This window comes from Flammeovirga sp. AWQ4_249, from assembly GCF_056161045.1.
The window spans coordinates 115343-200589 of the sequence record NZ_JBSWYJ010000007.1; the positions used below are offsets into that span (position 1 = coordinate 115343).

Below are 85247 nucleotides of genomic sequence, written 5' to 3' on the forward strand. Positions count from 1 at the left end.
GAAATTAGATATATCTATCGAAGCAATTATTTTCGTAGCTAACGAGCCTGTTTCAACTGATGAAATTCAACAGACATTAAATGAGTCTTTTGAAGATTTTGAAATTGAAAGAGAGTTAGTAGATGAAGGTATTCAACGCTTAATAAAAAAATATAAACGTAAAGACTATTCATTTGAAATTATTAAAAGTGGAGAAGGGTATAGTTTTTTTACAAAAAAAGAGCAAAGTGAAGTAGTCAATACTCTTTTAAAGAACAGGTCTAAAAAAAGGCTCTCACGTTCAGCTTTAGAGACACTTTCCATAATTGCATATAAACAACCTATTACAAAAGGTGAAATTGAAAAGATTAGAGGTGTAGGGAGTGATTATGCAATGAAAAAGCTATTGAATAGAGGTTTGATACAAATGAAAGGTAAATCTGATGCGATAGGTAGACCTATGCTATATGGTACAACTGATCAGTTCTTAGAGTATTTTGGAATTACTACTTTAAGAGACTTGCCTTCACCAAAAGAGTTTTCTGAGGAAGATTTAGGGGAGGATATAGATAATGATACAACTACAGTAGTTGTAGAAGAAAAAAAAGTAGATGAGTCTGTTTAACTCATCTACTTTTTTGTTTATTGACGTTTTGTAATTTCATCCCTTAATTCTGCTGCTTTCATATAATCTTCATCATCGAGAGCTTTTTGCAGCATGGTATTTAATTTATCTAAAGAAACTGTACTCAGGTCACTTTCTGAAGGAACCACGCTTGTTTCTTCTTCGTCTTCTTCAATTCCTTCGAAGTCTTCAATTTCAAGTTCATCATCTTCTTCCATTTCGTCATCAACATGATCAACTTCATCTTGTTCTAATTCTTCGACTTGAATACCAGCTTCACCCATTATGTTTTCATAAACATAGATAGGAGCATTAAAACGAATACCAATTGCTACGGCGTCAGATGGTCTTGAATCTAAAACAATTTCTTCTCCTTCTGCAGTAATGATATGAATATCAGCATAAAAAACACCTTCTTTCAAATTTGAAATCTGAATGTGATTTATTGAAGCACCTAATTTTAATGCAAAGTTTTTAAATAAGTCATGGGTCATAGGTCGGTTTGAAGATATTTTCTCAATTTCTAGAGCAATAGCTTGAGCTTCAAACATACCAATGATGATTGGTAATCTTCTATTTCCGTGTTTCTCTCCCAGCACTAAGGCAAAAGAACCATGGGAGGTGTGGCTAGCTGATAGCCCTAAAATTTCTAATCTTACTTTATTCAAGACTTCTTTCAATTAATTTTAATACAAATCTAAACAATCTCAGTTAAAAATTAAATCGAATTTTCTTGACTGAGCTGTTTTATTGCAATATCTAATTCATCCATAGTGTCAACTTCACTTAAAGTTTGATCAGATAAAGGTTTTATTAGCTTGATATTAGCATCTTCTAGCACTTCTCTTAAACTATTTTTTCCAAAGGCTAAAGAATTTAATAATAGAAGATACGCTCTAGGTTCCCAAATTCCAAGTAATGGCTGAGGATCTCCTGTATTTGATGATTTATATAAAGTGGCAACCTTAGTTGGATCACGTTGTTCAATCAAATGCATTATTGTTCTGTCATCTACAAAAGGTAAATCAACAGCTACAGTAATCCATGCAGCGTTTGGATTATGTCTAAAGGCAGTGAGCAAAGCTCCAAATGGACCTAAATCTAAAAATGTGTCAGGTAATAGATTTAATTGATCAGAAAAAGAATTTAATTGATCAGGCCTACATGACATATATGACGCATTTGTGTACTTCTGTAAAATTTCTTTCATATGGAAACGTTGCTCCCTTCCATGATAATTGATTTTAGCTTTGTCCTTTCCACCCATTCTTTTACTGCGACCTCCTGCAAGTAATAATCCATTTACTTTACCCACATCAGCTCGTAATTTATTTTCAATAAACTGACAAATATGATGTAATTTATCACTTGTGAAAGATGGTTTCTGAAGAATATTATGGATACGTTCATGCAGAATTTCTGGAATATCAGCTTCTGTAGTACCTTCTTCATAAATAATACAAAGTACATTGCTTAATCGATTGATTTTACGACTAAGTTTAGCAGTATTTTCTTTATCAATTATCAGAATTTGTTTAGATGCTTTGAAATGATTTCCATTGATAAAAGCTACGTCTACATCGTTGAGAGCAATATGTCTATCGTTTACACTCAAAGCTTTCTTATAATCTATTCTTGAAAAAGTGATTTTATCTATAATTTCAACTCTAGATTTATGCGATAAAGAAGTCTGAGAATCAGTGCCTAATTCTTTTTCCAATTCAGAAATCTGATGATCACAATCAATGTAGCCAATGTTCCAATTTTTAGATAAACTTTCAGTAAGCCTAAAAATTAGTTCTTTTATTTTACTTGAAGAAGTGCCCAAAAAAGCAATTTCTGATCGACAAAATCTTCCTGCCTTTGGGCGTGCTAAATCATTACCTTGCATATATCGTTTAATTTATTTTCTAACTAAAGTTACAAACATTGTTTATAGGTGCAAAATCATTTTCACATTGAAAAACCTTTGAGACAAAGTATTCGGAACTGCATATTGTGTTCCGTCAAATGTTTGTACCCATGTATATGAAATAACATTGTTGTTACCTAGTACATTAAGTATCTCTAATCCAATAGATAAATTTTTAAGAAACTCTTCGTTTGGATTAGAAGCATGTTTATTCAGAGGTATTATTTTTAATAAACCTACATCTAAACGCATATAATCATTTCCTCCGCTGAATGCGTTACGTAATTCTGGATTGTTTGGAGGTCCAAAAGGCAAACCTGAACCGTATAAAAATCTTAAATTCATTCTCATTGTTGGATTATTGGGTAAATGATCTTGGAAAAACATCGCAAATGTCACCCTCTGATCTGTAGGTCTTCTAATCCAACCTCTTGGGTCTCCTTCTACTTTTTCTTTTGTGCTCATTACACTAAGAGAAACCCATGATTGAGTACCTGGAATGAATTCACCTGATAGTCTTGCGTCAATACCTGTTGCATAAGCTTCTGCTTGATTTTCACCAGAATATCTTATTCTAACATTGTCAACATCGTATGGGACAATGTTCCACATCTTTTTATAATATACTTCTGAAATTAACTTAAATGGACGACCCCAACTTTCAAAATTATAATCTATTCCACCAATGAAATGAAGTGATCCTTGTGCCTTAAGATCGAAATTAAGTGTTCCATCAGGACGTCTCATTTCACGATAGAAGGGAGGTTGATAATAAACTCCTGAAGCAAAAGAAAATATCACGTCTCTTTCCCATTCAGGTTTAAAAGCATATTGAAGTCTAGGACTGATATTAACTTCATTATTAATTGTCCAATACGTTCCTCTTACACCAAGTGAAATTCTATGCTGATCATTTGCAGACATGTATGTACTTTGAGCATATGCTGAATATCTTTGAGAAGTAATGTGATTAATAGCTTTTAATTGATCATCAACAGCAATAACATAATCAGCTGAATCTCTTAGTTGGTATTCATTCAAATTATCCTCTATATCTTCGTACTTAAATTGAATGCCAAATTCTGTAAGAAATAGATCGTTATGTTTATATTCATTTCTATTCTCTGCAATAAAGACATTTCCCTTTAAAGTATTTCTAGAATATTGATATTCACCTCCTAAACCTTTATAATTTACACCACTATTGATACCACTATTAGCATCTTCAATATCACTGATTCTATATCCACTTTCAAGATTAGAACGCTCTCTTTCTTGAGTTAACATAGCCGAAGTAATAAGGTTTGAAGTGAATTTTTCGTTGAAATTATGAATTAATTTTAAACCACCTTGAAATGTATCATAATCTAATTGCTCTTTACCTTCAAAAGCAATTGTTAAATTATTTATCCCTTCACCTGTTTGGAAATTAGTACTACGGGTCGTTGGATAAACACTATATCGATTGGCACCATAGGAGAGTATAGCTTCTAAAAATGTTTTTCCATATTTTTCTTTACCAGAAATATCAAAACTAAGATAAGTTTGAACATCAGCAAATTTAGGTTTGTATTCACCTTCCGTTTGTAACGTATTTAAAAGGTATTCCGTAGATTTATATCTAGCTCCAACAATAGCAGAATGTTTTTTATTTTTCGAAGCTCCTTCTAGAGTAAGTGAACCTCCTAATAAGGAAGCTTCCAAAGTTCCACCATAATCAAGTGGCCTTTTATATTGTATATTAAGAGAAGAGGATAATTTGTCTCCATATTTTGCTTCCCAACCTCCAGAAGAGAACTCTATATTATCGACCATATTTGTATTAACAAAACTTAAACCTTCTTGTTGGCCAGCTCTTGCAATAAAAGGTCGATATATTTCAATGTTATTTACGTAAACAAGATTCTCATCAAAACTTCCACCTCTGACAGAATAATCCGATGATAATTCATTGTTAGATGCTATACCCAAAGCACCACTTGCGACTAATTGTTGTGTAAATTCTCCATACCCAACAGGGATTTCTCTTAAATCTTCTCCTTCAACAAAAACAGTACTTGGTTTATCTCTAAGTTCATTTTCTTTAGAATCTGAAATTTCAACTTCTTCTAACTGATAAATTTGTTTGAAAAGTCGAGCATCTAAAGTTCTAATTTCATTTTCATTTAGTTTTAATTCAAATGCTCTTGGAGAAAAATTAGGGTGTGAAAAAAATATTGTAACTAATGAATCTGCAGGGAGTGTAAGAATATATCCACCTTTTTGATTTGTCACATAAAAATTTTGCTTATTCTTTCCTTCTTGAACAAATGCTGAAGGAATCGGTTTTCCAACAGAATCTATCAAAACGCCCCTTAAAGTTGCAGTTTGAGCATTAGATATTGAAAAACTCAAAAAGAACAGTAAGAATAAAAAACAATAAAAAGAGTAACTAAGTTTTTGACGCATAATTGCAAAAAAAGGTATAAAAAAAATTGTATACTTTTAAGAAAGTACATTTAAAAATTAATCTAATTTAGTGAAATTAAAAACTACTTTGCATTTTAGTGTAGATTTATCTTAAATAGTTAAGTAATTTTTGCTTTTTATATTTATATTATCAGATGAAACTGACTTTTTATGCTACAAGAAGAAATGACAAATAGCAATATAGTAGATAATGTTAGAAATTATTTTGGTGCATCGTTCCCTGATGAAGTATCTCTAGATCAAGCCTATTTACATATGGGTATCTTTATGGGGTGGGTCATTAAAAATGATTTTTACAGTGATGACTATGAAGACGAATATGGCTCTCAAATTATTCATTTTGTGAACAACGAAATCTCTCCAATTATTTTAGCGGAATCTCTAGATGGAATAATTGATTATTCATTGTTCAAAGAAATATTAAAACCTTTCGTAAGACAATATTATGTGAGTGGACAGTACTTGGAAGATTATAAATCCACACTATCTCATAATTTAGATTCAATGTTTCATGTAAAAGATAATCAAGAAAATTTTGACTTGATGAAAATTGTGATCTCTGAAAGGTATAGAAACTGGCTTACAACATAAATTTTTATTGAAATTATATTCTTTTTTATAATTGTAGCTGATTTTACTAACTATAAATTGTGTGACATGGTAAATATTAGGTAATTTTATATTTCAATTTAACTAAGCATATCACATTTTCCTCTTTATTCGATAATGAAAGTACCTTTCAAGCGAATATTTTTTGGTATTCTATTTTTATTCATCTTACTTTTTTCATTTGTATATGGGATATTAAGAGTTCCTTATATACAAAATTTAGTAATATCAGAAGTTACAACTTATCTCAGTCAGAAGACAAATAGCGAAGTAAGTATTGGCTATATTTCACTGAAATTCCCTAAATCTTTAAGTATTGAAAATGTTGATATTAAAACACCTTTAGGTGATCATTTATTGACAACTGAAGAAATTTTAGTAGATGTTGATATAGAAACACTATCCCTTAAAAATATTATTTTAGATCAAGTTTACATTAATGGTCTAGACGCGAGACTACAACTTAATAAAGAGGGCCGATACAATTTTGAATACTTTGTTGATGCATTTGCTGCTGATTCTACAAAAAAAATTGAAAAAGATACAACTAATAAAGAAAAACCATTATTAGTATTTAATGATGTTCATATCTCTAAATCAAAAGTTTTTTTAGGTGATAGTGTACATAATCATAATATATATATCACTGCTGATTATATCCGTACAGATGTCCCGTCAATTGATTTAAATAAAAATATTTATACTGTTAATTCAATTGAGGTCGAAAATTCAAATGTGAGGTATGAACAATATGGTACTCATATTTTGAAGGTGGATACTTTAAAGAAAGTAGTGGATGAAGAGAAGGCCAAATTTCAACTTTACCTAACAAAAGGTATCATTAAAAATTCTTATTTTGAGTATAATGATAGATCTATCAAACAAAAATTGTATGCTGGGTTAGGCCTGTTTGAAATAAGAAAAAATCATATAGATCTCGGTGAATCATTGATTAGTAATGATTTTATTTCTTTTGATAAAAGTAAATTCGAATATTCCTTTACTTCTGATACTGCTAATATTAAACCTTATAAAAAACCAACACTTGAAACACTAACTACTTTAGATATTGGATGGGATGTAACAACTAAACACTTAGATTTCAAAAACTTTGAGATAGAATATAATGATAACTTATTTCCAAGAATGGAAAAAGGAATAGATCAAAATCATGTACTCTTTTCTAACATAAATACAATATTTGAAGACATTGTTGTCAATGATAATGAGATGTTGGTTTCTATTGATAAATTTAACTTTAAAGAAAAAAATGGTATTGATTTACATCATTTGAAGACTGATATTACAGTTAAACCAAATGAAATGTCTATCAATAATTTATTGCTTGAAGTAAATAATAGTTTTATTAAAAATGATCTTTACCTAAAGTATCCCAATCTGTATCAAATGGGTGATTATCCTTCAAAAATTACAATTGATGATAAATTAGGAAAGGCTCATCTAGCATTGAAAGATATTCTATTGTTTGCTCCAGAGCTTGAAAGCGATACACTGATTGGACCTTTTTTAGATTATAATGTTGAAATGTCAACTTCTCTTATTGGAGACTTGACAGAAATGCATCTAAGCAATAGTACATTATCTTCAGATATTGGATTTAAATCAGAGTTCGATTTATCTGTTAGTAATATAATGGAAATAGATTCTATTGTCTATGATGTCAATTTAGATTCGATTGATTTTTCAACTAATAAATTAGCCTATTTACTTTTAGATTCTTCTATTACTAATACATACGATATTCCCCAAACAATCAAAGGACATGTGAAAGCACATGGTGATTTAAATAATACCTATGCTTCCACTGCATTAAACTTTTCTAAAGAAGGAAGCTTAGCTCTAACTTTTGAAATGCATAATCAGAATAATTATGCATTGGCTCTTCAAACAAAAGATCTAGAAGTTGGACAAATTCTAAAAGATTCTACAATTGGAAGAGTAAGTACAAATCTTACATTTCAAGGAAGTGGCTTAGATATAGAAAAAGATTTACAAGCAGTTCTAGAATTTGAATTGACTAAAGGTGAATATCAAAAGTACGATTATACAGGAATTAAAATGTATGCAGAATTAGATCGTAAATCTGTAATTTGGAAAGCATCTGCTGATAAAAAAGGGTTAAAGTTTAATTTAGCTGGTTCAGTTAATATGAATAAGAAAATACCAACAGCTACATTAAATGGAAATGTCAAAAACATAGATTTGTACAAACTTAATATCTATGAAGATACTCTTTCTTTTGGACTTGATATTACTTCTAATACTACAGGTTTTGATTTAATTGATTTAAATTCTACACTTGATTTAGAAAATATATACTTTCTAAAAGATAGAGAAAGACATGATATCAAGTTTTTTAAATCACATGTTGAATTAGATAGTAGTCACTTCTTTGTAAATCTTGATACAGAAGCATTAGAGGGTCGTGTCAAATCTGATGTTACGCTTGATAGTATCTCAAATTTGCTTGAAAGTTATTTTTCTCAATTTTTCTCTTCACGAGAAATGATTGGACAAAGACCACCATCATCAGGTGTATTGGATGGTTATTTAAAAATCAAAAAAACAGATAAGCTATTAGATGGAACGATACCTGGGTTAGATAGTTTAAAATTTGAAGAATGTGATTTCAAATTTGATGCGTCAACAAATACCTTTGATTTTGATCTTTTAATACCTAAAATCACTTACCAAAATTATGACTTTGATACAATTTTTGTTGACCTTCATGCAAATAGTGAGAAATTAAAATATGATATAGGTTTTAATCAATTTCATGTTATTGGTTATGAAGACTATTCACTACATTATTGGTCATTATTAGGAGATGCTTCTGATAATCATTTAAACTTTAAAACAGAAGGTTTTGATGTAGCTAAAAAAGATATATGGTTGTATGTAGGTGGAAGAGTAGATCTAGATTCAATTACATACAATTTGAAATTTGATGATTATATTATTGTAAATAAAGAAAAGTGGTCTGTAGACAAAGAAAATTATGTTCTTTTAAATGGTGGACTTCCAGAAATACATAACCTTTTTGTTGAAAAAGACGAACAAGCTTTTAAAATAGAAACTCTAATTAATCAACAAGAAGCTGATACTTTAATTACCCTTCAGATTAATAAATTCTCACTGGATTCGACAACTTATAATGTCAAGACGGATACTAGTATTGTCAATGGTGAAATAAATGCTTTAGTTAAAGTAGGTGATATTCGTGAAGGAGGTAAATTGTCAGCAGATCTTTCAGTAGACAATTTTGGCTTCTTCAATACTATTTTAGCAGATATTACAAGTAAATCTTCAAATACAGAAGATATTCATACTTATAAAAACGAAACTAAAATTGAAGGGAAAATCGGCAAAATAATATCGAATAGTACTTATGATGTTAGTGATAGTATAGCTCCTTTGGACTTAAAACTATCTATAAATAATTTACTACTGGAGCCTTTTGAAGTTTTTTCAAAAGATTATGCTACTGAATTATCTGGTTCATTTGGTGGACATATAGATTTTCAAGGTCTAGGTTCCGCTCCAATAAAAGTAGATGGAGAAGTATTACTTGAATCTCCAGCTTTTAAAGTAAATATGCTTAATGTTCATTTAACTGGAACGAAAGGTAAAATACGTTTTGATAATCATGGTATTCATTTTTTAAATATAGGATTTAAAGATAAAGAAAACAGACTTGCTGCATTAAGTGGAGATATAGAGACAAAAGATTATTTAAATTATAATTTCAATCTAAAATTTTCTGCAGATGATATTACAATAGTCAATTCAACAGAGAAAGATAATGAAGAATATTATGGTAAATTAATCATCGGTAATGTTACAAAAGTTACTGGGCCTTTAAGTCACTTGATGATCAAGTCAGATATTAGGATTAGTCGTGGCACTGATATGACTTATGTCTATGTAGATGGAGGTGTTGGTGATGTAGATACAGGAAATGACATCGTTCATTTTGTAGATGAAAAAGATACTGTCAAAGTAATCTCTACCACAAACAATTATGAGCTAAATGCAACAATTAATATTGATGAGCAATCTAAATTTAAAGTAATTATCGACCCAAGAGCTGGAGATGCATTAACCTTAGTGGGAGGTGGAAGTTTAAATTTAAGAATGGACTCTGGAGATGATATAGTAATGTCTGGTCAATATGTGATTACTGAAGGAGATTATTCCATGACTTTTTATCAGTTGATGAATAAAAAGTTAAAGTTGGAAAAAGGTAGTTCTGTTTTATGGACGGGTGACCCTTATAATCCACAAGCTGATATGACGGCTATTTATGAAGCTTCTGCATCGCCTTATCCTTTAGTTGCAAATCAAATTGAACCTGCTCAGGCAAATAAATACAAGTCTAAAAGGAAGTTTATTGTTTATATGAACATGAATGGAGATGTGATCAAACCAGAGCTTTCTTTTAAATTAGAATATCCTGGTAGTTCACAAGGTGGAGATCAAATAGAAACAGCGGTTGATTATTTAAATCAAGATGAATCTCAATTAAACAAGCAAGTATTTTCATTTTTAGTACTAGGTACTTTTCTTAATGATTCTGGTAGTGAAGGTTATAGTACTTCCGATATGGTTGCTGGATCTGTGAGTTCTATAATTAGTCAACAATTAAATAATGTAACAGATGGGTTAACGAATGGATTTGTAGATGTAAATTTTGATTTGGATACCTATTCTCAAAATCAAGGAGCAAGTACAACGAACCGAACTGATGTAGGTGTTACACTGAAAAAGACATTATTCAATGAGAGATTAAGTGTTTCAGTAGGTGGTAAAATGGCAGTTAGTGGTAATCAAGCAGATGAAAATAATAGTAGTAGTTTTAATACTGATTTTTTATTAGAATATAATTTATTAACTGATGGTACATTAAAAAATAGATTATTTCGTTCAATTGATGACCAATATTTTACGCCTGATGTATTTAAGACAGGTGTTTCCATTATGTTTACTAAAGAATATAATCAAGGTAAGGAGCTGTTCATCAGAAATTTAGATAAGAAAAAAGATATTCGAAAAAGGATGGGGATGATGAAAAGAGCAGGGTCCAGTGGTGGCATGATGCAGTCTTCAGATTCATCAAATGCGTCGACAGGTATGATGGCTCCAAGTGAAGATAAAGAAACTGACTCAATAAAAATCAAAAGTGATTCATTAATAATAAATACTGATTCAACTCAAATTAAATCTGATGTAGAAGGAACAAAAAAATCATCTACTTTACCAAGTGAAGACCAATCTTCAAATTCAGATTACTTTTTTAACTTATTTCTTCGTTCTGAGGATGAATTCTCAATCAAGACTTTGGCTAAAAATGAAAAATAAAATTATACATCTATTCATTTTAGTATTACCACTGCTCTTATTTGGATGCAGTGTCACAAAATATTTAGAAGAAGAACAGTCTTTTTATGGAGGTTCTCATCTTAAATATGTAAATGATTCAATTAAAATTGATGGGAATTTAAAGTATGAAGTAGAAGGTATCTCAGAAACTATTTCACCCAATTCTGTTTCGGGTTCTTGGTTTTATTACAAAGCAAAGAATGCAAAAAGTAAAAAGGGATTTAAAAATTGGATGTATAAAGCTTTTGGTAAAGATCCGGTCTATTATGAAAAACCTATAGCTCAAAAGGTTGCTGATTTAATGCAAAATAAATTGTATAATAATGGTTATTTTGATGCAAAAGTAAATTTCAAACAGAAGCATAATAAAGAAGCTAGAACAACAGAAGTGACATACTATGTAAATGTCAAAGATACTCCTTATTTGTTAGATAGTGTGATCTGGGATATGAAAGAAGAAACACCATTGAACAAGCATGTTTTATCTATTCAAGAAAATTCATTATTAAAAAAAGGTGAGAGATACAGTCTAGATAATTTTAGAGCTGAAAGAAAAAGATTGAATAATACTCTTAAAGATTCTGGGTTTTATTTTTTCACTTCTAATTACTTGATGTTTGATCTTGACAGTGCAAATGGTGATAAAACGATAAATGTTAAGGCGTATTTTAAGAATATGCCTGATAAGGTGAAAAAGTTATATGTAGTTGATACTGTTACATTACAACCCGATTTTGATTTAGATGGCCTAAATGCTTCAAAAAATAAGCATGAAACAATTCAGCTTGATTCTGTTGTGATCTATAAAGGAGATCCTAACAATTTAAAACCTAAAATATTAGAATCTACATTACAAATTAAGACAGGGGATATTTATTCTAGGTATAAACATCAAGCTAGTTTAAGACAATTTTCTGGTTTAGGAGTTTTCAAGTTTGTAAATATGGAATTTGAACCAAAAGATACAGATGATCCATATCTTGGGAAATTAGATGTGAACGCAAAAATGTCTCAGGTTACATTACATGCACTATCTACTGAACTTTCGATGTCGACATGGTCTTCTGGTTATACAGGTCCTGAACTTGATGTAACATGGAAGAATAGAAATACTTTTGGAGGAGCTGAAAAATTATCAATTACCGGATATACTGGTGTGCAGAAACAATTTGGTGGAAAAAATAATGGTGTAGATGTTATATTTTGGTATGGTATCGATGCAAAATTATCAATACCAAGAGTTATTGCTCCAATTAAAGTTCATCCCGGTGGAGATTTTTATATTCCTTATACAAATTTTGGAGTTGGGTTTAAAAGATATCATTTCTTCCCTTCATATACTTTAAATTATTTCAATACGTCTTATGGTTTTGATTGGAGAACAAATGAAAACTTAAAACATACGTTAAATCCTGTTTCTATAAGTTATCAAGCTTCGGGATCAACTGGAGATTTATCCATAGATGAAGCATTTCCAACACTATCAGAGTCATTTAGAAACCAATTTATATTAGGTAGCGATTATACTTTTGAGTATGCTCCAACTTGGGATAAACGTATTCATTGGGGAAGCTTTTATTATAAAGGTGATGTAGCTATATCGGGTAATGTTTGGTATGGTGCAATGGAGTTATTTGGAGCTTCTAAAAATCCAGAAACAGGACAATATGAAATTTTTGGTAATCCATTTTCACAATACGTTCGTTTTACAAATGATTTTAGATTCTATTTCAGAACATCAAAAAAAGGCTCGTTAGCGAATAGATTGGTCATTGGTTATAGTAAGCCATGGGGTAATTCAACGGCATTGCCTTTTATTCAACAATATTTCGTAGGTGGGCCAAATAGTATTAGAGCTTTTAGGTCAAGAACAGTAGGACCGGGTAGCTATAACCCAGATGCTGAAAGTAACCCAGTTCCAAATGAAGATCCAGATCAAACTTCAGATTCTGATAAAAATATAAGTACTTTCGGTCAGCAAGGAGGAGATATTAAAATAGAAGGAAGTATTGAATATAGATATGATCTTCATAAATATCTAAAATTAGCGGCTTTTATGGATTTTGGTAACGTTTGGTTGGCAAATGAAGACCCCGATAGACCTGGAGGTGATTTTAAAATTGATAGTATGCTAAATCAAATGGCATTGGGTGCTGGGGTTGGTGTTCGATTAGATGTCCAATTCTTTGTTTTAAGATTTGATTTTGCAGTGCCGGTAAGAGTTCCTTATATTCCTGATAGGGGAGATCAATGGGTTATTAAAGATACTCGTTTTAATGATATTGTATTTAATTTAGCTATTGGTTACCCATTCTAACCTTTTATTATAAAATAATTTATTCACTTATAAATCAATATTTTTTACAATTGTATTTACCTTAATAGCATTTAATTGTGCTTTTTATATCAAAATTAACTAATTTGATGCTTAAAGAAAGAATGATCTATAACAAAATTAATTTAGGTTGATGAAAGTTCGATTTATATTATTTTGATCAATAAACTAACTCAAGAATTGGGTAAAAAGGATCATTTAGAAGAAATCAAAAAAGATTTGTATACATTTTTTAGTTAATGTTTTTTTCAACCAAAGTAAAAAATTTTCAACGACTTCAAGAGATTATAAAAATTTTATTGAAGTATGGTTTCGAAGATGTTGTTTCCAATACGTCATTGAACAAATATGTTCCAATTGATGATTGGAAAAGGAACAATCGACCAGTTCTTCAATTTAGTCGTTCTGAACGTATACGAATGGTAATAGAAGAATTAGGACCTACTTTTGTGAAGTTTGCCCAAACTTTAAGTAATAGGCCTGATATTTTACCACAAGATCTTATAGAAGAGCTCCAAAAATTACAAGATAGTGTTGCACCATTTGATGAGGAAGAGGCAATGGCTATCATTGAAAAAGAAACGGGTATGAACCTTAACGATTTTGTTTCTTTTTTTGATAATAAACCACTTGGAGCAGCAAGTATTGGTCAAGTACATAGAGCACGTTTGAAAACGGGTCAGGATGTTGTTTTAAAAATTCAACGACCAGGAGCTAGAGAACAAATTCGAACAGATTTACGCTTATTGCGAGAATTTGTAAAGCATACAAAGCATTTTTTTGGTAGATATGGTATACTAAACCCAGATGAAATCATTGAGACATTTGAGGAATCTATTCTTAATGAATTGGATTATACTATTGAAGCAAAAAATATAGTTCAATTTAGAAATGCCAATAAGGAAAATAAAAAGCTTCATATTCCTTATGCCTATTTAGAATATACCACCAAAAAATTATTGGTCATGGAATATGTTAGTGGTTGTAAAATCACTGACAAAAGAACAATAGAATCTTGGGGACTTGATGTTAAACAAGTTGCTTTAGACGGATTGCATTTATACCTAGACCAAATTTTTAATCAAGGCTATTTTCACGCAGATCCTCATCCTGGTAATGTATTGATTAGACCAGATGGTAAAATTATTCTAATTGACTTTGGTATGATTGGCCGTTTGACAAAATACCAAAGATACGGTTTAGCTAACTTTTTAACCTCTATGGGACAAGGTGATGCTAGAGGAATGGCAATGCATTTAAGACGTATTGCAAAAGAGTCAGATACTGAAGATCTACGTTTATTAGAACAAGATTTAAATGAGTTAGTAGAGCGATTTGTTGTTCATGGTTCTAGTGATACTTCAATGGCTGAAATAACGGGTATGTTACAAGAAATTATCTATAAACATCGATTAGCTGTTTCAGGTTCTATTTTTATGATCTTAAGAGCGTTAGCTATTCTTGAAGGTATATGTAATGTGTTGTGGCCAAGTTTAGAAGTTTTACCTGAGATAGAACCTTATGGAGTAAAGTTAGCAAAGGAACAGTTCTCTTTGAAGAACTTAAGTTCCGATTTCTATTATTCATTTCATCAAATATCATCTTTGATCTATAACTTACCGATGGAGGTTAGATATATTTTAAAGAAAACAAGAACAGGTAAATTGGTGGTCAATGTAGATCATCAAGGATTAGAGCCAATTACAAATCAATTGGCTGAATCAAGTTCAAATCTTAATATAGTTTTACTCATTGTTGGGTTATTAATCTCTTCATCTATAGTAATGTTATCTCCCTTAACGTACCTCCAAAGAAATACTTTAGGTATGCCATTGATTAGTACAATAGGGTATATTTTATCATTACTTTTGATGTTATATTTATTGATTAAACCAAAAAATAAAAAATAAAATGTCAAGTATTTTTTCTAAAATAGTTAAAGGAGAAATTCCTTCTCATAAAATTTACGAAGACGATAATTATTATGCGTTTTTAGATATTTCACCAATTCAAAAAGGACATACACTTGTTATTCCAAAACATGAAGTAGATGATATGTTTGAACTTGAGGATGAAATATTAGCAGGATTGTATGTTACAGCTAAGAAAATTTCAAAAGCTATTAAGAAAGAGTTTCCTTGTAATAGAGTAGGTCATGCAGTTATTGGGTTAGAAGTTCCCCATGCACATATGCATCTTATTCCAATAAGTACTATGCATGATATGAACTTTTCAAATAAATTAAATCTTACTCAAGAAGAATTAGCTGCGATAGCTGAAAGAATCAGACAGCATCTTAAATAAATAGAAAAACGATGTCATTAGAGAGTGCAAAGAAAGAAGTAGAGAATCTATCAGAAAGATTACATTACTTAAATACAAAATATTATATAGATGGTGTACAAGAAGTTTCAGATCTAGAATTTGATCAAATGCTTTCAAAATTATCATCATTAGAGAAAGAATATCCATCATTATTATTACCCAATTCCCCAACTCAAAGAGTAGGTGGAGCTCCTACAAAGAATTTCCCTACTATAAGGCATGAAGTACCAATGCTTTCTTTGTCTAATACTTATAATCAAGAAGATTTATTAGATTTTGAAAAGAGAGTTGAAAAAGAATTAGGAGAAAAACCAGAGCTCGTATGTGAATTGAAGTACGATGGCGTAGCTTTAAGCTTAATTTATGAAAATGGTCTTTTAGTAAAAGCCGTCACAAGAGGAAATGGAGAAGAGGGTGATGAAGTAACAAATAATGCGAAAACAATAAAGACGGTCCCTTTAAAGTTAAGAGGTGAATATCCTGCGAAACTTGAAGTAAGAGGAGAAGTATTTATGAGTAAAGAATCATTTGAAAAAAATAATGAAGTAATTGCTCAAGAAAATGAACAGAGAGAGAAGGATGGAAAGAAACTTCAGCCTTTGTTGGCGAATCCAAGAAACGCTTGTGCTGGTGCTCTAAAGCAACAAGATCCTAAAAAGGTTGCTGAACGAAACTTAGATATGTATGTCTATGGTATAGTAGGAGATTATGAATCTATTGAGAATCATTATGATGCCTTAAAAACATTGCAATCATGGGGTTTTAATATTCCAAATACTTTTGAAAAAGCAACTTCAATTGATGAAGTCTGGAAATTTATCACAAAGTGGGATAAAGATAGATTTGATTTACCTCTAGAAACAGATGGAGTTGTTATTAAGGTAGATCAAGAGATTTTACGAAAAAAGTTAGGTAATACTGCAAAAAGTCCACGTTGGGCTATTGCTTACAAATATAAAGCTGAAGCTGCAAAAACAAAGCTTGAAAGTATAACTTATCAAGTTGGTAGGACGGGAGCAATTACACCAGTAGCAAATTTACAAGCTGTTCAGTTAGCAGGAACAACTGTAAAAAGAGCCTCATTACATAATGCCAATGAAATTGCAAGGTTGGAATTACATGAAGGTGACTTTGTTTATGTTGAAAAAGGAGGTGAGATCATTCCAAAAATTACAGGAGTAGATAAAACGATGCGAGAAGATGATTCTCCTGAAGTTCATTTTATTGAAAATTGCCCAGCTTGTAATACTCCCTTAATTCGTATTGAAGGTGAGGCTCAACATTATTGTCCAAATTCAAAAAGCTGTCTACCTCAAGTAAAAGGTAAAATTCAACATTTTGTTTCTAGAAAAGCAATGAATATTGATTCTTTGGGAGGGGAAACAATTGAACAATTAATCAGTAAGGGATTAATAAATAACTATGCTGATTTATATACTTTAGATGAAGAAAAATTATCAACGATGGAACGCTTTAAGAAGAAATCAATTGATAATTTATTAAATGGAATAAAAGCTTCAAAAGAAATACCTTATGAAAAAGTATTATTCGCATTAGGAATTCGTCATGTTGGTAGTACAATTGCTGAAAAATTAAGTGAAGTATTTAAAAATATAGATGCATTATTTTCTGCAACTGAAGAACAAATAGCAGATGTATATGAGGTAGGTGGTAGAATTGCTGAGAGTATAGTTGAGTTTAGGAATGACTCTGGAAATTTAGAAATTGTAAACCAATTAAAAGAAAATGGATTACAATTTGAAGTTATTGAAAAAGACAATAAAGGAGCATTAGATGATAAATTATTTGTCTGTACAGGTACTTTCCATAGTTTAACAAGAAATCAAATCCATGATATGATCAAAGCGAATGGAGGGAAAGTTCGTACTTCTATTTCAGCAAAAATTGATTATCTTGTTGCAGGCGAAAAGGCTGGATCCAAATTAAAAAAAGCAGAAAGTTTAGGAATCACTGTCTTAACTGAAGGACAATTTAGTCAATTACTTGAAGAATAATATGATTAATTCATTAAAAAACAAGCTTTTAAAATATAAACTCGGTAAGGATAAATCACACATTGAAGTTATTCATAATAATGATTTGCCTTTACGAGATGCTACATCAGTAGGCTTTTTGTTCTATGTGAAAGATCAAGTTAAACTTCAGAACACATTGAATGAGATTAAAATTCTTGAAAAGATTCTTCCAAAATCAGTTAAAAATTTAGAAATAATTTTCATTTCAGAATTCTCAAAAACACATTTTGAAATTCCATTTAATTGTAAATTAATTCCTATTTCAAAAATTGATTGGAATGATAAAATTGTACAAGGAGATCTACAAGTTTTTATCAATAAATCTTTTGATTATTTGTTCTCATTTTCTTATTCAATTTCAAAAATTTTAGATCAATTTACAGAGAAATCTCATGCTACTTGTAGAGTAAGCTTAGGAGAGCATCAAGATGAAGATGCTTGTGAAATGAAACTGTTATATGATCAAGTTTCATTTACCGAAAGGGTACGAGCAGCAGTGGAAGTATTACATAGAATGTAAAAAAAGGGTAGAATTAAATTATTAATTCTACCCTTTTTTTATTTCAGCGTTAGACTATGACTAACCGTTGTTTTTGATCTCTTGAATCTCTAAACGGATGTCTTGAGCAAGTTTTTTAATTTCTTGCATGTTCTTTCTTACACGAGTACCAGCAGCAGCAACTTTGCTGTTGTAGAATTTTTGTGCATCTTCTTCAGTTTGCTGGATAAGCTCTTTTAGTTCTGTGAATTTGTCCATTGTATTAAAATTAATTTCTATCGATAATTAAATTAAGTGTATAGCAATTTATACAATTCCTTTGAAAAAGTATAATATTTTTAGATAAAAAAAAGGATAAAATTTCAATTTTTTTGAAATCTTATCCTTTCATATTTTTACTTAAAATCTGATATAAATTATTTCATAATTTGTGGTTCTGCATTAGCATACTCACCAGATTCTAATTTATGTTTTACAGCTTTAAATGCTGAGATTGTCTCTTCTACATCTGCTAATGAGTGCATAGAAGTAGGGATTAGACGTAACATGATAACTCCTTTTGGAACTACAGGGTAAACAACAACAGAACAGAAAATGTTGAAGTTTTCTCTTAAGTCCATTACCATATTAACAGCTTCATTTTGACCACCTTGCAAGAAAACTGGAGTTACAGGAGTATCAGTTAAACCGATATCAAAACCATTTTCTTTCAATTGTTTTTGTAAAGCTGAAGATACTTCCCAAAGTTTATCTTTTAACTCTGGCATTGTACGTAACATCTCTAATCTTTTTAAGTTACCTTTTACTAATGGCATTGGTAATGTCTTAGCAAAGATTTGAGATCTAGTGTTGTATCTTAAGTATTCAATTACTTGCTCATCTGATGAAATGAATGCACCAACTGAAGCCATTGACTTAGCGAAAGTAGAGAAGTAAATGTCAATTTTATCTTGACATCCTTGCTCTTCACCAGCACCAGCACCTGTTTTACCTAAAGTACCAAAACCGTGAGCATCATCTACTAACATACGGAACTGATATTTATCTTTAAGGTCTGCAATTTCTTTAAGCTTACCTTGGTCACCTAACATACCGAATACACCTTCAGTAATTAATAGGATAGCACCACCAGTTTCTTCAACTAATTTAGAAGCTCTTTGTAATTGCTTTTCACAGTTTTCGATATCATTGTGAGGGAAAACGAAACGTTTACCAACATGCATTCTCAATCCATCGATGATACATGCATGACACTCAGAATCATATACTACAACATCTTTTCTATCTAATAACGCGTCGATAACAGACATAATACCTTGGTATCCAAAGTTTAATACCATTGTATCTTCTTTACCTACGAATGAGCTTAGCTCTGATTCAAACTCTTCAATTAAGTTTGAGTTACCAGACATCATACGTGCACCCATTGGGTAAGCTAAACCATACTCAGCTGCTGCCTCAGCATCAACTTTTCTAATTTCTGGATGATTAGCTAAACCAAGGTAATTGTTTAAACTCCATGTTAGTACTTCCTTTCCTCTGAAAGTCATACGAGGAGCAATTTCTCCTTCAAGTTTTGGGAATGCGTAATATCCATGTGCCATTTTGGAATGGTTTCCTAATGGTCCTCTGTCTTGAAGAAGTTTTTCAAATAAATCCACGATATAGTCTTATTTTAATGCTTGAAACATTATTCTAATTACAATCTAATAGTCATCGATGAAACCATTTTTATCTTCTGTATAAATACAAAATAGAATAGCCCATCTTTAAGACAAACACAAAAATCGGTTTTAATGTCTTAAAACTTACTATCTAATATAAGCATTTAAGCATTTTTAACATAATTTGAGAAGTTTATTTTAAAGTAAGGCCCATTCCAACATTAATTTGATGATATTTTGAAAAAGTATAATCACCATTTATGAAAACAAGGCCAAATTTAAGCATTAAACCACCCCCAAACTTCCAAGTTTTTAGCTCGGTTTCATCAACAATCCCATCTTCAGGGATATTAAGACTTTCTTCATTGTTTTGTAAAAGTCGGTAATCTCCAACTAATGTTGAAATATTTTTACTATAAACAAACCCTGTATTAGCATATATTGTCAATAGCGGGAGAGTTTTAGAAAGTATTAATTCAAAATCACCACCTTTAGTTGTAAATTCTAAATTTCCAGGGGTCACAACTGGAGCTACCTGACTCTGATCAAGAGGGTAGGTGCCATCCACCTGAGTATAACCTCCAAAAATACTTAAGTCAATTGGAGATTTTTCATCGAAAAACCATTGAATTAAATTATGTTTAATACCAGCACCCCACATTTGTAAGATAATTCCATTGTATTCTACCTTAGGAAATACTCTACCCATTACTTCTGTATTCTTTAATAAACCCATCCCAAACTTTATGTAGGGCATAGGTGCTACGGGAATATCTACACCTCTTGTTGCAGGTATAATTGCTTCAGTGCCATCATCATTTTTAACACCAATTACTGTTTCAGTTACTTCAGTACCAAAAAATGTAGGGAGATTTTCATCACCACTTACTATTCTGACTCCTGAAATATCTTCTACAGTAAATGATAATTTGTTTTGAGGAATAAAAACAATAGCAGAACCGAAAGTAAAATCAAAACCTATTGGTCTATGAGGTCTAGCTGAATGATTCCATCCTAAGCTAATTGCCCATGTATAACTTGTTACTAAAGGATCATTATAACGATCAAAAAGTTCTTGACTTCTAATCTGAGCATCTTCACCTTTAGTAGCATATAAAGACAGAATATCTTGAGCGGGGGTCACTGAACTCAAAAAAAATAGTCCAATGATTAAAAATATTTTTCTCAACAGTATATTATATAATGATATATATCAAATATAAGTCTATACTTTGGTTTTAACATCGATTTAGAAGATTAATACCTATATTATACACTTAAATATGTTGTTAATAATAAATATTAGTTGCAACTTGCAACTATGAATTTAAATAAATTAGAACAAATAGAGCTTGAATTTGAAATATTAATTCAGAAGGATAGAAGAAACTGGCTTCGTGTTGCAAAACTTTTAGATCAAATTGAGTCCCAACAATTATATAAACTTAGATCAAGATCATTTACGGAGTATGTAAAAGGTTTAGCATCAAAAAATAGAATTAATATATCAACATTATGGCGTGCTAGGTCAGGAGCAAAACTATACTTAGAAATATTAGAATTACATCATTTAGATCAATTGGATGAGTCCATTGTAAAAACTACACCTGAACAATTAGAAACTTTTAGTAAGGTAAGAACAATTGCTCCATCAAAAATAGTTGAAGATGTAAAAGAGAAAATGATTAGAGGAGAAAATATGCGTCATGAACTTAGAGAATTATGGCAAATATATAGACCATTAAAAGGAGGGAAGACTGAACGTGGTAGAAAAAAAGAAGAGCCTGATTATGTTTCTACAAAGAAAGATAAAACACAATTTGTCCTTCCTTACCAATTAAAGGATACAGTAAATAATGAGAATGTTCAACAAAATACTGTAGATAGTTATTGGAAAGATTTGAAGATAATGGAAAAATATCAATTATCTTCTGAAAATCTAGCAAGAGCAAATATTCTTAATGCATTACGTTCTGAACAATGGATTGCAAGAACTTTAAATGTGGACTTCTGTAAGAATCATGAACATTTAGTTTCTTTTGAAATACAAAGACCAAATAAAGAAATCGATATACTAACATTAGCAAAACCAGAAAATAAATATAAAAAGAGACCTTTATTTATAGGTTCTGAAATTATTACTGAGCTAGATGATTTTAAAAAGAATAGAATTAAAATAATGAATAAAAGTACTTATTGTGATTTTTTCTATTTAGCTATTCCAATGAATGAAGAATACATTTTTAAAGCAGAAATTTTTTGTAAGGAAACAAATATTGGGATTATTTGCATTGGTGACCATTTATCCAATGACACTAAACATATCTGTAAAATTCTTACACTTAGTTCTCAAAAAGAAACAAATGAGAATTATGAATATATAATGATGCAAAAAGTAATGGAAAGATTATTAGGTTGGGTCAATTAATTTCTGTTCTACATTTATGGTGTCCAATATTTTAATTGTCAGTTATGTTAAGAAATAAGTATTAAAATATATTATAGTCATGGATAACTTTTCAGTCTAAAGTCTATATAAGTTTTAGACTTTTTAGTTAATAACAATCTTACAAAGAAAAGAATTATATCATCTATTATAGTTTTAATAATCCGATATAATTAATGTTATGTTAAATAAAAAATTTTATTTATTATTTATAACTAATTGTATATCAATAAAATAAATTAATATTTATTGGTTTTTTTCTTGCTCTTTTGGTGAAGTTTATATTATATTTGTAATACAATAAAGATAAACAAAACAACTACTTTAATTATTATGAAAAATCTTTTGATCTTATTCTTTACAGCTACTCTCCTTTTCTCAGTAAACACATTCGCAGCAGAAAAGCCGGTAGCATCAAAAAATTACACAGTTGTATCTATCATTCTTACAGTAGAATATGGAGATGGGTATTTTCAACTAACTAGAAAATTGTTTAAAGCACTTCAGAAACCTGAAGAAGCGGTAACTTGGAAAGATGTTCTTTATGTAAAAGAATTATACCAACAGAAATATGAAACGTATGATTTGAAAGTCGGAAATGAAATCACTATTTTGAAGTCTGAATTTGTAAACTAATGAAATAATGAGGAAGAATAATCTTCCTCTTTTCTTTTTATATATATGGCAGAATTAACTCTTGAATTAAAAAAAGCTTTGAAGGCTCATTGTAAATCAATCGTTGTTGATAAAATTAAAGCCCTGGAAGATGCGATGAACAGTGCTCAAGAATCCGCTAATGCAGAAACCCGAAGTACTGCTGGCGATAAACATGATACAGCAAGAGCAATGATGCACCTTGAAAAAGAGAAAATGGGTAATCAACAAGCTCAAAATCTACAACTTTTGAAAGTAATTGAAGAGTTAAATGATTCAACTACTGAAACTATAACACCTGGTTCATTAATAGCAACAAACCTTGGATTATATTACTTATCAATCAGCTTAGGTCAAGTTAAATTCGAAAATAAACCCTATTTTATTATTAGTGCTCAATCTCCTATTGGAAAGCACTTTCTTGGCAAGAAAAAAGACGATTCTATAGTATTTAATGGAAATAAGATCTCAATTAAAAACTTCATTTAATAGAAAATAAAAGGTAAAAACTCATTAAAATTCAATCATTATTGACATTTATTTTTTTTAGTATTTTAAAAATATTCTGATTCCCTGCACTTATAAGTATTTTAAAATAGATTTATTTATATCTTTGCTTGATTTTTTGAATTCTAAAAAGTCATAAAAAAGCAATTAATTTTTAGAATACATATATAAGTATGTCTGAATATAACCATAATTCATTTGAGCCTAAATGGCAAAAGTTCTGGCAGGACAATAATATCTATAAAGTGGATATTGATAAGGATAAGCCAAAGTATTATACATTAGATATGTTCCCTTACCCGTCTGGAGCAGGACTTCACGTAGGTCACCCAATGGGATACATTGCCTCAGATATCGTTTCAAGATATAAGAGATTAAAGGGATATAATGTACTACACCCAATGGGATTTGATTCATTTGGTCTTCCTGCTGAGCAATATGCCATTGAAACAGGACAACATCCTGCAATTACGACTGAACAAAATATCAGTACGTTCAAATCTCAAATGAACAAGATTGGTTTTAGTTTCGATTGGAGTCGTGAAGTACAAACTTCTTCTCCTGAATATTATCGTTGGACACAATGGATTTTCCAACAATTATTCAATGCTTACTACGATAAAGACGAAAATAAAGCAAAAGATATTGCTGAATTAATCAAGCATTTTGAAGCAAATGGTTCTGAAGGAATCAATGTGGAATGTGATGATAATGCAACATCTTTCACTGCAGCTGAGTGGAATGCTTTTTCTGAAAATGAGAAGGCAACTATCCTATTACAATACAGATTGACTTTCTTATCTGAAGCTATGGTAAACTGGTGTCCTGCATTAGGTACTGTTTTGGCTAATGATGAAGTGAAAGATGGTGTATCTGAAAGAGGTGGACATCCAGTTGAAAGAAAGAAAATGAAACAATGGATGATGCGTATCACTACATATGCAGATCGTTTATTGGGTAATTTAGATACATTAGATTGGTCGGATGCTTTAAAAGAAATGCAACGTAACTGGATTGGTAAATCAATTGGTTGTGAGCTTGATTTTAAAGTATCTGATAGTGACATTTCTCTTACTGCATTCACTACTCGTGTGGATACTGTTTTTGGTGTTACATATGTTGTTTTAGCACCAGAGCATGAATTAATTCCTTCTTTGACTACTTCCGAACAAAAAGAAGCAGTTGAAGCTTATGTCGAAGCAGCTAAAAATAGATCTGAGAGAGATCGTCAATCTGACGTGAAAACGGTTTCAGGAGTATTTACTGGTTCATATGTAATTAATCCATTATCAGGTGAAAAAGTACCTTTATGGATTGCTGATTATGTATTAGCAGGATATGGTACTGGTGTTGTAATGGCAGTTCCTTCTTCTGATGATAGAGACTTCCGTTTTGCAAATCACTTCGATTTACCAATTATTCGAGTAATTGAAGGAACAGAAGATCTTGAGGACCCAACTGAGGTAAAGAAAGGTAAAATGATTAATTCTGGATTCTTAAATGGTTTAGAATCTGATGAAGCAATCAAAGTAGCTATTGATAAATTAGTTTCAGTAGGTCAAGGTAAGGCTAAAGTGAATTTCAGAATTAGAGATGCAGTATTCTCTCGTCAACGTTATTGGGGTGAACCAGTGCCAGTATATTTTGATGAAAACGATACTCCTCAATTAGTTCCTGATAATCAACTTCCATTAAACTTACCTGAAGTTGAAAACTACCTGCCTACTCCAGAAGGTGATCCTCCTCTAGGAAATGCAAAAGACTGGAAATACGATGGTCAATTTGGTTATGAATTAACTACTATGCCTGGTTGGGCTGGTTCATCTTGGTATTTCTTACGCTATATGGATCCTCAAAACAAAGAGGCATTTGTAAGTAAAGAAGCTGTTGAGTATTGGAATCAAGTAGATTTGTATGTAGGTGGTACTGAGCATGCTACAGGTCACTTATTATATTCTCGTTTTTGGAATATGTTCTTGTATGACATGGGATTCATTGGTCATGAAGAGCCATTCCAAAGAATTGTAAACCAAGGAATGATCCAAGGTAGGTCAAACTTTGTTTACAGAGTAAAAGGAACAAACCAGTTCGTTTCTCACGGTTTAAAGAAAGACTATGACGTTCAACCGTTATATGTTGATGTAAACATCGTGAATAATGACGAATTAGATACTGAGAAATTCAAGCAATGGCGTAAAGATTATGCTGATGCTGAATTTATTCTAGAAGATGGTAGATACATGTGTGGGCATGTTGTAGAAAAGATGTCAAAATCTAAATACAACGTTGTTAACCCTGATGTAGTGATTGAGAAATATGGTGCAGATACACTTCGTTTATATGAAATGTTCTTAGGACCTATAGAACAATCTAAGCCATGGTCTATGCAAGGTATTGATGGTGTATGGAAGTTCTTAAGAAAAATGTGGAGATTATTCTACAATGATCAAGGACAATCAATCGTTACAGATGAAAAAGCTACACCTGAAGAATTAAAAATCCTTCATAAGACAATCAAAAAAGCAGGTGAAGATATGGAATCATTAAGCTTGAACACTACTGTTCCTGCCTTTATGGTATGTGTCAATGAACTTGCTTCTGCAAAATGTCATAAAAAAGAAGTTTTAGAGCAATTCTTAATTATCTTATCTCCTTTTGCACCACATATTGCAGAAGAATTATGGCATGAAGCATTAGGTCATGAAGATTCAATTATTTTAGCTTCATTCCCTGAATTTGATCCTTCATTATTAGTAGAAGCATCTCATACTTATCCAGTTTCTATTAACGGTAAAATGAGAGTGAAACTTGATCTTCCAATTGATATTTCTCAAGAAGAAGCAAAAGAAGCTGTATTTGCAAATGAAGTAGTTCAAAAATGGGTAGATGGTAAACCAATAAAGAAGTTTATCTTTGTTCCTAAGCGTATTGTAAACGTTGTTGTATAGCAACTAATAATATATAAGAAAAAACGGAAGCATATTGAGTTATGTTTCCGTTTTTCATTCTATCAGTTTTATGTTAAAAAGATTCATGGGTTTAGGTGCCTTATTCGGCTTTGGAATAGGTGAACTTATTTACCAAAATATTCATCGAATACCTCGAGGTGATATAAACCATAAAACAACACTTTTTATTAGTATTGTCATCTTTGTTTTTGCTGGTACTCAACTGTATCAATTCAGCAAAAATAAAGAAGAAAAATGGTTACAAACTAACATGATGATGTTATACATCATGGGAGGAGTAATACTTGTTATTAGTTTAGTCCTAACTAGTTTTATTAAATAAATGAATAACCGTTCTTTTATAGTTTATAATTCAAATTCTACTAACTTTGTATAATAAACATAAAGGTTCAGTCACACATCCATATATAAAATGTCAGAACAATTTAAATTAGATACTATCGAGGACGCTATTGAGGCAATAAAAAATGGCGAAATAGTAATCGTAGTAGATGATGAAGATAGAGAAAACGAAGGAGACTTTATCTGTGCTGCTGAAAAAGTAACACCTGAGATTATTAACTTCATGTCAAAAGAAGGTAGAGGTTTGATCTGTTGCGCATTAGTTGAAGACCGTTGTGAAGAATTAGGTCTTGAATTAATGGTAGGTAAAAATACTGCAGCATTTGAAACACCTTTTACTGTTTCAGTAGATTTAATTGGCCATGGATGTACAACAGGTATTTCAGCAAGTGACCGTTCAAAAACAGTTCAAGCTTTAGCAGATCCTAACGTGGACCCCGCAATCTTAGGAAAACCTGGACATATTTTCCCTCTAAAGGCAAAAAGAAATGGTGTTCTAAGAAGAACAGGACACACAGAAGCAACAATTGATTTAGCTAGACTTGCAGGTTTGGAACCATGTGGAGTGCTTGTTGAAATTATGAATGATGATGGGTCAATGGCTCGCCTTCCAGACCTTGTAAAAGTTGCTGCAAAACATAATTTGAAATTAATCAGTATTGAAGATTTAATTCAGTATAGATTAAAATTAGAAGAATCTCTTGTTGAAGAGGAAATTGGAGTGGATATGCCAACAGAATTTGGTCATTTCAATTTAAAAGCATTCCGTCATACACAATCAGGTGAATTACATTTAGCCCTAATTAAAGGTGACATCACTGGTGATGAGCCTGTAATGGCTAGGGTTCACTCCTCTTGTGTAACAGGTGATATTTTTGGTTCTTGTCGTTGTGATTGTGGCCCACAATTACATGCTGCAATGGAAATGATCGAAAAAGAAGGACGAGGAGTAATTCTTTATATGAATCAAGAAGGACGCGGTATTGGTTTAGTAAATAAACTTAAGGCCTATAAATTACAAGAAGAAGGCATGGATACTGTAGAAGCAAACAAAGCTTTAGGTTTCAAATCTGATCAACGTGATTATGGTGTAGGTGCTCAAATTTTAAGAAAATTAGGTGTTAGTAAAATGAAATTAATCTCTAATAATCCTAAGAAAAGAGCAGGTTTAATTGGATATGGTCTAGAAATCGTTGATAATATTGCCATAGAAATCACACCAAACCAATACAATAAAAAGTATTTGGAGACAAAAAGAGATAAGATGGGACATAACATCTTGAAATAATAAAAAAGAAATACCTTTTTAAAGGACGTATATGTTAAACTATACGTCCTTTTTTCATATCTATGGAAAACACTTTTGAATTAAGAGATTACAACAGTATTGTTTACCGTTTACAATTATCAGGTTGTCTAATAGTCATATTACCTACAGTAGATCAAAAATTAGATGAGCAACATTTAAAATTACTGAAAGAAAATTTCTCAGAGATTTCTAAATATTGTAATCATTGTTACGTGTTAGTACATCAAAAGGAAGGGGATATAAAAAAAGCTTTAAAGAAAAAGAGCTTCCCTTTCCCTATTCTATCAGATTCAAAAGCGAGAGTTATTAAACAACTTAACGCTTTTCTTTATCCGATAGGAATAGTTCAAAGAAGCACTTTTCTATATGATCAAAATAGTGATTTACTCTTTGAAAAAGTTTTCATGTCGAATTTATATGAACACTTTAGCTTTATTGAATAATAATATTTTTCTCAGTTACTTTTAATAATAATTGATCTAATTCATCTAAACTATCATATAATTCTTCATATGAATTTATGACCCAATATTGTTCTTGGAATTTGTCTTTGATATAAGGTGTTTGTAATATCTCTAATACACTAAATTTGTGTCGCTTAGGAATATCAGAGAAAAGACTGTACTCACTTTCTCCTTTTGAAGATAAAATTCCTGCTCCGTAAATTCTTAATCCTTCTTGAGTTTCAATTAAACCGAACTCTACTGTATACCAATATAATCGAGATATTAATTCAACAATATGCTCATTATCAATATATTTTAAAGCAATAACGCTCATTTTTTCTAAATATTGACAAAAGAACTTATTTGTTAAAAGAGGGACGTGTCCAAAAATATCATGAAACATATCTGGTTCTTCTAAGTAATCTAATTCAGATAATTTTCGGAACCATGTTGAAGAAGGAAATTTCTTAGCTTTTAGAAGTTCAAAAAATTCTTTATTAGGAATCAATCCTACAACTGGAGCAATACTCCATCCTGTAATAGATAGTAATTTTTCATCTAATAATTCGAAAGAAGGAATTTTTTCTTCATTGAAACCAATAGACTCAATACCAATTAAGAAATCCTTCTCTGCAAGCGTAGGTAGAATTTTCATTTGCCTTAAAAATAAGGTCCTCCATACCTGATGGTCTTCTTCAGTGTACTTGTCGTACTCTTGTTTTTCAATAAAATACATGTGCTAGTATTTGGTTAATATGTAAATTTATGTGTTTATACTAGAAACGAAAAAGTAGTTAGTTTTGTTGAAAAGCCGTATCTAACTGAATAAATACGGCTTTTCAATATAATTACATTCCAGCAATTTTAATATTTTTTTCCTTTAAAATTTCAATTGATCTCTTTCTGAGGTATTCATTTTGAGATGGATCAATCTGAAAATCTGAAATAATATTATCAATAAATATATCAATACTTACTAAATCTTTTGAGATACTTCCACTTTTAAGAAGATCTTTAATGGATTTAGCTTCGCGTAAAATAAATTCATCAATTTTCTTTTCTGATCTAATCATGTTTAGTTAATACTACTCTAGGACCTAAAATTTTATTTACGTCCTGTTCATCTAAAATTTCTTTTTCAAGTAGAATTTTGGCTAACTTTTCAAGATCGTCTTTCCTTTCAATTAGAAATTCTTTCGTTTCTTCATAACATCTTGCAATAATTTGAAGAGTTTCTTTATCGATTTCTTTCTCTAAGTCTTCAGATCTTCTATGTGAATTTCCTCCGTTTCCTAAGAAATTATTTTGACCTTCTACTTGAAGTGATAAGTTAGGTAATTTTTCACTCATACCATAAACGGTCAACATTGATCTTACAATTGATGCTACTTTTTCAAGATCGTTAGAAGCTCCGGTACTAACATCACCAAAAGTAATTTCCTCAGCTGCTCTTCCACCCAATAAGCCTTTTATTTTACCTAAAAGTTCTTCTTTACTCATTAAAAAACGATCCTCTGTTGGAGCTTGTAACACGTAACCTAAAGCACCTGAACCTCTTGGTACAATTGAAACTTTTCTTACAGGATCAGCACCTTTTGTAAAATGTCCTAAAATAGCATGCCCTGCTTCATGATATGCTACAATTCTTTTTTCTGCATCACTAATCACCGCATTTTTCTTTTCTAAACCTGCTACAACTCTTTCAAATGCATCTAAGAAATTTTTATGTTCAACAGATGTATTACCTTCTCGAGCAGCTAATAATGCGGCTTCATTACATAAATTAGCTAAGTCAGCACCTACAAAACCAGCAGTCTGAGCGGCAAGCTCTTCAAGGTCTACAGATTCAGCTAATTTTATCTTACTTGAATGAACTTTGAGAATCATCAATCGCCCATTAAGATCAGGGCGATCTACTTGAACCTGTCTATCAAAACGGCCAGGTCTTAAAAGTGCTTTATCTAATATTTCAGGTCTATTAGTTGCTCCAAGAACAATTACTGTTTGATCAGCAGCAAAACCGTCCATTTCAACCAAAAGTTGATTCAGTGTATTTTCTCTTTCATCATTTCCAGACATGCCATTGGAAGATCTACTTTTCCCAATAGCATCCAACTCGTCGATGAAAATAATACAAGGTGCTTTTTGTTTTGCTTGGTTAAATAGATCTCTAACTCTAGCTGCACCAACACCGACAAACATTTCCACGAAATCTGAACCAGATAAACTATAAAAATGGACACCTGCTTCACCTGCTACGGCTTTTGCTAAAAGTGTTTTACCAGTACCAGGAGGTCCTACAAGTAAAATTCCTTTAGGAATTTTAGCTCCAAGCTCAGTGTACTTCTCAGAATTCTTTAAAAAGTCAACAACTTCAGCCAGTTCTTGTTTCGCTTCGTCACAACCTGCGACATCATCAAAATTGACCAAATGTTCAGCGTCTGCTGCATATATTTTAGCTTTGCTTTTACCAACATTGAGATAATTATTACCTCCACCTCCACCGAGGCCTCCTCCTTTACCCATTCGACGCATTAAGAATGCCCAAATGACAAATAAAAGTCCAAAGGGTAATAACCAATTAGAAAAGAAATTTCCTAACCAATCATTTTCAATTATTCCTTTATAATCAATATTTGCTTCTTGTAAATCATTTATAAGATCAGGATCATCCAATTTAATGACATAAAATTGTCTACTTAGATCTTCTTTTCTTCTTTCATAATCTACGCGCCAAGGTGCGGCTTTACCAGAAGCATCTATTTTCCATAATCCATTTCTTTTATTTGCTTCAGTAGAATCAACAGCTGTAGTATCACTGAGGAAGTTATCCGTTAATGGTTTTTTAATTTTTCCATAAACTTTATCATCAGCAATAACAACATGTTCTACTTTACCTAATGAGACACTATCCCTGAATGCATTATAAGATAATTCTTTAACATTGGGTCCAGAGAAAAATAAGGCTTCTAAAAATAGCATTCCTCCAAGAATACTGAGGAAATACCAGATTGAAAATTTAGTTCTATTCTTCATGAGAAACTAGTTAGATATTTTACCAATCAACACATTTAGAAGTTAATCATAAAAATTTGAATAAAAAAAAGCCTGGCGCTATTAGCGACAGGTTTTCTACTAGTGTCAAATTAATTATCTTTAAAACGTAATTAATACGTTGTTATTATCTTTAATAAATAGGAATTTTTCCTTTTGTAAAAATATCAAAAGTTTACATTAAACCAATGAAATTATCCTTTTACATTTGATAAATTTACAATAAAAACGCGTTTTATGATGGAAATCCCTTCTTTTGCCTTTTCTTTTAGGACTTTTAATGAAAAAAAAGCAAGTCATTTTCTATTACCAAAATTAGGAAATATCAGTGAAAATGGAATTTCTTTAGCTGGTGAAATTATTTCTTTTTATGATATTTTACGGATGACTTACTTTAGTGGTTACTTAATTATCACTTTTGAAAGATATCCTTTGTTAGGTAAACTGACCTCTAAATGGAGAATTGAAAAAAATAATGCTTTAATTATTAAATCGGGTATGATTAAAGATATTAAGAGGGCTTACAATATTTTTAAGTCACAAAATGCAAATACCGTGAGAAGATGTGGTAAGTGTGATAATCATATAGATTGGGATGGACATCTTGAAACGCAGTATCATTATTGTGATGAGTGTCATTCTATTTCAGATAAACATGGATTACTATTTTCTAATGGCGAAGATTTTGATATTTGTCCTGAAACAGGTTACTATGATCGATTAGCTTACAGGAGAAAATATGAGTATTTTTTTCATAATAAAAAGATGCATTGGAAAACTACAAAATATTATGGAGGTGATAATTTAGGTATAGAATTTTTTCACAAGAATATTTTTAAAAATATGATGTTTTTAGTGGGAATTCCTGGTACATTGATTGAATTTTACAGAGCTAATCAAGGGCATCACCCAGACTTTACTGATTTAGCAGAAGCAAATTTTGCTAGTAGATGTGGGGAATTAAAAGAAGCTGCTGATTTATATACAAAAATGCAAATGAGGCTACCCTATTTTCCAGCATTACATTATAATTTAGCAATAGCCTATTTACAATCTAACAACCATGATCTAGCAGAAAGATATTTCCAAAAATCTTTAGAGGGTTGTTCTAATTATGAACCTACCCTGAAAGTATTAAAATATCTATCTGAAAAAAAATAAAAAAAGTCTTTGTAATTATCGTTACAAAGACTTTTCATTTCTATTCTTCAATAAATTTTTTGGACTTAATTTTTTGGTCCAAAACTTTACTTACTTCATCTCCTGAATCTTTTGCTTTTTGCCAATATTCTAAAGCCTTTTCGGTATTTCCAACCTTAGCAAGAACATCTCCATAGTGCTCTAAGACAGTTCCACTTTTGGTCAAACCAGCAGCTTTTTCTAAGACTTTTTCAGCTTCTGTATACTTTTTACTTACAAATAAAACCCACCCATAAGTATCTAGATAAGTATCATTTTCAGGTTCAGCTAATATTAATTCATGAGACATTTTTTCTGCTTTCTCAAGATTTTCTTTTCTAAGAGACAAGTAATAGCTGTAATTGTTTAAGACATATAGATTGATAGGATCAACTTTTAATACTTCTTCATATTTAGCAAAAGCTTTTTGATAATCATCCAATTTATAATAAGTGTCTCCTAATTGAGCGTTAAATTGTATCTTTAGAGATGGATCCACAACTATCTGTAATCCTTGATTAAACATTACTTCTGCCTCTTCATATTCTTCTAGAAACAACTTTGCTGAACCACTATAGAAGTATAAAATTGCCTGATTTGGGAAATATTCTAATGCTAAATCAGCATGTTTATTCACAGAGTCAGTTTCTTGTAATTCCCAATCTATCGATAATACTTGTTGCCATAGCTTAAAGTTGTCAGGGTTAATATCTAATGATCTTCTATAGAATGTTCTAGCATCAGCGTATTTCTTAGTTGAAACCATGAAATCACCAAAGATTGCTAAAAGTTTGTCACTAGTAGGATGAGCTTCTAGAGCAATTTTCAATAACTCTTCTCCTTCTTCTCTCTTCTTTTCATTATAAGTAAATTGAAGGTAACCAGTAAGAATATTATAACTCTCATCTGATAAGGCATCATCACTACCAAATGCAATCTTTAATTCTTCGAAGTATTTTTCTGATTCACCTTGATTCCTATATATGTTAGCTAATAAAAAATGTCCTTCACCTTCGTTAGGGTAATTTTTTAAAATGGGTTCTAACATTTCTCTAGCATCATCTGTCTTATTATTACCTAGAAGCAAACGAACTTGAGAATATTTAAAATCTAATTCTTCTGGATATGCTTTGATTAATTTTTCACCTTCCGCTAAAGCAGCATCCAAATCACCTAATCTAATGTAGATCCTTTGTTTTTGTCTTACAATAACATCATTGATTCCATACTTTTCTTCACCTATATCAAAATATTCAATTGCATTACGAGGTGCTCCCATTTGAAGATAAAGCATTGCTATTTGGAAATAAGCTTCTTCGTCATCACCTGTTTTTGCAATTTGAGTTTCCAAGACTTGAAGAGCATCCTTGTATAGCCCTAATATTTCATAGTTTTGAGCGACAAGTTTATAATAATATTTGTTCTCAGGAGCTAATTCTAAAGCTCTTTTTGCAAACTGTTGTGATCTTTGATAATTTTCTAATTTCTGATAACATAATGCAGTTTGGTATTTTACTCCATCATCTTTACCATTTAATTCATTACATTTTAAGAGAAGTTCTAAGGCTTGATCATACTCTTCTAATAAATATTCATTAACAGCATAAATAAATAATTCTTCTGCTTTTCTTAGGTCTTTTTTTGAAGGTTCTTCTATGCTAACAACTGGCGTATTTTTTTCCTTCTTTGATTTTTTCTTTTTCTTCTTTTTTTGAGCGTATCCAACATTATCAAAAGCCATGAAGCTGATGATAAGTAAGAGTAAAAGAGTACGAATGTTTAATAAGTTTTTATTCATTGTGTATGATAACCCCTCTAATTCAATTTTCTTCTATATATCTATAAATCTACAAAAATACTAAATGAAAAAAACAGCGAAATATAATTATTTCGCTGTTTTCAGAAGATATTTTATATTTTTTGAATATTTATTCTTTTACTGATGTAAAATCACCAATACTTAAATCTTTTGATCTACCTCTATAAACTACATGGTTACCTACCACAGAGTTTTCAATATTCACTTTACGTATATCTGTATCTTCTTGTACAATTGAATTTTGAACAACAGAATTCTCAATAATTGTATTGTCTCCAATTGATACATATGGTCCCACTACAGCATTTGAAATTCTTACATTCTCACCAACGTAAACTGGGCTAACTAATACAACATTGTCTAAAACGGCACTGTCATGTACTAATTCTTGCTCCTGAATATAAGTAAGATATCTTTGGTTAGTGTTCACAATAGCATCTTTGTTACCACAGTCTAACCATTCCACTACAGTACCTGGTTTTAACCTGGCACCTTTAGCCTTCATGTTTTCTAAAGCTCCAGTTAATTGATATTCACCATCATTCATGATGTTATTATCAATTAAATATTGTAATTCAGTACGTAATTTTTCTCCTTCTTTGAAATAGTAAATACCGATGATTGCTTGATCTGAAACAAATTCAGTTGGTTTCTCAACAAAATCAGTAATTACTCCTTCTCCATCTAATTTTACAACACCAAATGCAGATGGATCTTCGACTCTTTGTGTGTATATAATACCATCTTCAAACTTATCAATCGTAAAATCAGCTTTAAATAATGTGTCAGCGAAAGCAACAATAATGTTACCATCCATTGAATCGGCAGCACAATTAATTGCATGTGCAGTTCCTAATGGCTCATCTTGATAATAGATCGTTCCTTTAGCTCCTAATGCCTCAGCAATTTCAATCAATTCTTTTTCAACAACATCTCCAAAATCACCAATTACATAAGCAATTTCTTCAAGCGTTTCATCAGACATAGCAGCTAAATCTTCTACTAGTCTATGTACAATTGGTTTACCGGCAATTTTTACTAATGGTTTTGGGGTAGTAAGAGTATGTGGTCTTAAGCGTGAACCACGACCAGCCATTGGTACAATAATTTTCATCTTTTTTATTTATTTTTTTCCTGTACTTCCGTATCCACCTGCTCCTCTTTCAGTTTCAGAAAGTTCTTCAACAGGCTCCCATACAATTGTTTCATGTTTAGCTACAATTAATTGCGCTATACGTTCTTCATTTTCAATAGTAAACGGCTCATTAGATAAATTTACTAAAAGAACTTTAATTTCCCCTCTATAATCGGCATCAATTGTTCCTGGAGAATTTAAAACAGTAAGTCCATGTTTAAATGCTAAACCAGATCTTGGTCTAACTTGTGCCTCATAACCTTGAGGTAATTCAATATATAAACCTGTTGGTAATAGGTGTCTTTCTAGCGGCTTAAGTGTAATAGGTTCATCCAAAACTGCTCTTAAATCTAACCCTGCAGAAAGAGGTGTTTGATACTGAGGTAATGGATTATTACTCTTATTAATTACTTTGATTTTCATTCGAATTAAATTCTGTTTGAAAGTTTTTTAAAAAGAGATATAATTAAATTTCTTTCAAGAAAAGAAACAATCATTAAAAAGATTAAAAACAATACATTTTGGATAAAAATATTCGTCCAAAAACCATCGATTTTAATAAATGTGTTCAAAAGTATAAAAATTCCTCCAATAATAAAGTATACAAATACCATTTTTATCTTGTAAGGAATAGGATAATATTTTTGCCCTAGATAATAGGAATAGCTCATCATAGTGAAGTAGCAAAAAAACGTTGCGATTGCACTTCCATAAAACCCAATGATTGGGATTAATATAAAGTTTAAAGTCAAAGTAACTATTGCTCCTATTCCACTAATTCTTGCTCCATAACTTGTTTTATCAGTGACTTTAAACCAAACCGATAAATTATAATACATACCTAAAAACACATTCGCCATAAGTAAAATTGGTACAACTGGAAGACCAACTAGATAAGCTTCTTGACGTATGAAAATTGGAGCGATCCAAGATAAATTACTTACTACTCCTACTACCATGACCATCAATGTAATGACAAAGTAATGCATTACATCAGAGAAAACTTTAGGTGAATTTTTAGATTCTGCAGTAGAAAAAAAGAAAGGCTCTGCTGCATATTTGTATGCTGTAACAGCTAAGGTGATAAATATGGATAATCTATAATTGGCTGAATATACTCCCATTGCAGCTTCTGCATTTCCAAAATCATAAAAATTATCAGGCAGTAATAAAGCTAACAATGTTCTATCTGAAGCTTCATTGATGAAAAAGGCTATTCCTGAGAAAATTAGAGGAAAACCATATTTGTAATAAGGTTTCATTGTTGGCCAAGACCATGAGAATTTGATAGCAAAGAATTTATCTATCAGCATCATTAATATTATTCCTTTTGAAATTAGGTTAGCTAAGAAAACATATCCTCTACCAAAAGTAGGGTCATAATACTGAGATATCAATGATGAAAATATACTATTTGATTCACCAATTAGAACATCATTACAATAGACTAAGAAAAAATAATTTAGGCCAAAAGTCATAACAACTTCAGACAACTTTAAAATAGCAAACCTTTTTGCTTTTCCATCTATTCTTAAACTAGCAAATGGAATTACAATTAATGTGTCAACAGCAAAAAGTAATGAAAACATTTTTACATATACTTCACTGTCTTCATACCCAAATAAATTATCTATATATGGTGCAAGTAACCATATTATTGAAGATAAAATAAAAGAAGTAATGATTAGAGAGGATTGGATATTTGAAAAAACAGTCTTTTTATTTCCCTTAGTAGCAAATCTAAAAAATGCAGTTTCCATACCATAGGTATAGATGACATTAAAAAGTATGGCATAAGAATAAAATAAGGAAACTATACCAAAACTTGCTGGACCAAATACAGAAGTATGTAAAGGAGTTAAAGCATAATTAATAAGCTTCATCAATACTGTTGTCAGCCCATAGACGACGGTATCTGAAAGTAATTTTTTTAACATGATTCTAATTACACAAAAACCTCTTATTACATCAAAATTTGTAACAAGAGGTCTTAATATCTTTTATATCTATTATCTATTTCCCTTGGAATGAGGGTTTTCTCTTTTCTAAGAAAGCACTTGTACCTTCTATAAAGTCTTCTGTCTTAATGGCACTAGAAAAAGCATTTGCTTCAGTTTGAAAGCCCGTATTATTGGGGTGAGAAGCATTTATACAATCAATTGCGTGTGAAATTGCTAATGGTGCCTTTTTAAGTATTTTATTTACAATTTCTTCAGATTTATTGAGCACTTCATCTTGAGGAACCACATGGTTCACTAAACCAATCTCATGCCCTCGTTTTGAATCAATCATGTCTCCTGTTAAGATTAATTCATTGGCAATGCCTTTACCAACTAAACGAGGTAATCTTTGTGTTCCCCCATAGCCAGGAATAATGCCTAAAGAAACTTCAGGTAAGCCAAATTTAGCATTTTCACTAGCTACTCTTATATGACATGACATTGCTAATTCACAACCTCCACCTAAAGCGAAACCATTCACCGCTGCAATTACAGGTTTTGGGCAAGATTCAATACTTTGAAAAATTTCTTGACCTTCTTCTGAAAATTTTCTTGCATTTAATTCATTAAGTTCTTTAATCTCAGAGATATCGGCACCTGCTACAAAAGCTTTATTTCCTTTACCAGTGATAATGATAGCTCTTATAGTATCATCATCATATGCATCTTGGAATACAGCTTTAAGTTCCTCTAAAGTCTTAGCGTTTAATGCATTTAGTTTACTTTCTCGATTGATAGTAATTGTAAGTAAACTCTCATTTTTTTCTAAAAGTAGATTTTGATAATCCATTTTATTATTTCTTTTCAGTTCTGTTTGCAACCTCATTTAATAAATCTCTGAATATCAGTTTGATTTATCAAAAAGAAAATTTATAAACTACAAATTATAAAACCTTATTTACATTTCGATAAAAAAATGAATCAATTTTCACCTTTTCTTCAAAAAATATGGATTTTATTTTTTTATGAGAAGAATTGTAATAGAATTAAAAGACATACTATTTCTGATCACTACAAGTTTTTTCAACTAAATTATCAAATTGATTTTCCTTACCATAATACTGAGCCATTTTAGCATTTTGACAGGCAGTCTCCATTTCATTTAACGCAAAAGCAGTCTCGGCGACATTTTTTCGGTAAAGAGTATTGTGAGGTTTAAGTTTAACAGCGTCTTTGAAAAACTTTAAAGCATCTTCTTTTTTATCTGTTTTCAACGATATCATTCCTAAATTATTGGCAGCTTCATCTCGTTTTTCATTTAGTTCTAAAGCAATTACAGAATAATGAAACGCTGAATCATACTGACCGAGTTCATAAAAACAGTACCCTATATTTGTAAAAAGAATATCATCTTTAGGTACAATTTTTTGGTAAGCTCTTAAATCTTGCATTGCCAAATCAAATTTACCTTCCATTTGTAGAAGTGTTGCTCGATTTAATAAAAGAGTCAAATTTTCTTGATTACAATTTAATCCCACATTCAATGCACCAATTGCTTCCTCATTTTTATTAAAATGAAACAATAAATTTGCTTTATTCTGATAAGCATCTTGAAGACATGAATCTAATTGGATAGCTTTTTCATAAGCATTGCTTGCCTTTTTGTATTCTTCAAGCTCAAAGTAAGTAATACCCAAATTATTCCAAGCTTCCGCAAAAGTACTATCAAATGATACAGCCATCTCTAATTGTGTTAAAGCTGTTTGATACTCTTTTTGTTTTAAAGCATCTCTACCTTTAATAAATGCTTGATTTCTATCAGCATTTTCATCACATCCCCAAAAAAGTGTGATTGGAATTAAAAAAAATAAATATTTTCGCATAAAAAAACCGATTCAATTTGATGAATCGGTTGCAAATGTAATTAGTTCAAAGCTTTTATCGAAACTCTTCTGTTTTTCAATCGGCCTTGTTCAGTATCGTTAGGAGCAATTGGTTTCTCAGATCCCCACCCTACGGTTTCTAATCGATCTTTATTTACCCCATTTTTAATTAATTCATTTTTTACAGCTACTGCTCTTTGGAGTGATAATTTCTTGTTTGCAGAAACACTACCAACATTATCGGTATGTCCTTCAATACTCAATCTCAATTTTGGAGCGTATCTATTTAATAGGATTGATAATTCTTTAATTGTTTGGTAAGAAGCCTGAGATAGATTAGCACTACCCGTTGAGAATTGGAAATATAAATCTACTTCACCTTTAGATTTTAATAGCTCTAACATCTCTTGAGCAGTTTCCGCTTCTTGGATTTTTTGTTGCTCAATAATAGTAATTGTATAAGTATCTCCATCTTCATGTGTTTCTAAGACACACCAAAACTTTTTTGTATTTGATTTAACCTGAAAAGAACCATAATTACTTCCTTTAAATAATGGTTTCCCTCTTAAGCTTTTTACTTTATCGAAATAGGTTTGTATAACCTGATTTGCATTAGGATGTTTATAGGAATTATTCTTTCCATACCTAAATGTCGCAAAAGTTTTATCTCCCGAAAGAGGAATAATATCTACCTCACTCATTGGAAATTCTATTTCATCATATTTTACTTCGCTATAAACCAGTTCATAGCCACTCAATTTTAAAACTAAAGGGTTGTCAAGAACATTCTGTGCTTGAGATATATGAGAAAAGAATACTAAAAAGTAAAAAAGTAAAGTATACTTAAACCTTTGCATGCTGTAAGTGTTTATCTAAATTTTGAATTTTAATCTATACTACAAATTACGTGCAAATATTAATATTACAATATTTGAAAACTAGAAAGTAAACAAAAAGGGTTTCAATCCTACTTTTTGTAGAACTGAAACCCTAAGAAAATATCTCTTAAAATGTTCTTAGTTTAGAGAAAATGAAGGTATAGATGGACTAGTGACCTCAGCAATGCTTAATTCAGAAATTTCAATTTGAACAAAATCATAAAGTTTGAAAGCACATAAAATGTTATCAACTTCTGTTTTTGATTCTGCATCTAAAGTTAACCATGCTTTTTGCGCATCATCTGATAACATGAATGAAGAGATAATTCCATCATTCATCATGTTTCCGATCTCAGTATATTGAGAAGGAAGAATATCAATTAGATGTTGATCTAAAACTTCTGGTAACTTTATTTCTACAATAAATTTCATATGTTTTATATTTGTTCTAGATGACAAGAATATCTAAAAAAAGTTACTAATCCTATTTTATAAGGTAGCATTAACTTAATGTTGTTTAAAATTCTTTCTTAATATATTTTCGCATCAATTAATATTGCAAAAAAAAGTTTCTTATAATAGTTATATCCAATTTTTTTGAACATAGTAAAAATATTTTTTCTAGTCTACATTAGTACTCTAAACGCTATTGCACAGACTTCTAATGTAACTTTAGAGCAAAGTTTATCCACTCTATCTGTATATGAAAATATCTTGATTTCAACGAACCATAATCAAGAAATTCCAAATGTAGATAAAGGGATCAAGGAGTATAATAATACACTCTTATTCAAAAGTCTATGTGAATTTAAAGACGCATCTTATTGGAGTGGATATTGGGATTTAAAAAAAGTCTACAATTTATCTCACAAGGCTTACAAAGAAAATCAAAATGATACTTTTAATGGACTTATTGTTAGCATTATCTCTACGACTGTAAGTATTATACCTCAAGAATATCAATGGATTATGCGGTTGGTTGGTTTTCCAATTATCGATGAATATGATATTCAGCAATTAATAGAAAATGCAAAAAACGCAGATGATGATCTTATAAGATTTGAAGCTTATTCTGCTGACTTATTGTTAGACGCATTTATATTAAAAAATAATCCCCAGGAAAAATTAGAAATATTTTCCCTAAAATATTCTTCTTTATTTGAAGGTAAAATTATTATAAGCTGGGTCAATGATAAATTGAAAAATTATAGTAATAATATTGAATTATTAAAAACATTTACTCTTGATGAAATTCAAAGGTATGGTTATTATTACTATTTATTGGGAACAGCTGAGTTCTATGATGGTCATTATAATCAATCAAAAAAATCATTTCATAAATATCTCCTAGTAACTCAAGGAGATTATATAAAAACTAGTAATTATCGACTCTATTTGATTGCATGGCTTATTGAAAATAAAAGCAGGAATGAGTTACTTACTTTAAGAAATACAATTATTACTGATGGCGAAGAAAGATTGTATTTAGATAAGCATGCTCAATCATTTGCACTGGATTACACTTATTCAAATAAAGAATTAATGCATGCAAGAATTTTATTTGACAGTAAGAATTATTCAGCTTCAGATTCAATATTAAGTATAATGAATACAGAAGAATTCTCTAAAAAAGATAAATTAGAATATAATTATCGACACGCAAGAGTAAAACAAGCTTTAAATGATACAACTTTAGCAATAAAGTATTATCTTAATGTGATTGAATATGGCGGAGCCAAGCCAAAAGAGTATTTCACAGCAAATTCGGCATTGAATTTAGGCAAACTTTATGAAGGATTAAATGATAAACAAAAAGCATCATTCTACTACAAAAAAGCCTATTCATACCCCAAACATGCTTATAAAAATAGTATAGATTCTGAAGCAAAAAGAAGATTAAACTCTTTGTAGGCAATTAACTACAACTTCAACTCAAAAAAAGGGTTGTAATTAATTGTAAAAAGAGCTAGCTTCGCAGATATTTTGTATAAAGATATGGAAGAAAAAAAAGACAATTATTCAGCCGGTAATATTCAAATCCTAGAGGGATTAGAAGCCGTTCGTAAGAGACCAGCAATGTACATTGGTGACATTGGCATCAAAGGTTTACATCATCTAATTTGGGAGGTTGTAGACAACTCTATTGATGAAGCAATGGCTGGTTTTTGTACAGACATATATGTAACAATTAATGAAGACAACTCTATCACTGTAAGAGATAATGGTAGAGGTATTCCTACTGACATGCACCCTAAGGAAAAAAAATCTGCTTTAGAGGTTGTAATGACAGTACTTCATGCCGGTGGTAAATTTGATAAAGATACATATAAGGTATCAGGTGGTCTTCATGGTGTTGGTGTTTCATGTGTAAACGCCTTATCAAAAGACTTGAAAGTGACTGTTCATAGAGCAGGAAAAGTTTTCCAACAAGAGTATAAAACAGGTATTCCTCAATACGATGTTAAAGTTGTTGGTGAAACGGATATCACTGGAACGACTGTTCAATTCTGGCCTGACCTTACAATTTTTACTTCAGGTGTTTATAATTATGATACTGTAGCATCAAGATTAAGAGAATTATCTTACTTAAATGCTGGTATTACAATTCACTTAGAGGATAAAAGAGAAAAAGACGAAGATGGTAACTTTATTCAAGAAACTTTCTACTCTGAAGGAGGTTTAGCTGAATATGTTGCATACTTAGATAGCACAAGACAAGCTTTATTAGCCACTCCTATTTTTATGGAAGGCGAAAAGTCAAATATTCAAGTTCAAGTGGCAATGACTTACAATACGTCATTCTCTGAACATGTATTTTCTTATGTGAACAATATCAACACTTACGAAGGTGGTACGCACGTTGCAGGTTTTAGACGTTCACTTACAAGAACTTTGAAATCTTATGCAGATTCTACGGGCTTATTAGACAAAGTAAAAGTTGATATCTCTGGTGATGACTTTAGAGAAGGTTTAACGGCTATTATTTCGGTAAAAGTTCCTGAACCACAATTTGAGGGTCAGACTAAAACAAAATTAGGTAACTCTGAAGTATCTGGTGCAGTGGATTCTGCTGTAACAGAGACTTTAAAAACTTTCTTAGAAGAACATCCTAAAGAAGCTAAAAATATTGTACAGAAAGTAATCACTGCTGCTCAAGCTCGTCATGCTGCTAGAAAAGCTCGTGAAATGGTACAAAGAAAGAACGTACTTACAGGTACTGGTCTTCCTGGTAAACTTTCTGACTGTTCTGAAAAGGATCCTGCATTATGTGAATTATACCTAGTGGAGGGTGACTCAGCAGGTGGTTCTGCTAAGCAAGGTAGAGATAGAAATTTCCAAGCGATCTTACCTTTAAAAGGTAAAATCCTTAACGTAGAAAAAGCACAAGAGCATAAAATCTACGATAATGAGGAAATTAAAAATATCATTACTGCTTTAGGTGTTCGTTTTGGTACTGAAAATGACGAGAAAGAACTTAATTTAGAAAAGCTTCGTTATCATAAAATCATTATCATGACCGATGCCGATATTGATGGTTCTCACATTCGTACATTGATTCTAACTTTATTCTTTAGATATATGAAACCGCTTATCGAGCAAGGTTATCTATATATCGCTCAACCTCCTCTTTACTTGGTAAAGAAAGGTAAGCAAGAAAAATACTGCTGGAGTGAAGACGATCGTGTAAAAGCTATACAAGAATTTGGTGGTGATGAAGGAAAAGTTGGTATTCAACGTTATAAAGGTCTTGGTGAAATGAACCCAGAACAATTATGGCACACAACAATGGATCCTGAATTTAGATCTATGAGTAAAGTAAATATTGAATCAGCAGCTGAAGCTGATCACTTATTCTCTATGCTTATGGGTGATGAAGTAGCACCTCGTCGTGACTTTATCGAAAGAAATGCACGTTATGCAAATGTTGACGTATAACATTAAGCTATAAATAAAATATATAGGCAACGTTCATTATTGATCGTTGCCTTTTTACATATATAAACAAAAAGATATAAATGAGTCAGCATAAAGGTTGGAAGAAGGTAAAGTATGAGCTTTTATATCAAGTCATAAAAGGTTTAATAAAAGTTGCTAACTGGGTACCTCGAAAAATGCTTATGTGGTTTTTTAGTAAACTAGGTAGTCTAGTTTATTATGTAATGCCCAAAACGAAGGAACTTACATTAAAACATCTTAAGTATGCCTATGAAAATGAATTGTCTGATAAAGAAATAGAGACCATTGCAAAAAATGTATTTAAAAACTTAGGTCGAAATTTTACAGATGTTGTTCGATTCCCTTCTTTAAAGACAAGGGAAGAATTAGTATCAATTATTGATGTTGAAGGTGAACAGAATTTGATTGATGCTTATGAAAAAGGAAAAGGTGTAATTCTTTTAACATGCCATAGAGGAGCTTTTGATATGGTTGGTTTTTATCTAAGTATGTCAGATTATCCATGTATTGCAATAGGTGCTAAACTTCATGATGAAAAATTAAATGAACTTGTTGTAAATACTAGAAGACATAATAAAAATGACCAAGCAGATTTTGTTGAGCGTTCAGATCCAAGAGGTAGTATAAAAATGTACAAAAAGTTAAAAGACGGTGGATTAGCATTTCTTTTAATTGATCAAGATACCAATAAAGTACAAAACACTTTTGTTGATTTTTATGGTAAACCAGCAGCCACTCCTATTGGTGCTGCCATGTTAGCGTTAAAAGCTGACGCGGCAATTATTCCTGCTTCAATAAAGTTACAAGACAATGGAAAACATCTTTTAGAATTTAGACCAGAAGTACCATTGGTAAAAACAGGTGATAAAGAAAAAGATATTACAACAAATACTCAGAATATGTCATTAGCTTTAGAGAAATTTATCCGTGAAGCACCTGATCAATGGGTATGGTTCCATGAAAGATGGAAAACAAAACCTGAAAAGGATGTAAGTAATAATTAGTTTGGTTATTATTTTAATAAAAAATGAAGGAAATCAGTAAAAAATGGTTTCCTTTTTTTTGTTGCTTAGATGTAAGTAAAATTGAATTCTAATTCTCAAAGTTGCTTTTTAAACATCAATTATTACAATTTCTATTATTTTTGCTCTTATTTTAAGTGTAATAATTTAAAATAAATAAATAAGAAAATCATTTTTACATTTATTCAAGTTGTATAATGCAGTCAACCTTACACTGTAAGTTGAAAATGGTGTATTAAGAAACGTTCAATAATTGAAATGCGTTCTTAGAATAGTACATCACCCAATAACTGCTATGAAACCTATTATTAATCACTACTATCTAATTTTTGTCTTATACCTTTTTTTAATACCCTCCAAAAATGTAGTTGCCCAAGACACTCAGTTTTCTCAATATTATGCAACTCCACTCTATCTAAATCCGGCTTTGACTGGATCGAGTGATAAAACTAGAGCTATTATTAATTACAGAAGACAATGGGTAGGTTTACCCTCAAGTATTGTTTCGTTTATGGCATCTTTTGATCATAAGTTTAAATATAAAAACTTTGCTTTAGGAGGATATGTTAAACAAGATCAGTTTGGTGTAAATGAAGGAACACCGCTCACTCACCTAGAAGCTGTTGCTTCAGGATCGTATACGATTGGAATCAATAAATACATGGGTTTGAACTTAGGATTACAAGTTGGTTATGGTCAGAATAAGTTAGATCGTTCGGCTTTAATATTCAATGATCAATTAGATAATTTTGGTTATAACGGTGGAGCTACCAATGAACCATTTATTAATGATCAAGTAAATTATGCTGATGTAAACACAGGCGCAATGCTTTATGGAGAGAAATATTGGGTAGGTATTGGTGTTAGTCATCTAACTACACCAAATATATCTTTTTTAGGTGAACAATCTTATTTACCTGTAAAAGTTTCAGTTGAAGCAGGATATATGATACCATTAGAATTCAAAGGGCATTACTCACATATTCCAGATTATAAGAAAAAATCCATAACAATTGCAGGGCATTATCAATCACAAGGAAAGAATGATCAATTGAGTTTAGGATTTTATTTTCACTATGCTCCTCTCCTAATTGGCGCATGGTACAGAGGACTACCTCTTATTAAAAGTGCTGAAAAGGATAATGCTATTAATCATGATGCTGTAGTTATTTTGACTGGTATTAAAATGGGTAATATCAATTTTGGTTACAGTTATGATATTACTACTTCAGACTTACCACAACAAAGTGCAAATTCACATGAAATAAGTCTTCAATATACTTTCAACTTATATAAGAACTACAAGAAAAAACCAAAGAGGAAACCACTTGAATTACCGTGTCCGTCCCCTATATTATAGAAATAGTACAAATAAATTCGTGACATTTTAGATTATACTTACATAAGTTGAATTATCCCCTTAGAATTTCTTAAATTCTAGGAGGATAATTTTACATATAACATTCTGCAATATCTATACTAAAAGATTGAATCAGAAGTTATAACTATAAACCACCATTGGTGTTTAAATAAATTTATCCTACTTGAATACTTATTTATTCTACCAGTTACATTACTAACTTTTTTTAAAAGGGCTGACCCTCCTTTTAAGTGTGCTGAACACAATGATTATGAACAAGTCGCTATTAAGAACATTGCTTTTTTTGATTATTTGTACTTTAAGTCTTTTAATCAATCAACTTCATGCTCAAACGATTATAAGAGATTACAATGGATTAACTGAAACAGATCCAAATGTTGTAATCAGTGGATGTGGTGGTATAGCTGTAGAATTTTCAGTATCACCTACTCCTGGACATACCTATTCAAATTACCAATGGAGAGATATTGAAAATGGAGTATTACAACCAATATTTTCAACATTAGCAGAGCCTTTTGAGCAGTTCAATACGACTGGATTTTACAGTATGCAGGTAACATTTGATGATTATGATGGGTCATCAACCACCACAAGAACAATATCTTTAGGAACAAATGTTATTGAAGTTTATAATCAGCCAGATGGGTCATTCTATGCTGATCAGTTAGGAATATGTCCAGGCGGAACAATACAATTAACACAAACAACTCCTGGTACATTCACAAGTTTATCTTTTCTTGTAGATAATAGATTGTATGCAATAGACCCTTTGAATCCTTCTGACCCTGTTAGTGTTACGTTAAATAATCCTGGTGATTATGATGTAGTCTTAAGTGGTGTAACAACAGATGGGTGTCAATTTATTAGAAGAGAAACAGACTACATACATGTAGAAAAAACTTTTACCACTACATTTTTCGCTTCACAAAACCTAAGTTGTGCACCTACTCAAAATGTTACATTCTTTGCTACCTCAACAGATAATGATGGAGGAATAGTATCACCAGTATACTATTGGGATTTTGGTGATGGAACGTTAGATACAACTTCTGTAGGTTTTACAACACATTTATTTGATAGAGCATTAGGAACAGATTTCACAGTTACTGTTAATTCAATTAGTAATAACTGTCCAGGAACAACTACAAATACAATAGATATTAGTTTCAGAGATATTACAACTTTGTACACTCCTTCAGTATCAGGTGATTGTAATGATTATATGGTTACATATACTCCAGGAGCAATAGACCCATTATTAACAGGAATGAATGTATTATGGGATTTTGGTGATGGTTCAGCAACTGAAATACATTCAATTGGAGATGTAGTTACACATTCATTTTTAAATCCTAATCCTACGGCAATGGCTGTAAATGTTACAGCTGAAATTATTGGTGTACCTGATAATAGTTGTCAATATACAGATAGTAGATCTGTTCCTGTCTTACCTCAAGCTGGGATAACTATTTCATCCAATGATCTAGAATATTGTAATGAGAATTTTAATGTAATTGTTGAAGCAACTTCACTTCAGAATGTTAGTAATTTCTATTGGGTATTGGATGGCAACACCTCAAATCCAATTGGAAATAATGCAATGATAGATACAATTGCAATCTCTGGTTTTGGTGATCATACCATTGAACTCTATTTTGATTCTGGAAACCCTGTAAATGACTGTTCATTAAATAGTATTGATGTTTATTCTAATCCAATAAATGTATCCGTTGCAGGTCCTGCATTAGCTTGTGAGCCAGCAAGTGATACTTTCTTTTCTTCTACTACTTGGACACCTCAAGGTGGAGGTGGTCAAGTTCCAATACCTTTTTCTGTTGATTCAGAAGAATGGATGGTAATTAATACAGGATTAAATGATACTACATATTATTCCACAAACCCTTTATCTTTTACGAATTTAGGACATGGAGATTATACACTTACATATACAGTAATATTAGATTCTATTGGAGATAACCCTCAATGTAGTTATTCTTCTATTCCTTATTTATATGAAGTAGGTGAAGTATTTGATAATCCAACAATCAATTTTTCTCCAGCTACAATTTGTATTGGTACAACAGTAAATTTTTCTACCACTACAACTGCAGATACTACAGGACTAGGTTTATCTGGTGCTTACCCTATTCTATATCAATATAGATATGCAAGTAATTTGGATTGGGTAGATGTAGGTCCAAGCGGTAATGGATCATTTTATTATGGTGATATTGTGGATAGTGCTCGAACAGCTTTACCTGGTTTTTTTCAAGTTGAATTAAGAGCAATTATTAATAATTGTGCAGGTGCTCCATCAGCTGTAAATATTAGAATTGAACCTGCTGAAGCTGAGCATGATATTAGTGTTGATGAATGTAATCCTACAATATTAGGTTTTGTAAATAATTCATTAGGAACACCTGATACTGATTACCAATGGACATTAACCATTACACCACCAGCATTACCTGCAGTGACATGGTCTTCTGATATTACAGATGACGAAAATTGGAATTTTTTAGCTGAACCTGATTTCCCTTTATTTTCAGGTTATTCACAAGGAGAAATACCTGAAAATTCGGTTGTTGATATTCGTATTCAAACTTTTGATAATGGTTGTAATGATACTGAAGACACTACAATCACAATGCCTGGGCCTTTACCAGTTTTAGCTGTTAATCCTTTTACATCTACTGGTACTTGTATTAATAGTAACCTTACTTTTGACGCAGGTGATGGAAACTTAGGGACTAATTATGCATGGACTTTTACCCATCAGACTGAAGCAGGTGTTGTTGAAACTTTTGCTTCTAATAATAGTACTGTAAATACTGTTTTTTCAGTACCTGGTAATTATAATGGAGAAGTAGTCGTTACCACAGCAGGAGGTTGTAGTTTTACACAAACCTTTGGTCCTATTCATATGACTGGTGGTGCAGTATCTATTAATGGTCCTACTAATGGATGCGTTGGAGATACCTTTACTTTTGAAGGAATCAATATTGTATATAGCCCTTCAGATCCTATGTATATATGGAAAGTTGATGGAGCAACAGTCGCAGCAGGTATTGCTACTGGAGGCAATATTCCAGATTTAACGGGTGTGACTTTTTCTAGCCCGAATACTCCTACTCAAGCAACACCACATGAAATTACGCTAGAATTAACAGTCAATGGTTGTACTGCAGATTATACACACGATATTATAGTGACTCAACCTGATTTTGATTTCCCGGGTCCTTCTTCGAATTATATTTCTTTTGATTATGTATGTGATGAAATTGTTACGGTTGTAGATTTACAACTTGATACAACTGAGGTATATAATTTAAGTACTGCCAATATCACATTTGATCTTGGAGGTCCTGCACTTACACCATTAACTCAATTTGAAGATTCTGCTAGATTATCAATTCCTGCAGGAACGTATACAATGAATGTTACGGTTGAAGATGAATTTGGATGTACCGGTACCGATAATATTACTTTTACAGTTCCTGTTTTTAGGGACTTAGCTGCAGGTTTTACTCCAAACACTGTCAATTTAGTGTGTCCAGGGTTTGTCTCTTTTGATGACTCTGCTTTTGAAACACCAGGAAATACTACAAGAAGACAAGATCTAGATAATACAAATACATTATATGATGTTGATATAGCCACTTGGCAATGGGATTTTGATAATGATGGTACTATTGACGCGACAACGACTGTAGGAAATGTAGCCCATTATTACGATAGACCTGGTAGTTACAAAGCAGTAGTTACGGTGACTGATGATCATGGTTGTCAAGATACTTCTAGCCCTATTACGATTACTGTAGGTGGTACTTCTGGTAGCTATGAAATTCTGAAGAAAATTGGTTTTGAGCCAGCAACAACAACGATGGTTGCATTCCCTGTGAATGATCCAAATACTGATATTACTAATACAATATATCAATGGTCTTCTGGTAATGGACAGTTAGGTTTAGATAGTGCTCAAATGTTTGTCTATGACAGTACAATCGCAGGTGCAAATATGAGTACGATTACGCCAAACTTGACTTTCTTAGATGAGAATGGATGTAGTTACCCTGCAGATTGGTCAGGAGATATGACTATATTAAATTGTCCTAACATTTCAAATCCAGATATCGTTCTTTGTACAGACGAAGGTGCATATAACCTAAGTGTGGCAGATATGTCATGGGGAGGTGATTTTAATCAAGCTGACACTATTGAAACAGCTGATTATATCTATCGTTGGGAATTACAATATAGATGGTCAGTAGATGGTGTGCCTATTTCACAAATCAATGGAGGACATGATCCAGATGTTACATTTAATTTTGGTTCTGCCCCTACTAATCCATGGATAATAGACCCAGATGTTGCAACAGGTAGATTGTATAATATTCAAGCAACAATTATTGCAACATATATTGATAAGCATAATGCAGCAAATAATAATACATCAACTGAATGTACAATGAATGACAACATCAGAGTCATTTATAACCCTACTCCAGTAGCTGTATTTACAAATGACGAAGTATGTGGTGGAACTCCTACTACTTTAGATGCGACAGCTACTAATTTTGGTGCATTCGTAAGAGGTTCTATTTCTAATTATGAATGGGATATAGATAATGATGGCACTTATGATTATAATGTAGCTACTCCAACTGTTAGTCATACTTTCCCAGGTCAAGGTGCTTACCCTGTAACATTAAGAGTAACATCGGCAGATGGTTGTGATCATTTGGTGTCAAAAGATTCTGTAATTGTAAATTCTGTTCCAGTTGGAGATTATGCTTATAATAATGTCTGTCAAAGTTATGGAATTCAGTTTACTAATTTATCTACTATTGTTCCTGTCACGGATGATGAAATAGTTAGATGGGATTGGGACTTTAATAATAATGGGACCTTTGATTTTGGTGGTACAGACTCATTGGTACATAGAGATCCTTTAATAGGTGTAGATACGTTAAGAGATAACTATGGAACAGGTGCGTTAATTGGCTCCAACCTTGTTTTACGTCCTCGTTTAACAGTCACAACTAACAAAGGTTGTACGTTTGATTTTATACCTATAGCAGATTCTTTATTAGTTTTCTCTTTTAACGAACCTACTGCTAACTTATCTGCGAAGAGAGATCCAGATAGTTTAGCAAACCAAGTCTGTTTAGGACAAGTATTTGAGTTTAAAGATTTATCATTAGTCGATAATACGAATATTGCTTCATATATTTCAAGCACAGTCTTGCCTGTAGGTGTAAATGATATTACTGCTTGGCAATGGGATTTTGATGATGGAAATACATCAACTTCTCAAAATCCAATTCATACTTATACTTCTGAAGGAACATATGTTGTAAAGTTAAGAGTGACAACTGCACGTGGTTGTACTGATATTGATAGTATTACAGTAAATGTTAGAGAAAATCCAGATCCCGAAATTGGTGTGGATAGTCTGATCGTTTGTGATGATCAAACTGTTAACTTACGTCCTATTGCTAATGATAGTATCAATTTTGCTTACACATGGTCTAAATTAAGTGGACCTACTAATGGTACTGTTATAGAAACAAATTTAAATTCTCATAATGCTACTGTAGATGTAAATGAAAGTAATTTTAATGCAGGTCAATCTGTTATAGATATTAAATATCAATTAGAAATTGTTGATAACAATCATTTGACAGCTTGTACAAGGTTAGATACTGTGGATGTTCAATTTCACCGTTTCCCTAATATAGATTTAGATACTACCCTTGTCTCTTGTGGTACATCTGCTTCTTATGTTGCATTACCTTTTGGAGCAGAGATTATTAATGGTTTCACTTATTCTTGGACCCAAGTTTATTTAACTGGTGGTACGGTAAATACAACTAATAATAGTTTACAAAACTTTACAGTAACTCCCGATACATATAATTCGGGTTCTACTCGAATTAGAGCTAAGTATTATATTGATGTAACCAATGCTATTGGTTGTACAGATAGAGATAGTATTGAATTTGAGTTTTTTAGACAACCTGAATATTCAAGTTATTCATCAAACTATTCACTATGTAATAACCCCAATAGAAGTTTATATGAATTAGATGTTTATCCTTTTGGAACGACTGAATCATTACCGCACAACACTGCATATGATTATACTTGGAGTATGTCAACAAATTCAGCTGATCATAATATGGATCCATTATTTATTTCAGCTTTAAATACACAAGTTACTACCAATACAAACATGCAAAATATCGATTTAGATATTTTAGAAGATTATTTCAAGGATGATTCTGTTCGTTTGTGGTTTCAGTTAGATTTAAGAGTTGAAAACTCTTATGATAATACTTGTTTTAAGGATACTTCTTTTATAATTGAAATTGAAAGAAGGCCTAAAGACTTCACTGTCACTGACCCAAGAGTAGATCCATGTAATTTATCTGTTACATTAAATCATCACACTGAAAATCTGGCTTTTAATTATAGATGGAGACCTGATGCCATTACATCTGGTTATGATGGTGTTATTGGTGATTTACCAATCACAAATGATCAGTCTCGAACTTTAACATTTACAGACTCTGACTTTTCAAACGGAGCATCTGAATTTACTTTAGAAATTAATCATAGAATTAGAAAAAAACTAGATCCTTACGATCTGATGAGTAATACTGATGATTCACCACATTGTGGGTTAAATAAAGATTACTTCTTAACATTTTACAGAACACCAAATATTGTATTTACAGACACATGGCCTAGTGGAAATACCTGTGCTACTTCAATGATTTTATCATCTGGAAGTGAAGTGATTTCTGGATTTAATTATTCATGGGTACAAACATCTGTATCAAATGGTACAGTTGTTCATGATGCTACTACAAATAAAGATATTAATTTATCTGTTGGTTCATGGAACCCAGGTCAATCTGTAATTTCAGTTACCTATGAGTTAACTGTTACAAATGCTGCATCACCAACTTGTCAGGATGTTCAAAGTTATACTTTTGAATTCCATAGAACACCTGAGTTATCTTATAATCCAACACCTCTTAATTGTGCATTAATTGATACAGTTTCTGTAAATAGTGATGCTCTTAGTGGTGCCACTTTTGTATGGACTCAAAATGCTCTATCTGGAGGTACATTAAATACTACAGATAATGGAGATGAATTCATCATCGAAGTAGATAATTTTGGTTCTACAGATCATAGAATTGATGCTAATTTCACAGTCAACATTAGTAATTCTACACTAAGTACATGTGACAATGATACAACATTTGACATATCGTTTTTTAGAACTCCTGACATAGTATTTAGTGATACTCGAACAGATTCATGTGCATTAGTAAATGAAGTAAAACCTTTTGGAACAAATGTAATTACAGGATATAATTATCAATGGAGAGAATTATATGTAAATGGAGGTACTATCTCTACAAATGCGCTAACTGACCAAAACCTTACATTTACGGCAACAAGTTTTGATCAAGATACAGCATATATTGATGTTGCTTATGAGCTTTTTGTTGAAAATAGTGATGCAACCGGTTGTGTAGATATGGATACGATTTATATGAAATTCTACAGAACACCGAATCTAAATGTATTTAGAAAAATAAAACCATTAAATGAATGTGGTTTATCTGTAGAATTATATCCATTAGATACCGTTGAAGTAATCAATCATACTGAAGGTTTTAATTACACTTGGACTTTAGACGCAGCAACTGTAACTGGTACTCCATCTAACGTTTTACCTACAAGTGTATTAACCGATCTTACTGCAAAAGTAAATGATCAGAATTTTAATCTTACAATGCCTATTACAGCTTTTGATGCGGGGTCAAATGAAATTCAATTTGAATTAGATCTTCATATAGAACATTCTGCAACAGGAGTTACATGTTCAAAAGATTCAACTATACTTCTATCGTTTAAAAGACCACCGGTTATTGATATATTGGAAGTAAAAGCTGATAGCTGTGCTCTTTCAACAGAATTAAGACCTTTTGGAACAGAGACTATTCCAGGATTTAATTATGATTGGGAAGTTGTTTCAATTACTAATTATGCAAATACTGTTTATGCTGCAGGTCAAACATTTTCAAGTCAAAACCTAAATGTTAATTTAGTGGATAGTGACTTCACTCCTACAGAATCAAAGATAACAATGATCGTATCTCTTGAGGTTCAAAATCAATTAGCTTCTTCTGATTCATCATGTATTGATATGGAAATGGATACTTTGATTTTCTATAGAACTCCTCAAATTACTAGCCCTTTCCTTTCAATGAAGGTAAATGCATGTGATCATACAGCAACATCTGAACCTTTTGCGACTAATGTGAATGGATTTGGATATGTATGGACTAAAGTTAGTGAAACAGATGGTTCCGTCGTAAATACATCTTTAACTGATCGACAAATCACAGTTAGTCTAGATACATTTGCTACAAACAGTTTACAAGTTGATGCTCAATATAGATTACGAGTCTTTAATATTGATTATCCTTCATGTTATGATGAAGAAACGGTAGATTTCGAATTTTATAGAACACCTGAGTTGAGATTTGATCAACCAATGTCATATTGTGCGTCTATAGATTCTGTAATGACATTTAGAACAGATAATGAGGCTTTTACCTTTAATGGTTCTCAGTTCTTCTGGAATCTAAATTCAATTACTGGAGGTACAATTGATAGTACAGCAAGTGGTCCAGATGTATTCACAATTGATGTTGCTTCATTTGATACTGATGCGGCCCAAATTGATGCAGAATATACTGTGTCAATTACGAACCCATCTACTCATTTATGTGATGATGATACAACATTCCAAGTAACTTTCTTCAGAACTCCAGAAATCACTTTTGCTTCAACAAAAACAGATTCTTGTGCTTTAAATGATGTTATCCAACCTTTTAATGGTGAAAATATACCATTATTTACAAGAAATTGGAGACAACTATCAGTTGTTGGAGGAACGATTACTCAAAATAGTACTGCTACAGATTTAGATCTTAATGTTACAGCAAATACATTTGATCTTCATTCTACTACAATTACTGTTCAATATGAATTGACTGCTACAAATTCTGTATCTACATTATGTACTGATATAGATACAGTTGAATTCTATTTCTACAGAACTCCAGATTATACAAATTACGATGATGGATTTACAGCAGGTAATTGTGGAGGAACATTTGAAGTTTTTCCATTGGGAACAACTGAAGTAATCAATCATAATAATGGATTTGATTACCAATGGACGCTTGATGGTACTTCTGTAACAGGTGCCGGTGCGGATGGAAATACTTTAGTGGATGATATTTCAAATTATATTACTGCTAATCAAAATAGTCAAAATTTAAGTCTATCTGTTGCTGATAGTGCCTACGAAGATGGAGCACACATATTAAGTTTTGATATGGATTTAGATATCACACATTCAAATACAAATATTACTTGTGCTGCAGCTAATAGGACTGTTACTTTTGAATATTTCAGATATCCTGATATTAACTTTACAGAAATAAAAGCAGATTCATGTGATTTGAATACAACAATTCAACCATTTGGAGCTGAAGTAATTCCTGGCTTTACATATAATTGGGAAATTCAAAGTATTGATGGATATGATGGTTCTACTTATTCTGTAGGCGATACATTTACTACTCAAAATACATCATTTACAGTAACAGATGCTGATTTTGATGATGCAGAATCAGTTATAAAATTTGTAATTGAATTAACTGCTGTAAATAGTAGCGCATCAGCTGATGTTTCATGTCAAAATACGCAGAATTATACATTCTATTTCTATAGAACACCACAAATAAAAACGAATTTCTTATCTACAAAAACATTTGCTTGTAATAATGAAGGTGTTGCGTCTCCATTCAATACACATATCAATGGTTTTGTATATCAATGGTCATTAGATTCAATGTCTACAAAAGGTGGTGAAGTAACTGGTGTTGTAACTGATGATAGTCACTTAGCTGGAAGAGAGTTAACGGTTCAAATTGATAGTTTTACAGATCAACATTCGATTATGAAAGCTTATTATAAGCTCAGAGTAATTAATGCAAGCCAACCAACTTGTTATGATGAAGATACAGTGAGTTTTGAATTCTTTAGAACACCTGAGGTTAGTTTATCAAGTTTAACGGGTACATGTCAGAACGCCGTACTAATAACTTCTACAAATGAAATGTTATATGACATTGACTTTGATTGGATGCAAATTAGTGAAAGTGGTGGTACTGTTATTACAAACCCTACAAATCATGATGGTAATAGAGAAATAACATTTACCGCTACAGATTATGATCCTGGTTCGAGTGAAATTAATTCAACTTACATGATTACTTTATTGAATTCAGGTGAATCAATGTGTGATGATGATACAACCTTTGATTTCACATTATATCGCCACCCTGAAATTAATTTAGTGTACACTAGAGCCACAGCTGATAGTTGTTCTAATGCATTAACTATTACTCCATTTGCCAATGAAGGAATCGCTGGATTCACAAATAATTGGACTGAAGTTTCAAGAACAGGTGGTACAATTACGACAAGCATGTCAGCGTTTGATGAAGATTTAACAATTACTTTAGATACATTTGAAATCAATTCAACAAGAATTGACACTAGGTATTTATTGACCTCATTTAATACAAATTCTGTTGCTTGTGAAGATACAATGAGTCTTTCTACTACTTTGTATCGTCAGGCAGATTTTACCGAGTTTACTGAAACTAGAGCAGATGGAATTTGTGGAATGCAAATGACCCTATCTCCTCTCGGGTTAGTTGAAAATATCCCTCATAATACTGGATTTGACTATACTTGGTCTTATGATAGTTTAAATGTAACAGGAGCAGACAATGATATATTACCATTGTCAGTAATTAATAGCTTCTATAGTCAAGTAAATGATCAAAATTTAAGTTTAAGTTTACCATTATCTGCTTTTGCTGCAGGAAGTAATAAGATTGAAATTCCTGTTACAATTTCTATTGAAAATACGGACCAGAATTCTTGTGTAAATGCATTTACACATACAATGATATTCTACAGACCTCCTGTAATTGACATACAACAAAGTTTAGCAGGTTGTGGAATTTCGAATCTGATTACTTCATTTGGAAGTGAAAATGTTGCCTCTGCATTTACGTTTACATGGTCATACACAACAATTGGAGGTACAGTAACGAATACTTCATTATCAGCACAAAACTTAACTTTAAACAACCCTGGTTTTAATTCGGGAAGTGATACGGTTAGAATTAATGTTGCCTTAAATGTAATGAATAATGAAAATACAACTTGTCAAGCTGATACAAGTTTCACTTTCTTATTTTATAAACAACCTGATATTACCTTTACTCAAAGTCTTGTTGGTTGTGATTCAGTAAATTTAATTCGTCCATTCGGTGCTGAAGTTTTAAGTGGCTTTACTTATACATGGGATCAACTACAACTATCTGGAGGGCAATTAGACATTTCTCCAACTTATTCATTAAGTACTCAAGATTTACAGCTCGAAAAATTATCTTTTGATGTGGGTAGTCACAGAATTGATGCTGAGTATAAGTTGACGGTAAGTAATACGGATACTACTGGAGTTGAGGTCTGTAATGATGTTGATAGTACAACTTTTACAATGTATCGTGTTCCTGAAATTGATATACAACAATCATTAGTACCTGGTACTTGTGGTAATACAAATACGATTACAACTTTTGGGTTAGAAAATATTACAGGGTTCTTATACCAATGGAACCTGCAATCGGTTGTGGGAGGTAATGTAAGTATCTCTTCTACTACTACTCAAGATGTAACATTTGATTCACCAATATTTGATCCTTCCTCTAACCGTATTGATGTAGTATATAATGTAACAGTTCAAAATTCTGATAATACAACTTGTTCTGATATAGAAACAGTGAGCTTTACATTCTTTAGAACTCCTGATGCAACGATTACGCCTATTGCACCTGTATGTTCTTCAAGTTCAATATTGTTGACGACCAGTGAATCACATGTTACGAACTTTAATTATCTATGGACATTGTTAAATACAACTGTAGATTATAATCCTAGTGCTCAACCATTGGTAGCTCCTGCAGCTGTTCAAAATAATAATACTTACACTTTAAATTCACCGGTTGATATAGAAGGATTTTTCCCTAGTGGAAGTAGTGAAATAACATTTGAATATGAGGTTTCTGTAGAAAATATGGACTCGCCAGGTTGTACTGATAAAGATACTATTGAAGCCACTTTCTTTAGAGTTCCGATCTTAAAAAGTACACAATCTTTAGATAGTACAAATTGTGAATTAATGAATATTGTACGTCCATTTGGTACAGAAGAAATTCCTAATTACACATATAATTGGACTGAATTATCAGTAAGTGGTGGTTCTATTCAAGTTTCTTATTTGGATGCTCAAAATCAAAATGCATTATTCACAGTGGATTCTTTTGATTCATTAAGTCATAGAATTGATGTTTCTTACAGATTAATCGTGACGAATAATAGTGGAGCTTGTACTGGAAATGAAACATTTAATTTTACCTTCTTCAGAACTCCACAAATTGATTTAGCAAGATTAAATCCTACACCAACATGTAAAGGAACAGATATTGTATTGTTCCCAGAGGATGTAGATAATCCTGGTTTCACTTATCAGTGGACACCAATAAGTGTGACTTCTGATAATGGTATTGATCTTCTTGCTTCAAGTATTACGCCGATTGAATCAAGTTTGACGGATCATACTTTAACATTAAGTCATAATCCTAGTTTCCCTCAAACATCTGTTAGAGTAACAGCAATTTATGAATTAGAGGTTACCAATGCTGATAACGGTTGTAATCGATCTGAACAAATAACTGTAATATTTGATCGTGAGGCTATGTTGTCATTAGTAGCAAATAATTTCAGTACTTGTGATGATAATGACCTTACATTAACGACTGTAGAACCTAGAACTGATAACTATGTTTATACTTGGAATATAGGTAATATTGTCACGGATAATAATGCAGCAATATCTACTTTATCTAGTATTAATACTGCTACAGTAGGAAGTATGACATTAAATCCTGATCCATCAGATTTCCCTGATGGAAGTGCATTAATTACAGCTAGATTTGATATTCATGCTGAGAATCAAATGAATGCTGATTGTGATGCTGATACTTCTTATACAGTAAATTTAGCTCGTAAACCAATCATTAATTTCACGGATGATCACTCAGGTTGTGCTTTGGATACAGTTACTGTTAAAGCCTTTGGTGATGAAGCTATTAATGGATTTAATTATAACTGGTCTATCGTAAATATTGATGGATTTAATGGTGTAACGTCGAGTATTCTTTCAGGTCAACAGAATAATCAAAATATTGAGGTGCATTTTAGTAATAGTGATTTTTCTAATGGTAGATCACAAATTGAAGTTACTTTTGAATTAACGGCTACAAATCCAAATGAAAGTGGTTGTAGTGATACACAACAACATACCTTGGTATTCTTCAGAGTTCCTGAAATAGCATTTACTGCCTTAAAAGCTGGAAATGATAGTTGTGCAAATCAAATTACAATTAGTCCATTCAGTGAAACAGTAAGTGATTATCAATACCAGTGGACACTCTTAAATTCATCAAATGGTACTGCATCAGAAGTTAATAATACTTCAAGAGATTTAGTAGTAAACAATCCTATTTTTGATAATGGTGAAACACAAATTGATTTAAGATATGAGTTGGAAATTACAAATAGTAATCCTTCTGCTCCAGTTCCTTGTGTTACCACAGATGAAATAACAGTTTCGTTTTTTAGGACTCCAATTTTAAGGAGTGAAATGCTAACTGCTCCGTATGGATGTGATTTAAACGCAAGTTTAAAAGGTTTACAACTGAATTTAAATACAGGACAAGAAAATAACTATACCTTTGATTGGACAATTAATAGTTTAAGTGGCGGTACTGTAGATACTACGTCAAATATGGATAGTCTACATCTTGCTGTAACTAGTTTTGATACTGGTTCTGGAGAAGTAAATATAGATCTAGATTTAGATGCTCATAATACATACCAATACAATACTTGTTTTGCGAATGAAAATAGAGCTTTAACTTTCTATAGAACTCCTGTCGTGAATCTAACTCCTTCGGCAACAGATCTTTGTGAAACTGCTCAATTTAATATCACAACTGGCGAAGAATTAGTAACACATTTTGATTATGATTGGACGCTAGTGATAACTGATGATATTGGAAGTAATACTGGTACTGTTGATACGACTTCAAATGGTTCAAGAGGACATGCTTTAAGATTAAACAATCCTATTTTCCCTGTTGGAGCTTCGTATATCGAAATAGAAGCCACTTTAATGGTTAGCAATGGAACAAGTGGATGTACAGATACGGAAACAACAACTATTCGTTTCCATAAACAGCCTGTATTAAATATTACTGCAAATAGTCCAACTTCTTGTGATGATAATTTGATTACATTAAGACCCACGCAGGATGAAGTAGTTAACTTCGTTTATGCTTGGGAAAGGTTGTCAATTGATTCAGATGTATCTAACAATTCAGGTGCTGATATTCAATTGAGTTCGACTTCTGATTATCAAATCACCTTAGACAATCCATCATTCCCTAGTGGAAGTGCAGAAATTTCAGCATGGTATAAATTAACTGTTTCGAACCCTGTAAACCCTTATTGTGTTGTTGTTTCAGATTCAATAGAAGTTACTTTCTATAGAAGTCCAATAACTGGATTAGGTGTTGATTATCAAGTATCATGTGATTCAATGATTTATTCATTAAATCCTGCTAGTGAAGAATTCATTGCTAACTTTAATTATGCATGGAGTATCACAAATCTTGAAACAGATAAGAGAACACCTGATGCTAGTGCGTCTGTAAATCTTACAAATAATGGAACATACACTCCTACAATAGAAGTAACTCAGATTCCTGCGGATGCATCTTATGTAAGAGCTACTGTACAATTAACAACATCTAATACATTAAATAGTTGTGGTACAAGTACAGATGAAAAAGAAGTGACATTTATCAGGACTCCAACAGTGACATTGCCAAATGATATGGCTGACTGTCAAGAACGTGTCTTTATGTTAAGTCCTGATGAGGATGAATGGACTGGTATGGATTACGAATGGGAAATTATCCATTCTACTGGAGGTCAAGTGACAACACAAAATAATATGAATTCATATTTAGCATCAATTTCTGACCCTGTATTTAATTCAAATTCATTCTTTGTGAGTAATACCGTTGTATTGAGAGTCAATAACAAGCTTGATGATAGTTGTGTTATAGTTGATACTATGAATGTGACTTTCCATAGAACTCCATTAGCTGATTTTACAGTAGATAAAGGATTTGGTTGTCAAGGAGAAACAATCTACTTCTCAACTAGAAATTCTGAGGTACCACAATCAGGAAGTGTTTATCAATGGGATTTCGATAATGATGGACATTATGAAACGACATCATTAGGAGATACAACATATACATTTAATTCGATTGGAACTCAGACAGTGTCTATGAGAATTGTTACTCCAGCAGGTTGTATTTCACCTGCATTCTCAGATGATGTTCATATCTATGAAATTCCTACACCTAGATTTACTTTCGGAAATATTTGTATTGGTGAAACAGCACAATTTATAAATACGACACCACAATTAAGAACTGGAGGTGATCATGGAATTAAATCTGTGAAGTGGGATTTTGATTATAATGAACAAAATGGTGCTATTTTCGATGCATATAATACGGATGCATCCTTTCAATACCCTGAAGCGGGTACTTTTAAAATTTTAGTTGAAGTAACCAATAATGGTGGTTGTACCAATACATATGTAGATTCTATTACTGTGACACCATTACCAGTAATTACAATACCATCAGATATATGGATTTGTGAAGGTTTAACTACTACTTTATCTCCTACTATTGATGTTCCAGTAACATATTCGTGGAGTACAGGTGAGACGAATCAAAATATTACAGTTGGTCCGTTAGAAGATGAAACATATACATTAACTGTTACTAATGCTCAAGGCTGTATTAATACAAAAGATATTAATGTGCATGTGATTCCTGCATTAGATACAGAATTTACATTAGAGTCATGTGAAACTGTTCCAATTACATTTGATGCTAGAATTCCACAATATGATGGTGTTATTCAGACATTCGAATGGAGTAATGGAGAAACTACTCCTACTATAGACGTTTTAAGTAATGGAACATACACTGTTAGAAGCAGAATCCAACATGAATCAGGAACGATGTGTGAATTTGTACATGAGTTTGATGCAACTTTCTATCCTAACCCTGAAAGAGTATTGCAAGACACAACATTCTGTTTTGAGTTTGGAGATTTACTTCAAGTTGGAGCAGTTGAAGGTGATAACTTTACGTATAGTTGGGATAATGGTGAAACTTCAAGAGTTGTTACACGAGATAGATCAGGAGTTTATACAGTATTGATTACTGATGAAACTCATGTTACAAGATGTACTACAATTGATACAATTGTTGTGAATCAAATTTGTCCAGCACGTATGAATACACCAAATGCCTTTTCACCAAACGGTGATGGTATTAATGATGAATTCTTATTAGAACCTGCATACGCAATTGATATTGATTTCCATGTATATAACAATTGGGGTGAATCTATTTTCCATAGAGAATATAAAACATCTCAAGAAGCTAGTACACCAGGTAACGGTTGGAATGGTAAATACAAAGGAGCAGACATGATGTCTGGTAGTTATACATTTACAATTCGATATACATCTGAAAAAGATGGCTCCGTAACAGAAAGGTCAGGACAAATAATATTATTGAGATAAAGATGAAGTGGGATTTCTAATTTAAGAAATCTCACTTTTTTTATTAATTCATTCAAAACTGTATTACCTTAGTAATTATCAATTTTTTGAACGTACTTACTCTTAATGATATATGAAAAAAATATTTTTGGTTCTATTACTATTACTGGGTACATACTCTATTCATGCTCAAGGTATTATGGTAGCTGGAAAAGTTGGTACCACGATATCAAAAATTAAGACTAATCGACCGAATGATTTTAAATACAAGCCTAATATGACATTCGGAGTTGTTGTAGAAGCAGCTACAAGTGATTTGTTTTCAATGCAAACAGAAGTCATGTATTCTTTTGTAAAATCAGGGTCCGAAGGAACTACGGTAAGCCTTAATTATGTAGATGTTCCAATTCTTGCAAAGCTAACATTTGGTAAGAAAACAAGGTTCTTCTTTAATGCAGGTCCTATGATTAGTGTGTTAGCCAAAGCAAAGGAAGATGGGTCTACTTACATTTTAGATGGAAGCCTTGCTCCTTCTGAAAGCACCAATGAAAGAGATGGTATGCGATATCTAAATGATTCTAATGTTTCATTAGTATTTGGTATTGGAGCCTTAGTAGAAAATATTATGATTGATTTTAGATATGTAACGGGGCTATCAGATATATCAAGAGTAGAAGGAAACGACCTTTCTGTATCAAGATTTGATGTTACAGTTGCATACGCATTAGTATTTTAAGTAATTTACTAAACTATTATACCCTAACTATTAAAATAACCCTTTTTTAAACAAAAGTGATTGGATTGGTTCACGTTTGTTTCATTTATTAACTTCAACAATGGAAAAAGTATTACAAGGATATATTGTAGATGTTCACCGACGAATAATATTTCCTGGGACCTTAAAATTTAAAGGGAAAAGAATTATTTCTATAGAGTATGATGAGTCAGCAAAAGATACAAAACAATATATCATGCCTGGTTTTGTAGATGCTCATATACATATTGAAAGTACAATGCTGGTACCGACTGAATTTGCTAAAATTGCCGTAAGACATGGGACTGTTGCAACAGTTTCTGACCCTCATGAAATAGCAAATGTTCTTGGTTTAAAAGGTGTGAAATATATGATAGAAGATGGCAAGAAAACACCATTGAAATTTAATTTTGGTGCTCCTTCTTGCGTTCCAGCGACTAATTTTGAATCTGCAGGTGCAGTAATTGATGCAACAGATATCAGAAATCTGCTTAAAAGTGATGATATTAAATACTTGGCAGAAATGATGAATTGGCCAGGTGTATTGAACAGTGACACTGAAGTTACAGCTAAAATTCTTGCTGCAAAGAAATACAATAAACCCATAGATGGTCATGCTCCTGGATTAAAAGGTGAAAATGCTAAACAATATGCTAGTATTGGTATTTCCACAGATCATGAATGTGTAGAGCTTGAAGAGGCTAAAGATAAAATTGAAGCAGGGATGAAAATCCAAATAAGAGAAGGTAGTGCCGCTAAAAACTACAATGCTTTATGCCCTCTTATTAAGACTAATCCTGAGGTTTTAATGTTTTGTACTGATGACTCTCACCCACATGAACTAATTAATTATCATATTGATAAATTTGTTCATCGCTCTATTCAGGCTGGAGATGATATATTTAATGTAATTAAGATTGCTTCTATCAATACTATTAATCATTACGATTTAGATGTTGGTCAATTAAGAGAAGGTGATTTAGCGGATTTTATCGTTGTAGATAATATCACCAATTTTAATGTATTAGAAACTTATATTAATGGTGAAAAAGTAGCTGAAAATGGCAAGGAATTATTTGATACACCTAAAGCTGAAATAATTAATAATTTCAGTTGTCATAAAAAACATGTGTCAGACTTTTCATGCGATTTAGATCCTGATAAAAAGGTTAGGTGTATCGTCGCACATGACGGACAGTTGATAACTTCTGAAGAGCATATCTCGGTTTCAGATTTTCAAGAAAAAGATGTATTGAAAATATGTGTTGTAAACCGATACAAAGATGAAAAACCTGCTATTGCATTTATAAAAGGTTTCGGACTTAACAAAGGAGCAATAGCTTCTACAGTAGCACATGATTCTCATAATATCGTTGCGGTTGGAACTTCTGATGAAGCCATTTCAAAAGCAGTTAATGAAGTAATAAATATGAAAGGAGGTTTAAGTATAGTCGCTGGAGGTGAAATCAACAGATTGAATCTACCTGTCGCTGGACTTATGACAAATCAGGATGGTAGTGATGTCGCCCAAGCATATGAATTACTTTTAGATAAGGCAAAAGAGTATGGAAGTACTTTACATGATCCTTTTATGACCTTATCGTTTATGGCACTCTTGGTCATACCACAATTAAAAATTAGTGATAAAGGATTATTCGATGGAGAAAAATTTACATTTACCTCTCTTGAACTCTAAAAGAAGTAAGGCAACAATATATGTTGTCTTTTTTTATACTATTCTAATATGTATTTCTTAATAAAGCTAAATATTGAGCGTTAGAAAATTAATAATTGAAGTTTTTATTATTCCTCTAAAATCTAAAAAGTATACAAAAAACTTAAACAATTAAGGGTGATTGTATATTTTTTGAATTTTTATTTTAAAATAAAATCTTGTTTACCAATCAATTAAAAAATAATCCAAAAAAAGTTTATTTTTTCTTTTGCAAAGTTCAAAAACAATCTGCTATATTTGCAACGCTTTCAAGGAAAAGCAGCTCCCATAGCTCAGTTGGTTAGAGCATCTGACTCATAATCAGAGGGTCACAGGTTCGAGCCCTGTTGGGAGCACTTAATAGGGCTAACAAGTGATTTGTTAGCCTTTTTTTTGCATTAATGAAAATAGATTCGTTATTAATTCTAATTTATACTGAAAAAGTCGAATTTATTTACTAAAATTGCACCTTGCATAGTATGTGTTATGCATGAGGAAAAAATTTAATGTAACACTTTAGTTTTACCAATCCCTATGGAGAATACCGTCGCCCAAAGAATCGAAGCGCTTTCGAAAGTACAACATATCGACAGCGAACTAGATGCAATCCGCAAATTACGCGGCGACTTGCCTGAAGAAGTTCAAGATTTAGAGGATGAAATTGTACGTTTCGAAACACGTATCGAAAATTTCAAAGGAGATCTTGCAAACGTTGAGGCAAATATTGAACAATTAAGAGGTAAAATTCAAGATTTCAAGAAGCGAATCGTTTATCTTGAAGAGCAACAAATGAATGTTAGAAATAACAGAGAGTTTGATGCTATCAACAAGGAAATGGAAATGCTTGATCTTGATATCCAAGTTGCACAAAAGAAAATTCGTGATAACGAAGCTGAAGAAAAAATAAAGCGTGATAAAATCGTTAACACGAAAGAAGCATTAGAAGAGCGTAGAGCTGATCTACAAGCCAAGAAATCTGAATTAGATGAAATCATGGCTGATAGTGAAGTTGACGAGCAAAAGCTTCTTAAGCAACGTGATAAAGCAACTAAACATCTTGATGAGAGATTATTAAGATCATACAATAAGATTAGAGAAAACTCTTCGAATGGTTTAGCTGTAGTATCTGTAAAAAGAGGTGCTTGCGGTGGTTGTTTTAACACTGTACCTCCACAACGTCAGGCTGACATTCGTGAGAAGAAAAAATTAATCGTATGTGAGCACTGTGGTAGAGTTCTTACAGAAGTTGAAATTATTGAAGAAGTAGAAGCTACTCCTAAGAGACGTTCAACAAGAGGTAGAAAAACTACAAAGAAAAAGTAATTTTCCTAACTCATTATAAATGGCCCGATAAATTCATTATATCGGGCTTTTTTTATCTTTTAATATATCGCAGTTCATGAAAATAATTTGTATAGGAAGAAATTATGTTGATCATATCAATGAATTAAACAATGAGCGACCAACACAACCCGTAATTTTCACTAAACCAGATACAGCTGTACTTAGGAATAATGATCCTTTTTATTATCCTGAATTTTCAAAAGACATTCATCATGAAGTGGAACTTGTCGTGAAGATTTGTAAAGAAGGAAAATATATCCAAGAAAAATTTGCTCACCGTTATTATGATGAAGTAGGTTTAGGCATTGATTTTACTGCAAGAGATATACAAAGTCAATTAAAAGAAAAAGGATTACCTTGGGACCTAGCGAAAGGTTTTAATGGTAGCGCCCCTATTTCTAAATTTTTACCATTAGCTGATTTTAAATCAATTCAAGATATTAATTTCTCGGTTAAGATTAATGGTGAAGAAAAACAAAATGGCAATTCTAGTATGATGATCTGGAATGTAGATGAAATCATTTCATTTATCTCTAAGTTCATTACACTACGAAAAGGTGACTTGATCTTTACAGGTACACCAAAAGGAGTCTCTCCTATTTCTGTTGGAGACAAAATTGAAGGTTTTATTGAAGATCAAAAATTATTAGACTTCGAAATTAAATAGAAGTAATAGTTGTGGGTGGATTTTATAGGTTTCTTATCATTTCTATTTTACTTCTTTCTTTTTTCTCTTGTCAAAAGAAAGAAGTAACCAATGATGAAGAAAAAGAAGAGATAATAATTGAAAGTATTGATACATTGTCAAATGCTGAATTAGATTCATTTCAGCATGTTTTTGACTCTACTTTCACTAAACTATATAAAAAAAGACGATTCAACGGCATTGTCCTTGGTGGTAAAAATCAACAAATCGTCTATAAAAAGGCTTTTGGATATAGAGATATAAGAAGAAGAACAAAATTACAAGATGATGATGTTTTTCAATTAGCCTCTGTATCAAAACAGTTTACAGCAAGTGCTATTTTAATATTAGAGCAAGATTCTTTACTTACAGTAGAAGATTCCATAAATAAATATTTCCCTGAATTTCCTTATCCAGGAATTACCATTAAAATGTTATTGGACCACCGTTCTGGTTTACCTAATTACATTTATCTTATGGATAGGAAATTAGAGGATAAACATACACCAATCAATAATCAATTGTGTATTGACTTTATGTATGAATATGTTCCAGGAAAATATGGTTCACCAGATAGAAGGTTCAAGTATTCGAATACAGGATACATGTTATTGGCTTCTATTGTTGAGAAAGTTTCTGGCAAGCCTTTTTCTACATTCCTAGATGAAAGAATTTTCACTCCATTACACATGGATTCTACTTTTACTTTTGACCCAATAAAAGTTCAACAAGAAAATGTTGCAATTGGTCATTCGGGTAGAGCAAGAAAATTCGAAGAATATATGTTAGATGGTGTACTTGGTGATAAAAGTGTCTATTCAAATGTTGAAGACATGTTTAAGTGGCATAGAGCATTGTTAGGAGATTCACTTTTATCAGAAAAGAGTAAAGAAAAAGCATTTACCTTCCAAAGTCCAAAAAGAAGAGGTAAATTCAATTATGGATTTGGGTGGAGATTATATAAAACTTCAAATGGAACAAATGTCATCTACCATGGTGGATGGTGGCGTGGTTACTCAACATTATTTGTCCATTACCCTGAATCAGAAGCATTTCTTATAATTCTTTCCAATAGAGTGAATCATTCATTTTCAAATACAAATCATGTTTTTGATATGCTAGAAATTCCAGAATTTAGAAGAAGATAATTTATTTAAACTATGAACAAACGTTGGAGTAAAGAAGTTAGAGCATTACAACAAAAGAAAAAAAGAAAGGAAAGTAATCTTTTCATTGTTGAGGGTTTTAAAAACCTTGAAGAATTGTTTCGTTCTGATTTAAAAATTAAAGCTTTATTTTATACAGAAAAGTTAGCTCCACTCCTTTCGGATAAACTTCTTTCTAAAATTGAAGTGGTGGATGAAACAACTCCAACTCTTCTTAAGCAAAACGGACACCTTCAAACAAATGATACAGGTTTAGCCGTAGTTGAAATTCCCGAATTTTCAATTCCAAGTGCTTCTGATTTATCTGATTTCACTCTAGCTTTAGATGATGTAAGAGACCCTGGTAATCTTGGAACAATATTGAGAATTGCTGATTGGTATGGTATTAAGGATATTTTATTGTCAAAACAATGTACCGATCCATTTTCTCCAAAAGTTGTAGCATCAACTATGGGAGCTTTTAGCAGAATCAAATGCCACTCGGTTGATTTGCCAGAAAAACTAAAAGAACTTCAAAAGAAAGATGTTCAAATCATTGGAGCTGATATGAATGGTGAAAACATTCATCAATTTAAGATGAAAAATAAATCAATTATGGTCATGGGAAGCGAGTCACATGGCATAAGTGATGAGATCCATGCTATTCTAAATAATAAAATTACTATTCCTCGTTTTGGTGATGCGGAATCCTTAAATGTTGCTATTGCTACCGCTATTATTTGTGATAATATTAGACGCGTTTGACATTTATTGACAATTCCGAATGAATTATTTTCAAGCAATTTCGTGTTTATAGTATTGAACTGCTATAAAAAATAAGAATATGAATATCAAATACTTTATCACTATAACGAATCATGCTCCTGCTAAGGAAGAAAATACAGTTTCTTTTGCTCCTACAGGAAATAATAGTTTAGCGACTTGGGTAAAATTAGATCAAGATTTTAACTGGGTGGATAAAGTTTTAGCTTTAGATACTGATGTTTGTTTATATACAAATGAAGAAGTTACTTTAGAAACTGCTGCACATTGGGTGTTAGCAGAGTCTAAAGTGATGGAGAAATTTATTTGGAAAGATACAGTTGCATATTCACAAAATGAATTAATTAGCATGGCTACTTTAGAAGATAAAGTGTCTTGGCAAGATGTAGCTTTTGCTGATCGATTAATATTAAGTGACAAATACCCTAGTAATTATTATTTTGCTAAAAAAATAAATCCCCTAGCTTTATCTATTGATAAGAATATTAAAAAAGTAATTGAAGAAGAAGAAGATCAATCATTATACATTGAAAAAATTAATGAAGATTTAAATTTCTTTATCATACCATTCAAAAAAGATATCATGATTGAAGAAATTCTTCATATTATGAATAATTTACTAATTGGTGGTCAAGATTCAATTTACAAGTTAGAAGCTAGATATGAAGAAGGTGCTCATGTTGTAGGCCTTAAAAAAGTTGGTGAAAAAATCATTCAAAATGTCAAATTATCTGATAGTAAATCAGGTAGCTATATTTTTGGTGTAATAAACGCCAATCATATCACTACACAATCCCTTTTAAAGTTTGCTTTTGAAGATTTAGATGAAGTTTCCTCTCATATTGATCAAATTATTGATGAATCTTTAAATCAGTAATACTTTATAATCTATTATGATCAGAAACTATTTGATGTATATTTGTGGTTCAAACAAATTTAATTGTTGTTGCTCATCATCAAATAGAAAAAATGATAACAGAATCGTCATCAAATTATAATGATCTTGAAAAGATGGATGTAAATAAACTTTTACATAACATTAATAAAGAAGATCAGAGTGTTCCTAAAGCCGTAGAAAAAGCAATCCCTCAAATCGAAGCATTGATTAAAGAGATAGTTCCACGCATGAAAAAAGGTGGTCGCTTGTTTTACATTGGTGCAGGGACAAGTGGACGATTAGGTGTCGTTGATGCTTCAGAATGCCCTCCTACTTTTGGTGTTTCTTTTGACCTAGTAGTTGGGTTAATTGCTGGTGGTGACGGTGCTATTCGAAAAGCTGTTGAACATGCTGAAGATGATCCAAATCAAGCTTGGATTGATCTTCAAAATGAAAATATTTCTGAGAATGATACGTTAATAGGTATTGCAGCTTCCGGTCGAACTCCATATGTTATTGGAGGACTTGAAAAAGCAAACCAAAATAATATATTAACAGGTTGTATTGTTTGTAATCCAAATAGCAAAATGGCTGAAGTTGCTCAATTTCCTATTGAAGCAATTGTAGGGCCTGAATTTGTTACAGGTAGTACAAGAATGAAGGCAGGAACAGCTCAAAAATTAGTTTTGAACATGATTTCTACTTCAGTAATGATACAATTAGGTAAAGTAATCGGCAATAAAATGGTCGATATGCAACTTACCAATCATAAATTGGAAGAAAGAGCAATCCGTATGGTAATGGATGAAATTAATGTTACTAGAGAAATTGCTCAAGGTTTATTAGAAAAACATCCTTCGGTTCGACAAGCAACTGATGCATACCGTAAGGAAAAATAGATATCAAAAATTTTTTAACTATAAATTCAAACATTGTGACTTTTGACGATTTTAAGTTAAATGACGATCTTTTAGACGGCATTTACTCCATGAATTTTAGAGAACCAACTCCTATTCAAGCTCAGGCAATTCCTGCTATCTTGGATGGAAAAGACTTAATAGCATGTGCTCAAACAGGTACAGGAAAAACTGCAGCCTTTTTATTACCTATCATGGATCAGATTCATATGTCTGATTATGATGGAACAGAGACACATACCATAATTATAGTTCCCACTAGAGAATTAGCCCTACAAATAGATTATCAAATTCAAGGGTTATCTTATTACACTCCTGTGACCTCTATGCCTGTATATGGCGGAGATTCAAGTACATTTTCAAATCAAAGAAATGCTTTGAAAAGAGGTGTAGATATAATTGTTGCCACTCCAGGTAAACTTTTATCTCATCTTAATATTGGCGCTAATGTAAGTAAGGTAAAAAACCTTATTTTAGATGAAGCAGATCGTATGTTGGATATGGGATTCTATGATGATATTCTTCAAATCGCATCACATTTACCAAAAAAGAGACAAAATGTCTTTTTCTCGGCGACTATGCCTCCTAAAATTAGAAAACTAGCGAAGGAACTTCTACATAATCCAATTGAGATTAATATTGCCATTTCAAAAACATCTAAAAATGTAACTCAGCTTGCTTATCTAGTTTTTGAAAATCAAAAAAATCTTTTGGTTGATTATCTTGTTCAACAAGAAAATTATGAAAGTGTAATCATCTTCACTTCTACAAAATCTAAAGTAAAAGAAATTGCGCAAGCATTAGCAAAAAGAGGTTTAAGTGTAGAAGGTATTAGTTCAGATCTTGATCAAAAAGAAAGAGAAGATGTTTTACTTAGATTTAAAGGAAAACAAACAAAAATTTTAGTAGGTACTGATATTATATCGCGTGGAATAGATGTAGATACTGTTGAATTAGTAATTAATTTTGACGTTCCAAAAGATCCTGAAGATTATGTACACCGTGTTGGACGTACTGCAAGAGCTTCAAGAAAAGGAGTTGCTGTGACTTTTATTAGTGAAAGTAGCAAAGAGCAACAATCTTTTGGTAAAATTGAAGATTTGATTCAATTAGAAGTAGATAAACCTGAAAATCCACAATTCTTAGGCCCTGGGCCAGCTTATAATCCAGTGATAAGAAAAAGGAGACCTCCTCGTCGTAATTTTAGTGGGAATAAAAATAATTTCCAAAAAAAGAATCATCAAGGAGGAAATAATAGTAATTCAAAGAAAAAATATTTTAAGAAACCTTTCAAAAAGGGTCAAAATCAAGGAAATACACCTAAATAATATTTCGTATTTCTTTCAAGAAGTTGGGGTTGTTCTCAAATGCAGTACCGATAACGACTACATCAGCCCCAGCATTAAACTTTTCTTTTACTGTTTCAATATTACGGATACCACCTCCTACAAATAACAATCCTTCTACTGCTTTTCTCACTCCACTAATCATTGAATTTGAAACTGGTTGTTTAGCTCCACTTCCACCTTCTAAATAAAAAGCTCTTAAACCTAATAATTCACCAGCCATAGCTGTACTCCTAGCGATATCATCTTTATTAAACGGAATTGGCTGAGTGTTACTCATATATTGTACAGATGTAGTCGCCCCACTCTCCACTAAAATATACCCTAAAGGTATTGCTTCTAAGTTTGCCTCTCTCACACGGTGAGCAGCATGTATTTGTTGACCAATTAAAAAATCTGGGTTTCTTCCAGAAATTAATGACATAAAAAGTATAGCATCAGCCTCAGAAGTTACTTGCATGGCATTTCCTGGGAATAAAATGACAGGTTTTCCAAGTTCTTTTAATTCATGAACAGTCCTTTTTAGAACATTTGAAGATAAAAGACTTCCTCCAACTAAAAATATATCTGGCAAATGATTTTTATCTCCATTTTTTAAGAAAAAATATTGTTCATTTGTCCACTTATCAGGATCGATCAAGACGGCAAGCGTTTTTTTCTTGTTTTTTTGACGGTCCAAAAGGGCATTTTCTATTTTTAATTGCATTTGTTAATATAAGATGATTAAATAGGACTTGTTCTATAAATTGGAATATAATAAATTCGCATGTGTTTCAAATATAGAGTACAAAAATAAAATATCAGTCATATCTGATTTCTTTATTTTGACTCAAGACAATTTAAAATTATATATTCGTTAATTAAGAACTATGAGTATCGCAATCAACAAGACCAAAATCGTCGCTACAATTGGACCAGCTACAAGAGATAAGCAAAAGATTTTAGAGCTTATTCACGCAGGTGCAGATGTATTCCGTCTAAATTTCTCACACGACGTTCATTCTGAGCACAAGAAAGTAATCGATTGGGTAAACGAGTACAATTCAAAGTTCGGTCATAACACTGCTATCCTACAAGATTTACAAGGTCCTAAAATCCGTATCGGTGAGATGGAAGGTGGAGCTGTCGAGATTGTTGAAGGCGAGCAAATTATTATCACTAACACTCCAGTAGTTGGTACAAAAGACAAGGTATCTACTTCATATACTAACATCGTAAAAGACGTTAAAGCAGGTGATAACATTCTTATCGACGATGGTAACTTATGTGTTAGAGTTAAAGAGGTTAAAGCAAACGAAATTATCTGTGAAGTTGTTTACGGAGGTAAATTAAAATCACGTAAGGGAATGAACTTACCTGATACAAATATCTCAGAAGCAGCACTTACTGCAAAAGATAGAAGAGATTTAGAATTTGGTTTAGAATGTGGTGTAAATTGGGTAGCCTTATCATTCGTAAGAACTCCTGAGGATATCACTTCAGTAAAAGAAATCATCAAATCTAAAGGTTCAAACGCAAAAATTATTGCAAAAATTGAACGTCCTGAAGCAATTACAAACTTTGATGAAATCCTTAAAGTTACTGATGCTGTAATGGTAGCTCGTGGTGACCTAGGTGTTGAAATTAACTTTGAAGATGTACCAATGCTTCAAAAAGAAATCATCCAAAAATGTAACAGAGCAGCTAAACCTGTAGTTGTTGCAACTCAGATGATGGAATCAATGATCAACAACCCTCGTCCAACTCGTGCGGAGGTAAATGATGTTGCAAACGCAGTAGCTGATGGTACTGATGCTGTAATGTTATCAGCTGAATCTGCAGCAGGTGACTATCCAATTGAAACTGTACAAGCAATGGTTAGAATCATTACTGCTATCGAACGTCAAAATAACAACATCTATAGCAAGACTTATGATTTCAACCCTGAAAGCTCAGCATTCGCAGGAAACTTGATTGCTCAAGCTGCTTCAAGTATTTCAGCTGACTTAAATGCTAAAGCTATTATTGGTTTAACTAATTCTGGATTCACAGCTTCTAGAATTTCAAGACACCGTCCGAAGACAAATATCTTTATTTTCTCTTCAGACAAGCAATTAGCTGCTACTCTGAATATTGTTTGGGGTGTGAAAGCTTTCCATTATGTACCAAAAGAATCTTCAACTGATACTTTCAAAGAATTAGAAGAAATCTTAGTACAAAAAGGATTCCTTGCTAAAGGTGACAAGTATGTTAACATCGCTGCTTTACCAATCGCTAAGAAAGGTAAAACAAATAGCTTGAAAATTGGTATCGTAGAATAATTATTATTCTAGATATAATATATAATAGAAAGCCTTTTGAGTTTTTTCTCGAAAGGCTTTCATTTTATAATCCAATTCTTTTTTAATTATCATCCATTGTTGTGAAACAACGTTAAAAGAATCAATTAATCTGTATTCAATTGCTTATAACGTTGCAAAATTAACGGATGAATTCTTTTTTTGTAATCGGTTAGGCTTTTGCCATTTTGTCGAATTAAAACACTTACGACAGACAATATGAAACTTCTGGATAAGTATATTCTAAAAAAGTTTTTTAAAACATTTATTTTTGTAGTACTGTTACTGAACATCATTGTTTGTGTTATTGACTACACAGAAAAACAAGATGACTTTTTAAAACATGGTTTGGACTTTGGATATGTCTTTACTGAATACTATATCAACCTATTTATACACTGGGTTAATACACTAAGTCCATTATCAATATTTATCGCAGTAGTTTTTATGACTGCACGATTGGCTGCTCACTCAGAAGTTATTGCTGTTTTGAGTAATGGTGTGAGTTACCCAAGATTCTTATTACCTTATGTAATTGGTTCTTCTATCGTAGGTTTATTAATTTTCGCTTTAGTGGGATATGTTGTTCCTAACAATGCTAAAACGAGAGTTGCTTTTGAAATCAAGTATTTAAAGAGCCCTTATTACTTTAATGAAAGAGATATTCACTACAGAGTGAGCGATTCAACTTACTTATATGTAGAAAGCTATAATAATAGAATAAAAAGAGGTTACCGCCCTACTCTTGAAACTTTTGATGGTAATACATTACTTGAAAAAATTTCAGCCAATAGAATTCAATGGGATTCGGCAAACAAAGAGTGGACTTTTGATAAATACGAGAAGTATACGTTTAATAAAAACGGTACACAAAGTTTTTCAAAAGGTAATTCTTTAAAAAAGAAATTAAATCTTGATCCAAAATACTTTGAAAGTAAGTACAATCTTCACGAGACTTTGACGAACAGTGAGCTTTCAGATTATATTGAACAAGAAAGAAGTAGAGGCGTCGCCAATTTAGGTGTATATGAAAACGCACTTTACGAAAGATATGCTTATCCATTTGCCATCTTGATTCTAACATTAATGGGTGTTTGTGTTTCATCAATGAAATCAAGACACGGATCTGGATATTTAATTGCAATGGGATTTGTTCTCGCCTTTATTTACTTATTAATGGTAATTATGAGTAGAGCTATTGCAGAAGCAGAAACATTAAGTCCATTCTTAGCAGCATGGCTACCAAATATTATCTTCTTCTTTGTAACAATTGGGCTTTATTTTAAAGTTCAAAAATAAGAGTAAGATTTATTTAGGAAAGAGAGTCTAGCATTATAATAATGTTAGACTCTTTTTTTATACCTTTGAGATACAATTTTATAACACCTATACATACTTCCGTCAAGAATGTTCAACGAGCAACTTAAATTACATATCATTGTATTTATCTGGGGATTCACCGCAATCCTCGGCGTTCTAATTGAATTAGACTCATTTCAGTTAGTTTTCTACAGAACTCTAATTGCAGCCATCTCAATGGGCATTTTCATGAAAATGAAAGGTTGGGAACTAAAAGTTAATTGGAAAGATGCAACAAAGTTATTAATAACAGGTGGCTTAGTAGCATCTCATTGGATTTTATTTTTTGCTTCTGCAAAGATTTCAAAAATTAGTGTTTGCCTTGCTGGTATAGCTACAACAGCTCTTTTTACTTCGATATTGGAACCATTATTAACAAAAACAAGTATCAAACCATATGAGGTAGTTCTTGGTTTATTTGTAATTGTAGGTCTATATATCATTTTCCAATTTGAATTCGATCATGCCTTAGGATTAGCATTATCCTTAGGTGCAGCTTTTGTAGGTTCATTATTTTCTGTATTAAACGGGAAATATGTCAAAACAATCTCATCCCCTAAAATTACATTTTATGAAATGATTGGGGGTGCTGCGACAGCTTTTATATGCCTTCCTTTCTTATCTGATAGTGAAACATTAGTAGCTATTCCTTCAACGATGGATATTGTCTATCTATTAATTCTTGCTGTTCTCTGTACAACAATAGCTTATGCAGTATGTGTCGAAATTCAAAAAAGTTTAAGTGCATTTCAAGTAAATTTAACGGTCAATTTAGAACCTATTTACGGAATTATTTTAGCATTAATTTTCTTTAGAGAAGAAGAGACAATGACTACTGGATTTTATGTAGGTGCTGGTATTATTTTGTTATCAGTTTTATCATATCCTTTCCTAAAGCAAAGTTATAATCGAAGATCATCGAATAGAAAAAAATTACATAAAGAAGCTATTCAAAGCTAATATATATTTATCATATTCTTGTTTTAAAGGGTCATGCTTATTAATTTTTAAAATAAAAATAAGCATGACCCTTTATCATAAACTAATTCCAATTCTTTCTTTATTCAGTATAATTTTAATACAAAGTTGTAATGAAGAAGAAAATAATAATACCTCTGAAACCTTTACTTATCTAGATTCATATGAAGTAAAGAGTAATTATTCTTACGAAAACTTAATTCTTTTGGCACAAATCGGTGGCCTTAGTGAGATAATACCGTTAATTGAATATGGCTTTGAAAGCTATAGGATAACTTATCATTCTACTGATAAAAATAATCAGCCGATTATATTGTCTGGCGTTGTTTCATTTCCCAATGAAAATATAAGTTCTGATTGGGTTATTATTAATAGAGGCACTACTCTATCAGAAGCAAGTGCACCAAGTATTAGCAACAACCCTACTTATGAATTTGGTGCTTCATTAGGATACAATATTATTATCCCAGATTTAGTTGGTTTTGGTAGTACTGCCGATTCTAATCAATACTATTATATAAAAGAAAAAACAGGTGAGCATATTCATTCTATGCTTTTAGCAGCCTCTGAATTAGCAAATTTATTTCATAAAGAAAATACATCTAATTGCTATATAACAGGTTATTCTCAAGGTGGTTATTCAACTTTAGCAGCAATGCAACATTTTCAAAAAATTAATTCCAACTTTTCAATAAATGAAATTCATGTTGGTGCTGGAGGCTATGATTTAGTGCATATTATGGATCAAATATTATCTGAAGAAACTTATGGTTCTCCCTCATTTCTTGCGCTGATAACTTATGCTTACTATCATTATTATGAATGGGAAATTCCTTTAAATGAAATTTTCAGAGAAGATGTTATTGAAGATTTACCTTTAGTTTTAGAAGGAATGTCTTCTATTGAACAAGCAAATAGTATTTTACCAAATACTTTAGATTCATTATTTAATCCTATTTTTATGGATGAATTAATAAACCATGATACTAAAAACTTAATGTATAATGCTTTACTTCAAAATAGCGTTACAACTTTTGACTTTAATAATGAAATTAATTTATATCATTCTCCCAATGATGAACTAATCCCCTATTCATCTACAGTTCAACTTTTCAATAATCTTTTAAATAAAAATATAAATGTCAACAAGTTTGACGTAGAAGGCGAAAGTCATTCTGATGCATCTGTCCCTATGCTTATGGATGCATTTTTTAATATTTCTAATTAAAGAAAAACATATTTATTGTAGAATTTACATTTATATTGACTTTCATCAACGTTTTTAATGAGTACTCATTGTATATTCATAGATATAAAATAAAATATCAAGAGTTATGGAAATTAAAAATATATTAGTCCCTACTGATTTTTCTCCTGAAGCTAATAACGCATTAAATGTAGCTATTCAAATGGCTAAGAAGTGTGATGCTTCAATTTCATTATTACATGTTATTGATGTTCCAACAATAAATCATTATGATAGTCTATCCGTTTTTGGTGCTGGTGACATAGGAATGGAAGATCCGGAAGTTTATACGCATTATACTAAAAAATTAGCTGAAGTAGTTACTCAAAAAGTAGATAAGATTATTGAAGAAAATCCTGGTGTTGAAATACAAAAACATATTGAATTTGATTCTCTTCAAAGGCATTTAGCTGATTTTGTTGTTAGAGATGAAACGGATCTAATTATCATTGGTTCTCAAGGAATTTCAGGAATTGATGAAGTTTTAATAGGTTCGAATACTGAGAAGATTATAAGACATTCTAAAGTTCCTGTTTTAACTATAAAAAAAGAGGAAAAGAATTTTGGTCCAAAGAATATCGTATTTGCTTCTGATTTTCATAAAGTAGATGACGAAATCATAAAGTCATTAAAATTCTTCCAAGATATTTTTAATTCAAAAGTTCATTTAGTTAAAGTGATTACGCCTAATAACTTTGAGGCAACTCCCTTTTCAATAAATCATTTAAATGAATTCGCAAAAGAACATGGGTTTAAAGATTTTGATGTCCATACTTTTAATGATTTTTCTGAAGAAGAAGGAATTAGAGGGTTCGCTCAGTTCATTGATGCTGATATGATTTCTTTAATTACACATGGACGTACAGGGCTTCAACATTTATTGATGGGAAGTATTGCTGAGGAAGTAGCCAATCATGCAATCCGCCCTGTGCTTACTTTTAATAAAAAAATGAAGAAGAAATAAAAAGTAACATTTTTTTATTTCAAAATAAGGGCTCGTTTCTTTAGATTCGAGCTTTTATTCTATATAGACACTTATGAAAGTTAAAGATATATTAAAAGAGCTTGAAAATTTTGCTCCAGCTCAATATCAAGAAAGCTATGACAATGCTCGATTGATCACAGGAACCGGTAATGAAACAGTTAATAATGTTCTTGTCACTTTAGATTGTACAGAAGAAATAGTTGATGAGGCAATTCAAAAGGGCTGTAATTTAATCATAGCTCATCACCCTATTGTATTCAAGGGTTTGAAAAGTTTTAATGGTAAAAATTATGTTGAAAGAACAGTAATTAAAGCGATTAAAAGCGACATCTGTATTTTTGCTATTCATACAAACTTGGATAATATGATCCATGGTGTAAATAAAAAGATTGCAGATTTGATGGGACTTGAAAATGTTAGAATTTTGTCTCCAATTAAAAATAATAATCTTCAATTAAATGTTTATGTACCTCAAGATGCAGTTGAAGAGGTATCGAAAGCATTAGCTAATGCAGGTGCAGGAAAAATCGGTGAGTATTCTGGATGTAATTATCAATCAAAAGGGATTGGATCATTTTTACCAAGTAACAATGCAAATCCATCAATCGGTGAAAAAGGCTCTTTTGAAAGTGTTGAGGAAATTAAATTAGAAGTGCAATTACCTTCTCATTTAAAAGGTAAAGTTCTTAATGCATTAAACCAAGTACACCCTTATGAAGAAATTGTTTATCAATTATATACGATAGAAAGTACATCAAAAGAAATTGGCTCAGGTATGTATGGAACATTAAACCCACCTCTATCAGAAGTTGATTTCTTGAGAAAACTAAAATCAGTTTTTAATGCTGAGGGTATTAAACATACACCATTAAAAAATAAAATTGTTTCAAAAGTTGCTCTATGCGGTGGTGCTGGAAGCTTTTTATTACGAAATGCAATTGGTGTGAATGCTGATTTCTTTGTAACAGGTGATTTTAAATATCATGAATTCTTTGATGCTGAAGGAAAAATTGTCATTGCTGATATTGGACATTATGAAAGTGAACAATATACTTCAGATTTATTAATCAATCACCTGTCTCCTATTTTTAAAGAAATAACATTCTTCAAGACAGAAATAAATACTAATCCAGTAAAACTTTTTGTGTAATTAAATGAATTTAAAAAAAGTAATTACTGTAATATCCACTTTCTTAATTATTGGAAGTGGATATTTTTTCTATACTAAAAAAGAGCAAACTACTAAAAAGGTAGATAGTGTTACAGAGACTGAATTAAAACAGAAAAACAAAAATGTTTCAGTTGAAAAGGACATTGAATTCGAATATGATTCAATAAAATATATTAAAGCCAATAGATTCCCAGTAGATAGGGCTCCTAAATCTGTTATTGCCACAAAAGATGGTTCTAAAGTTTACGCTTTATGTTTGGAAGAATTATCTGTAATTGAAATTAATACAAGTAACTATAGAAGAACTCGGACATTAAAATTTAAACCTACAGAAGGAGTCGGTTTTGATTACTCTAAAAGAAAATGGGTTAAATCTATTCAAGAAAAACCAGTAGAAGCAGTATTAACACATAATGAAAGATTTTTGTGGATCAGCTTACATAATGCTGATGGAGTTTGTGTTTGGGACTTAAAAAATAATAATACGTTTATTGATTTCAAGGAAAATAAAAAAGTAAAAATCATTGAAAATGAAACTACAATAATGTCCCAAATTGCATTTTTTGAAACTGAAACTACTCCAAAATTTATTGTAGAAGATACTTTACACCATAGATTATATGTAACAAATTGGCATGATGATACTTGTACAGTTATAAATATTAAGGGAGGTAATCCTTCAAATTGGAAAACAATTAAGCATTTCAAAACAAAAGCAACACCTAGAGGTTTATCTATTGATTATATTAATAATCGACTCTGGATTGGTAATATGGGATCGCATAATATATCTGTTTATGATCTTAAATCTTTGAATGAAATTAAAACAATCAAGAATGTTCAATCTCCAAGACATTTTGTTTCTTTTGATTCAATTATATATTTATCACAAAGTAGTAAAGAAATTATATCAGCATATGATATAAATCGTTTTACTAAAAAATTTGAAATGAAAACCGCTGATGATCCAAGGTCAATAGCATTATCGAAAAACGGACAATTTTTATTTTCAACAGCATATGCTGACAATTTATTAGAAGTTTTTGATTTGAAGAATAAGAAAAAATTATTTTCATTACCTTCTAATGGCGGACCTGTAGGTATAACTTTAATAGAAAATAAAGAAAAGTTACAGGCTTGGGTTTGTAATTATAAATTTTCCACGATAAAAGTATTTCATTTCACATTAAAATAGTGATATTTACACTACACATATATTATCCAAGGAATAAGTTTTTATTCATTTTATCAACCATATAAACATTAAATAGCCGACTTAATTATGGCAGAAAAGTCTAGTATTTTTGATATGATAGGCCCAATCATGATTGGACCATCAAGTTCACATACAGCAGGTGTAGTAAGAATCGGAAGAGTTGGACATAAGATGATTGGTGGAACACCTGATCATGCTGAAGTTATTTTTTACAATTCCTTTGCAAGAACATACGAAGGCCATGGTTCTGACAAAGCAATTATAGCAGGATTAATGGGTTTAAGCACAGATGATCCTGGAATTAAACAAGCTTTTGATACAGCAGAAGAAAATAATTTTGAATATACATTTAAACCTGTTGGGAATGCATCAGAACATCATCCCAATACTATTCGTTTAATTTTAACAAAAGGCGACAAAAGATTATCATTAGTTGGTGTAAGCAAAGGTGGAGGCATAATTTCTATTAGAGAAGTAAATAGATTCTCATGTAATTTTAGTGCTAACTCTCCTACTATGATTGTCACCACTGATGATAGAAAAGGTGCAATTTCTTTTATTTCAATGTTATTGGCTCAAGAAGAAGTCAATATTGCAGAGATGACAGTATCCAGAAGTGGAAAAAATCAAAAGGCAACTCAGTTTATTGAAATGGATGAAAGACCTCGTGATATAACTTTAGAATACCTTGAAAGCATAAAATGGGTCCATAATGTCACTTTTTTACCAAATGTAGACGACTAACCTTTAATAGGTTAGTTTTTCTTTTTATATTTTGGAAACGAAATACAAATTTTACTTCATTTGTTCTCACAGACAAATTTTTTATAATGTACAAACGTCAACTTCTATCTATACTTTTTCTAATTAATAGTGTCATAGCCTACTCTCAAGAAAAAGAATGGTCATATCAACAATGTGTTGAATATGCGATTGAAAACAATCTACTTGTCAAATTACAAAATTATGATGTAGATGAAAGAACTGAAGAATACCGCCAAGCAAGAAGCCAATGGATTCCTAATGTTAACGGTTTTTATACTCATTCCTTTAATAGAGGTTTGACTATTGATCCTTTTACAAACATCAGTTCACAAGAAAATATCAATACAGGTAATATTGGTGCTCAAGTTCAAGTTCCACTTGTTACAGGTAGAAAAATTTGGAATAGAGTAAAACAATCTAAAACAAGTATTGAAAGCTCTGAACTTGGGAAAAAGAAAATGGAAAATGATATTTTACTCCAAGTCACTGAAAACTTTCTTGATGCTATTTTCAAATATGAAAATATTGGCATATCAGAACAAAGAGTAAAAACATTAACTGAACAAGTAGATAGAACGAAACGCTTAGTTGATGCAGGTTCAGTGCCTTTAGCAGAGTTATTAGATTTACTTTCTCAAAAGGCTGATACAGATAGACAATTAACGGAAGCAGAAAATGCTTATTCTATTGCAATACTTACATTAAAGCAATCAATGCAATTGGATTTTAATACTCCATTTGATATTGTAATTCCTGAATTGGCAGATCCTGATACAGCTATGGTTTTTCAAAATAGTAATGATGTATATCTTACTTCTCAAGTAATTATGCCTGAAATTCTGCAAGCAGATAGAGATATTGCTATTTCTGTATTTCAAAGAAAGATTGCAAAAGGAGATTATTATCCTTCATTAAGTTTTAACGGTAATGTTACGAGTAGTTATTCTTCTTCTTTTTATAATCCAATTGACCCAACCGACAATTCTTTAAAAACACAATTAGAAAATGGTTTTCGTCAGGTAGCAGCAATCCAATTGACAATACCTATTTATAATAATAGAAATATAAAAACTCAAGTAAATAAGGCAAAAATCGCAATTACAAAAAGTGAAGTACAAAAAGAGCAACGCCTTAATGAGTTGAGAATTAATATTGAACAAGCATATATCAATGCAATTAGTGCTCAAAAAACATATATTTCATCAAAAAAATCTGTTGAATCGCTTATTGAACAATTTAGATCAGTAAATAAACGTTTTACTTCTGGAGCAGCTTCTACTACTGACTATGTTGTTGCAGAAAATAATTTAAACATAGCGAAAGCAGAATTAAATAGAGCTAAATACCAATTTATTTTCTCTCGTAAAATATTAGATTTTTATGAAGGAAGAGAAATTATTATAGAATAATACATAACTTTTTTATTATGAGAAAAATCCTTTTTATCGTTTTTATCATTTTTTCATCTTCAAATTTATTTGCACAAGAAACATCCGCTTTAGGTATATGGAAAACAATTGATGATGAAACGGGTGAGGCAAAAGCACACGTAGAACTTTATAAAGTTGGTGATAAAATGCATGGGAAAATTATCAAATTACTTATTGACCCTGAAAATACAGTTTGTGAAAATTGCCCTGGAGATAAAAAAAATAAACCAGTTGTAGGTATGGAAATCATCTGGGATATGGAGAAAAATGGTGATGAATGGGATGATGGAAAAATATTAAAACCAGAAAATGGTAAAATATATAACGGTAAGATTTGGGTCGAAGACGGTAAACTTCAAGTGAGAGGTTATATTGGCTTTATGTATAAAACTCAAACTTGGCTAAGAGTTGAATAAAAAAAAGGCTTTCATTTATTTGAAAGCCTTTTTTCATTCTTCGGGAGTGTAAACTGAACGCTGTCTCGTTTTTAATTCAGAGTTTAATTTCTTTCTCAGTTCATAATTAAGTTTCTTTTTTCAAGAAGAACAA

58 protein-coding genes and 1 tRNA gene (1 of these 59 cut by a window edge) are annotated in these 85247 nt (G+C 31.5%); 41 read left to right on the forward strand and 18 right to left on the reverse strand.

What is annotated here, in order from left to right:
* Positions 1–604, forward strand: partial view of an SMC-Scp complex subunit ScpB gene (gene scpB / locus ACXAHM_RS08005; RefSeq protein ID WP_474959898.1) — the 3' portion only. Its footprint begins 5 nt before the window's first position; the window shows 604 of its 609 coding nt (coding positions 6–609); the start codon falls outside the window, past its left edge; its stop codon occupies positions 602–604.
* A 17-nt stretch (positions 605–621) separates the two neighbouring features.
* Here scpB and ACXAHM_RS08010 read toward each other — a convergent pair whose 3' ends face one another.
* The 3 genes from ACXAHM_RS08010 to ACXAHM_RS08020 are packed head-to-tail and all read right to left on the reverse strand — an operon-like array spanning position 622 to position 4910.
* Positions 622–1272, reverse strand: a complete 651-nt coding sequence (locus ACXAHM_RS08010; RefSeq protein WP_474959899.1) for a bifunctional nuclease family protein — start codon at positions 1270–1272, stop codon at positions 622–624.
* Positions 1273–1322: 50 nt separating this feature from the next.
* Complete coding sequence (locus ACXAHM_RS08015; protein ID WP_474959900.1) at positions 1323–2495, reverse strand: NTP transferase domain-containing protein; 1173 nt, start codon at positions 2493–2495, stop codon at positions 1323–1325.
* Positions 2496–2537: 42 nt separating this feature from the next.
* Positions 2538–4910, reverse strand: coding sequence for a TonB-dependent receptor (locus tag ACXAHM_RS08020; protein ID WP_474959901.1), 2373 nt, complete (start codon positions 4908–4910; stop codon positions 2538–2540).
* 225 nt (positions 4911–5135) lie between these two features.
* Between ACXAHM_RS08020 and ACXAHM_RS08025 the strand changes: the two genes are divergently transcribed.
* The 7 genes from ACXAHM_RS08025 (at position 5136) to ACXAHM_RS08055 (ending at position 18210) form a co-directional block, all read left to right on the forward strand.
* Positions 5136–5576 carry a DUF7832 domain-containing protein gene (locus ACXAHM_RS08025; protein ID WP_474959902.1) on the forward strand — a complete coding sequence of 147 codons (441 nt, stop codon included), beginning with the start codon at positions 5136–5138 and terminating at the stop codon, positions 5574–5576.
* 135 nt (positions 5577–5711) lie between these two features.
* Positions 5712–10973, forward strand: a complete 5262-nt coding sequence (locus ACXAHM_RS08030) for a translocation/assembly module TamB domain-containing protein (RefSeq protein WP_474959903.1) — start codon at positions 5712–5714, stop codon at positions 10971–10973.
* On the forward strand, positions 10963–13311 hold the full coding sequence (tamL, locus tag ACXAHM_RS08035) for a translocation and assembly module lipoprotein TamL (protein ID WP_474959904.1): 2349 nt from the start codon (positions 10963–10965) through the stop codon (positions 13309–13311). Before ACXAHM_RS08030 ends, tamL begins: the two co-directional genes overlap by 11 nt.
* 257 nt (positions 13312–13568) lie before the next feature.
* Positions 13569–15239: an ABC1 kinase family protein gene (locus tag ACXAHM_RS08040; RefSeq protein ID WP_474959905.1), complete on the forward strand. Its 1671-nt coding sequence runs from the start codon at positions 13569–13571 to the stop codon at positions 15237–15239.
* A gap of 1 nt (position 15240) precedes the next feature.
* A complete protein-coding gene (locus tag ACXAHM_RS08045) occupies positions 15241–15633 on the forward strand; it encodes an HIT family protein (RefSeq protein WP_474959906.1) in 393 nt (130 codons plus the stop codon).
* Positions 15634–15644: 11 nt separating this feature from the next.
* Positions 15645–17669 (forward strand): NAD-dependent DNA ligase LigA, encoded by a 2025-nt coding sequence (gene ligA / locus ACXAHM_RS08050; RefSeq protein ID WP_474959907.1) that lies wholly within the window; start codon positions 15645–15647, stop codon positions 17667–17669.
* Between the two features lies 1 nt (position 17670).
* The gene (locus ACXAHM_RS08055; protein WP_474959908.1) at positions 17671–18210 is read left to right on the forward strand and encodes a DUF6913 domain-containing protein; all 540 of its coding nucleotides are present in this window, start codon (positions 17671–17673) and stop codon (positions 18208–18210) included.
* Positions 18211–18270: 60 nt separating this feature from the next.
* Here ACXAHM_RS08055 and ACXAHM_RS08060 read toward each other — a convergent pair whose 3' ends face one another.
* From ACXAHM_RS08060 to ACXAHM_RS08070, 3 genes are all read right to left on the reverse strand, one after another.
* On the reverse strand, positions 18271–18447 hold the full coding sequence (locus tag ACXAHM_RS08060) for a histone H1 (RefSeq protein ID WP_474959909.1): 177 nt from the start codon (positions 18445–18447) through the stop codon (positions 18271–18273).
* A gap of 158 nt (positions 18448–18605) precedes the next feature.
* The gene (locus ACXAHM_RS08065) at positions 18606–19850 is read right to left on the reverse strand and encodes an aminotransferase class I/II-fold pyridoxal phosphate-dependent enzyme (protein WP_474959910.1); all 1245 of its coding nucleotides are present in this window, start codon (positions 19848–19850) and stop codon (positions 18606–18608) included.
* A gap of 196 nt (positions 19851–20046) precedes the next feature.
* Positions 20047–21042: a DUF6588 family protein gene (locus tag ACXAHM_RS08070; protein WP_474959911.1), complete on the reverse strand. Its 996-nt coding sequence runs from the start codon at positions 21040–21042 to the stop codon at positions 20047–20049.
* A gap of 132 nt (positions 21043–21174) precedes the next feature.
* Between ACXAHM_RS08070 and ACXAHM_RS08075 the strand changes: the two genes are divergently transcribed.
* From ACXAHM_RS08075 to ACXAHM_RS08105, 7 genes are all read left to right on the forward strand, one after another.
* Positions 21175–22281 (forward strand): hypothetical protein, encoded by a 1107-nt coding sequence (locus ACXAHM_RS08075; protein ID WP_474959912.1) that lies wholly within the window; start codon positions 21175–21177, stop codon positions 22279–22281.
* A 351-nt stretch (positions 22282–22632) separates the two neighbouring features.
* Positions 22633–22935, forward strand: a complete 303-nt coding sequence (locus tag ACXAHM_RS08080; protein WP_474959913.1) for a hypothetical protein — start codon at positions 22633–22635, stop codon at positions 22933–22935.
* Positions 22936–22980: 45 nt separating this feature from the next.
* Positions 22981–23442, forward strand: coding sequence for a hypothetical protein (locus ACXAHM_RS08085; RefSeq protein ID WP_474959914.1), 462 nt, complete (start codon positions 22981–22983; stop codon positions 23440–23442).
* 191 nt (positions 23443–23633) lie between these two features.
* Positions 23634–26408, forward strand: a complete 2775-nt coding sequence (gene leuS, locus ACXAHM_RS08090) for a leucine--tRNA ligase (protein WP_474959915.1) — start codon at positions 23634–23636, stop codon at positions 26406–26408.
* A 70-nt stretch (positions 26409–26478) separates the two neighbouring features.
* Positions 26479–26751, forward strand: coding sequence for a hypothetical protein (locus ACXAHM_RS08095; RefSeq protein ID WP_474959916.1), 273 nt, complete (start codon positions 26479–26481; stop codon positions 26749–26751).
* A gap of 90 nt (positions 26752–26841) precedes the next feature.
* Complete coding sequence (locus ACXAHM_RS08100; RefSeq protein ID WP_474959917.1) at positions 26842–28059, forward strand: bifunctional 3,4-dihydroxy-2-butanone-4-phosphate synthase/GTP cyclohydrolase II; 1218 nt, start codon at positions 26842–26844, stop codon at positions 28057–28059.
* A gap of 62 nt (positions 28060–28121) precedes the next feature.
* Positions 28122–28523: a redoxin domain-containing protein gene (locus tag ACXAHM_RS08105; protein ID WP_474959918.1), complete on the forward strand. Its 402-nt coding sequence runs from the start codon at positions 28122–28124 to the stop codon at positions 28521–28523.
* On the opposite strand, the gene phhA is transcribed toward ACXAHM_RS08105, so the two are convergent.
* From phhA to ftsH, 3 genes are all read right to left on the reverse strand, one after another.
* A complete protein-coding gene (gene phhA, locus ACXAHM_RS08110) occupies positions 28513–29262 on the reverse strand; it encodes a phenylalanine 4-monooxygenase (protein ID WP_474959919.1) in 750 nt (249 codons plus the stop codon). The genes ACXAHM_RS08105 and phhA overlap by 11 nt on opposite strands.
* A gap of 112 nt (positions 29263–29374) precedes the next feature.
* Positions 29375–29599 carry a hypothetical protein gene (locus tag ACXAHM_RS08115; protein WP_474959920.1) on the reverse strand — a complete coding sequence of 75 codons (225 nt, stop codon included), beginning with the start codon at positions 29597–29599 and terminating at the stop codon, positions 29375–29377.
* Entirely contained in the window at positions 29592–31562 is a 1971-nt protein-coding gene (ftsH, locus tag ACXAHM_RS08120; RefSeq protein ID WP_474959921.1) for an ATP-dependent zinc metalloprotease FtsH, read from the reverse strand. Before ftsH ends, ACXAHM_RS08115 begins: the two co-directional genes overlap by 8 nt.
* A 255-nt stretch (positions 31563–31817) precedes the next feature.
* Between ftsH and ACXAHM_RS08125 the strand changes: the two genes are divergently transcribed.
* Entirely contained in the window at positions 31818–32741 is a 924-nt protein-coding gene (locus ACXAHM_RS08125; RefSeq protein WP_474959922.1) for a tetratricopeptide repeat protein, read from the forward strand.
* A gap of 40 nt (positions 32742–32781) precedes the next feature.
* Here ACXAHM_RS08125 and ACXAHM_RS08130 read toward each other — a convergent pair whose 3' ends face one another.
* The 8 genes from ACXAHM_RS08130 to ACXAHM_RS08165 all read right to left on the reverse strand — a co-directional run bounded on the left by ACXAHM_RS08130 (position 32782) and on the right by ACXAHM_RS08165 (position 40846).
* Complete coding sequence (locus ACXAHM_RS08130; protein ID WP_474959923.1) at positions 32782–34557, reverse strand: tetratricopeptide repeat protein; 1776 nt, start codon at positions 34555–34557, stop codon at positions 32782–32784.
* Positions 34558–34687: 130 nt separating this feature from the next.
* Positions 34688–35692 (reverse strand): sugar nucleotidyltransferase, encoded by a 1005-nt coding sequence (locus ACXAHM_RS08135; protein ID WP_474959924.1) that lies wholly within the window; start codon positions 35690–35692, stop codon positions 34688–34690.
* 9 nt (positions 35693–35701) lie between these two features.
* Positions 35702–36136 carry a dUTP diphosphatase gene (gene dut, locus ACXAHM_RS08140; RefSeq protein ID WP_474959925.1) on the reverse strand — a complete coding sequence of 145 codons (435 nt, stop codon included), beginning with the start codon at positions 36134–36136 and terminating at the stop codon, positions 35702–35704.
* Between the two features lie 5 nt (positions 36137–36141).
* Positions 36142–37650, reverse strand: a complete 1509-nt coding sequence (locus tag ACXAHM_RS08145) for a lipopolysaccharide biosynthesis protein (protein ID WP_474959926.1) — start codon at positions 37648–37650, stop codon at positions 36142–36144.
* 76 nt (positions 37651–37726) lie between these two features.
* The gene (locus tag ACXAHM_RS08150; protein ID WP_474959927.1) at positions 37727–38539 is read right to left on the reverse strand and encodes an enoyl-CoA hydratase-related protein; all 813 of its coding nucleotides are present in this window, start codon (positions 38537–38539) and stop codon (positions 37727–37729) included.
* Positions 38540–38711: 172 nt separating this feature from the next.
* Positions 38712–39536, reverse strand: a complete 825-nt coding sequence (locus ACXAHM_RS08155; protein ID WP_474959928.1) for a tetratricopeptide repeat protein — start codon at positions 39534–39536, stop codon at positions 38712–38714.
* Between the two features lie 41 nt (positions 39537–39577).
* Positions 39578–40393: an OmpA family protein gene (locus tag ACXAHM_RS08160; RefSeq protein ID WP_474959929.1), complete on the reverse strand. Its 816-nt coding sequence runs from the start codon at positions 40391–40393 to the stop codon at positions 39578–39580.
* 159 nt (positions 40394–40552) lie between these two features.
* Positions 40553–40846, reverse strand: a complete 294-nt coding sequence (locus ACXAHM_RS08165) for a hypothetical protein (RefSeq protein WP_474959930.1) — start codon at positions 40844–40846, stop codon at positions 40553–40555.
* A 165-nt stretch (positions 40847–41011) separates the two neighbouring features.
* On the opposite strand from ACXAHM_RS08165, the gene ACXAHM_RS08170 reads away from it, so the two are divergent.
* The 15 genes from ACXAHM_RS08170 (at position 41012) to ACXAHM_RS08240 (ending at position 73212) form a co-directional block, all read left to right on the forward strand.
* Positions 41012–42325 (forward strand): tetratricopeptide repeat protein, encoded by a 1314-nt coding sequence (locus ACXAHM_RS08170; RefSeq protein WP_474959931.1) that lies wholly within the window; start codon positions 41012–41014, stop codon positions 42323–42325.
* 84 nt (positions 42326–42409) lie between these two features.
* Complete coding sequence (gyrB, locus tag ACXAHM_RS08175; protein ID WP_474959932.1) at positions 42410–44350, forward strand: DNA topoisomerase (ATP-hydrolyzing) subunit B; 1941 nt, start codon at positions 42410–42412, stop codon at positions 44348–44350.
* A gap of 80 nt (positions 44351–44430) precedes the next feature.
* A complete protein-coding gene (locus tag ACXAHM_RS08180; protein WP_474959933.1) occupies positions 44431–45375 on the forward strand; it encodes a lysophospholipid acyltransferase family protein in 945 nt (314 codons plus the stop codon).
* Positions 45376–45688: 313 nt separating this feature from the next.
* Positions 45689–46753, forward strand: a complete 1065-nt coding sequence (locus ACXAHM_RS08185) for a PorP/SprF family type IX secretion system membrane protein (RefSeq protein ID WP_474959934.1) — start codon at positions 45689–45691, stop codon at positions 46751–46753.
* A gap of 271 nt (positions 46754–47024) precedes the next feature.
* The gene (locus ACXAHM_RS08190; protein ID WP_474959935.1) at positions 47025–63686 is read left to right on the forward strand and encodes a PKD domain-containing protein; all 16662 of its coding nucleotides are present in this window, start codon (positions 47025–47027) and stop codon (positions 63684–63686) included.
* A gap of 112 nt (positions 63687–63798) precedes the next feature.
* Positions 63799–64401 carry a porin family protein gene (locus ACXAHM_RS08195; protein WP_474959936.1) on the forward strand — a complete coding sequence of 201 codons (603 nt, stop codon included), beginning with the start codon at positions 63799–63801 and terminating at the stop codon, positions 64399–64401.
* 100 nt (positions 64402–64501) lie between these two features.
* Positions 64502–66115 (forward strand): adenine deaminase, encoded by a 1614-nt coding sequence (ade, locus tag ACXAHM_RS08200; protein WP_474959937.1) that lies wholly within the window; start codon positions 64502–64504, stop codon positions 66113–66115.
* Between the two features lie 300 nt (positions 66116–66415).
* A tRNA-Ile gene (locus ACXAHM_RS08205) sits at positions 66416–66489 on the forward strand.
* A 178-nt stretch (positions 66490–66667) separates the two neighbouring features.
* Positions 66668–67456 (forward strand): zinc ribbon domain-containing protein, encoded by a 789-nt coding sequence (locus ACXAHM_RS08210; RefSeq protein ID WP_474959938.1) that lies wholly within the window; start codon positions 66668–66670, stop codon positions 67454–67456.
* Between the two features lie 76 nt (positions 67457–67532).
* Positions 67533–68144, forward strand: a complete 612-nt coding sequence (locus tag ACXAHM_RS08215; protein ID WP_474959939.1) for a fumarylacetoacetate hydrolase family protein — start codon at positions 67533–67535, stop codon at positions 68142–68144.
* 11 nt (positions 68145–68155) lie between these two features.
* Positions 68156–69310, forward strand: coding sequence for a serine hydrolase domain-containing protein (locus ACXAHM_RS08220; RefSeq protein WP_474959940.1), 1155 nt, complete (start codon positions 68156–68158; stop codon positions 69308–69310).
* 12 nt (positions 69311–69322) lie between these two features.
* Positions 69323–70072: a TrmH family RNA methyltransferase gene (locus ACXAHM_RS08225; protein WP_474959941.1), complete on the forward strand. Its 750-nt coding sequence runs from the start codon at positions 69323–69325 to the stop codon at positions 70070–70072.
* Between the two features lie 79 nt (positions 70073–70151).
* Entirely contained in the window at positions 70152–70967 is an 816-nt protein-coding gene (locus tag ACXAHM_RS08230) for a hypothetical protein (RefSeq protein WP_474959942.1), read from the forward strand.
* A 62-nt stretch (positions 70968–71029) separates the two neighbouring features.
* A complete protein-coding gene (gene murQ, locus ACXAHM_RS08235; RefSeq protein WP_474959957.1) occupies positions 71030–71866 on the forward strand; it encodes an N-acetylmuramic acid 6-phosphate etherase in 837 nt (278 codons plus the stop codon).
* 89 nt (positions 71867–71955) lie between these two features.
* Positions 71956–73212: a DEAD/DEAH box helicase gene (locus tag ACXAHM_RS08240; protein ID WP_474959943.1), complete on the forward strand. Its 1257-nt coding sequence runs from the start codon at positions 71956–71958 to the stop codon at positions 73210–73212.
* On the opposite strand, the gene ACXAHM_RS08245 is transcribed toward ACXAHM_RS08240, so the two are convergent.
* Positions 73205–73936 (reverse strand): phosphoglycerol geranylgeranyltransferase, encoded by a 732-nt coding sequence (locus ACXAHM_RS08245; protein WP_474959944.1) that lies wholly within the window; start codon positions 73934–73936, stop codon positions 73205–73207. The genes ACXAHM_RS08240 and ACXAHM_RS08245 overlap by 8 nt on opposite strands.
* Positions 73937–74099: 163 nt before the next feature.
* Between ACXAHM_RS08245 and pyk the strand changes: the two genes are divergently transcribed.
* From pyk to ACXAHM_RS08295, 10 genes are all read left to right on the forward strand, one after another.
* Positions 74100–75530, forward strand: coding sequence for a pyruvate kinase (gene pyk / locus ACXAHM_RS08250; protein ID WP_474959945.1), 1431 nt, complete (start codon positions 74100–74102; stop codon positions 75528–75530).
* A gap of 237 nt (positions 75531–75767) precedes the next feature.
* The gene (locus tag ACXAHM_RS08255) at positions 75768–76847 is read left to right on the forward strand and encodes an LptF/LptG family permease (RefSeq protein ID WP_474959946.1); all 1080 of its coding nucleotides are present in this window, start codon (positions 75768–75770) and stop codon (positions 76845–76847) included.
* Between the two features lie 108 nt (positions 76848–76955).
* Positions 76956–77867, forward strand: a complete 912-nt coding sequence (locus ACXAHM_RS08260; RefSeq protein WP_474959947.1) for a DMT family transporter — start codon at positions 76956–76958, stop codon at positions 77865–77867.
* Between the two features lie 64 nt (positions 77868–77931).
* Positions 77932–79113 carry a hypothetical protein gene (locus tag ACXAHM_RS08265; protein ID WP_474959948.1) on the forward strand — a complete coding sequence of 394 codons (1182 nt, stop codon included), beginning with the start codon at positions 77932–77934 and terminating at the stop codon, positions 79111–79113.
* Positions 79114–79219: 106 nt separating this feature from the next.
* Entirely contained in the window at positions 79220–80095 is an 876-nt protein-coding gene (locus ACXAHM_RS08270; protein ID WP_474959949.1) for a universal stress protein, read from the forward strand.
* A gap of 73 nt (positions 80096–80168) precedes the next feature.
* Positions 80169–81266, forward strand: coding sequence for a Nif3-like dinuclear metal center hexameric protein (locus ACXAHM_RS08275; RefSeq protein ID WP_474959950.1), 1098 nt, complete (start codon positions 80169–80171; stop codon positions 81264–81266).
* 4 nt (positions 81267–81270) lie between these two features.
* Positions 81271–82482, forward strand: a complete 1212-nt coding sequence (locus ACXAHM_RS08280) for a YncE family protein (RefSeq protein ID WP_474959951.1) — start codon at positions 81271–81273, stop codon at positions 82480–82482.
* 87 nt (positions 82483–82569) lie between these two features.
* Positions 82570–83247 (forward strand): L-serine ammonia-lyase, iron-sulfur-dependent subunit beta, encoded by a 678-nt coding sequence (sdaAB, locus tag ACXAHM_RS08285; protein ID WP_474959952.1) that lies wholly within the window; start codon positions 82570–82572, stop codon positions 83245–83247.
* Positions 83248–83333: 86 nt separating this feature from the next.
* A complete protein-coding gene (locus tag ACXAHM_RS08290) occupies positions 83334–84677 on the forward strand; it encodes a TolC family protein (protein WP_474959953.1) in 1344 nt (447 codons plus the stop codon).
* A gap of 17 nt (positions 84678–84694) precedes the next feature.
* Positions 84695–85114: a DUF2147 domain-containing protein gene (locus ACXAHM_RS08295; RefSeq protein ID WP_474959954.1), complete on the forward strand. Its 420-nt coding sequence runs from the start codon at positions 84695–84697 to the stop codon at positions 85112–85114.
* The last annotated feature ends 133 nt before the right edge of the window (positions 85115–85247 follow it).

Bases quoted from the DNA above. Each gene is read 5' to 3' on its own strand.
- ACXAHM_RS08045 (WP_474959906.1), top strand. From the start codon at position 15,241: ATGTCAAGTATTTTTTCTAAAATAGTTAAAGGAGAAATTCCTTCTCAT.
- pyk (WP_474959945.1), top strand. From the start codon at position 74,100: ATGAGTATCGCAATCAACAAGACCAAAATCGTCGCTACAATTGGACCA.
- ACXAHM_RS08055 (WP_474959908.1), top strand. From the start codon at position 17,671: ATGATTAATTCATTAAAAAACAAGCTTTTAAAATATAAACTCGGTAAG.
- ACXAHM_RS08160 (WP_474959929.1), bottom strand. From the start codon at position 40,393: ATGCAAAGGTTTAAGTATACTTTACTTTTTTACTTTTTAGTATTCTTT.
- ACXAHM_RS08255 (WP_474959946.1), top strand. From the start codon at position 75,768: ATGAAACTTCTGGATAAGTATATTCTAAAAAAGTTTTTTAAAACATTT.
- ACXAHM_RS08245 (WP_474959944.1), bottom strand. From the start codon at position 73,936: ATGCAATTAAAAATAGAAAATGCCCTTTTGGACCGTCAAAAAAACAAG.
- ligA (WP_474959907.1), top strand. From the start codon at position 15,645: ATGTCATTAGAGAGTGCAAAGAAAGAAGTAGAGAATCTATCAGAAAGA.
- ACXAHM_RS08230 (WP_474959942.1), top strand. From the start codon at position 70,152: ATGAATATCAAATACTTTATCACTATAACGAATCATGCTCCTGCTAAG.
- ACXAHM_RS08130 (WP_474959923.1), bottom strand. From the start codon at position 34,557: ATGAATAAAAACTTATTAAACATTCGTACTCTTTTACTCTTACTTATC.
- ACXAHM_RS08275 (WP_474959950.1), top strand. From the start codon at position 80,169: ATGAAAGTTAAAGATATATTAAAAGAGCTTGAAAATTTTGCTCCAGCT.
- ACXAHM_RS08265 (WP_474959948.1), top strand. From the start codon at position 77,932: ATGACCCTTTATCATAAACTAATTCCAATTCTTTCTTTATTCAGTATA.
- tamL (WP_474959904.1), top strand. From the start codon at position 10,963: ATGAAAAATAAAATTATACATCTATTCATTTTAGTATTACCACTGCTC.
- ACXAHM_RS08155 (WP_474959928.1), bottom strand. From the start codon at position 39,536: ATGCGAAAATATTTATTTTTTTTAATTCCAATCACACTTTTTTGGGGA.
- ACXAHM_RS08025 (WP_474959902.1), top strand. From the start codon at position 5,136: ATGCTACAAGAAGAAATGACAAATAGCAATATAGTAGATAATGTTAGA.
- ACXAHM_RS08145 (WP_474959926.1), bottom strand. From the start codon at position 37,650: ATGTTAAAAAAATTACTTTCAGATACCGTCGTCTATGGGCTGACAACA.
- ACXAHM_RS08060 (WP_474959909.1), bottom strand. From the start codon at position 18,447: ATGGACAAATTCACAGAACTAAAAGAGCTTATCCAGCAAACTGAAGAA.
- ACXAHM_RS08290 (WP_474959953.1), top strand. From the start codon at position 83,334: ATGTACAAACGTCAACTTCTATCTATACTTTTTCTAATTAATAGTGTC.
- ACXAHM_RS08105 (WP_474959918.1), top strand. From the start codon at position 28,122: ATGGAAAACACTTTTGAATTAAGAGATTACAACAGTATTGTTTACCGT.
- ACXAHM_RS08280 (WP_474959951.1), top strand. From the start codon at position 81,271: ATGAATTTAAAAAAAGTAATTACTGTAATATCCACTTTCTTAATTATT.
- sdaAB (WP_474959952.1), top strand. From the start codon at position 82,570: ATGGCAGAAAAGTCTAGTATTTTTGATATGATAGGCCCAATCATGATT.
- ACXAHM_RS08095 (WP_474959916.1), top strand. From the start codon at position 26,479: ATGTTAAAAAGATTCATGGGTTTAGGTGCCTTATTCGGCTTTGGAATA.
- ACXAHM_RS08015 (WP_474959900.1), bottom strand. From the start codon at position 2,495: ATGCAAGGTAATGATTTAGCACGCCCAAAGGCAGGAAGATTTTGTCGA.
- ACXAHM_RS08085 (WP_474959914.1), top strand. From the start codon at position 22,981: ATGGCAGAATTAACTCTTGAATTAAAAAAAGCTTTGAAGGCTCATTGT.
- ACXAHM_RS08260 (WP_474959947.1), top strand. From the start codon at position 76,956: ATGTTCAACGAGCAACTTAAATTACATATCATTGTATTTATCTGGGGA.
- ACXAHM_RS08150 (WP_474959927.1), bottom strand. From the start codon at position 38,539: ATGAGGTTGCAAACAGAACTGAAAAGAAATAATAAAATGGATTATCAA.
- ACXAHM_RS08215 (WP_474959939.1), top strand. From the start codon at position 67,533: ATGAAAATAATTTGTATAGGAAGAAATTATGTTGATCATATCAATGAA.
- ftsH (WP_474959921.1), bottom strand. From the start codon at position 31,562: ATGAAGAATAGAACTAAATTTTCAATCTGGTATTTCCTCAGTATTCTT.
- ACXAHM_RS08240 (WP_474959943.1), top strand. From the start codon at position 71,956: ATGAATTTTAGAGAACCAACTCCTATTCAAGCTCAGGCAATTCCTGCT.
- ACXAHM_RS08165 (WP_474959930.1), bottom strand. From the start codon at position 40,846: ATGAAATTTATTGTAGAAATAAAGTTACCAGAAGTTTTAGATCAACAT.
- ACXAHM_RS08180 (WP_474959933.1), top strand. From the start codon at position 44,431: ATGAGTCAGCATAAAGGTTGGAAGAAGGTAAAGTATGAGCTTTTATAT.
- gyrB (WP_474959932.1), top strand. From the start codon at position 42,410: ATGGAAGAAAAAAAAGACAATTATTCAGCCGGTAATATTCAAATCCTA.
- phhA (WP_474959919.1), bottom strand. From the start codon at position 29,262: ATGTATTTTATTGAAAAACAAGAGTACGACAAGTACACTGAAGAAGAC.
- ACXAHM_RS08040 (WP_474959905.1), top strand. From the start codon at position 13,569: ATGTTTTTTTCAACCAAAGTAAAAAATTTTCAACGACTTCAAGAGATT.
- ACXAHM_RS08080 (WP_474959913.1), top strand. From the start codon at position 22,633: ATGAAAAATCTTTTGATCTTATTCTTTACAGCTACTCTCCTTTTCTCA.
- ACXAHM_RS08115 (WP_474959920.1), bottom strand. From the start codon at position 29,599: ATGATTAGATCAGAAAAGAAAATTGATGAATTTATTTTACGCGAAGCT.
- ACXAHM_RS08100 (WP_474959917.1), top strand. From the start codon at position 26,842: ATGTCAGAACAATTTAAATTAGATACTATCGAGGACGCTATTGAGGCA.
- ACXAHM_RS08295 (WP_474959954.1), top strand. From the start codon at position 84,695: ATGAGAAAAATCCTTTTTATCGTTTTTATCATTTTTTCATCTTCAAAT.
- ade (WP_474959937.1), top strand. From the start codon at position 64,502: ATGGAAAAAGTATTACAAGGATATATTGTAGATGTTCACCGACGAATA.
- ACXAHM_RS08190 (WP_474959935.1), top strand. From the start codon at position 47,025: ATGAACAAGTCGCTATTAAGAACATTGCTTTTTTTGATTATTTGTACT.
- ACXAHM_RS08210 (WP_474959938.1), top strand. From the start codon at position 66,668: ATGGAGAATACCGTCGCCCAAAGAATCGAAGCGCTTTCGAAAGTACAA.
- ACXAHM_RS08195 (WP_474959936.1), top strand. From the start codon at position 63,799: ATGAAAAAAATATTTTTGGTTCTATTACTATTACTGGGTACATACTCT.
- ACXAHM_RS08125 (WP_474959922.1), top strand. From the start codon at position 31,818: ATGATGGAAATCCCTTCTTTTGCCTTTTCTTTTAGGACTTTTAATGAA.
- ACXAHM_RS08270 (WP_474959949.1), top strand. From the start codon at position 79,220: ATGGAAATTAAAAATATATTAGTCCCTACTGATTTTTCTCCTGAAGCT.
- dut (WP_474959925.1), bottom strand. From the start codon at position 36,136: ATGAAAATCAAAGTAATTAATAAGAGTAATAATCCATTACCTCAGTAT.
- leuS (WP_474959915.1), top strand. From the start codon at position 23,634: ATGTCTGAATATAACCATAATTCATTTGAGCCTAAATGGCAAAAGTTC.
- ACXAHM_RS08225 (WP_474959941.1), top strand. From the start codon at position 69,323: ATGAACAAACGTTGGAGTAAAGAAGTTAGAGCATTACAACAAAAGAAA.
- ACXAHM_RS08030 (WP_474959903.1), top strand. From the start codon at position 5,712: ATGAAAGTACCTTTCAAGCGAATATTTTTTGGTATTCTATTTTTATTC.
- ACXAHM_RS08075 (WP_474959912.1), top strand. From the start codon at position 21,175: ATGAATTTAAATAAATTAGAACAAATAGAGCTTGAATTTGAAATATTA.
- ACXAHM_RS08185 (WP_474959934.1), top strand. From the start codon at position 45,689: ATGAAACCTATTATTAATCACTACTATCTAATTTTTGTCTTATACCTT.
- ACXAHM_RS08135 (WP_474959924.1), bottom strand. From the start codon at position 35,692: ATGAAAATTATTGTACCAATGGCTGGTCGTGGTTCACGCTTAAGACCA.